The 108,361-nt window shown below is 67.3% G+C and carries 119 protein-coding genes, 1 tRNA gene and 1 pseudogene (2 of these 121 only partly in view); 57 read left to right on the top strand and 64 right to left on the bottom strand.

Translation table 11 applies throughout. The features are described 5' to 3' along the window. The 3 genes from ftsZ to ACZ5TV_RS04190 form a co-directional block, all read right to left on the bottom strand. A protein-coding gene (ftsZ, locus tag ACZ5TV_RS04200) for a cell division protein FtsZ (protein ID WP_379779666.1) crosses the window boundary here: on the bottom strand, positions 1 to 151 show its start. 1,067 nt of this gene lie to the left of the window's left edge; 151 of the gene's 1,218 nt are visible here — the first part of the coding sequence; it begins with the start codon at positions 149 to 151; its stop codon lies beyond the left edge, outside the window. Between the two features lie 4 nt (positions 152 to 155). After that, on the bottom strand, positions 156 to 335 hold the full coding sequence (locus tag ACZ5TV_RS04195) for a ribbon-helix-helix domain-containing protein (RefSeq protein WP_379779664.1): 180 nt from the start codon (positions 333 to 335) through the stop codon (positions 156 to 158). Between the two features lie 219 nt (positions 336 to 554). After that, positions 555 to 1,130, bottom strand: coding sequence for a double zinc ribbon domain-containing protein (locus ACZ5TV_RS04190; RefSeq protein WP_379779662.1), 576 nt, complete (start codon positions 1,128 to 1,130; stop codon positions 555 to 557). 205 nt (positions 1,131 to 1,335) lie between these two features. On the opposite strand from ACZ5TV_RS04190, the gene ACZ5TV_RS04185 reads away from it, so the two are divergent. Genes ACZ5TV_RS04185 through ACZ5TV_RS04175 form a run of 3 tightly spaced genes read left to right on the top strand, consistent with a single transcriptional unit; the run spans position 1,336 to position 6,414 of the window. Next, on the top strand, positions 1,336 to 1,791 hold the full coding sequence (locus ACZ5TV_RS04185; protein WP_379779660.1) for a DUF7518 family protein: 456 nt from the start codon (positions 1,336 to 1,338) through the stop codon (positions 1,789 to 1,791). 20 nt (positions 1,792 to 1,811) lie between these two features. Beyond that, positions 1,812 to 5,381: a chromosome segregation protein SMC gene (gene smc / locus ACZ5TV_RS04180; protein ID WP_379779658.1), complete on the top strand. Its 3,570-nt coding sequence runs from the start codon at positions 1,812 to 1,814 to the stop codon at positions 5,379 to 5,381. Then, positions 5,374 to 6,414, top strand: a complete 1,041-nt coding sequence (locus tag ACZ5TV_RS04175; RefSeq protein WP_379779656.1) for a segregation/condensation protein A — start codon at positions 5,374 to 5,376, stop codon at positions 6,412 to 6,414. Before smc ends, ACZ5TV_RS04175 begins: the two co-directional genes overlap by 8 nt. Positions 6,415 to 6,418: 4 nt before the next feature. Here ACZ5TV_RS04175 and ACZ5TV_RS04170 read toward each other — a convergent pair whose 3' ends face one another. Continuing rightward, on the bottom strand, positions 6,419 to 7,399 hold the full coding sequence (locus tag ACZ5TV_RS04170; RefSeq protein ID WP_379779654.1) for a C-terminal binding protein: 981 nt from the start codon (positions 7,397 to 7,399) through the stop codon (positions 6,419 to 6,421). 170 nt (positions 7,400 to 7,569) lie between these two features. On the opposite strand from ACZ5TV_RS04170, the gene ACZ5TV_RS04165 reads away from it, so the two are divergent. Then, positions 7,570 to 7,851: a DUF7536 family protein gene (locus ACZ5TV_RS04165; protein ID WP_379779674.1), complete on the top strand. Its 282-nt coding sequence runs from the start codon at positions 7,570 to 7,572 to the stop codon at positions 7,849 to 7,851. Here the strand turns inward: ACZ5TV_RS04165 and ACZ5TV_RS04160 are convergent. Beyond that, entirely contained in the window at positions 7,848 to 8,129 is a 282-nt protein-coding gene (locus ACZ5TV_RS04160; protein WP_094530771.1) for a MarR family transcriptional regulator, read from the bottom strand. The two genes, ACZ5TV_RS04165 and ACZ5TV_RS04160, sit on opposite strands and share 4 nt — an antisense overlap. 251 nt (positions 8,130 to 8,380) lie before the next feature. Here ACZ5TV_RS04160 and ACZ5TV_RS04155 point away from each other — a divergent pair, with 251 nt between their 5' ends. From ACZ5TV_RS04155 to ACZ5TV_RS04140, 4 genes are all read left to right on the top strand, one after another. Continuing rightward, a complete protein-coding gene (locus ACZ5TV_RS04155; protein ID WP_379779652.1) occupies positions 8,381 to 8,683 on the top strand; it encodes an EMC6-like membrane protein in 303 nt (100 codons plus the stop codon). Between the two features lies 1 nt (position 8,684). Beyond that, positions 8,685 to 10,505 carry a ribosome biogenesis/translation initiation ATPase RLI gene (locus ACZ5TV_RS04150; RefSeq protein WP_379779650.1) on the top strand — a complete coding sequence of 607 codons (1,821 nt, stop codon included), beginning with the start codon at positions 8,685 to 8,687 and terminating at the stop codon, positions 10,503 to 10,505. A 112-nt stretch (positions 10,506 to 10,617) separates the two neighbouring features. Next, on the top strand, positions 10,618 to 11,361 hold the full coding sequence (locus ACZ5TV_RS04145; protein WP_379779648.1) for a creatininase family protein: 744 nt from the start codon (positions 10,618 to 10,620) through the stop codon (positions 11,359 to 11,361). Between the two features lie 120 nt (positions 11,362 to 11,481). Continuing rightward, positions 11,482 to 11,748, top strand: coding sequence for an HAH_0734 family protein (locus tag ACZ5TV_RS04140; protein ID WP_379779646.1), 267 nt, complete (start codon positions 11,482 to 11,484; stop codon positions 11,746 to 11,748). Positions 11,749 to 11,789: 41 nt separating this feature from the next. Here the strand turns inward: ACZ5TV_RS04140 and ACZ5TV_RS04135 are convergent, their stop codons facing one another. The 4 genes from ACZ5TV_RS04135 to ACZ5TV_RS04120 all read right to left on the bottom strand — a co-directional run bounded on the left by ACZ5TV_RS04135 (position 11,790) and on the right by ACZ5TV_RS04120 (position 14,664). Continuing rightward, positions 11,790 to 12,401: an L-threonylcarbamoyladenylate synthase gene (locus ACZ5TV_RS04135; protein WP_464384332.1), complete on the bottom strand. Its 612-nt coding sequence runs from the start codon at positions 12,399 to 12,401 to the stop codon at positions 11,790 to 11,792. 120 nt (positions 12,402 to 12,521) lie between these two features. Next, a complete protein-coding gene (locus ACZ5TV_RS04130) occupies positions 12,522 to 13,034 on the bottom strand; it encodes a redoxin domain-containing protein (RefSeq protein WP_379780111.1) in 513 nt (170 codons plus the stop codon). Between the two features lies 1 nt (position 13,035). Further along, positions 13,036 to 13,296, bottom strand: a complete 261-nt coding sequence (locus ACZ5TV_RS04125; protein ID WP_379780113.1) for a glutathione S-transferase N-terminal domain-containing protein — start codon at positions 13,294 to 13,296, stop codon at positions 13,036 to 13,038. A gap of 168 nt (positions 13,297 to 13,464) precedes the next feature. After that, on the bottom strand, positions 13,465 to 14,664 hold the full coding sequence (locus tag ACZ5TV_RS04120; protein WP_379780115.1) for a zinc ribbon domain-containing protein: 1,200 nt from the start codon (positions 14,662 to 14,664) through the stop codon (positions 13,465 to 13,467). A 105-nt stretch (positions 14,665 to 14,769) separates the two neighbouring features. Here ACZ5TV_RS04120 and ACZ5TV_RS04115 point away from each other — a divergent pair, with 105 nt between their 5' ends. After that, positions 14,770 to 16,140: a hemolysin family protein gene (locus ACZ5TV_RS04115; protein WP_379780117.1), complete on the top strand. Its 1,371-nt coding sequence runs from the start codon at positions 14,770 to 14,772 to the stop codon at positions 16,138 to 16,140. Between the two features lie 693 nt (positions 16,141 to 16,833). Beyond that, positions 16,834 to 17,046: a hypothetical protein gene (locus ACZ5TV_RS04110; RefSeq protein ID WP_379780120.1), complete on the top strand. Its 213-nt coding sequence runs from the start codon at positions 16,834 to 16,836 to the stop codon at positions 17,044 to 17,046. A gap of 165 nt (positions 17,047 to 17,211) precedes the next feature. Here the strand turns inward: ACZ5TV_RS04110 and ACZ5TV_RS04105 are convergent, their stop codons facing one another. Next, entirely contained in the window at positions 17,212 to 17,943 is a 732-nt protein-coding gene (locus tag ACZ5TV_RS04105) for a DUF5781 family protein (RefSeq protein ID WP_379780122.1), read from the bottom strand. Positions 17,944 to 18,006: 63 nt separating this feature from the next. Between ACZ5TV_RS04105 and ACZ5TV_RS04100 the strand changes: the two genes are divergently transcribed. After that, the gene (locus tag ACZ5TV_RS04100; RefSeq protein ID WP_379780124.1) at positions 18,007 to 19,014 is read left to right on the top strand and encodes a WD40/YVTN/BNR-like repeat-containing protein; all 1,008 of its coding nucleotides are present in this window, start codon (positions 18,007 to 18,009) and stop codon (positions 19,012 to 19,014) included. Positions 19,015 to 19,050: 36 nt separating this feature from the next. Here ACZ5TV_RS04100 and ACZ5TV_RS04095 read toward each other — a convergent pair whose 3' ends face one another. Beyond that, on the bottom strand, positions 19,051 to 19,749 hold the full coding sequence (locus tag ACZ5TV_RS04095) for a queuosine precursor transporter (protein WP_379780126.1): 699 nt from the start codon (positions 19,747 to 19,749) through the stop codon (positions 19,051 to 19,053). Then, complete coding sequence (locus ACZ5TV_RS04090; protein WP_379780128.1) at positions 19,742 to 19,981, bottom strand: ribbon-helix-helix domain-containing protein; 240 nt, start codon at positions 19,979 to 19,981, stop codon at positions 19,742 to 19,744. Before ACZ5TV_RS04090 ends, ACZ5TV_RS04095 begins: the two co-directional genes overlap by 8 nt. Positions 19,982 to 20,238: 257 nt before the next feature. Here ACZ5TV_RS04090 and ACZ5TV_RS04085 point away from each other — a divergent pair, with 257 nt between their 5' ends. Together ACZ5TV_RS04085 and ubaA are read left to right on the top strand one after the other, a co-directional pair. Beyond that, on the top strand, positions 20,239 to 20,829 hold the full coding sequence (locus ACZ5TV_RS04085) for a 50S ribosomal protein L15e (protein ID WP_379780130.1): 591 nt from the start codon (positions 20,239 to 20,241) through the stop codon (positions 20,827 to 20,829). Between the two features lie 182 nt (positions 20,830 to 21,011). Further along, on the top strand, positions 21,012 to 21,824 hold the full coding sequence (gene ubaA / locus ACZ5TV_RS04080; RefSeq protein WP_379780132.1) for an SAMP-activating enzyme E1: 813 nt from the start codon (positions 21,012 to 21,014) through the stop codon (positions 21,822 to 21,824). Positions 21,825 to 21,888: 64 nt separating this feature from the next. Here the strand turns inward: ubaA and ACZ5TV_RS04075 are convergent, their stop codons facing one another. Then, a complete protein-coding gene (locus ACZ5TV_RS04075) occupies positions 21,889 to 22,281 on the bottom strand; it encodes a DUF7577 domain-containing protein (RefSeq protein ID WP_379780134.1) in 393 nt (130 codons plus the stop codon). Between the two features lie 209 nt (positions 22,282 to 22,490). On the opposite strand from ACZ5TV_RS04075, the gene ACZ5TV_RS04070 reads away from it, so the two are divergent. The 4 genes from ACZ5TV_RS04070 (at position 22,491) to ACZ5TV_RS04055 (ending at position 23,609) form a co-directional block, all read left to right on the top strand. After that, on the top strand, positions 22,491 to 22,871 hold the full coding sequence (locus ACZ5TV_RS04070) for a Rid family detoxifying hydrolase (RefSeq protein WP_379780136.1): 381 nt from the start codon (positions 22,491 to 22,493) through the stop codon (positions 22,869 to 22,871). Position 22,872: 1 nt separating this feature from the next. Then, entirely contained in the window at positions 22,873 to 23,193 is a 321-nt protein-coding gene (locus tag ACZ5TV_RS04065) for a hypothetical protein (RefSeq protein WP_379780138.1), read from the top strand. A gap of 27 nt (positions 23,194 to 23,220) precedes the next feature. Next, positions 23,221 to 23,302 (top strand) — tRNA-Ser (locus tag ACZ5TV_RS04060). Between the two features lie 139 nt (positions 23,303 to 23,441). Continuing rightward, positions 23,442 to 23,609 (top strand): hypothetical protein, encoded by a 168-nt coding sequence (locus ACZ5TV_RS04055; protein WP_379780140.1) that lies wholly within the window; start codon positions 23,442 to 23,444, stop codon positions 23,607 to 23,609. Positions 23,610 to 23,675: 66 nt separating this feature from the next. Here the strand turns inward: ACZ5TV_RS04055 and ACZ5TV_RS04050 are convergent, their stop codons facing one another. Next, positions 23,676 to 26,207, bottom strand: coding sequence for a hypothetical protein (locus tag ACZ5TV_RS04050; protein WP_464384135.1), 2,532 nt, complete (start codon positions 26,205 to 26,207; stop codon positions 23,676 to 23,678). Between the two features lie 271 nt (positions 26,208 to 26,478). Here ACZ5TV_RS04050 and thsB point away from each other — a divergent pair, with 271 nt between their 5' ends. The 3 genes from thsB (at position 26,479) to ACZ5TV_RS04035 (ending at position 29,990) form a co-directional block, all read left to right on the top strand. After that, positions 26,479 to 28,113 (top strand): thermosome subunit beta, encoded by a 1,635-nt coding sequence (gene thsB, locus ACZ5TV_RS04045; RefSeq protein WP_379781416.1) that lies wholly within the window; start codon positions 26,479 to 26,481, stop codon positions 28,111 to 28,113. A 168-nt stretch (positions 28,114 to 28,281) separates the two neighbouring features. Then, positions 28,282 to 29,283 carry an ornithine cyclodeaminase family protein gene (locus tag ACZ5TV_RS04040; protein WP_379781414.1) on the top strand — a complete coding sequence of 334 codons (1,002 nt, stop codon included), beginning with the start codon at positions 28,282 to 28,284 and terminating at the stop codon, positions 29,281 to 29,283. 122 nt (positions 29,284 to 29,405) lie between these two features. Then, entirely contained in the window at positions 29,406 to 29,990 is a 585-nt protein-coding gene (locus tag ACZ5TV_RS04035) for a dihydrofolate reductase (RefSeq protein ID WP_379781412.1), read from the top strand. Here the strand turns inward: ACZ5TV_RS04035 and ACZ5TV_RS04030 are convergent, their stop codons facing one another. From ACZ5TV_RS04030 to tbsP, 11 genes are all read right to left on the bottom strand, one after another. Continuing rightward, positions 29,991 to 30,455: a DUF7529 family protein gene (locus ACZ5TV_RS04030; protein WP_379781410.1), complete on the bottom strand. Its 465-nt coding sequence runs from the start codon at positions 30,453 to 30,455 to the stop codon at positions 29,991 to 29,993. It abuts the gene before it with no gap. A gap of 89 nt (positions 30,456 to 30,544) precedes the next feature. Further along, complete coding sequence (locus ACZ5TV_RS04025) at positions 30,545 to 30,961, bottom strand: DUF7555 family protein (RefSeq protein WP_379781408.1); 417 nt, start codon at positions 30,959 to 30,961, stop codon at positions 30,545 to 30,547. Further along, entirely contained in the window at positions 30,958 to 32,259 is a 1,302-nt protein-coding gene (locus ACZ5TV_RS04020) for an ABC transporter ATP-binding protein (RefSeq protein WP_464384134.1), read from the bottom strand. Before ACZ5TV_RS04020 ends, ACZ5TV_RS04025 begins: the two co-directional genes overlap by 4 nt. Next, on the bottom strand, positions 32,256 to 33,410 hold the full coding sequence (locus ACZ5TV_RS04015) for an ABC transporter ATP-binding protein (RefSeq protein ID WP_464384133.1): 1,155 nt from the start codon (positions 33,408 to 33,410) through the stop codon (positions 32,256 to 32,258). Before ACZ5TV_RS04015 ends, ACZ5TV_RS04020 begins: the two co-directional genes overlap by 4 nt. Next, positions 33,407 to 34,846 carry an ABC transporter permease gene (locus tag ACZ5TV_RS04010; RefSeq protein ID WP_464384132.1) on the bottom strand — a complete coding sequence of 480 codons (1,440 nt, stop codon included), beginning with the start codon at positions 34,844 to 34,846 and terminating at the stop codon, positions 33,407 to 33,409. The genes ACZ5TV_RS04015 and ACZ5TV_RS04010 overlap by 4 nt, the downstream gene beginning before the upstream one ends. 33 nt (positions 34,847 to 34,879) lie before the next feature. Then, positions 34,880 to 35,902, bottom strand: a complete 1,023-nt coding sequence (locus ACZ5TV_RS04005; RefSeq protein WP_379780939.1) for an ABC transporter permease — start codon at positions 35,900 to 35,902, stop codon at positions 34,880 to 34,882. 90 nt (positions 35,903 to 35,992) lie between these two features. Continuing rightward, positions 35,993 to 37,810, bottom strand: coding sequence for an ABC transporter substrate-binding protein (locus ACZ5TV_RS04000; RefSeq protein WP_379780938.1), 1,818 nt, complete (start codon positions 37,808 to 37,810; stop codon positions 35,993 to 35,995). 393 nt (positions 37,811 to 38,203) lie between these two features. Further along, positions 38,204 to 38,986, bottom strand: coding sequence for an RlmE family RNA methyltransferase (locus ACZ5TV_RS03995; RefSeq protein ID WP_379780937.1), 783 nt, complete (start codon positions 38,984 to 38,986; stop codon positions 38,204 to 38,206). Between the two features lie 73 nt (positions 38,987 to 39,059). Beyond that, entirely contained in the window at positions 39,060 to 39,398 is a 339-nt protein-coding gene (locus tag ACZ5TV_RS03990; protein WP_379780935.1) for a cupin domain-containing protein, read from the bottom strand. Positions 39,399 to 39,556: 158 nt separating this feature from the next. Further along, positions 39,557 to 41,269 (bottom strand): YcaO-like family protein, encoded by a 1,713-nt coding sequence (locus ACZ5TV_RS03985; protein WP_464384131.1) that lies wholly within the window; start codon positions 41,267 to 41,269, stop codon positions 39,557 to 39,559. A 141-nt stretch (positions 41,270 to 41,410) separates the two neighbouring features. After that, entirely contained in the window at positions 41,411 to 42,226 is an 816-nt protein-coding gene (gene tbsP / locus ACZ5TV_RS03980) for a transcriptional regulator TbsP (RefSeq protein WP_379782506.1), read from the bottom strand. Positions 42,227 to 42,425: 199 nt separating this feature from the next. On the opposite strand from tbsP, the gene glyA reads away from it, so the two are divergent. Further along, positions 42,426 to 43,673: a serine hydroxymethyltransferase gene (glyA, locus tag ACZ5TV_RS03975; RefSeq protein ID WP_379782508.1), complete on the top strand. Its 1,248-nt coding sequence runs from the start codon at positions 42,426 to 42,428 to the stop codon at positions 43,671 to 43,673. On the opposite strand, the pseudogene ACZ5TV_RS03970 reads toward glyA, so the two are convergent. Beyond that, positions 43,666 to 43,788, bottom strand: a pseudogene (locus tag ACZ5TV_RS03970) (RNA-guided endonuclease TnpB family protein); the annotation flags it as partial. The gene glyA and the pseudogene ACZ5TV_RS03970 overlap by 8 nt on opposite strands. 360 nt (positions 43,789 to 44,148) lie before the next feature. Between ACZ5TV_RS03970 and ACZ5TV_RS03965 the strand changes: the two are divergent. From ACZ5TV_RS03965 to ACZ5TV_RS03955, 3 genes are all read left to right on the top strand, one after another. Then, on the top strand, positions 44,149 to 44,559 hold the full coding sequence (locus tag ACZ5TV_RS03965; protein WP_379782510.1) for a DUF3054 domain-containing protein: 411 nt from the start codon (positions 44,149 to 44,151) through the stop codon (positions 44,557 to 44,559). Between the two features lie 342 nt (positions 44,560 to 44,901). Further along, the gene (locus ACZ5TV_RS03960) at positions 44,902 to 45,186 is read left to right on the top strand and encodes a DUF8015 family protein (RefSeq protein WP_464384130.1); all 285 of its coding nucleotides are present in this window, start codon (positions 44,902 to 44,904) and stop codon (positions 45,184 to 45,186) included. 179 nt (positions 45,187 to 45,365) lie between these two features. Next, entirely contained in the window at positions 45,366 to 46,367 is a 1,002-nt protein-coding gene (locus ACZ5TV_RS03955; protein ID WP_464384129.1) for an ornithine cyclodeaminase family protein, read from the top strand. A gap of 315 nt (positions 46,368 to 46,682) precedes the next feature. Here ACZ5TV_RS03955 and ACZ5TV_RS03950 read toward each other — a convergent pair whose 3' ends face one another. Both ACZ5TV_RS03950 and ACZ5TV_RS03945 read right to left on the bottom strand, forming a co-directional pair. After that, a complete protein-coding gene (locus ACZ5TV_RS03950) occupies positions 46,683 to 47,750 on the bottom strand; it encodes an mRNA surveillance protein pelota (protein WP_379783389.1) in 1,068 nt (355 codons plus the stop codon). 51 nt (positions 47,751 to 47,801) lie between these two features. Beyond that, positions 47,802 to 48,986 (bottom strand): DUF4013 domain-containing protein, encoded by a 1,185-nt coding sequence (locus tag ACZ5TV_RS03945; RefSeq protein ID WP_464384128.1) that lies wholly within the window; start codon positions 48,984 to 48,986, stop codon positions 47,802 to 47,804. A gap of 324 nt (positions 48,987 to 49,310) precedes the next feature. On the opposite strand from ACZ5TV_RS03945, the gene ACZ5TV_RS03940 reads away from it, so the two are divergent. From ACZ5TV_RS03940 to ACZ5TV_RS03930, 3 genes are all read left to right on the top strand, one after another. Further along, positions 49,311 to 49,685 carry a DUF8159 domain-containing protein gene (locus ACZ5TV_RS03940; protein WP_379783855.1) on the top strand — a complete coding sequence of 125 codons (375 nt, stop codon included), beginning with the start codon at positions 49,311 to 49,313 and terminating at the stop codon, positions 49,683 to 49,685. Continuing rightward, positions 49,682 to 50,620: an alpha/beta hydrolase gene (locus tag ACZ5TV_RS03935; RefSeq protein WP_464384127.1), complete on the top strand. Its 939-nt coding sequence runs from the start codon at positions 49,682 to 49,684 to the stop codon at positions 50,618 to 50,620. The genes ACZ5TV_RS03940 and ACZ5TV_RS03935 overlap by 4 nt, the downstream gene beginning before the upstream one ends. A 65-nt stretch (positions 50,621 to 50,685) precedes the next feature. Next, a complete protein-coding gene (locus ACZ5TV_RS03930) occupies positions 50,686 to 50,997 on the top strand; it encodes an MTH1187 family thiamine-binding protein (RefSeq protein ID WP_379783861.1) in 312 nt (103 codons plus the stop codon). Between the two features lie 76 nt (positions 50,998 to 51,073). Here ACZ5TV_RS03930 and ACZ5TV_RS03925 read toward each other — a convergent pair whose 3' ends face one another. The 5 genes from ACZ5TV_RS03925 to ACZ5TV_RS03905 form a co-directional block, all read right to left on the bottom strand. Beyond that, a complete protein-coding gene (locus ACZ5TV_RS03925) occupies positions 51,074 to 51,736 on the bottom strand; it encodes a hypothetical protein (RefSeq protein WP_464384126.1) in 663 nt (220 codons plus the stop codon). 85 nt (positions 51,737 to 51,821) lie between these two features. Further along, the gene (locus ACZ5TV_RS03920) at positions 51,822 to 53,330 is read right to left on the bottom strand and encodes an RtcB family protein (RefSeq protein ID WP_379781829.1); all 1,509 of its coding nucleotides are present in this window, start codon (positions 53,328 to 53,330) and stop codon (positions 51,822 to 51,824) included. 53 nt (positions 53,331 to 53,383) lie between these two features. Next, entirely contained in the window at positions 53,384 to 53,896 is a 513-nt protein-coding gene (locus ACZ5TV_RS03915) for a hypothetical protein (protein ID WP_379781831.1), read from the bottom strand. Positions 53,897 to 54,023: 127 nt separating this feature from the next. Next, complete coding sequence (locus ACZ5TV_RS03910) at positions 54,024 to 54,452, bottom strand: archease (protein ID WP_379781833.1); 429 nt, start codon at positions 54,450 to 54,452, stop codon at positions 54,024 to 54,026. Next, positions 54,449 to 55,393 carry a DUF502 domain-containing protein gene (locus tag ACZ5TV_RS03905; RefSeq protein ID WP_379781835.1) on the bottom strand — a complete coding sequence of 315 codons (945 nt, stop codon included), beginning with the start codon at positions 55,391 to 55,393 and terminating at the stop codon, positions 54,449 to 54,451. Before ACZ5TV_RS03905 ends, ACZ5TV_RS03910 begins: the two co-directional genes overlap by 4 nt. Positions 55,394 to 55,624: 231 nt before the next feature. On the opposite strand from ACZ5TV_RS03905, the gene ACZ5TV_RS03900 reads away from it, so the two are divergent. Together ACZ5TV_RS03900 and hmgA are read left to right on the top strand one after the other, a co-directional pair. Then, a complete protein-coding gene (locus ACZ5TV_RS03900; RefSeq protein WP_379781837.1) occupies positions 55,625 to 56,098 on the top strand; it encodes a GNAT family N-acetyltransferase in 474 nt (157 codons plus the stop codon). A gap of 127 nt (positions 56,099 to 56,225) precedes the next feature. Then, a complete protein-coding gene (hmgA, locus tag ACZ5TV_RS03895) occupies positions 56,226 to 57,446 on the top strand; it encodes a hydroxymethylglutaryl-CoA reductase (NADPH) (RefSeq protein WP_464384125.1) in 1,221 nt (406 codons plus the stop codon). Positions 57,447 to 57,501: 55 nt separating this feature from the next. On the opposite strand, the gene ACZ5TV_RS03890 is transcribed toward hmgA, so the two are convergent. From ACZ5TV_RS03890 to ACZ5TV_RS03880, 3 genes are all read right to left on the bottom strand, one after another. After that, the gene (locus ACZ5TV_RS03890) at positions 57,502 to 57,771 is read right to left on the bottom strand and encodes a DUF2250 domain-containing protein (protein ID WP_379782801.1); all 270 of its coding nucleotides are present in this window, start codon (positions 57,769 to 57,771) and stop codon (positions 57,502 to 57,504) included. A gap of 126 nt (positions 57,772 to 57,897) precedes the next feature. Further along, entirely contained in the window at positions 57,898 to 59,295 is a 1,398-nt protein-coding gene (gene cofH / locus ACZ5TV_RS03885; protein WP_379782799.1) for a 7,8-didemethyl-8-hydroxy-5-deazariboflavin synthase subunit CofH, read from the bottom strand. A gap of 78 nt (positions 59,296 to 59,373) precedes the next feature. After that, positions 59,374 to 60,297, bottom strand: a complete 924-nt coding sequence (locus ACZ5TV_RS03880; protein WP_379782797.1) for an HFX_2341 family transcriptional regulator — start codon at positions 60,295 to 60,297, stop codon at positions 59,374 to 59,376. Between the two features lie 83 nt (positions 60,298 to 60,380). Between ACZ5TV_RS03880 and ACZ5TV_RS03875 the strand changes: the two genes are divergently transcribed. Further along, on the top strand, positions 60,381 to 61,094 hold the full coding sequence (locus tag ACZ5TV_RS03875; protein ID WP_464384124.1) for an SGNH/GDSL hydrolase family protein: 714 nt from the start codon (positions 60,381 to 60,383) through the stop codon (positions 61,092 to 61,094). A gap of 54 nt (positions 61,095 to 61,148) precedes the next feature. Here ACZ5TV_RS03875 and ACZ5TV_RS03870 read toward each other — a convergent pair whose 3' ends face one another. Further along, positions 61,149 to 63,050, bottom strand: coding sequence for a S9 family peptidase (locus ACZ5TV_RS03870; protein WP_379783371.1), 1,902 nt, complete (start codon positions 63,048 to 63,050; stop codon positions 61,149 to 61,151). Between the two features lie 94 nt (positions 63,051 to 63,144). Next, entirely contained in the window at positions 63,145 to 64,107 is a 963-nt protein-coding gene (locus ACZ5TV_RS03865; protein WP_464384123.1) for a M48 family metallopeptidase, read from the bottom strand. A 220-nt stretch (positions 64,108 to 64,327) separates the two neighbouring features. Here ACZ5TV_RS03865 and ACZ5TV_RS03860 point away from each other — a divergent pair, with 220 nt between their 5' ends. Beyond that, the gene (locus ACZ5TV_RS03860; RefSeq protein WP_379782551.1) at positions 64,328 to 65,410 is read left to right on the top strand and encodes an aminopeptidase; all 1,083 of its coding nucleotides are present in this window, start codon (positions 64,328 to 64,330) and stop codon (positions 65,408 to 65,410) included. Between the two features lie 134 nt (positions 65,411 to 65,544). Further along, positions 65,545 to 65,829, top strand: coding sequence for an amphi-Trp domain-containing protein (locus tag ACZ5TV_RS03855; protein WP_379782549.1), 285 nt, complete (start codon positions 65,545 to 65,547; stop codon positions 65,827 to 65,829). A gap of 20 nt (positions 65,830 to 65,849) precedes the next feature. On the opposite strand, the gene ACZ5TV_RS03850 is transcribed toward ACZ5TV_RS03855, so the two are convergent. Further along, entirely contained in the window at positions 65,850 to 66,425 is a 576-nt protein-coding gene (locus ACZ5TV_RS03850; RefSeq protein WP_379782546.1) for a response regulator, read from the bottom strand. 232 nt (positions 66,426 to 66,657) lie between these two features. Here ACZ5TV_RS03850 and pan2 point away from each other — a divergent pair, with 232 nt between their 5' ends. The 8 genes from pan2 (at position 66,658) to ACZ5TV_RS03810 (ending at position 70,999) form a co-directional block, all read left to right on the top strand. Beyond that, positions 66,658 to 67,881, top strand: coding sequence for a proteasome-activating nucleotidase Pan2 (gene pan2, locus ACZ5TV_RS03845; RefSeq protein ID WP_464384122.1), 1,224 nt, complete (start codon positions 66,658 to 66,660; stop codon positions 67,879 to 67,881). A gap of 87 nt (positions 67,882 to 67,968) precedes the next feature. Continuing rightward, positions 67,969 to 68,514, top strand: a complete 546-nt coding sequence (locus ACZ5TV_RS03840) for a pyruvoyl-dependent arginine decarboxylase (protein WP_464384121.1) — start codon at positions 67,969 to 67,971, stop codon at positions 68,512 to 68,514. Between the two features lie 67 nt (positions 68,515 to 68,581). Beyond that, positions 68,582 to 68,959 (top strand): DUF5811 family protein, encoded by a 378-nt coding sequence (locus ACZ5TV_RS03835; RefSeq protein ID WP_379783023.1) that lies wholly within the window; start codon positions 68,582 to 68,584, stop codon positions 68,957 to 68,959. A gap of 197 nt (positions 68,960 to 69,156) precedes the next feature. Continuing rightward, complete coding sequence (locus ACZ5TV_RS03830; protein ID WP_379783025.1) at positions 69,157 to 69,432, top strand: hypothetical protein; 276 nt, start codon at positions 69,157 to 69,159, stop codon at positions 69,430 to 69,432. Between the two features lie 94 nt (positions 69,433 to 69,526). Next, positions 69,527 to 69,772, top strand: a complete 246-nt coding sequence (locus tag ACZ5TV_RS03825) for an AbrB/MazE/SpoVT family DNA-binding domain-containing protein (RefSeq protein WP_379783027.1) — start codon at positions 69,527 to 69,529, stop codon at positions 69,770 to 69,772. Then, on the top strand, positions 69,769 to 70,155 hold the full coding sequence (locus tag ACZ5TV_RS03820; protein WP_379783029.1) for a PIN domain-containing protein: 387 nt from the start codon (positions 69,769 to 69,771) through the stop codon (positions 70,153 to 70,155). Before ACZ5TV_RS03825 ends, ACZ5TV_RS03820 begins: the two co-directional genes overlap by 4 nt. Positions 70,156 to 70,452: 297 nt before the next feature. Further along, complete coding sequence (locus ACZ5TV_RS03815; protein ID WP_379783031.1) at positions 70,453 to 70,725, top strand: ribbon-helix-helix domain-containing protein; 273 nt, start codon at positions 70,453 to 70,455, stop codon at positions 70,723 to 70,725. Then, positions 70,718 to 70,999, top strand: a complete 282-nt coding sequence (locus tag ACZ5TV_RS03810) for a type II toxin-antitoxin system RelE family toxin (RefSeq protein WP_379783033.1) — start codon at positions 70,718 to 70,720, stop codon at positions 70,997 to 70,999. The genes ACZ5TV_RS03815 and ACZ5TV_RS03810 overlap by 8 nt, the downstream gene beginning before the upstream one ends. A gap of 27 nt (positions 71,000 to 71,026) precedes the next feature. On the opposite strand, the gene ACZ5TV_RS03805 is transcribed toward ACZ5TV_RS03810, so the two are convergent. Next, on the bottom strand, positions 71,027 to 71,323 hold the full coding sequence (locus tag ACZ5TV_RS03805) for a chorismate mutase (protein ID WP_379783035.1): 297 nt from the start codon (positions 71,321 to 71,323) through the stop codon (positions 71,027 to 71,029). Then, positions 71,313 to 72,281 (bottom strand): shikimate kinase, encoded by a 969-nt coding sequence (locus tag ACZ5TV_RS03800; RefSeq protein ID WP_464384120.1) that lies wholly within the window; start codon positions 72,279 to 72,281, stop codon positions 71,313 to 71,315. The genes ACZ5TV_RS03805 and ACZ5TV_RS03800 overlap by 11 nt, the downstream gene beginning before the upstream one ends. Positions 72,282 to 72,428: 147 nt before the next feature. On the opposite strand from ACZ5TV_RS03800, the gene ACZ5TV_RS03795 reads away from it, so the two are divergent. From ACZ5TV_RS03795 to ACZ5TV_RS03785, 3 genes are read left to right on the top strand one after another with little or no spacing between them, the layout of a single operon-like run. Continuing rightward, positions 72,429 to 72,887, top strand: a complete 459-nt coding sequence (locus tag ACZ5TV_RS03795) for a DUF5796 family protein (RefSeq protein WP_379782213.1) — start codon at positions 72,429 to 72,431, stop codon at positions 72,885 to 72,887. Next, the gene (locus ACZ5TV_RS03790; protein ID WP_379782211.1) at positions 72,884 to 73,120 is read left to right on the top strand and encodes a DUF7508 domain-containing protein; all 237 of its coding nucleotides are present in this window, start codon (positions 72,884 to 72,886) and stop codon (positions 73,118 to 73,120) included. The genes ACZ5TV_RS03795 and ACZ5TV_RS03790 overlap by 4 nt, the downstream gene beginning before the upstream one ends. 2 nt (positions 73,121 to 73,122) lie before the next feature. After that, positions 73,123 to 73,962 (top strand): glycerophosphodiester phosphodiesterase, encoded by an 840-nt coding sequence (locus ACZ5TV_RS03785; RefSeq protein WP_379782209.1) that lies wholly within the window; start codon positions 73,123 to 73,125, stop codon positions 73,960 to 73,962. A gap of 137 nt (positions 73,963 to 74,099) precedes the next feature. Here the strand turns inward: ACZ5TV_RS03785 and chrA are convergent, their stop codons facing one another. Beyond that, entirely contained in the window at positions 74,100 to 75,482 is a 1,383-nt protein-coding gene (gene chrA, locus ACZ5TV_RS03780; protein WP_379782207.1) for a chromate efflux transporter, read from the bottom strand. 403 nt (positions 75,483 to 75,885) lie between these two features. Between chrA and ACZ5TV_RS03775 the strand changes: the two genes are divergently transcribed. The 9 genes from ACZ5TV_RS03775 (at position 75,886) to ACZ5TV_RS03735 (ending at position 82,859) form a co-directional block, all read left to right on the top strand. Next, positions 75,886 to 76,848: a phosphate ABC transporter substrate-binding protein PstS family protein gene (locus tag ACZ5TV_RS03775; protein ID WP_379782205.1), complete on the top strand. Its 963-nt coding sequence runs from the start codon at positions 75,886 to 75,888 to the stop codon at positions 76,846 to 76,848. A gap of 9 nt (positions 76,849 to 76,857) precedes the next feature. Beyond that, the gene (locus tag ACZ5TV_RS03770; RefSeq protein ID WP_379782203.1) at positions 76,858 to 77,049 is read left to right on the top strand and encodes a hypothetical protein; all 192 of its coding nucleotides are present in this window, start codon (positions 76,858 to 76,860) and stop codon (positions 77,047 to 77,049) included. Between the two features lie 66 nt (positions 77,050 to 77,115). After that, positions 77,116 to 78,000 (top strand): IS1595 family transposase, encoded by an 885-nt coding sequence (locus tag ACZ5TV_RS03765; protein WP_379783935.1) that lies wholly within the window; start codon positions 77,116 to 77,118, stop codon positions 77,998 to 78,000. 8 nt (positions 78,001 to 78,008) lie between these two features. Continuing rightward, positions 78,009 to 78,875: a phosphate ABC transporter permease subunit PstC gene (gene pstC / locus ACZ5TV_RS03760; protein ID WP_379782793.1), complete on the top strand. Its 867-nt coding sequence runs from the start codon at positions 78,009 to 78,011 to the stop codon at positions 78,873 to 78,875. Then, positions 78,872 to 79,777: a phosphate ABC transporter permease PstA gene (gene pstA / locus ACZ5TV_RS03755; RefSeq protein ID WP_379782790.1), complete on the top strand. Its 906-nt coding sequence runs from the start codon at positions 78,872 to 78,874 to the stop codon at positions 79,775 to 79,777. The genes pstC and pstA overlap by 4 nt, the downstream gene beginning before the upstream one ends. Before the next feature lie 2 nt (positions 79,778 to 79,779). After that, positions 79,780 to 80,607: a phosphate ABC transporter ATP-binding protein PstB gene (gene pstB / locus ACZ5TV_RS03750; RefSeq protein WP_379782788.1), complete on the top strand. Its 828-nt coding sequence runs from the start codon at positions 79,780 to 79,782 to the stop codon at positions 80,605 to 80,607. Beyond that, positions 80,607 to 81,302 carry a phosphate signaling complex protein PhoU gene (phoU, locus tag ACZ5TV_RS03745; protein ID WP_464384119.1) on the top strand — a complete coding sequence of 232 codons (696 nt, stop codon included), beginning with the start codon at positions 80,607 to 80,609 and terminating at the stop codon, positions 81,300 to 81,302. The genes pstB and phoU overlap by 1 nt, the downstream gene beginning before the upstream one ends. Before the next feature lies 1 nt (position 81,303). Beyond that, entirely contained in the window at positions 81,304 to 82,332 is a 1,029-nt protein-coding gene (locus ACZ5TV_RS03740; RefSeq protein WP_464384118.1) for a PhoU domain-containing protein, read from the top strand. 62 nt (positions 82,333 to 82,394) lie between these two features. Then, positions 82,395 to 82,859, top strand: coding sequence for an arsenate-mycothiol transferase ArsC (locus ACZ5TV_RS03735; protein ID WP_464384117.1), 465 nt, complete (start codon positions 82,395 to 82,397; stop codon positions 82,857 to 82,859). A gap of 306 nt (positions 82,860 to 83,165) precedes the next feature. Here ACZ5TV_RS03735 and ACZ5TV_RS03730 read toward each other — a convergent pair whose 3' ends face one another. The 9 genes from ACZ5TV_RS03730 to ACZ5TV_RS03690 all read right to left on the bottom strand — a co-directional run bounded on the left by ACZ5TV_RS03730 (position 83,166) and on the right by ACZ5TV_RS03690 (position 89,239). Further along, complete coding sequence (locus ACZ5TV_RS03730; protein WP_464384116.1) at positions 83,166 to 83,669, bottom strand: RDD family protein; 504 nt, start codon at positions 83,667 to 83,669, stop codon at positions 83,166 to 83,168. Beyond that, positions 83,666 to 84,148, bottom strand: a complete 483-nt coding sequence (locus tag ACZ5TV_RS03725) for a GNAT family N-acetyltransferase (protein WP_464384115.1) — start codon at positions 84,146 to 84,148, stop codon at positions 83,666 to 83,668. Before ACZ5TV_RS03725 ends, ACZ5TV_RS03730 begins: the two co-directional genes overlap by 4 nt. After that, positions 84,145 to 84,351: a ubiquitin-like small modifier protein SAMP2 gene (gene samp2, locus ACZ5TV_RS03720; protein ID WP_379782437.1), complete on the bottom strand. Its 207-nt coding sequence runs from the start codon at positions 84,349 to 84,351 to the stop codon at positions 84,145 to 84,147. Before samp2 ends, ACZ5TV_RS03725 begins: the two co-directional genes overlap by 4 nt. A 109-nt stretch (positions 84,352 to 84,460) precedes the next feature. Further along, a complete protein-coding gene (locus ACZ5TV_RS03715) occupies positions 84,461 to 84,748 on the bottom strand; it encodes a hypothetical protein (protein WP_379782435.1) in 288 nt (95 codons plus the stop codon). An 80-nt stretch (positions 84,749 to 84,828) separates the two neighbouring features. Beyond that, complete coding sequence (gatB, locus tag ACZ5TV_RS03710; RefSeq protein ID WP_379782433.1) at positions 84,829 to 86,316, bottom strand: Asp-tRNA(Asn)/Glu-tRNA(Gln) amidotransferase subunit GatB; 1,488 nt, start codon at positions 86,314 to 86,316, stop codon at positions 84,829 to 84,831. Between the two features lie 63 nt (positions 86,317 to 86,379). After that, positions 86,380 to 87,276, bottom strand: coding sequence for an S-methyl-5'-thioadenosine phosphorylase (gene mtnP, locus ACZ5TV_RS03705; protein ID WP_379782431.1), 897 nt, complete (start codon positions 87,274 to 87,276; stop codon positions 86,380 to 86,382). 83 nt (positions 87,277 to 87,359) lie between these two features. After that, positions 87,360 to 87,821 (bottom strand): SRPBCC family protein, encoded by a 462-nt coding sequence (locus ACZ5TV_RS03700; protein WP_379782429.1) that lies wholly within the window; start codon positions 87,819 to 87,821, stop codon positions 87,360 to 87,362. 159 nt (positions 87,822 to 87,980) lie between these two features. Beyond that, the gene (locus tag ACZ5TV_RS03695) at positions 87,981 to 88,976 is read right to left on the bottom strand and encodes a YeiH family protein (RefSeq protein WP_464384114.1); all 996 of its coding nucleotides are present in this window, start codon (positions 88,974 to 88,976) and stop codon (positions 87,981 to 87,983) included. Continuing rightward, positions 88,976 to 89,239, bottom strand: a complete 264-nt coding sequence (locus ACZ5TV_RS03690; protein ID WP_464384113.1) for a hypothetical protein — start codon at positions 89,237 to 89,239, stop codon at positions 88,976 to 88,978. The genes ACZ5TV_RS03695 and ACZ5TV_RS03690 overlap by 1 nt, the downstream gene beginning before the upstream one ends. 131 nt (positions 89,240 to 89,370) lie before the next feature. On the opposite strand from ACZ5TV_RS03690, the gene ACZ5TV_RS03685 reads away from it, so the two are divergent. Further along, a complete protein-coding gene (locus ACZ5TV_RS03685) occupies positions 89,371 to 90,831 on the top strand; it encodes an HD domain-containing protein (RefSeq protein WP_379782451.1) in 1,461 nt (486 codons plus the stop codon). 38 nt (positions 90,832 to 90,869) lie between these two features. Here the strand turns inward: ACZ5TV_RS03685 and ACZ5TV_RS03680 are convergent, their stop codons facing one another. The 4 genes from ACZ5TV_RS03680 to ACZ5TV_RS03665 form a co-directional block, all read right to left on the bottom strand. Continuing rightward, entirely contained in the window at positions 90,870 to 92,321 is a 1,452-nt protein-coding gene (locus ACZ5TV_RS03680; protein ID WP_379782453.1) for an FAD-dependent oxidoreductase, read from the bottom strand. 54 nt (positions 92,322 to 92,375) lie between these two features. Beyond that, a complete protein-coding gene (locus tag ACZ5TV_RS03675) occupies positions 92,376 to 93,107 on the bottom strand; it encodes an HD domain-containing protein (protein ID WP_464384112.1) in 732 nt (243 codons plus the stop codon). Then, positions 93,104 to 93,805 (bottom strand): phosphoribosyltransferase, encoded by a 702-nt coding sequence (locus tag ACZ5TV_RS03670; protein WP_379779099.1) that lies wholly within the window; start codon positions 93,803 to 93,805, stop codon positions 93,104 to 93,106. The genes ACZ5TV_RS03675 and ACZ5TV_RS03670 overlap by 4 nt, the downstream gene beginning before the upstream one ends. 97 nt (positions 93,806 to 93,902) lie before the next feature. Beyond that, on the bottom strand, positions 93,903 to 94,790 hold the full coding sequence (locus ACZ5TV_RS03665; RefSeq protein ID WP_379779101.1) for a DUF6663 family protein: 888 nt from the start codon (positions 94,788 to 94,790) through the stop codon (positions 93,903 to 93,905). Between the two features lie 122 nt (positions 94,791 to 94,912). On the opposite strand from ACZ5TV_RS03665, the gene ACZ5TV_RS03660 reads away from it, so the two are divergent. Beyond that, positions 94,913 to 95,533, top strand: coding sequence for a methyltransferase domain-containing protein (locus ACZ5TV_RS03660; RefSeq protein ID WP_379779103.1), 621 nt, complete (start codon positions 94,913 to 94,915; stop codon positions 95,531 to 95,533). A gap of 25 nt (positions 95,534 to 95,558) precedes the next feature. Here the strand turns inward: ACZ5TV_RS03660 and ACZ5TV_RS03655 are convergent, their stop codons facing one another. The 4 genes from ACZ5TV_RS03655 to ACZ5TV_RS03640 form a co-directional block, all read right to left on the bottom strand. Then, positions 95,559 to 96,047 (bottom strand): type IV pilin N-terminal domain-containing protein, encoded by a 489-nt coding sequence (locus ACZ5TV_RS03655; RefSeq protein ID WP_379779105.1) that lies wholly within the window; start codon positions 96,045 to 96,047, stop codon positions 95,559 to 95,561. Between the two features lie 82 nt (positions 96,048 to 96,129). Next, positions 96,130 to 97,506, bottom strand: coding sequence for a DUF7094 domain-containing protein (locus ACZ5TV_RS03650; protein WP_379779107.1), 1,377 nt, complete (start codon positions 97,504 to 97,506; stop codon positions 96,130 to 96,132). A 68-nt stretch (positions 97,507 to 97,574) separates the two neighbouring features. Then, entirely contained in the window at positions 97,575 to 98,105 is a 531-nt protein-coding gene (locus ACZ5TV_RS03645; RefSeq protein WP_379779109.1) for a DUF5817 domain-containing protein, read from the bottom strand. A 62-nt stretch (positions 98,106 to 98,167) separates the two neighbouring features. Next, on the bottom strand, positions 98,168 to 99,466 hold the full coding sequence (locus tag ACZ5TV_RS03640) for a helix-turn-helix transcriptional regulator (RefSeq protein WP_379779111.1): 1,299 nt from the start codon (positions 99,464 to 99,466) through the stop codon (positions 98,168 to 98,170). Between the two features lie 191 nt (positions 99,467 to 99,657). Between ACZ5TV_RS03640 and ACZ5TV_RS03635 the strand changes: the two genes are divergently transcribed. Beyond that, the gene (locus ACZ5TV_RS03635; RefSeq protein ID WP_379779113.1) at positions 99,658 to 100,695 is read left to right on the top strand and encodes a DUF7490 domain-containing protein; all 1,038 of its coding nucleotides are present in this window, start codon (positions 99,658 to 99,660) and stop codon (positions 100,693 to 100,695) included. Beyond that, positions 100,692 to 101,153 carry a hypothetical protein gene (locus tag ACZ5TV_RS03630; RefSeq protein ID WP_379779115.1) on the top strand — a complete coding sequence of 154 codons (462 nt, stop codon included), beginning with the start codon at positions 100,692 to 100,694 and terminating at the stop codon, positions 101,151 to 101,153. Before ACZ5TV_RS03635 ends, ACZ5TV_RS03630 begins: the two co-directional genes overlap by 4 nt. A gap of 40 nt (positions 101,154 to 101,193) precedes the next feature. Here ACZ5TV_RS03630 and ACZ5TV_RS03625 read toward each other — a convergent pair whose 3' ends face one another. Both ACZ5TV_RS03625 and ACZ5TV_RS03620 read right to left on the bottom strand, forming a co-directional pair. Continuing rightward, complete coding sequence (locus ACZ5TV_RS03625) at positions 101,194 to 101,547, bottom strand: hypothetical protein (RefSeq protein ID WP_379779117.1); 354 nt, start codon at positions 101,545 to 101,547, stop codon at positions 101,194 to 101,196. A gap of 100 nt (positions 101,548 to 101,647) precedes the next feature. After that, a complete protein-coding gene (locus ACZ5TV_RS03620) occupies positions 101,648 to 102,481 on the bottom strand; it encodes a ubiquinol-cytochrome c reductase iron-sulfur subunit (protein WP_379779119.1) in 834 nt (277 codons plus the stop codon). A 185-nt stretch (positions 102,482 to 102,666) separates the two neighbouring features. Here ACZ5TV_RS03620 and ppc point away from each other — a divergent pair, with 185 nt between their 5' ends. Beyond that, positions 102,667 to 105,369 carry a phosphoenolpyruvate carboxylase gene (gene ppc, locus ACZ5TV_RS03615; protein ID WP_379779121.1) on the top strand — a complete coding sequence of 901 codons (2,703 nt, stop codon included), beginning with the start codon at positions 102,667 to 102,669 and terminating at the stop codon, positions 105,367 to 105,369. Between the two features lie 9 nt (positions 105,370 to 105,378). Here the strand turns inward: ppc and gdhB are convergent, their stop codons facing one another. The 3 genes from gdhB to ACZ5TV_RS03600 form a co-directional block, all read right to left on the bottom strand. Beyond that, positions 105,379 to 106,704: a glutamate dehydrogenase GdhB gene (gene gdhB / locus ACZ5TV_RS03610; protein ID WP_379779123.1), complete on the bottom strand. Its 1,326-nt coding sequence runs from the start codon at positions 106,702 to 106,704 to the stop codon at positions 105,379 to 105,381. 2 nt (positions 106,705 to 106,706) lie between these two features. Next, positions 106,707 to 106,850 carry a rubrerythrin-like domain-containing protein gene (locus ACZ5TV_RS03605; protein ID WP_379779125.1) on the bottom strand — a complete coding sequence of 48 codons (144 nt, stop codon included), beginning with the start codon at positions 106,848 to 106,850 and terminating at the stop codon, positions 106,707 to 106,709. Positions 106,851 to 107,083: 233 nt separating this feature from the next. Continuing rightward, positions 107,084 to 108,361, bottom strand: the end of a protein-coding gene (locus ACZ5TV_RS03600) for a bacterio-opsin activator domain-containing protein (RefSeq protein WP_379779127.1). 1,566 nt of this gene lie beyond the right edge of the window; the window shows 1,278 of its 2,844 coding nt (coding positions 1,567-2,844); its start codon lies off the right edge, out of view — the gene reads right to left on this strand; its stop codon occupies positions 107,084 to 107,086.

Genomic DNA, 108,361 nt, shown 5'->3' with positions numbered 1-108,361 from the left:
TGTACAGTCGGTTGACTGTGTTGTTACCCGCGCCGCCGGCACCGACGATGACGATCCGGGGGTCCCCGAACTCGTCGTCGTCCATGTCGACGTCCATGTCGCGTTTCTCCGCTTCCGCGTTGTCGAGGGCGTCCTGAACGAGATCCTGCATCGATCTACACCTTGGCCCAGCTGCGGTTGCGGCTGCGCTCCTCGCGCTCGCCGTCCTGTTCGTTCAACATGTCGCGGACGGCCGACCGGATCGCCTCGCTCCGGTTCGGGAACTCCCCCGTCTCGACCATCTGTTCGACCTCGTCGATCTGCTGTTTCGGGATCCGTAGTGTCACACGCTCCATTTTGTGTATTCCCCCGGTAAGACGGCGCGACCCCATGTCGCGCGTCTTACAGCGTCGAATCGCCCGACGACGAGGACATCCCCGCCGACGGGCGCCGGCTGTAAGACGACCGTCTTACGCGGTTGTAGTCACCGAGGCTATGCTTATAAAACTAACGGCGGTTGTAAGACAAATGTGTGGAAACGCCGTATACCGGGACTTCGGCCCTGTTTACGGCGGTTATCTGTCGTTCAATACGTCCGCTGCGGGGGTCCGCCGACCGCAACCGGGGCAGAACGCCCAGTCGGTTCTGACCTCGTCGCCGCACTCACAGAACGCTCTGTGTGACTGCTTCTCACCACAGTTCGGGCAGTAAACGTGGTCTTCAGGCACGTTTTCGCCACATCCACCACAGACGTTTTCGGTCGTTTGCATCGCACGGTTTCCACGCGTCTTACGCGCATCAGGCTCGTCTTCCGGCATCGTCTCACGTGTTACACGCGCGTCTGACTCCTCGGCGTTAGGGGCGTCGAGAGTGACGTTTACGTTGATCTCACCGGGTCCTGACGGCGTATACGCGTTCGTGGGTTCGGGTCGAGCCGTCCCGAGCCGTTCGTCCAGCGCCGCGTCGAGGCGCTCGGCGATGAGGTCGTCGACGCGGTCGGCCAGCGCGGCGTCGACGCTCCCCTCGGACGGCTCGTCGTCGGTATCGAGGTGGGCCCGAAGCGCCTCGCGCATCACCTCGCTTTTCGAAGCGTCACACGATTCCAGCCGCTCGACGAGATCGTCGTCGGCTCGGAACGTGATCTTGCTCATCGCCTATCGGTATCCGTGGTGGGTACAAATAGCTTGCTTCCCGTCCGACGGATGACAGACAGCCGCCGGGGACGCCCGCTGAACCGGATGGGCTGGAGAAGCCGAACCGAACGAACACTCTACGAACGGACGCCTCGGGTATGCCACTTGGTCACACATGTGTCTGACGCAGATTTATACGGCCCGCGCGGGCATACGTGTGTACATGAGCAACCGCGTCGAGGACCTCGAACGGCAGGTCGCGGAGCTGCAGGCGGCGGTCAACGGGCTCACCGAGGAGCTCGTCGAGATGAAAGAACGCGTCCGCCAGCTCGAAAACGAACAGGAACGTGCAGCCGCCGCGGAAGCGGCCGCCGAGGCGGACGAATCCACCGGGGACGACGCGTCCGACACGGTGTCCGACGCCGCCGGCGGCGAGCGCCGGACCCACTCCGACGATCACGTCGAGGTCGTCGAGCGAACCGATCCGCCAGCTGACACCGCGGCCGCCCCCGACGCCGACGGGACGGACGCTGACCGGACGGACGCCGACGGGACGGACGACGAGGTGATCGTACCCGACGAGTCGCCGGCGACGCCCGACGCCGAAACCGATACGTCGACGCAGGAAGGAGACGAAACCGAGGGCGAGTCCGACGACAACGACATCATCGTCGCGTAAGCCCGCGAGACCCCGCGAACATGCATATCACGGAAGTCGTTTTGGACGGGTTCAAGAGCTTCGGGCGCACGACGAGGATCCCCTTCTATGAGGATTTCACCGTCGTCACGGGACCGAACGGGTCCGGCAAGTCGAACATCATCGACGGGATCCTGTTCGCGCTCGGGCTGGCACGCACCCGCGGGATCAGAGCGAAGAAGCTCACCGACCTGATCTACAACCCCGGACACGAGGACGGCGAGGGTGATGGCGGCCCCTCGGAGGCGTCCGTCACGGTGGTGCTCTCCAACGAGGACGGGACCCTCGACCGCTCACAGGTCGTCTCGGCGGCCGGCTCGGAGAACGTCGGCGACGTCTCTGAGATCACGATCAAACGCCGCGTGAAGGAGACCGAGGACAACTACTACTCCTACTACTACCTCAACGGCCGCTCGGTGAACCTCTCGGACATCCGGGACCTGCTCGCCGCAGCGGGCGTCACGCCGGAGGGATACAACGTGGTGATGCAGGGGGACGTCACCGAGATCATCAACATGACGCCGTATCAGCGTCGTGGGATCGTCGACGAGATCGCGGGCGTCGCCGAGTTCGACGAGAAGAAGGAGGCCGCCTTCGAGGAGCTCGACACGGTCAAAGACCGGATCGGCGAGGCCGACCTCCGGATCGAGGAGAAGCGGGAACGGCTCGACCGGCTCTCCGACGAGCGCGAGACCGCCCTCGAGTACCAGTCGCTCCGCGAGGAGGTCGAGACGTATCGCGGCTACCGCAAGGCCTCCGAGCTGGAGGACAAACGGGAGTCGCTGGAACGCGTCGAGGACGACATCGACGACGCGGAAGCCGAGCTCGCGGAGCTGCGGGCCGAGCTCGACACGCGACAGGGTGCGCTCACCCGCTTGGAGGAGGACCTCGCGGACCTCACTCACGAGATCGAGACGAAAGGCGAGGACGAACAGATCGAGATCCGCGCGGAGATAGAGGAGATCAAAGGCGAGATCTCCCGGCTGAAAGACAAGATCGAGGCCGCCGAGGAGCGCGCGGCGGAGGCGGAGACGGAACGCCGGAACGCGTTCGTCCAGATCGACCGGAAACAGGAGACGATAGACGACCTCGAAACCGAGATCCGTGACCTGAAAGTCGAGAAGGCGTCGATCAAGTCGGAGATCGCGACGAAGCGGTCGACGCTCGCCGACGTCGAAGCCGAGATCGAGGGCGCGGACACGGAGTTCGACGAGCTGAAGGACGAGCTCGCGGACCGAAAGGCACGTCTGGAGACCCTCCGTGAGGAGAAACACGAGGCCCAACGCGAGAAGGACCGGCTGCTCGACGAGGCGCGTCGCCGATCGAACGCCGTCGAGGAGGCACGCGAGGAGCTGGAGGCGGCTCACGAGGACGTCCCGGACCTCAAAGCACGGATCTCGGAACTACACGGCGAGCTCGACAAGGCACGCAAAAACGAGTCGCGTATCGAGGACGCGCTCGCGGACCTGTTCGCCGAGAAGTCCGAACGGAAGGAACGACTGGACGAGATCGAGGCGGAGCTCCGCGAGAAGCAGAACGAGTACGCCAAACTCGAAGCCGCCGCGAGCGAGCGTGGCGACACCTCTTGGCCCCGCGCCGTGACCGAAGTGAAGAACGGCGGGATCGACGGCGTTCACGGCGCGGTCGGCGAGCTCGGCTCCGTCGAGGCGGAGTACGCCGAGGCGTGTGAGACCGCCGCCGGCGGTCGGCTCGCGAACGTCGTCGTCGACGACGACGGCGTCGGGTCCACCTGTATCGACTACCTCAAGCGTCGCAACGCGGGTCGGGCGACGTTCCTCCCGATCACGAAGATGGACGACCGTGGCCTCCCCCGGAAGCCGTCGGTGCCGGGCGTGATCGACTTCGCGCGGAACCTCGTCGATTACGACTCCCGGTACGAGACGGTGTTCTCGTACGTGCTCGGCTCCACGCTCGTCGTCGAGGACATGGCGACCGCCCGCGACCTGATGGGCGACTACCGGATGGTGACGCTCGACGGCGACCTGATCGAGAAATCGGGCGCGATGACCGGCGGTTCCGGCGGCGGCTCGCGGTACGCGTTCACGAAATCCGGCGGCGGGAAGCTGGAGCGGCTCGCCGAGGCGATCTCCGAGTTAGAGGACGAGCGCCGGAGCGCGGAGTCGGAGATCGAATCCCTGGAGGCGGATATCGACGACGCGCGCGACCGCAAGGCGGACGCCGCCGACCGCGTCCGATCGCTCGAAGGCGACATCGAGCGCGCCGAAGCAGAGCTCGAGTCGACCGAGGCGCGGATCAACGAGCTGGAAGACGAGCTCGCGTCGCTCCGCGCGGAACGCGAGTCCGTCGATCAGGAGATGGACGAGATCGACACGACGATCGACGCGCTGGACGCCGACATCGACGGCTTGGAAGCGGATATCGCGGAGATCGAAGCGGAGCTCGCGGACTCGAAGATCCCGGAGCTCTCCGAGCGGGCGGACGGGATCCGCGAGGAGATCGCCGAACTGGAGGGTCGGATGGACGACCTCGACGCGAAACGAAACGAGCTGGAACTGGAGAAGGGGTACGCCGAAGACGCGGTCGACGACCTCCACGACACGGTGGAGACTGCCCAGAACCGCAAGAGCGAAGCCGAATCGGCGATCGCCGAACACGAGGCGACGATCGGGGAGAAAGAGGAGCTGTTAGCGGAGAAGAAGGCGTCTATCGCGGATCTCGAGGAGGAGCTCGAGGCGCTGAAAGCCGACCGCGAGGCGCTCCGCGAGGAGATCCAGGAGGCCACCCGGAAGCGCGACGAACAGCGCTCGACGGTCGCCGACGCGGAGTCCGCCCTCGAAGAGCTGGTCGACCGGCGCGACCGGCTGGAGTGGGAGGTCGACGAGCTGGAGTCGCAGGTCGGCGAGTACGACCCCGAGGCAGTCCCGGACCTCTCGGAAGTCGAGTCACGGATCGAGTCGCTCGAGGCGGAGATGGAGGCGCTCGAACCGGTCAACATGCTCGCGATCGACGAGTACGACGAGGTCCAGGCGGAGCTCGACCAGCTCGAGGAGCGTCGGGACGTCCTCGTCGAGGAGCGCGACGCGATCACGGAGCGGATCGAGGGGTACGAGGCCGAGAAGAAGGCGACGTTCATGGAGACGTTCGAGTCGATAAACGAGCACTTCCAAGAGATCTTCTCCCGGCTCTCCGCCGGGTCGGGCGAGCTCGTGTTGGAGAACCCCGAGGACCCGTTCGAGGAGGGGTTGACGATGAAAGCACAGCCCGCCGATAAGCCGGTCCAGCGGCTCGCGGCGATGAGTGGCGGCGAGAAGTCACTCACCGCGCTGTCGTTCATCTTCGCGGTTCAGCGGCACAACCCCGCGCCGTTCTACGCGCTCGACGAGATCGACGCGTTCCTCGACGCGGTCAACGCGGAACGGGTCGGCGAGATGATAGAGGAGCTCGCCATGGACGCACAGTTCGTCGTCGTCGGACACCGCTCCGCGCTGCTGGAGCGCTCCGATCGCGCGATCGGCGTCACGATGCAAGGGGACAACCTCTCCGCCGTCACCGGAATGCAGTTCGGTGACGAGGTGAGCGCGGATGACTGAGGACGACGGGGTTCCCGACCTCGATCTGACGAGCGAACGGCAGGACGTAGCTCCGGCGTTCGGCGACGACGCAGAGGACGGTGATCGCTCAGAGACCGCCGACGCAGAGGACGGCGACCGCTCGGAGGCCGCCGACGCAGAGGACGGCGACCGCTCGGAGGCCGCCGACGCAGAGGACGGCGTCCCTTCGGACGCCGTAGACGTTGACGCCAGCGACCGCTCGGACGCCGCCGAGGACGACGAGGAGGTCGAACCGGTCGAGTTGCTCGTTCAGCTAGCCGAGGAGGGGGAGATCGAGCCGTGGGATATCGACATCGTGCAGGTGACCGACGCGTTCCTGGAGAAGCTCGACGAGACGGATCTCCGGACCACGGGGCGCGCGCTGTTCTACGCCAGCGTCCTGCTCCGAATGAAAAGCGACGGGATGTTGGCCGACGACGAGGACGAAGCGGAGCCCGCCGCGGAGCCGTGGGAGCTCGCGATGGAGGGCGGCGACACCGATCCGGCCGACCCCGGCTTCGACCCGATCGACAAGCTCGAAGCGGAGATGGACCGCCGGCTCGACCGGAAGCACACGCGTGGGTCGCCGGAGACGCTCGACGAGCTCGTCCGCGAGCTCCGCGAGGCCGAGCGCGGCTCGTGGTGGAAAGAGTCCCGCAAGTACGACACCTCCGAGTCGCCGTCGGGGTACGACCGGGGGACCCAGACCCTCGATTACCACACTGGGGACGAGTTCCGCCGCGACGGCGAACCCACCGCGGGGGACGCGACGGACCGAACCCACGACGAGGACATCGAGGAGGTGATCGCGGACGTCGAATCCGCGATCACCCCGCACTTCGACGCCGGGCGCGCGGAGGTGCTGTTCGCGGAGGTGTCGTCCGCCGGCGGCCGACCGTTCATGACGTTCCTCGCGCTGTTGTTCATGGCACATCGGGGGAGCGTCACGCTCCGTCAGGACGAGCTGTTCGGGGACCTGTGGATCCGCGACCCGGCGGCGTCGATGGGCGAGTCCGAAGCGGTAGCGGATTAGCCGGCTACAGCCAGTCGGCGTCGGGGTCGATCCGGCCGGCCGGGGTCTCCCCGTTGAGGACGGCCGCGACGTCGGCGGCGGCGCTGTGATTGAGGTCGTCGTACGCGTCCTCGCTGTACCACGCCGCGTGCGGCGTGACGACCGTGTCCTCGCGACCGACAAGCGGGTCGTCCTTCGGTGGTTCCTCGGCGAGCACGTCGAGCCCGGCCGCCTTGATCGTGCCGTCGTCGAGCGCATCCAGGAGCGCGTCGGCGTCTATCACGGGGCCGCGACCCACGTTGACGACGACGGAGTCCGGCGAGAACCGTGCGAGCGCGTCGGCGTCGACCATCCCCCTCGTCGCGTCGGTGAGCGGCGCGTACACGGCGAGGTGGTCGCTCCGCTCGAACAGTGTGTCGAGTCCGACCGTCTCGACGCCGTAGTCGGCCATCACGTCGTCGTCGACGAAGGGGTCGTGTGCGATCAGCTCCGCGCCGAAGCCGCCGAGCTGTTCGGCCGCCCGCCGGGCGATCGGGCCAAACGACAGGAGCCCGACCGTCGACGCGCTGAGCCGTCGGATCGGCCGACCGTCTTCCCAGCTCCAGCGGCCGTCGGCGACGGCATCGTCGTACGGCTTCATCGAACGGAGGCAGGTCAACAGTAGTGAGACGGAGTGAGTTGCCACCTCATCGGTGCAGTAGTCGGGAACCCGCGTTACCGTCACGTCGGCGGCGGCGGCGGCCGGGACGTCGATGTTGTCGACGCCGACCGACGAGCGAACGATAGCGTCGAGCTCGGGTGACAGCGCCTCGATCGCCTCGGCCGTGACCGGCGTGTTGATGTCGGTGACGATCGCGTCGAACCCCTGGCCGGCCTCGATGACCCGGTCGGCCGAGCCGAGCTCGGCGACGACGATCTCGACGTCGTCGTCGACGCCCTCGGCGAGTCTGGCACGATAGGTGTCCGGGTCGATCATCGGAAACGACGAGAGCAGGACGCGTTTCATACGCCTCGCTACGACCCGCCCCCACTTGATGCCTGTTGCTTACGCTGTTAGGTTCGAGAAATATTATTGTCGTTCGTGAGGTATCCGCTCGATCGGATCGTTTCGACGGCTCTTTGACCGCCGGGCGATAACGCGCGGCCGTGAGCGACGAGACGACCGATAAGCCGCCGATGCTCGTCTTACTGGAGTCGTTGGCGTTCTACCGGAACGTCCGGATCGGTGCTGCCGTCGGCGCGAGCGTCGCGCTCGCGTTGTACCTGGTACGAACGTTCGAGCTCCTGCCGTGGGCGCTCGTCGAGGTCCGCGAGTATCCTCTGTTCGGGCCCGACGTGTGGTTCCTCCTCCTCGCGTTCGTGTTGGCGGCGACGCTCGGGCTCTTGGTCGCGATACTGCTCACCGTCGTCGCGGCGGTTCGAGGGGTTCGTGACGTGAAACGAGAACGGAGAGACTAGTCGGCCGTACAGGAGGCGTCACGGTCCTCGCTCGTGAACTCCTGTGCCGGCTCGGTGAGCTTGTAGAGGTTTTGTCTGGCGTCCGCGAAGTAGACGTCCTCGTCGACCACGTCGATCCCCTCGAGCCGTTCGAGGGCGTACCGGACGGTTCGGGCGGACAGCATCGACTCTTGGACGATCCCCTTCTGTGTCAACGGTCCGTTGTATTCGAGCACCTTAAAGACGAGTTTGGCGCTCGGCGGGAGGTCGTCGAGACCCTCCGTTTGGGTTCCAGCCATCGTTACGATTCGAAACCGTACTCGCTCATAAATGTTGATGCAACTCCCGGCGTTTCGGGGCCATTAGGGGCCTTTATTGCTGGTTTTCTTCGCATGATCCGGATAATTCCTCCGGTATATCGGGTGTAGACTGACCAGTCAGTCAGTCATTTTGCTCGCGCGCGCTTCGCCGCACACAGGGGCGGCGGACCGATCGGGTCCGTAGGGGACGGAACGAACGGCTTTTCACCGGTGGTTGCGGATCCGTAGACATGAGCGACGAACCGGCAATCACCGGCCACGCCCGGAGCGTGGTGGTCACCACTATCTGCTGTCTCGCGGGGATCGCCGCGGGCGTGGTGTCGGCCGCGTACGTCGGGACCGGCGATGCCGCCGCCACCAGCACGACCGCCGTCCTCGTGATGGGCGCGTTCGTGTTGATACAGTACCCGCTGTACAAGGTCATCGGCGTCGGCGACTTCGGCGTCAAGGACAACCTCTACGTGGCGTTCATGACGTTCACGCTGTGGTTCATCAGCTACACCGTGCTGCTCACCTCGGCGGTGACGTTTTGAGATGGCCGACGACAGCATCGCGGTAGTCGACCTGGACCGCTGTCAGCCCGACCGCTGCAACTACGAGTGTGCCAACTACTGTCCTCCGAACCGGACGGGAAAGGAGTGCATCACCGAGCGCGGCGAGGACGCCGACGAGGGTGACCCCGACCAGATACATATCTCCGAGGAGCTGTGTCTCGGGGAGACTTGCGGGATCTGCGTCGAGAAGTGCCCGTTCGACGCGATCGAGATCATCAATCTTCCCTCGGAGCTGAAAGAGGAGCCCGTCCACCGGTACGGCGAGAACGCGTTCGCGCTGTACGGGCTCCCGACGCCGGAGCCCGGCAGCGTCACCGGGATCCTGGGCCCGAACGGGATCGGGAAGTCGACGGCCGTTCACGCGCTCGCCGGCGAACGCGTCCCGAACCTCGGCGACCACGAGACCGACCCGACGTGGGAACGGGTTCTCGATCGGTTCCGTGGCACCGGCCTCCAGAACTACTTGGCGGCCCTGAAAGCAGGTGACGTTACCGTCGCCCGCAAACCGCAGTACGTCGACCAGATCCCGAAACAGTTCGACGGGAACACCCGCGAGCTGTTGGAGCGGACCGACGAGCGTGGTGCGCTCGATGACCTCATCGATCGACTGAACATCCGACCGGTGATGGATCAGGACATCGACTCCATCTCCGGCGGGGAGCTCCAGCGGGTCGCCATCGCGGCCTGTCTCGCCCGCGACGCCGATTTCTACTTCCTCGACGAGATCACCCCGTACCTCGACATCGGCCAGCGGATGGTCGCCGCGCGGCTCATCCAGGAGCTGGCGAACGACGACGACGCCGAGCGGTCGATGCTGGTCGTCGAACACGACCTCGCGATCCTCGACCTCCTCGCCGACACCCTCCACGTCGCGTACGGCGAACCCGGGGCGTACGGCGTGATCACGGACCCGAAATCGGTTCGAAACGGGATCAACGAGTACCTCAAAGGCTACCTCGACAACGAGAACATGCGGATCCGTCCGTCTGCGATCACGTTCGAGGAGCACGCTCCTCGGGCTTCCTCGAAGGGGACGCCGCTCGTCGAGTATCCGGACCTCCACAAGTCGTACGGCGAGGGCGAGTTCTCCCTCGACGTCGAGGGCGGCGTCATTCACGAGTCGGAGGTGCTCGGGATCGTCGGGCCGAACGGGATCGGGAAGTCGACCCTCGCCAAGCTGTTCACGGGTTCGTTGACCCCTGACCAGGGCGAGCTCGACTTCCGGCTCGACATCGCGTACAAGCCGCAGTACATCGAGATCGACCAGCCGATGCGCGTCGACGCGTTCCTCTCGTCTATCACCGACGAGTTCGGGACCTCGTACTGGAACACCGAGGTCGCCCAGCCGCTCCAGCTCGACCGGATCATGGAACAGGACCTGACCGACCTCTCGGGCGGCGAGCGACAGCGGGTCGCCATCGCGGCGTGTCTGTCCGAGGACGCGGACCTGTACCTGCTCGACGAGCCCTCCGCGCACCTCGACGTCGAACAGCGGGTCCGCGCGACCACCGCGATCCGCCGGTACGCGGAGAACCACGACGCCACCGTGCTGGTGATCGACCACGACATCTACATGATCGATCTCCTCGCCGACCGACTGATGGTGTTCGACGGCGAGCCGGCGGCGCACGGGCACGCGACGCCGCCACAGGAGATGCGTGAGGGGATGAACGAGTTCCTCGCGGACCTGGATATCACGTTCCGACGCGACGAGCGAACCGGCCGCCCCCGGATCAACAAGCCGGACTCACAGAAGGACCGCCAGCAGAAACGCGACGGCGAGTACTACTACGCGCCCTGACGCCGGTCGTCTCGTTTGGCCCCCGATCCGGGCTCGACTGCCCCCGCCCGGCGCGCGCTGGTCGCTCGCCGCCACCCGGAGCTCTTTGGTCGCCCGCCGCCCTCGCTGAGGTATGCCGGAAACCGATTCCGATCTGTTCGGGCTGACGTACGAGGAGGCGGGCGAGGCGATCGCTGACGCGGACTTCGGCGTGCTCCCCGCGGGAAGCATCGAACAACACTCGACGCATCTCCCCGTCTCCACCGACACGCTGCGTGCGGACCACCTCACCGCCGAGCTCGTCGAGGCGGCACCGGCGTTCGATCTCGACCTCCTCAGACTGCCGACGCTGCCGTACGGACAGTCGGAACACCACATGACGTTCCCGGGCACAGTGACGCTTTCAACCGAGACGTACGTCGACGTCGTCCGCGAGATCGGCGGATCGATGGCGACCCACGGGCTCGACCGCCTGCTCATCGTGAACTGTCACGGCGGCAACCGGGAGCCGCTGTCGATCGCGGCCGACCGACTCGGCCGGGACACGGAGCTGACGGTGCATTTCGTCCACTGGACCGACTTCGCCCGCGAGGACCTCGAGGCAGCGTTCGGGGAGGGGTGGGGCCACGCCGGCGACCACGAGACGAGTTTCGTCGAGCTGTACCGACCCGATCTGGTCCGCGACGGAAAGAAGGAACCGCAAGACGCGGCGGAGTTCCCCGAGACGCGGAGCTACGAGTACTTCAGCGACGTGACGGAGCTCGGCGGGCTCGGTGATCCGACCGCGAGCGATCCCGAAACGATGGAGGGGATCGTCGCCGACACGACGGATGCGATCCTCGAGGCGCTCGTCGCGGACGTCGAGAACGGGTGGTGATAGGCGTCGAGGGGAGTGGATAACGAACCCCGGAGACGGGTACGGACGGGTATCGATGCGGCCGTCGCTCCGATCCGCGGTATCGAAGCGATTAAGCGATGAACCCGCCAACGACGGCGTATGCAACACCTCATCGTCCGCGGCGACCCCGGGATCCGCAAGGACGCGATCATCGAGTACGAGGGTGAGGAGCTGGTGTGTTTCGGTATCAACACGCAGGGCGGGTGGCACGGTCCGGACGAACCCCAGCTCTGGTGTACGGTGGGAACCCCGGACGAACGAGAGGCCTACGAGAAACGCGAGTACGTTCCGCACTGGCTCGACGTCGACACCGTCGACGCCGAGGCGCTCGACGTGATCAGAGCGAAAGGCGACCTCTCAGTGTAGCCCGCGTCCCCGACCACGTACCTGGGTCTCCGTCTTCTTTCTCACACGGGCGGGTCCGCGAGCCACGCCTCCACAGCACCCGCCATCGCCCCCCGGCGATGGATCCGGCCGGCGTCGGGGTCGACGACGGTGCTTTCCGTGCCCGGACAGTCGCCGTCGTCGATCACGACCGCGGCGCGCTCGCGTATCCGGTCGTCGAGGTCGGCCACCCGAGTGACGCTGCCCGTCCCGGAGACGTTCGCGCTCGTGGCCGTCACCGGCCCCGCCTCGGCGGCGAGCGCTCGGGCGACCGGGTGGTCAGGGACGCGCACACCAACGCGGTCCCGACCGCCGGTCAGGACGTCGGGAACGTCGCGGCCGCGCTCCACGACGACGGTGATCGGTCCCGGGAGGAACGCACGCATGAACGCCAGCGCGGTCTCGGAGGGACGGACGTGTTCGAGCGCGGCGTCGACGCTCGCCACGCCCATCGAGAGGGGATCCTCGCGGCTGCGTCCCTTCACTTCGAACACCGCTGCGACCGTCTCAGGGTCGAGGGCGTCCGCGCCGAGCCCGTACACCGTCTCGGTGGGGTAGACCACGAGGCTACCGCTCCGCACCGCGTGTGCCGCCCGAGCCACGGTTTCGCGCGTGTCTCCCGACAGGCCGTCCATACGGCCCGATTCGTCCAGCCGTTCGCCGTCGTCAGTCACATCGCGGAGTTGGCGGGTAACGCGAAAAAGGCTAGCGGCTCCCGACGACTCGGCAAGGGAACGATCGCTTCACGAACCCGATCAGTCGACCAGTCGGTCGATCGCGGACCCCACCGCGTCATACTCGGGGAAGTCGGGGTGTTCGTCTGCGACCCAAGCGTATCGGACCTCGCGGTCCGCATCGAGGAGGAACACGGCGGGGCGTGCCTCCGTGATCCCCGCCATCCCGTCGATGTCGTGGTCGACGCCGTATGACCGGATCACCGCCGCGCTCGGGTCGGAGAACACCCGGACTCCGTCGCCCCGCTCCGCGAGCAGTCGCTTGTGCTCGTACGGGGTGGATATCGAGAGGCCGTACACGTCGACGTCGTCCCTCCAGCCGTGCTCGTCGATCTCGTTGTAGAGGTACGTCGTCTGAAACGCCCCGTCCATCGGGTGGAACACGAGCAGCGTCGGCCCGTCGACCACGTCATCGAGCGCACGGTCCTCCCAGAACTCGTCGCCGACGAGGGGCCGAGTGAATCCCGGGGCGGTCTCACCGACCGTGGGGTGGTCGGCCTCCGGCAAATCGACGACGTCGAACCCTAGATCCATCTCAGGCACCCCCGTCCCCGTACGTGCGGTCGAGGTACGCGACGATGTTCGCGCTCTCGGACATGGTGACGCCCGTCTCGGGGTCGACGATCGCCGGCACGCTCCGCGATCCCGAGACGCGTTTGACCACGTCGCGGGCCGAGTGCATCGGCTCGACGTACCGCGACCGGTACGGAATATCGAGGTCGTCGAGCCTCCGGACGACCCGCTCACAGAACGGACACGCCTGGAGCCGGTACAGCGTGATCGGTTGCCTCGTCATACCGTTCCGTGGGGTCGCTGGCGGGGTAACCGTGTCGACGGCGGCGAGGTATCCGTGTCGTTATGATGTGGCACCCGTGTCGATGGCGGGACACTCGGTTGCTGGCGGGACACTCGGTTGCTGGCGGGACACTCGGTCGACGCCGGGGGGAATCTCTGGACCCACGAGTCACCCATCGTTCGCGGCCGTGGTCTCGGTCGCTCCCGACGCACCCGTGTGGTCACTAGCCACGTGGGTCTCGTCCGTTTCTGCGTCGGTGTCACCGTTTTCCGGATCGGTGTCACCGTTTTCCGGATCGGTGTCACCGTTTTCCGGATCGGTGTCACCGTTTTCCGGGTTGACCGCGTCCGCGAGCGACGTCTTGACCCTGTCGGCCGGTGCCGCGGGACCGGTCGTCCCGAACAGCTCTGCCCGGGCGCAGGCCGCACAGTAGTGGTTCAGCTCGTGCTCGTGGGTACGGACCGGCACGCCGGCGAACAGCGTTTCGTCGCGGCGGCGACGGACGACCCCGCCGTCGAACCGCTCGTCGCAGACGACACACGGCTCCTCACAGGGATCGACCGGTTCGAGCACCCGGTGGTCGACCGTCTTCTGCCGGCCGAACGCCGTGATCCGGTGTCGGCGGCCCAGTCGATCGTCGGCCGGCGGGGCGACGGCGAGACCGGCGACAGCGAGCGCGAGACCGACGCCCGCCATGGCGACGGATCCGTTTTGCGCGGCGGTGATCGCGATGAACGACCCGACCAGGAGTACGACCGCGCTCAGTCCGTACGCGGAGGCGGTCATTAGCGCGGTCTCCTCGTCCGGCTCCCGTTTCGGCATCGGGTAATCTTCCTCGTCGACGGTGAGCCGCCGAGTTTCCGCGAGCATGGAGTGGTGATAGTAGCCGTACAGGAAGTTACCCACACCCCCAGTCGTGAACAACAACAGCACGTGGATCGGGATCGATCCGATGTCGCGGTCGACGAGGACGACCGTGTCGCCCTCGTCGCGCTCGATCTCCCATCCTGCGTCGAGGTGTTGCTGTACCCGCCGACGAAACGCCGACTCGTCGGTGTCGGGCGTCGACTCGTCGGTGTCGAGCGTGGTGTCCGCGGTATCGGAGGCCGATCCGGCGGCCGAGACTGCTTCGTGTCTAGCGGGGCTTTCGGAGCCGCCTCCGTCGCGCTCGGCTCCGCACTCGGAACAGAACGCGTCGTCGGACCCGAAGCGGCTGCCACACGAGCCGCAGAACTGGGCTTCCGTCCCGTCCGCGAGGTCCGCTCCGCACGCCGAACAGAAGTTCGCGTCGGGGGAGACGGTCGCGCCACACTCGTGGCAGTCCGGTCGCCCGGGATCGGGGGATCCCGTCGTAGAGGGGGAGGGCATCGCGGGATCGTTTCGCCGTCGACGCCTTATCCCTTACCGTGTTCCCGACATCGGCCCGAACGGAAGGTAATCCTTTAACCGTCGCCCAACGCACGGTTAATGAGCATGGGTTCATTGTCGAGCGTACTACTGGCCGGCGTCCCGGGGACTCCACCGGTGACCGACCCGCTGGTAACCGTCGTCGGCATCGCCGCCATCGTCGTCCTGATCGGGATGTCGGCGTTCTTCTCCTCCTCGGAGATCGCGATGTTCTCGCTGCCGAAACACCGCGTGAACGGCCTCGTCGAGGAGGGAGTCAAGCACGCGAAGACGATCCAGACGCTGAAAGCCAACCCGCACCGGCTGTTGGTGACGATCCTCGTCGGCAACAACCTGGTAAACATCGCGATGACGGCGATCGCGACCGCACTCATCGGCGCGTACGTCGAGAGCGCGCTGTTGACGATCGCCCTCACGACGTTCGGGATCACGGCGATCGTGTTGCTGTTCGCGGAGACTGCGCCGAAATCGTACGCCGTCGAGAACACGGAGTCGTGGTCGCTCCGGATCGCCCGACCGCTGAAGTACTCTCAGACTGCCCTGTATCCGCTCGTCGTCGTCTTCGACTACCTGACCCGCGTCGTCAACAAGGTGACCGGCGGCCGGGCCGCCATCGAATCGACGTACGTCACTCGCGAGGAGATCCAGAACATCATCGAGACGGGCGAGCGGGAGGGCGTCATCGAGGAGGAGGAACGCGAGATGCTCGACCGCATCTTCCGGTTCAACAACACCATCGCCAAAGAGGTGATGACGCCCAGACTCGACGTCACCGCGGTCCCGAAGGAGTCGACCGTCGAGGAGGCGATACAGAAGTGCGTCCACGCGGACCACGAGCGCGTCCCCGTGTACGACGGGAACCTCGACAACATCGTGGGGATCATCACCGTTCGCGACCTGGTTCGCGAGCTGCGATACTCCGAGGGCGACCCCTCGCTGGAGCGCGTCGTCAAGCCGACGCTTCACGTCCCCGAGTCGAAGAACGCCGACGAGCTGTTAGAGGAGATGCAGGACAACCGCCTCCAGATGGTGATCGTCATCGACGAGTTCGGGACGACGGAGGGGATCATCACCTTGGAGGACATGGTCGAGGAGATCGTCGGCGACATCCTCGAGGGCGACGAGCCCGAGCCGATCGAGTTCGTCGAGGAGAACGTCGCGTACGTGCAAGGCGAGGTCAACATCGACGAAGTGAACGAGATGCTCGACATCGACCTCCCAGAGGGCGAGGAGTTCGAGACGCTCGCCGGCTTCGTGTTCAACCGGGCCGGTCGCCTCGTTGAGGAGGGCGAGGAGATCGAGTTCGACGGGGTCAGGATCCGGATCGAGCGCGTCGACAACACCCGGATCATGAAAGCGCGAGTGACCGTCCTCGACGTCCCCGAAGACGACCCAGACGGGGACGTCGAGGAGGCGCAGGCGGACGGGGCGGAGTAGACTGCCGGGAAGATCGGGTCCCCGTTACACTCCATATGGCGTGAGAGGGTTCACGCGTCGCGCTGAATAGAGAGGGTGAGTTCAGCAGACCGACTCCATTTGTTCCAACCGAGCTGCGATGAATTAGCTGTCAGACTGGGCGTGCTTGGTGAGTGATAACGGGAGTCTATAGAACAAATGTTTTAAGTAGATTAAAATAATATTAGAAAATAATATGAAAAAGCAATTACCGCTTGTTGGTCTCTCGTTACTCATATTTGGGGTTATTTCCTTTTACTTCGTGATTATAGACGGTAATGCATGGATTCCTGCATTATTATTATCCTCATTTCTAATTATTTTTATCCTATGGTATTTGTATGATATGCATAAATCAATTAAAACAATCGAAGACGAAATCAAGAATATTAATGGCTAATATTAGTCAAATATTAGTATTGAGATATGCGGATTCCATACGAAGACGAATGATCTCAACCATTCGTTAGCAGTTCTTACTTTGGTGTTGCCAAAACAGCTTAATAAACTACTTTGCTTTGGCTCTGTTGAAATCCTTAGAAAGTGATATTTATTTTCTCCACTGCGGTCAATACGCAGCTCTTGTTGACCAAAGAGAGAACTACGTGCCGAGGAAACTGATTGCATGACTCGTTGGGGGAACTCTTATACCCGAATCAACAGTGACAAGTCATAATGACTGACACAGCAAATTCGGGCGGGGGGCTGTTTTCCCGACTCCCGGAGGGTGTGAAAATCGGACTTGCACTGATTAGTATCGTGTACGGTGTAGCGATATTGACCGGCACTATCGAAGACCCAATTCCGTCAGGCGTGTGGGCAGTCGTATGGATCTCGGTGGGTATCTACCTGATCGTGCGTGCGGTGCGTCTGAGTAGTCAGTCGTGATGCACTAGGAGGCTGTACTGAACGATTCGTGAGTCCCCTGTATTGACCGATCACTTCCCGCGATAAATCAGCCATCGGCTTGTGCAACATTCGCGCCCTGTGTTCAGCACGGAGTTCGTATCAGATCCGAAGGGTTTCAACAGAGCAAACGCAGACCACTGGGTTCTACACCGCGTACGCGCGGGCAGCCGACACGAGTGCTTTCCGGTAGTCGCTCTCGGACGGATCGGGGCCCAGCTCCAAGAACCGCCGTTTGAAGCCGTTGACGTCGACGTCCGCCGCGTCGCTCTCGGCGGCACGGGCGAGGTCGTACAGGCGGTGTGAGGGGCCCGCGAGGTCGTGGCGCTCGACCAGCGCCAGCGCGAACGCCGCGTTCACCGCGGTGATATCCGGGTCGGCTCCGGCGGTGACGGGAGGCGATCCGGCCCGGTCCAGCTCCGGACGGTCGGCGATCGCGGCCGCGAGCGTCGACTCGAGGAAGCCGACCAGTTTGTCCGCCGGGGCGACCGAGAGCGTGATGTCGTCGGCGTAGATGTCCTTCATGTGGTTCGCGATCTGATAGCAGTGTGCGAGCTTTCGACGCTCCACTTTCTCGCCGGCGAGCCCGAGGTACAACGCCTCCTCCGTCGACTGGAGGTGTGAGGCGTGGCCCTCCTCGTAGCGGGCCATATGGGACAGCTCGTGGACGGCGAGCTCCCGGGCCATCGCGCTCGTGGCGGCGCGACGCGAGACGTTCAACACGTGGTGGTCGTCGTAGTGGGCGGCCCACGTCCGCTCGTCGGGGTCCGTTCGGACCCGGACGTGTACGGGTGCGTCCAGCGAGAACTCGGTTTCGAACAGGTCGGCAGCGCCGAGGAACGGGTCGGGGGGGACGTCCCCCTGTACGCGAAGATCCATGCGTACCGTTACCATGGATTGCGGGGCTAAGTCTCTTGCGCCCGCCAGCCCAACACCCGACCCATGTCCATCTATGCGGCGTACGACGACGGGCTCCGCGTCGTTGACCCGGCGAACGAGCGGGTCGACACCCGACTGGACGACCAGGGGGTCGAGTGTCTCGCTGTCGACTCCCGAACTCCCGACCGCGTGCTCGCGGGGACGTGGAACGGGCTGTATCGATCCGACGATGGCGGGAAGACGTTCGAGCGGGTCGCGACGGACGGGCTCTCCTCGGACGGGGACGGGATCGACGCGGTCACTGCGCTCGCGGTGAGTCCCGACGACCCCGAAACGGTGCTCGTCGGAACCGAACCCTCACGGATCTACCGGTCGACGGACGGTGGTCGGTGCGTCGAGCGTATCGAGGGCCTCCAGAGCGTGCCCTCCGCCGACGAGTGGTCGTTTCCGCCCCGGCCGGACACCCACCACGTCAGGTGGATCGAGACCTGTCCCGCGGATCCCGATCGCTGGTACGTCGGGATCGAAGCCGGCGCGCTCGTCGTCACCCCGGACGGCGGGGAGACGTGGATCGACCGCCCCGAGGGCTCGCGACGGGACACCCACACGATCGCGACGCATCCCGACGCGCCCGACCGGGTGTACGTCGCCGCGGGCGACGGCTACGCCGAGAGCGACGACCGCGGCGCGTCGTTCGCGACCCCGAACACGGGGCTCGATCACGGCTACGTCTGGGGGATCGCAGTCGACCCCGGAGACCCGGACCGAGTCCTCGTCAGCGCCGCGAGCGGTGCGAGCGCCGCGCACCGACGCGGCGAGGCGTACCTCTACCGAACGGAAGGAGCCGGCGGCGGGAGCGGGGACAAGCCGGCGTGGGAGCGGCTCGACGACCGTGGGATCCCGACCGGCGACAGCACCTATCGGGCGGTGATCGCCGGCGGAATCCTTCCCGGCGAGGTCTGGGTGCTCAACGATCGAGGCCTCTATCGAACGACCGACGGCGGGGGCAGCTTCGAGCACGTGGCCGCCGACCTACCGCGGACGGCCGCCCGAGCGCTGGCGGTCGTGTAGCGAGGACGGGAAGATGCCATGTGAACGCCCGAACGCCTACTCCCGAACCGCGCGAACGACGAGGTAGACGAACGGGGTGTCGATCACGGCGATCAGCAGCTTGAGGAGGTACTGACCGACGACGAGCGCGGCGGCCTCGCCGAGGGACAGCGGCATCCCGATGCCGAGAACCGCGGGAGCGACGACGAACGCGACGCCGACGAAGATCACGGTGTCGAGCACCTGACTCGTCGCGGTCGAGGCGAGGTTACGGAGCCAGAGCTTCCCCGGACCGGTCCGATCGCGGATCTCGTGGAACACGATCACGTCCCAGTTCTGGCTCACGACGTACGCGAGCAGGCTCCCGAGAACGATGTTCGTTGTCGGCCCGAGCGCCGTGTCGAAGGCGGCGGATACCTCCGGGTTGATACCGGGTGCCGCGAGCGTCGACCAGACGAGCGCGAGCACGACGAAGTTCATCGCGAACGCGACGTTGACGACGACCTGTGCCGCCCGACGACCGTACAGCTCGGCGTAACAGTCGGACGCGAAGAACGTGATCGCGTACGCCAGCGCCGCGCCCGGTAACAGGATCTCCGGCCCGACCGCCGGAAGCGCGACCGGGAGCGGGAGCGCGAGCACCTTCGCCGCCGTCACCTGCGCGGTCGCGAGAGCGGTGACGAACAGCGCGACGAGTCCGACCTGTGCCACCGCCTCGCGGCCGAGCGGGTCGCCGGCGTACGGGTGATCACTCATTCGTCGCTCCGTCCGCGTCGACCGTCCCGTCCGACGACGATCCGCCGTCGTGCACGGCGCCGTCGTCCGTCAGCCGGCCGTGCCGTTCGTCGATCTCGTCGAGCACGTCGAGCGTCTTGCGGATTGACGCTCGAACCGCGTCGCTTCGGTTGACGAACTTCCCGTCGTCGCCGACGTGCTCGTCGAGGTCCGCGAGCAGCTCGCCCGGGATCTCTACGCTTATCTTGGGCATACTTGAGGATTCTTCGGGTATTATTAAACCGTGACGGGTCGTTCGCGGGTGTGCGAGTGGCTTACGCGGGAACGCCGGAGCGAAGCGCTTAAACTCCACGCCGGGGAAACGACAGTAACTCGCTGGTACGGACGTCCAGCGGGCACTCGCCGCCGGATCGCGGGCAGCAGTCCGTTCGCGGACCGCCTCCGACGATCCGGGACGAGACGAAATGTGGCCGCCTCGCGGCTGAATCGCAATCGTCCGTGGACAACACAATGGCACGAAGCTTCTACTCGCACATCAAGGACGCATGGCGGTCCCCCAAGGAGGGGAAACTCGCGGAACTACAGTGGCAGCGCAAACAGGAGTGGCGCGACCAGGGCGCAATCGAGCGGATCGACCGACCCACGCGGCTCGACAAGGCTCGTGAGCTGGGCTACAAGGCGAAACAGGGTATCGTCGTCGCCCGCGTGAGCGTCCGCAAGGGCGGTTCGCGAAAACAGCGACACAAGGCCGGCCGACGCTCGAAGCGACAGGGTGTCAATCGCCTCTCGCGACGCAAGTCGATCCAGCGTATCGCCGAGGAGCGCGCCTCCCGGAAGTACCGGAACCTGCGCGTGCTCAACTCCTACTGGGTCGGTGAGGACGGCTCCCAGAAGTGGCACGAAGTGATCCTCGTGGATCCCGCACACCCCGCGATCGAGAACGACGAGGACCTCAACTGGATCTGCTCGGACGACCACAAGGGTCGCGCGTTCCGCGGCCTCACCTCCGCCGGCACCAAGGGTCGCGGCCAGCGGAAACGCGGCAAAGGGACCGAGAAGACCCGGCCGTCGGTCGGCAGCAACGACCGGCAGGGCAAGTAAGCGCTCCAACGACGCGCCCGTCCCATTTATCGGCGTACAGCGACGTTACAGCCGTCTATTTATCAGCGTACAGCGGCGTCGTCGTCGATCACTTATCAGCGATCACACGCGTCCTCTCGTGAATTATACGCCACGTCGCCGGTGGGGAAGCGATTATACTCGGGCGTCTCCCATTCGGCGATATGAGCCTCTCCCTCGACGCCACCCAGCTCGATCGGTACTCCAGACACGTCATCATGGACGAGGTCGGCCCGGAGGGGCAGGGTCGGCTCCTCGACGGTCGCGTGCTCGTGATCGGCGCGGGTGGGCTCGGCTCGCCGGTGATCCAGTACCTCGCTGCCGCCGGCGTGGGGACCCTCGGCATCGTCGACGACGACGTCGTCGAGCGGTCGAACCTCCAGCGGCAGGTGATCCACGGCGACGACGACGTGGGCGAGCCGAAAGCCGCGTCGGCAGCCCGGTTCGTCGAGCGGCTCAATCCGGATGTCACAGTCGAAACGCACGCGACCCGGCTGGACGCCGACAACGCTCACGACCTGATCGAGCCCTACGATGTCGTCGTCGACTGCGCGGACAACTTCCGGACCCGGTACGTCGTCAACGACGTCGCCCGAATCGAAGGGATCCCCGTGGTTCACGGGGCGATATACAAGTTCGAGGGGCAGGCGACGACGCTCGTGCCCGACGGCCCCTGCTACCGGTGTCTGTTCCCCGAAGCGCCGGAACCCGGGACCGTTCCCGACTGTGCGACGACGGGCGTTCTCGGCGTGTTACCCGGAACGCTCGGATGTATCCAGGCGACTGAAGCGGTGAAGCTCCTCCTCGACGCCGGTGACCCCTTGGTCGGCCGATTGCTGTTTTACGACGCCCTGGAGATGAGTTTCGAGACGGTTCCCTACCGGCGGAATCCCGACTGTCCAGTCTGTGGCGACGACGGGATCGAGACGATCGCAGGGATCGAGTACGCGGGCGGCTGTCGGATCGACGCCGACTGAACGGACGCTGCCGATGCGGGTCGAAGGCGGTCGACGCGGGTCGCGTCGAACGATGGTGGTCACCTCACCCCCGCACACCGCCCCCGTCGTCGCCCGCGAACCCCGGCCGGGCACACCACTGGCAGTAGCGGAACTCGGGGTGGTTCTTCTCGCCGCAGTACTGACACGCGACTCGGTCGTCGTCGGAACCACCGTCCTCGTGATGCGTGCCGGCGACGCTGTCCGTGGTGTCGCCGACGACGTCGTGTCCTCTTGCTCCCGTGCCGCCGTCGGCGTACCCGACATCGCCCTCGCGGGACCGCTCGTTGACCGGCGGGTGCGTTCCCGTCGGCGGTGGGGACCCGTCCCGGGCGAGTCGTCTTCGGATCCCGTCTCCGCTACGGGCGACTGACCACGCCACCGCGACGTTGACCGCGATCGCCCCCGTGACGAACGCGACGATCAGCTCCGCCATCATGTGTTACTAGTTAACACCCACCACTAATATTTCCAACGGTTACGTTGATTTTGGACACCCACACACGGATTTTGACCGTCGGATCGCACGCTCAGATCCGAAACGGGGCGGATCCGCGGCACCGACGTGGATCGATGTGTGTCAGGCGGACCGATATGAGCCGGCATGGACCGATGGCTATTATGAGACGGGGTCGAAACTGTCGGCGTATGGCGAACACGATCCACACCGACGCGGCACCCGCGGCGGTCGGGGCGTACAGTCAGGCGACCACGAACGGCGAGCTCGTGTTCACAGCCGGGCAGATCCCGTTGACGCCGGACGGGGAGCTGCTCGACGACGCCTCGATAGCCGAGCAGACCGAGCAGGCGCTCGACAACCTCCTCGCGGTGTTGGCGGAGGGCGGTGCCGAACCGGAGGACGTTCTCAAGACGACCGTCTTCCTCGCGGATATCGACGACTTCGAGGAGATGAACGAGGTGTACGCCGGCTACTTCGACGAGTCGCCGCCCGCCCGATCGGCCGTTCAGGCTGGCGCGCTCCCGAAAGGGGCCGGCGTCGAGATCGAGGCTGTCGCGAGCATCGAATAGGATGGGTGAAGGCGGGGGGAGCGACGAACGCGAGGACGCTGAGAACGGAGCTCTCGCGAGATCGGACGACGGTCCGACCGATCAGGTTCCGGGCGTTCCGGCGACGCCACGGAACCGGGCGAAGTCGGCAGCCCTGTGGGGTGCCGTCGGCGGGTTCTCGTTTCTCGTCCTCGCGCAAGCGTACCTGCTACTCGGCGGCGACCTCCCGGTCCGATACGCGTGGTTGTTCGCACTGGCCGGGGTCGTCGCGGCCGTCGCCGGCGGTGCGGCGTATCTCTTCGAACACCGGATCGCGGCTCGGCTGGCGAAAAGAAGGACTTAACAGTCCAAACGGATTACCTCCGAACGAGCCAGGATGGCCGAGTGGTAAGGCGCACGCCTGGAAAGCGTGTTCCCTTCCGGGATCGGGGGTTCAAATCCCTCTCCTGGCGTTTCTCGACTGATCGACACGCGAGCGTCGGCAACAGCTATCCCGGTGAGCACCGGTTTCAGCGTCTTCGATCCTGAAGGCGGGCCGTGTGCTCTCCCGCCACAACCTTCTTATGTGTGTGGAGTGTTGACACACCTGTCATGCCGGACACGAAATCGGGACGCGAGCGGAAAGGGCGGAACAAGCGCCGTCAGCTGGAGAGCCATCTCAACCGTCGAGAGCTGGAGGCGACGGCGGACCCGCCGGAGCCCTCCCTCGACGATGTCGACGGTGAGTTCCTCACGGAACCGCCCGAGCGCGACGAGTGAGCGGCGGGACTGCTCGCCCGCCGTCGGATCGCCTTACCGCTCTCACATCTTTTGCCCGCTGTTCCGTCACTCCCCGTCGCGTAGGAACGCTTCGAGCTCTTCGAGCGCGGAGACCTGATCGCCCGCGATCGCGTCTTGGAGAAGCGCTCCGACCGTCTCCCGGCTCTCAGTCCACGCCGACGTCGAGGGTTCCAGCACCGCGTGCTCCGTGATATACTCGATCGCGGGGCGATACTCGGCGGACGGCGCGTTGGCAACCGCCTCGACCGAGAACGGGTCGCCGTTTAGCGTCGGCACGAACCCACGTTCGACGATCAGCGGAGCGACCGCGGGGGAACGGAACGTCTCGGCGACCGATAGCGCCTCCGCGAGCACGTCCGTGTTCGGGTTTACGACGAGGTACTGGCCGTACACGCTGGTGTACGACCCCGCAGTGCCGGCCGGGGTCGGCATCACGCCGAGCCCTCCGCGTTCCGATTCGGGGACCCGACCGATGAAAAACGACAGGGGGACTCGCACCGCGATCGCGTCGCGGTTCTCGAACACGCGCTGTGGTTCGATGAAGCCGTAGTCGAACACCTGCTCCGAGCTCGCCCGCTCGATGTCGGCGTCGGCGGTGTCGCCGCCGATCACGAGGTCGTGAAGCACGTTCGCCGCCTCGATACCGCGGTCGTCAGCCACGGTCACGGGGTCGGTGTCAGCCGCCGGACCGGGGTCGACCTCGTAGTAACCACCGCCGAACGAGGCGAGGACCTCGGAGAAGATCCGCGGGATCTGAAACTGCTGGCCGCTCCACACGAACCCCTGGTCCCGTCGGAGGGTCGCAACGGTCGAGGACCACTCGCTCCACGTCGGTGGGTCCGTCATCCACGCCTCGAAGGTGGACTCGTCGGCTACGCCGCTAAACGCGTCCTTCCGATACACGATCGTTTCCGGGGCGAACGCGTACGGAACGGCGTGAACCGCGCCGGTCTCGGGATGACGACTCCGCGTTTCCAGCGCCGGAAACGACTCGCCGAGCACGTCGCCGATCGAGTGGCCGTCGGCGTGCCGTGAGAGCGGCTCCGTCACCCCCGCGCGGACGAGCCGCCCGAGCCCGCTCGAGTTCACCACGAAGAGGTCCGGAGCATGGCCCGACTCGACGGCCGCGATGTACTGATCGACCCGATCTTGCGCCTCGAACCGGTCGTCGATCACGACGTCGATGGACTCCGGGAGCCCCGCGTCGGCCGTGGCTTCGGGGAGCCCCTCATACGTTCCACCGAGCTGGACCCCGACCGAAACGGTGCCACCGGTTACCTCGAGGGACGGGTCGCCGTCCTCCCCGTGCGTTTCGGCGTCCGGTCCCTCGTTATCGTCCGAGGCGAGCGCCCCGGCACTCGGCTCGCTCGTCCCGAGGCCATCGTTGAACGCTCGAAAGCCGCCGTACGCGAGACCGATCCCGCCGATAGCCGCCGCTCCGTACGCCAGAACCGACCGGCGGGATCCGCCGGCGTCGCCCGCGCCCTGCTTGGAGTCGTCAGATCCGTCACTGGTCTCGCTTCCCGCGTCTCCCGTGTCGTTTCTCGCGTCTCCCGTGTCGTTTCCAGACTCCTCGTCGGCCTCTCTCTCCGCATTCGGGTCGTCGTTCGTGGTGTCGGCCGCCTCGTCGGTCGTTCCGTCGGCGGCGACGGGGGCACTCGGCGCGACGGTCGGCGCGAGGGCGTCGGCCTCGCGGTCGCCGACGTCGATGAGGGGGGCGGCGTCGAGGAGGTCGCGACCGAGCGGGTATGTCGTGGCGTACCGCGCCTCGGGATCGCGGTCGGTCGCCCGCCGTACCGGTCGGATCGCGTCGTCCGGGAGCGAGTCCCCCAGTGCGTCGACGTCGAGCCCGTCGCGTATCGCCGACGCGAGCGTGTTTCGATCCGGTCGGTCCGTCGCCCCCGTCCCGTCGGACCCGTCGCCCGCTGCGATACGTTCGCTCGAAAACGGGACGGTCCCCGAGAGCACGGCGGCGGCGAGGACGCCGACCCGGTACACGTCAGTCCGCCGCCCCGCGTGGTCGTCGTCGAGCTGTTCGGGGGCGGTGAAGGGGGTAACCGGGGGGTCGACGACGAGTCCGCTCAGTCCCCAGTCGCCGACGACCGGAACGGGCCCTTCTGAGTCCATCCGGAACGAGAGACAGTCGGGATGGATCGTGAGATGCGAGGGGGTGGAGCCGTATCGCGCGTACGTTCGGAGGGTCTCACAGACGTCCGAGAGCAGCTCTCCGCGCGTTCGGCGGTCACACGCCACGGCGGCGGCGAGGGTGTTGCCCGTCGCCCACGCCGCCAGCTCGTCGGGAACGTACTCGACGGCGACCCAGGGTTCCGGATCGGTACCCCAGTCCCGGAGCGCTCGCACCGTGCGGCGCTCGTCGACCGCTGCCCACTGGCGGGCGAGCGAGTCGAACCGGTCGAGCCGGTCGTCCGGGACCTCGCCGACAAGCGTCCGGATCGCCACCGGTGCTCCCCCCTCGCCGGTCCCTCGGTACGTCCGCCATCGGGCGCTCGATCCGACGCGATCGCCGACGGACCACTCGCCGTGTTCCCCTTCCAACGACCCCTCGAACGCAGCCATGAACCGTGCTTCCGCCCCGAGTATAATAACGATCGGACATCGATCCGCCGGGGGCAATATATAAATGCGGTCCGAAACGCCGTCTCGACCGCTTCGACAGCCATGCGAATAGTCAACATGAAACGGCGATAGTAGCTGCGCAGTACTGTGGTTTTCGGGTTCAACGGCGTCCTCGTCCGTGTCCCGAGAGGGCACGCAGTAGCGACGGATTTATATAGAATCACAATCAATCAAACGATGTATGAGTCAGCGAATGCAGCAGGGTCAGCCGATGATCATCATGGGCGACGACGCCCAGCGCGTCAAGGACCGCGATGCGCAGGAGTACAACATTTCCGCGGCGCGCGGCGTCGCCGAGGCGGTACGCTCGACGCTCGGGCCGAAAGGGATGGACAAGATGCTCGTCGACTCGATGGGCGATGTCACCATCACGAACGACGGTGTCACCATCCTCCAGGAGATGGACATCGACAACCCGACCGCGGAGATGATCGTCGAGGTCGCCGAGACCCAGGAGGACGAGGCCGGCGACGGGACGACTAGCGCGGTCGCCATCGCGGGCGAGCTGCTGAAGAACGCCGAGGACCTCCTCGAACAGGACATCCACCCGACAGCGGTGATCAAGGGGTTCAACCTCGCGAGCGAGTACGCCCGCGATCAGGTCGACGATATCGCCCACGACGTCGACGCCGACGACACGGAGACGCTACAAAGCGTCGCCGAGACGTCGATGACGGGCAAGGGCGCGGAGCTCGAAAAGGAAGTCCTCGCGGACCTCGTCGTCCGCGCGGTTCAGGGCGTCACGGTCGAGGCCGACGACGGCTCGCACGTCGTCGACTTGGCGAACCTCAAGATCGAGACTCGAACCGGCCGCTCGGCCGGCGAGTCCGAGCTCCTCTCGGGCGCGGTGATCGACAAGGACCCGGTCCACGACGACATGCCGACGGACTTCGAGGACGCGAACGTCCTCCTTCTCAACGACCCGATCGAGGTCGAGGAGGCGGACGTCGACACCTCGGTCAACGTCGACTCGCCCGACCAGCTCCAGAAGTTCCTCGACCAAGAGGAAGCACAGCTCCGCGAGAAGGTCGACCAGATCGTCGACAGCGGGGCGGACGTCGTCTTCTGTCAGAAGGGTATCGACGACCTCGCCCAGCACTACCTCGCGAAGGAGGGGATCCTGGCGGTCCGTCGGACGAAGAAGTCCGACATGAAGTTCCTGAAGAACGTCCTCGACTCGGTGATCGTCACCGACCTCGACTCGGTGTCGAGCGAGGACATCGCACGTGGCTCGGTCCGGCGTGACGCCGACGAGGAGCTGTTCTACGTCGAGGGCGAGGACGCTCACGGCGCGACGCTGCTCCTGTACGGCTCGACCGAGCACGTCGTCGACGAGCTCGAACGTGGCGTCAACGACGCGATCGATGTCGTCGCCACCACGGTCTCCGACGGCCGCACGCTCCCCGGCGGCGGCGCGATCGAGGTCGAGCTCGCCCGTCGGCTCCGCGACTACGCGGACTCCGTCTCCGGCCGCGAGCAGCTCGCCGTCGAGGCGTTCGCCGACGCGCTCGAACTGATCCCGCGCGTGCTCGCCGAGAACGCGGGCCTCGACTCGATCGACCTCTTGGTCGACCTCCGAGCGGCCCACGAAGCGGGCGACGCGAACGCCGGCCTCAACGTGTTTACCGGCGAGGTCGAGGACACCTTCGAGACGGGAGTCGTCGAGACCGCCCACGCCAAAGAGCAGGCGATCGCCTCCGCCGCGGAGGCCGCGAACCTCGTCCTCAAAATCGACGACATCATCGCCGCGGGCGACCTCTCGACGTCCGGCGACGGCGACGAGGGTGGCGCGCCCGGCGGTGCCGGCGGCATGGGCGGCATGGGCGGCATGGGCGGTGCGATGTAACGCTCGGTAGGAACTACCTCTCACCGACCGTTCAGTCCACCGACCCGCGTTCCGACCACACGTTTCGACGCGTTCACGCTTTTTGACTCGCTCCGTCATCGTTCACAGCGGTGACTCCACGACCGACGTTCGAAAGGGCATAAGTACCCCACCGGCAAATTCTGCGGCATGCAGACGTTGCTTCTCAACAGCGATGACGTCGACGAGAACGCGCGAACCGGCCGCGTGATCGACGCGGTCGAAGGTGCCTTCGTTGCCTACGAGCGTGGTGACGCCCAGATGCCGCCGAAGTCGTACATCGACCTCCCCGAGTACAACGGCGATTTCCGGTCGATGCCGGCGTATCTGGACGCTGGTGACTGGGACGCCGCGGGGATCAAATGGGTGAACGTCCACACGGACAACCCCGCCGATCACGACCTCCCCACCGTGATGGGAACGATGATCTACTCCGACCCGGAGACCGCCTTCCCGCTCGCGATCATGGACGGGACCGCGCTGACGATGAAACGGACCGGCGCGGCCGCCGCCGTCGCTACCGATTACCTCGCCGTTCCGGACGCCGACTCGCTCGGTATCATCGGCGCGGGCGTCCAGTCGTACACGCAGCTGGAGGCGATAGCCGAAGTCCGCGACATCGAGGAGGTCGTCGTGAGCGACCTCGACGAGGAGCGCGTCGCCCGCTTCGTCGACGCCTTCGACGACGAGTTCGACGTGCGCGCCGGGTCGCCGACCGAGGCCGGCCACTGTGACGTGCTCTCGACGGTCACGCCCGTTGAGGACCCGATCGTCGGCCCCGACGACGTGGCCGAACACACGCACGTCAACGCGATGGGCGCGGACGCGGCGGGCAAACACGAGCTCGCGGACGAGCTCCTGTTGGACGCGACGATCGTCATCGACGACCACGAGCAGTGCACCCACTCCGGCGAGATCAACGTCCCCTACGCCGCGGGGACGCTCACCGACGAGGACATCTACGGCGAGATCGGCGAGATCGTCGTCGGGAACAAACCCGGCCGGGTCGGCACGGACGGGATCGAAGGCGTCAGCGTCTTCGACTCGACGGGGCTCGCGATCCAGGACGTCGCGGCCGCCCGCGTCGTGTACGAGTACGCCGACGACAACGACAACGGTTACCCGTTCGACCTGCTCGGCCTCGCCGAGTAGGCGGGTCGACTCACTCCCGACACCGCGAGTCGCTTTCGCGACGCGATCCACGTCCTTTCCACCGCTTCCGTGACGGATCCGCCTTCCCACCCCCTTTTATCAGTGGCGGCCGAACCGAGTGTATGCGACTCGTCAGCGTCGCCGCCGTGGCCGAGAACGGAGTGATCGGGAACGACGGCGCGGTGCCGTGGCCCGACCTCCCGGCCGACGTCGAACAGTACCGCGAGCGCGTCGCCGGCTCACCGGTGATCCTCGGCCGGAAGACGTTCGAGTCGATGCGCGGGGACCTACCGGGGAGCCGCCAGATCGTTGTGAGCCGGAGCGTCGACGCGGTCGACGAGCCCACCGCCCTCGTCGCCGACGGCGTCGAAGCGGCGCTCGACGCGGCCCGTCAGCTGGTCGGTGACGGGACCGGTACGGGCAGCGGGGCCGACCCCAGCCCCGACGGATCCGAGGACGCCGGCTCCCAAACCGACCCCACCGCCGACGCCGTGTACGTCCTCGGCGGCGGGGCGATCTACGCTCTGTTCCACCCCCACGTCGACGGGATGGCGATCAGCCACGTCGACGGCGCGTACGACGGCGACACCCGGTTCCCCGAGTTCGACGAGACGGAGTGGGAGGTCGTCGACGAGACCGACTACGAGGGGTTCACGCTCCGGGAGTGGAGCCGGCGAGGCGACGGGCGACGGGGCGACGGCCGGTAATCAGTCGCCGCCGGTCCCCGGAAAGAACGGCTCGTGGTCCTCGTGTGTGAACTCGGCGACCGGCGTGCCGTCAAGCCGCCGGAGCCGTGTGTGTAGCGTGCCGCGATCGGCGGCGGATCGGGCGACCTTCCGGGGTGCCGCGCCCTGCCGATCGTACGTCGCGGCGACGAGGACGGCGACCCTCGCGTCGGCGTCCGCGTACCGGATCACGAGGTACGTCCGACCATCGGTCGCACGGCGGAACACGTCGTACTCGTCGAGAGTGGCGCGCCCGACGACCCGCTCGATCCGGTCGGCGTCGTCCCCGGGAACGGTGAGCGAGAGCCCGAACCAGTCGTCGTCACCGACTCCGATCGGGACGAACGAGGCGTCACCCGCCTGTGTCGCGACCGTCTCCCACCCCTCAGACCGGAGCCTCGATTCGAGCGCGTGTAGCTCCTCGATGGTCCGTTGCCAGCCGTTCATGCCGTGTCGTGTTTCGTGTCTCTCGGGTTCATTTCACTTGTTCTCTCCAGCTCGTCTCAGTCGATCCGGACCGGCCGCCCGGCGTCCGCTCACGTACCCACCCCGAACCCGAACTCCAGGACCGCCGAGGACGCGAGCACCGCGACGGCGGCCCCGAACTGTCGAGCAATCGGGGTCGCTCGCTCGTGGGGCTCCTCGTCCCAGTACCATCGGAGCGGCGGGAGCCGGGAGACCGCGGCGTCGAACCGGGACTGGCGGGTGGTGCCGGTCCCTCCCTCGTACCCCGTCGGAAACAGCCGGATCGCGACCACGCCGAACGCGAGCCAGCCGAGGACGAACAGCGCGTTCTTCGCCGCCGCGACGCCCGCCCCGCTCCCGACGCCGACCGCGATGACGAACGCCGCGGTCCACAGCGAGACCGTGAGCGCGTACACGCTGACCTCGACCACGCCCCCGAGGATCGACCGCGAGGAGTCGGGACCCGTACCGGGCTCCGACCGACTCACCGTTCCAACACCTCCCGACGGAACCGATCGGTGTCCTCGTACGCGTCGTCGTGTCGGTGACAGTGGCTCCGGTGGTCGGTCGCGTGTGTCGTCGTCGGGGGCACCGATCGGTCACAGACGCTGGCGAACGCGTCGTCGAACGCCCCACGAGCACCTTCCCGGTCGCCGGCGTCGAACCGCTCGGCGATCCGCTCGGACGTCGACCTGACCGCGGTCGGCGCGTCCGCCTCCGCGAAGAGCCGGTCGGCGACCGCGCTCGCCGTCTCCCGCTCGGTCGCGAGCCCGAGCCGGTTTTTCAGTTCGCGGATCCGTGCCTCGACCCCGCTCTCACGCGCCTCGATCACGGTGCCGAACTCGGCTATCGCCCCCCACACCGCCGGGTCGAGGTCCTCCCACCCTTCGGGGCGGATCTTCATCGGACACCGGTCGGTGAACGGACAGCCCGCTGGCGGGTCGACCGGGCTCGGGGGCGTCCCGCGGAGCGTGATCCGGTCGGTGAACTCGTCGGGGCCGGCGTCGCCGGGGATCGCGGACAACAGCGCGTGGGTGTACGGGTGCTCCGGCGAGCCGAACACCCGCTCCGTCGGCCCGATCTCCGCGACGTTGCCGAGATACATCACCGCGACGCGGTCGCTGATGTGTCTGACCACGGAGAGGTCGTGTGCGATGAACAGGTACGTCAAGCCGATCTCCTCCTGGAGGTCCGCGAGCAGGTTGAGGATCTTCGCCTGGACGCTCACGTCGAGCGCGGAGACGGGCTCGTCGAGGACGACGAACTCCGGCTCGGCCGCGAGCGCGCGAGCGATAGCGACCCGCTGCCGCTGGCCGCCGGAGAACTGGTGGGGGTACCGGTAGTAGTGTTCCCGTTGGAGGCCGACCCGGTCGAGCAGCGAGCGGACGCGGTCCGGCCGCTCTCCGGGTTCCCCCCAGTCGTGGACGTCGAGCGGCTCCCGGACGATCTCGCCGACCGTGAGCCGCTCGTTCAGGCTCGAATGGGGGTTCTGAAAGACGATCGCGACGCGCTCGCGCCACTCCCGAAGCGCGTCGCCCTCGAGCGCGGTAACGTCGGCGCCGTCGAACTCGACGCGCCCCGCCGTCGATCGCTCCAGCCTGACGAGCGTCCGGCCGAGCGTCGTCTTCCCACAGCCCGACTCCCCCACGAGCCCCAGCGTCTCGCCGCGACGGACGTCGAAGGAGACGCCGTCGACCGCCTTCACCGGCTCCGAGGGGAGAAAGCCGGACTCCTCGTAGTACGTCCGGAGCCCGTCGACGGAGACGAGCGGGTCGTCCGCGCTCATCGGCCTCCTCCCTCGATGTCGGGCCCGCGGCCGCCGGCGTTCGACGCGTGGCCGCCGCCGTCCGGCGCGTCGCCGTCGCGATCGTGGTGGCGGACCCGATCGGATCGGGACTCGTTTTCCGGGTACAACAGACACGCGACGTCCCTGTCGGCACCGCTTCCGTCCGCGGGACCGCCGGCCTTGTTCCCGCTCCCGTCCGCGTCTCCGTCGTCCTCCTCGCTCCCGATCGGCACCCGTTGGGGATGAACCCGCTCGCAGGCGTCGAACGCGGCCGGACAGCGGGGCGCGAACCGACACGCCGAGGGCGGCTCCGTCGGCGTCGGTACGTCGCCTTCGATCGTGTCGAGCCGGTCACGTCCGACGTTCCGGGAGGGGATACAGCTCAACAGCCCCTCCGCGTACGGGTGGGCCGGATCGTCGAACACCGCGTCGACGGGCCCGGTCTCGACGATCTCGCCGGCGTACATCACGCCGACGCGGTCCGCGATCTCGGCGATCACGTGCATGTCGTGGGTAATGAACAGAAGGGCGAGGTCCTGTTCGGCGCGGAGGTCGGCGAGCAGCTCGAGCACCTGCGCCTGGATCGTCACGTCGAGGGCGGTCGTCGGCTCGTCACAGATCAGCAGGTCCGGGTCACACGCCAGCGCCATCGCGATCACCGCGCGTTGTAACATCCCGCCGGAGAACTGGTGTGGGTACTCCCCGAGCCGCCGTGCGGGGTCCGGGATCCCGACCGCGCGTAACAGCTCGGTCGCCTCCTCCGTCGCCTCGCGGCCCCGGAGCCCCCGGTGTAACAGCAGCGACTCCTTGATCTGGTTGCCGACGGTGTACACCGGATTGAGGCTGGTCATCGGGTCCTGAAACACCAACGCGATCCGCCCGCCGCGCACCCCGGTCCAGTCGGTGTCCGGCGTGTTCAGCTCCTCGCCGTCGAGCCGGACGCTGCTCGTCTCGGCGATCCGTCCCGGCGAGTCGACGAGCCCCATGATCGACCGGGCGGTGACGCTCTTGCCGCTGCCGCTCTCGCCGACGATCCCGAGCGTCTCGCCGCGTTCGATGCTGAAGCTCACGCCGTCGACGGCGCGGATCGTCTCCTTGTCGGTGCGGAAGACGGTCGTGAGGTCCTCGACGGCGAGCAGCGGCGGGCTCATCCGCCACCTCCCGTCGCCATCGCCCCCTCCTGGCTCGCGCCCGTGTCGCTCTCGGGGTCGATCGCGTCGCGGATCCCGTCGCCGAGCGCGTTAAACGCCGTCACCACGAGCACGACGAGCACCCCCGGGACGAGCGAGATGTGCCACGAGGCGGTCGCGACGTACGGCTGGCCGGCGTCGACGGCGCGACCCCACTCCGGCGTCGGGGAGGTGACGCCGAGCCCCAGAAACGAGAGCCCGGCGACGCCGATGATCACGCCGCCGAGGCTCATCGACGCGTACACCAGCAGATACCCCGTGAGATACGGGGCCATGTGGCGTCGCATCGTTCGCGTCGGCCGTTGACCCATGCTCCGGGCCGCGTCGACCCACTCGCGGTCGGCGACCTGTAACGCCGGCCCCCGAACCGCGCGCCACAGCGACGGCCACCCCGTCAGCCCGAAGATGAGCGCGAGCAGGAACCCGCCGTCGTACAGCCCGGCGAGCCACGTGTCCGCGAACACCACCGATAACAGGATGATAACGAGGAGCTGGGGCATCGCCTGCACCGAGTCGCTTCCGAGCACGACGCCCAGGTCGAGTAGCCCCTTGTAGTACGCCGAAAGCACCGCGAGCCCGCCCGAGATGACGACGCTGAGGCCGATCGCGACGACACCGATGAACAGCGAGATCCGCGCGCCGTACGCCATGAAGGTGAACAGGTCTTGGCCGCGGTCCATCGTTCCGAACGGGTGGAACCGGTCGTATGGGTCGTACTGCATGGGGCCGATCCCCTCTTGTGCGCCCGATTGGGAGCCGATGTTCGCGTCGCCGATGAAGACGCTGCGGACCTCGCCCGCCTCCTCGTCGAAGTGGGTGATCTCGTGGGCGAACGGGTCATAGAGGTTCTGCGTGATGTCCGTCGGACTCACCACGGGGGCGAACAGTGCGTACACGAGGAACGCGAAGACGACGACCCCGCCGAACAGGCCCCACGTGTGCCCGCGAAGCCGGTCGACCACGTCGTCACGTGGGGTCCAGTCGGCCGCGCGGTACACCCGTCGAAAGAGGAGGTAGCCCACCCAGACCCAGTAGGTCACCGTCGCGGCGTACAGGTAGACGAGTCCGGTCCGCAGCGCCCACGCCCACGCCGGCGATAGCCCCATGAACGTGCCGACCCAGCCGTGTTCCGGGTGGAAGTAGCCGCGGTTCGGGACCGTCTCGTGGGAGATCGCCGCGGGGATCGACCCGAGCGCGTCCGCGACGGGACCGGCCGGGAGGAAGCCCGCGATCCAGCCGAGCAGCATCCCGATCTGGACGGCGAGCAGTCCGAGCAGGACGGCTGCCCAGCGGATCGCCGGCCCAGGGCGCGTCCGGAGCCGGTCGCCGAGGGTGTCGTCCTCGGGCCAGTCGGGCCGGTCGGTTCCACCGAGCAGCCGTAGCAGCGTTCGTTTCATGTCATGGGTCCGTGTCTCTCGGGTCGTTTCCTGTCATGTCCGTTCGTAGCCGACACGCGGATCGATCACCGTGTACAACACGTCCTGCAGGATGTTCACGCCGACGATCAGCACGATGAAAAAGAACATCAGCGAGCCGGCCAGCGGGATGTCGCCTTGGATCGTCGCCTCGAAGAAGAGCCAGCCGAGCCCGTTGATCCCGAAGATCACCTCGACGAGGACGGAGCCGCCGATGAGCAGGAACGCCTCGCTCGTGATCACCGGGATCAGGGGAATGAGCGCGTTCCGGAACACGTGTTTCCACACGAGGCGTCCGCCGGAGACCCCTTTCGCCCTGGCGGCGTCGACGTAGTTCGAGTTGATCGTCTCTAGAACGGCCGTGCGACCGATGCGCATCTCGTTGCCCATCGACGCCGACCCCAACACGAGCGCGGCCGGCAGGATCTGTTTCGTCGCCGCGAGGAAGTTCGACGGCCGATGGAGGTTCTCGAGATCGGGCGTCCCGATGACGCTCGTCTCGATCAGCCACGCGGACCAGTCGAACCCGAACAGGAAGCGCTCGCTCTGCACGAGGAGGGCGGCGAGGATGATCGCGAGCCAGAAGTTGGGCATGGCTCGCCACACGATCCCGCCGAACGACGCCAGATAGTCGGCGGGCGTGTTCGGGTTCAACCCGGCGTAGAAGCCGAGCGGGATCCCGATGAACAGCGCGACGAGCACCGACCAGAACCCGAGCCACAGCGTGCGCGGCATGTACACCATAAGCAGCGCGTTCACGTCCGCTCCGGGATGGACGACCCACGACGCGCCCAGATCGAACGTGAGCATCTCCCATATGAAGTTCAGGTACTGCTCCCACAGCGGATCGTTGAGTCCGAGCTGCTCGCGGATCCGCTCGTATCGCTCGACGTTCTGCGGGTCGGCGTCCGGACCGAGGATCGCCGCTGCGGGGTCGATCGGCCCGAGCCGAATGATGAGAAACGTGAGGCTCGTCCCGAACACGACCACGGGAAGCGACAGCAGGAACCGCTTCCCGAGGTACTGAAGCCGGCTCATTCGACGGTCATGTCAGTGCTCGCCGGGCGGCGTGGGACCCGACGTCGTCGGCTGGCACGGCGCACGCGGGAGCGACACGCATCCGTGGTGTCACTCGAACCGGGCGTGGTTGTACTGCTGGCGGTGGAACGCCGTCGACGGTGGCTCGTACTCGAGGTCCTCGCTCCAGTACTCCGTCTCGACCGGGTGATACAGCATGACGTCCGGCACCTCCTCCCAGTTCGCCTCCTCCATCTCGATGTACGCCTGCTCGCGCGCTTCGACCGTCTCCTCGCTGGGGCCGGGGTTCGCGAGCACCTGGTTCTCCCAGATATCCGCGGCGCGCTCTGCGGGCTCCGTGCCGTACCAGCGGCTGAAGTCGTTCGGGTCCCCGCGGGCGTATCGGAGCGTGTCCTGTGCCTCGGGGTAGTCGATCGAGTTCCCGAGCGAGAACGAGTCGAGCTCGCCGCCGATCGCCCGGTCGATGATCGTGTTGAACGGCACCTGCTCGATCGAGACGTCGATGTGGACCGGGCCGAGCTGTTCGCGCATCAGGTTCGCGAGCCGGTCGTACGCGTTCGGCTGTCTGTCGCTGAACGTCGTGAACGTGAGCTCGAACGGGGTATCGGCGTCGTGACCGTTCGATTCCATGAGGTCTCTCGCCTCACCCGGGAGCCGCTCGTCGAACCCGTACGGGTACTCCTCGCGGGCCTTCTCCATGTAGGCTTCCGGCCCGCCGGGGTACACCGTCGGCGGGGTGTACATGTACGACGGCACGCCGAGCCCGTTGAACGCCTCGTCGACGATCTGGTGTTGATTCAGCGTGTACGCCATCGCCTGCCGGACGTGTTTCGGCACCCGCTCGGCGTTGTTGATGATGTAGGCGGTGTACACGTCCTGCCATTCCCCGTAGTTCACCGTCTCGCCGTTCTCTAACTCGTACGTCCCGGTTCGGACGCCGAGCTCGGTTTCGGTGCCGATATCGACGGCGCTGTCGTCGTACTGCGTCTCGGGGATCTCGAAGATGTCGACGTCGCCGCCGAGCGCGCGCTGGTACCGCCCGTCGTCGTCCGCGAGGATCGTCATCTCGACCGCGTCGACGTGTGGCCCCTCGCCGTAGTAGTCGTCGAACGCCTCCAAGCGGGCGTGAGAGCCCTCTTGATACTCGACGAACTCGAACGGGCCCAGTCCCGGCGGCGGGCTGCTCTCGAACTCCTCGAACCCCATTTCGCCGTCGTACCCCGGGGCGTCGTCGACGAGCCCCTCGGGGATCGGCTCGACCTCGCCGATGGTGAGCTTCTCCAGAACGGAGTGCCACGGGGCGCGTAGCTCCATTCGGAGCGTGTGGTCGTCGACTGCTTTGACCGCCAGCGATCCCGGGACGTAGTCGTCCGGGTACACCGCGTCGCCCGGGCTCTCGGCGTCGACATCGTGATCGACGGGAACGTCCGTCGTGATGTGCCGCGCCTCCTGGGTGTTCGGGGAGCCGACGAGCCGTTCCCACGAGTAGACGATGTCGTGGGCCGTGAACTCCGAGCCGTCGTGGAACGTCTGACCCTCGCGGAGGTCGAACTCGTAGACGGTCCCGTCATCGGAGATGGTGTAGTCCTCGGCGAGCTCGCCGACCGGCTCGAACTCGCCGAGCCCGTACGTCATCAACCCGGCGTATATCTGGTAGGTGATCGCCTCCGAGCCGTCGCCCTTCGTTCGGATGTTGTCGAACGAGTCCGTGGGCGCGATCGACACCTCGATAACGTTCTGGTCGTCGGAGCCGCCGCCGTCCTCGGCTCCATCGTCCGCCGGGTCACCCCCGTCGAGGTCGTCCTCGTCCGCACAGCCCGCGATCGCCGCCATGCTTGCGCCGCCCGCGGCGACGAGAAACGACCGTCGCGTCTGACTGTCCGCCTCGGCGTCCCGTGTCGGATCCATGTGATCCGTGTTGGGTCTGCTCATGGCAAAAGTCTGTATATTACCGCTCAATACCACCATATAGATATACAAGAATAAACGTACCGGCTCCCGGTATCGGCCACCGATCGTGGTCCCGGTTCCCGCTCCCGACGTGGCCCCGTCAACCATCGATCCGACGGCCACACTCGGCAATCCCGCGTTCCTGGACCAAGACACGCTTTGGAGGGGTTATGCCGTCCTCGTTCCTTCCGCGCACGACGCGAGTTCAGCTCGACGGTGTCGCTCGCCCGACCCAGCCGTCGATCCCGAGCTCCGCTCGTGGCTCATACGCCGTTCCAACCCGACTCGGGGATATAACTCCCTGCACGGGAGTATCGGGTGTGATAACTACTGTCGGGCTGGAGGGACCCCCTACTCGTCGCGCTCGGCGGCCCGTTCGGCGAAGCCGAACCGCGGTTTCACGTCGTCGACGACGACGGTGAGGGTTTCTCCCGGTTCCGTGTCGGGGACGAACAGCGAGTACCCCTCGACGTAGGCGATCCCGTCGCCCTCTTCGCCGCGCTCCTCAATCGTCACCTCGATCCGGTCGCCCGCCTCGACCGGCGCGGTGAGGAGCCCCTTCGCGACGAGGTACACCTCCGAGGAACTGTCCCGCGAGGCGGGCGGCGAGACGGTCCGCACGTACTCGAACTCCTCGCCCACGTCCTCGCGGAACGCGTCGAGGTCCTCGCCCTGGAACACCTTCACGACGAAGTCGCCGCCGGGCGCGAGCAGCTCCTCGGCGACGTCGAACGCCTGGCGGGCGAGGTGGACCGAACGGGCGTGGTCCAGCGAGTACTCGCCGGTCATGTTCGGTGCCATGTCGCTGACGACGACGTCAGCGCCGCCCTCTCCCACCGCCTCTCGGAGGTAGTGGCGGGTGCGCTCCTCGGTCATGTCGCCGCGGATCGTCTCGACGTCGTGGTCCTCCAGGTCGTCGATCCGCTGGAGGTCGACCCCGACGACGGTCCCTCCCTCGCCGACCGCCTCGGCCGCCACCTGAAGCCAGCCGCCCGGCGCGGCCCCGAGGTCGACGACGGTGTTGCCGCTGTCGAACAGGTCTGCGTCCTCGTCGAGCTGTTTCAGCTTGTACGCCGACCGGGCACGGTACCCCTGCTGTTTGGACCGGTTGTAGTACTCGTCTTTTCCTCCCATTTCCCTCTCGTACCGTCGCGGACGGCTTATGCGCGTCGTTCGACCGCGCTCGAACGCTCCGGCTGGTGGTCGGTCACTCCTGCCAGTCCGGGTTCGGGCGGGGTGGTGCGAACACGTCGAACCCCTCGACCGGAACGTCGCGGTCGTTGTACGCGGCGTGGGGTTCGCCGCCGGGAACGACGAACGTGTCGCCCGCGTGAACCGCGTGCGTCTCCCCGTCGACGACGAACGTGAGCGTCCCGCTCGTGACGGTTCCCACCTGCTCGTGGGGGTGCTCGTGTTCGGGCACCTCCGCGCCGGGCTCGATGTAGAACCGTTGGATGCTGGCTTCCTCTCCGACAGCCCCCTGCGTCAGGTGGACGCCGGGGACCGCCTCCGTCGACTCGACCGACTCGTCGGGTACGAGTTCCATGTCGATATCGGCGTGACGGCAGTAGTTAAACCCGCGGCTGCCGGTCCGTCGATCCGCCGGTCCGCCGGTCCGCCTGTCTGCCGGTCCGCGACCCGTTCGGTCGCCTTCCCACCGACCTCCGGCCTCCTCTCCCCCTCGTCGTCGAAGCTCATCCGGGCCTACGGGAACGGGTGGTACTCCCGGTCGAGTACCGGATCGAACCCCATCGATCGGGGGACTTCGCGGGCACGCTCGCCGAAGAACGGATCGCCGGTGAACAGCGGCTGTGCCTCGGGAACCAACACGCGGACCGCCTCGAACCCGAGCGCGGCCACGTCACGGGTCGTCGTCCGGGAAACAACGGGGGTTACGCCCGCGTCACGGACGCGCTCCGTCGCCGCTTCGAGCTCGTCGACACCCGACAGCTCGGGCTCGCCGAGCCCTTCGGTCGTGACGGTCGCGTCCGGGTCGAAGAACGCCCGTGTGGCCGCGGGGAACTCGGCGTGGTGCCCGATCGCCGCGCTCTCCTCGGCGGCCGCCGCCTCGCCCATCGACCGGAGCTCCGTCCAGTTCTGGAGCGCCTCCGAGAGCGCGCTTCGGGCCGCGGCGACCGGATCGAGGGCCGCTCCCGATCCGGCGGCGAATCGCGGCCACGCTTCGTCCCGGTGGACGCCGACGGCGACGACGGGAACATCGATGTCCGTCGTGACGAGAAGCGGCGTCACCGACAGCGACTCGGCACGCGCCCGCTTCACCAGACGGTCGAACGTCCCGTCGTCGACCTCGATCCCGAGCGGCTCCGTCGTCGAGTACCACGTCGTCATCGTCGCGTCGCGCTCGATCACCTCGTAGAGCCCGGAGAGGGCCGCCTCAGCGCCCGTGTTCCCGAGACCGAGTCCGGTGGTGATTGCCGGACGGTATCGGTTCTCCGGCGGCGGGAACCGGACGAACTCCGCGGGGAGGTCGACGCGCTCGCCCGTGTCCAGCCGCTCGCCGGCCGTCCACGGGAGCGTGTCGTCGGGGCTGTAGGCGGCGGCCGAGTCCGGGCGGACGAACGCGTCCGGCGTGATCGGGTTCGGCACGTCTGCGGCGGTGCCGGTCGTGAACGACGACGACCGGTACACCCCGGCGGCGTACCGCTCTAACCCCTCGCCGAGCGCCTTCATGAACGCCGCATCCCAGTCGTCGTCGGCCCCGCCCGCGAACGCCGCGGCGTGTGCGTCCGAGAACGGGGCGGTGTCCGCCAGCCGGGCGACGTAGTACGGAATGGGGAACGACTCGCGTTCGCCCACCTCGGTCAGGAGCCCGATCCGCGGGTCGACACCCCGATCCGCGCGGTCGAGCGCGCCGGACAGCGAGGCGTCGTGTTCCGTGCCGCTTCCCCCTCCCGGCTCCAGCGGGAGCGCGTCGCCGGGCGTCGGGCCGCAGCCACAGCCGGGAACGGGGAGCAGGTGTCGTTCGGGGCCGGGCACCTCACGGACGGTGTCCGCGACGGGGTCCCCTGCGAGCAGCCGGATCGTCCGCCGGCCGGCGACCGATCCGGCGAACCTAACCCCGGATCGACGGCCCGTCGCCGTGTCGGCCGGCTCCGCACCGCCGCTTTCGACCCGCGCGCCGAGACAGTCGTAACAGGCGTCGTCGAACACCGTCACCGCGGCGTCGACGTCGTCCAGCGGGACGCCGCCCACCCCGCCGACCTCGACGGCGATCCACCGGTCCAGTTCGTCGTTCGCGGTTCCGAACACGGCTGCCCCCGTCGTCCCGACGACGACCGCCAGGTCGAACCCGTCCAACAGCGCCGCGTCGACCGGCAGCACGTTCACGTCGACGTCGGCGAGCGCGGCCTCGACCGCGTCGACCGCAGGGCCCTCGCCGACCAGTCCGATATCCATGACGTGGCCGACGACGAGGAGGGAAAAAAAGCCCGTGGAGAGGCGGTGGCGCGCAAGGACGGCGTCGCGCTCCTTGCGCCCACGGGTCCTCACCGGAACGGAAACGGGAAGAACGACGAGCGACCGGCGGCGTCGAGGGGGTTACGCGGCCAGGTCGACCGCGACGTCCGCGAAGTCGGCGGCGTCGAGACCGACGAGGCGTTCGTCGCCGATCTTGAGCCGGAGGCGGGGGCGGCCGACGTCGATTGGGACCTTCTCCGTGTCGATGAGGCCGAGGTCCTCGAGTCGGGTCTTCGTTCGGGAGAACGTCGCCTTCGAGGCGATCCCGACGTCCTCTCCCCACTTGGAGATGTCGTACAGCAGCACGTCGTTGCGCGCGGCGACGAGCAGCGAGACGGTCACTTCGTCGAGGCTTCCGTTTCCGCCGCGGGCGGTGTCGAGGGCTTCGAGGACGGCGTTGAAGTCGTCCCGTGCGGTCTCGCCGATCTCGGCGGCCATCGTCTCTCGAACCCGACTGATCGCGGGGGTGCGGAGAGTGTACGTCTCGGCGTCGTCGAAGGCGGCGCGATGCGTCGCGTACACCTCGGAGACGAACGCCTCGTCGGTCGTCGAGAGCGCCGCGACCCGGTCGGCAGCGCCCACGATGGCGACCGCCCGGGACTCGGAGACGAACAGCGCGTTCTCAACGTCCTCGGGGAGGAGCCGGAGCGAGAGCGCGTCGCGGTCGACGAGATCGGCGGCCTTCGACGCGACGAGGAAGTCGTCCATGACGTCTTTCAGTACACCCTCGTCGGCCAGCATCGACATCCGGGGGAGATCGTCCCGATCGATCCGTGCCTCGATCAGCGCGGTTACGGTCTCCGCGGAGGGGTCGATCACGAGCAGTTCGTCGTCAGTCCCCGCGAACGCCCCGTCGAGGACGGTTTCCACGTCTGCCTCAAGTAAATTCGATACCATCTATCTCCTCGTATAAAAGTCGGTTGCGTATTTAATATTAACGGGATATAATAGGCTTATAAGCACTTCTCAGGCCCTCTAATCCGTGAAATCGGCGTTTCCGCTGACGGGGATATCGTCGGTGCCGGCGGCGGTGGCGCTCGCGGCATGCGGTGTGCGGACGGACAGGCTTAATGTTCCGTCCCGCCCGAATATTCGTATGGACAACGAGAACCTCCGGGCGGTCGACCCGGCGGTCGCGGACGCGCTTGCCGGCGAACGGACGAGACAGGAGGAGACGCTCGCGATGATCGCTAGCGAGAACCACGTCAGCGAGGCGGTTCTCGAAGCGCAGGGGAGCGTCCTCACGAACAAGTACGCGGAGGGGTATCCCGGTGCGCGCTACTACGCGGGCTGTGAACACGCGGACGAAGTCGAGGAGCTCGCCATCGAGCGCGCGAAACAGCTGTGGGGCGCGGAGCACGTCAACGTCCAGCCACACTCGGGGACGCAGGCGAACCAGGCGGTGTACTACGCGACGCTCGATCCGGGCGACAAGATCCTCTCGCTCGAATTGAACCACGGCGGTCACCTCTCACACGGCCACCCGGCGAATTTCACCGGACAGATCTACGAGGTCGAACAGTACGAGGTCGACCCCGACACCGGATACATCGACTACGAGGGGCTCCGAGAGACGGCCGAGGAGTTCGAGCCCGACATCATCGTCTCCGGGTACTCCGCGTACCCGCGGACGGTCGACTGGGAGGCGATCCAGGCCGCGGCGGACGCGGTCGACGCCTACCACCTCGCGGACATCGCACACATCACGGGCCTCGTCGCCGCCGGCGTCCACCCCTCGCCGGTCGGCGTCGCCGACTTCGTCACCGGCTCCACACACAAGACGATCCGCGCCGGGCGCGGCGGGATCGTGATGTGCGACGAGCAGTTCGCCGACGACATCGACAAGGCGGTGTTCCCCGGTGGGCAGGGCGGCCCGCTGATGCACAACGTCGCGGGCAAAGCGGTCGGGTTCAAGGAGGCGCTCGAACCCGAGTTCGAGGAGTACGCGCAGGCGGTCGTCGACAACGCGGAGACGCTCGCCGAGACGCTTCAGGGCCACGGGCTCTCGCTCGTCTCCGGTGGCACCGACAACCACCTCGTGCTGGCTGACCTTCGGGAGTCGCATCCGGATCTGTCCGGGGGTGACGCCGAGGACGCGCTCGCGGCCGCGAACATCGTTCTCAACGGGAACACCGTACCTGGGGAGACCCGCTCACCGTTCGACCCCTCCGGGATCCGCGCGGGTACCGCGGGGCTTACGACTCGCGGGTTCGACGCCGACGCCATCGAGGAGGTCGGCGACCTCATCTACCGGGTCGTCGACAACCCCGACAGCGAGGACGTGATCTACGAGGTCGGCGAGCGTGTCGTCGAGCTCTGTGCTGCGTTCCCGCTGTACGAATGAGGCGCTGGTAATTGATCTCGTTCCAGAGAGCGGCAGAAGCGTCCAACAAGTCCCGTAGCACCTGCTCATCGTCGTCGGTGAGCGGTCGCACAACGAACGTGTTGGCACGCTTCACGACAACAGATTATTATACTTTTGGTCTTAAAGTCTTTTCGTATGCGCCCAAACATCGACATTTCACACACGCTCGGTGGCCGAGTCAAAGACTACGCAGAAGCAAACGATTTGGACCTCTCGGGAGCCTATACAGAGGTGCTAGAAGCAGGTCTTGAAGCGTTGGAGACTCAAGACCAGTTGTAACGTGGCGGTTTCTTACCGGAGCGCACGCGATTCATGCCCGCCGTGAACGGCGGGATTCTCTCGCTGTATCAAGATAGTCACAGCGGCCGCCGGTGTCGCGGGTCTTTCGCAGCGCGTTTCTCGCCGTCGGCGCGGATCCGTACGTACAAAGTAGGCGCGGGTCCGACGGGGTCGTATGGACGTCAAGTCGTTTCTGGCCGGACGCCTGGACCGCGCGGCGGCCCCGCTCGCGGTCGGCGACGTCGTGGTGTTGCTCGCGCTGTTGACCGTCGGGACGCTCAACCACACGACCGTGGCGTTCCTGCTCGACGACCCGATATACCTGGTCGGCGTGTGGGCCCCGTTCGTGATCGGTTGGGTCGTCTTCGCGCCGCTCGTCGGCGCGTACTCCGCCGGCGCGGTCGAGACGGCGAAGTCGTCGGTCCCGCTCGTGATCCGATCGTGGATCCCGGCGGCCGTCGTCGGGTTCGTCCTGCGCGAGTTCGTGTTCCGTGGGAGCGCGGCACCGACGTTCATGCTCATCACGCTCGTCCTCGGCGCGGTCGCGCTCGGCGGGTGGCGGGCGCTGTACTTCCGGATTCGGTAGCCCGGATCCTCGATCCGCCGAATTCAGCCCGAGCCTTCCAGCGCTCTCGTTTCTCGCGGGCTCTCTCCGCTTCTCTCCACGTCCTTTCCCTCCGCTTTTCTTTCGTCTACTCCCCTTTCCTTCCCTGCCGTACCGCTCGTGCTCGTGGTACCACCTCGTGCTCGTCGTACCACCTCGTGGTTCCGATCTACCCTGAATTGAAATCGATCGACTCCAGTTCGCCGGCTGTACGCGGAGTATCGATGTATAAGTTATAGCAATAATCTCTGTTCTCACTGAGTTCCTGATCACACAACCATGGGAAACAATTAAGTGGGAAAGTGTGATAGATCCACATGGATTATGACTGGGTACTACGACTACGTCCTCGGGCTCATTCCGGCCGCGCTGATCGGGATCACCGCGTTCCTGAATCTGGTCGGACTGTCGTTGACGATGGCGCTTCCCGTGGGCGCGGGCGTCGCGCTGGTCCTGATGGGCCACGCGATGTTCGTTCGGGGGCCGCTCTCCGACGCCGACTCCCCGCCCGGCGAGTCCGGATCGGCCCCCGGTCATCCCCCAGCCTCGAACCCCTCTAGCGGGGCGGCAGCCTCGGGCGGCCCCGCGACGTCCGGCGGCTCCGACTGACCGGACGGTCCAGTCCCGCTCCTGATCCCCGCCCCGCTCTTGGTCCCCACCCCGCCCCGCTCCCGGTCGCTGCCCGGCCTCGCTCCCGGTTCCGGGGCCTTTCGCGTTCGAACCGCGTTCTCCCCACGATGGCGGTCGGGTCCTGTACCGTTTAGTCGTTCCCGCCCCATCAGTCGGGTATGACCGACGCGTTGTTCCTGACGAGCGGTGACGTCGACGACCTCGCGGAGCCCGCCGACTACGTCGCTGCCGTCCGTGACGCCTATCGGCAGGTCGGGTCGGGCGCACCCGCTGAGCCGCGGACCGCGCTCACGAGCCGTGACCCGCCGGGAATGCTCACGACGTACGCCGCGATCCTCCCCGACACCGGCGCGATGGGGGGATACACCTACGCCGCCGGCTTCGGGGCCGAGGACGCCTGGTTCATGACGCCGCTGTTCGACGCCGAAACCGGTGAGCCGTTGGCGCTGCTCGACGGCGCATCGATGAACCCCTACAAGACGGGGGCGGCCGGCGCGGTCGCCGTCGACGCGCTCGCTCGCGACGACGCCACGGAGATCGCCGTCATCGGTAGCGGCGCGCAGGCTCGCGGCCAGCTGGCGACGACCGCCACGGTTCGGGAGTTCGAGGCTGTGCGCGTCTTCTCGCCCACGGCCGAGCACCGCGAGGTGTTCGCCGAGGAGTTCGCCGGCCGGATCGACGCGGACGTCTCGGCGGTCGGGAGCACGAGTGCGGCGCTGGCCGGCGCAGACGTGGTCATCACGGCGACGACCGCGAGCGACCCCGTTATCGATGACGCCGCCATCGAGCCCGGCACCCACGTCACGGCGATGGGACAGTACCACCCCGAAAAGAACGAGCTGCCGCCCGAACTGGTCGCGCGGGCGACGTACGTCCCCGACCTCCGGGCGCGAGCGACGCGAGACGCGGGATCGTTCCTGGCCGCGGTCGACGCGGGACTGATCGACGCGGAAACGGGGGTCGCCGCCGACCTCGGCGCGGTCGTCGCCGGCGAGCACCCCGGACGGACGAGCGACGACGAGGTGACCGTCTTCGACTCCGGCGGCACCGGGATCGAGACCGCCGCCGCGGCGCATATGCTTTATAAGCGCGCGAGCGAGGCGGGACGCGGGCAGTCCATCGAGTTCGCGCCCGCGAGCGAGGCGCTCACGGGTCGGTGACGCCGGATCCGCGTAGCCCGTCGTCGCTCTCGGCGTTCGGAGCGTCGGGTGACTCCGGGATCCGGTATTGCGTATAAAACACCGACCGATCGCTTATAAGTGACCACTGCGTCCATCGAGGGACCTTCGGCCCCTCTCTAGCAGCCGGCGCGTAGCGGCGGCGACAGCGAGGCGCTACGCGCCTCTGACAGTCGAGCGAAGCCCGACGACCTCGCGGGCCGCTCGCACCACTTATAAGGGTACGAGCGGACGCGCCACCGCATGAGCCGCTTACCGGACCGTTTGTTTATATACCCGAGTCGGGACCTTCATTCCTCACTGCAGCCGATACCGCAGGATCGCGGCGATCCCGCCGAGGTTCGCGAGCTGTTCACCGGGCGCGAACTCCGAGGAGAACACGACCACGTCGCCGCCCTGCCGCTCGACCGAGCGGATCACCTCGTTGACGTCGATCTCCCAGTCGCCCTCGCCCTGCCGCTCCGTGCGGAGCCGGTCGTCGACGACGAGCAGCGTCTCGACCGCGCCGAACTCCGCGGCCTCGGCCACGTCCTCCGGACCGTATGTCGCCTTCGCGCCGGTGGCGATGTTCTCGGTCAGATCGTCGATGAGGTTCGCCTCCTTCGAGATCCGCGTCTCCTTCTGTACCTCGTCGACCGCGCCGCGTTTGAGCACCTCGTGGACGCCGCGGTCGCCGACCGCGGAGGTGTCGACGGTCGTGATGTCGTCGCCCAGGTCGCGGTACTCCTCCTCGATGTAGTCGCGGGCGTCCCGCTTCGTGAACCCCGGTCCGGCGAGGATGACGGCGTCGGCGTCGAGATGGCTGAGCGCCTCGCCGAGCTCCGCGAACAGCTCCTCGCGGGGGCGCGAGTACTCCCCTTTCCCGGTGGGTTTGGTGAACGACGCGTACTCCTCGGTGCCGTACTGCTGGACGGTGTGGATCGACGCCGCACCCTCCTCGACGGTGGCGATGGCGACATCGGGGTTCTCGGCGGCCTCGGTCGCCTCCTCGATCCGGTCGGTCTGGTCCGGCTTGAAGTGTTTCTCGATGGTGACCTCGTCGTGCTCCTCGACGTTGAGGGTGTGGTGGCTCCCGAGCTGGTCCTCGCGGGAACAGCCGACGATGACGCCACCGACTCGCAGTCGGTTGGCGAAGCGCGCGAACTCCACGGTCTCGACCTCGATGGTGACGTAGAGGTGTTCGCGCTGGCCGCCCGTGTCCCGCATCTGCTCGTCGTCGCGTTGGATCCGGCGGGTCGTGTCGCCCTCTATCAGGTCACCCGGTTCGAGGACGTGCGCGAGGTGCCAGAGGTCGTCGACGTTCTCGGGGACGAGCGTGAGCCGTTCGCGACCCTCCTCGCCGTACCCGCGCTCGGCGATTCGCATGGACGGCCGTTCGACCGGGTTGGTATCAACCCTTGCCATCCCGATCGGGCGTCATCGGTCCTCCGCCGTCGGCCCCCACTCGAACGCCCGCGACACCTCGGGTTCCTCAGCGTGTTCCGATTCCCCGGGTTCCTCGCCGGCGGCCGGGGCCGGTTCCGGTTCCGCCGGGCGGAACGGGTCGTCCGGGGAGTTTCCGTCAGCACCGTGGGTCCCACCGGCCGGGTCGTCGTCCACGTCGCCGGCCGGATCGTCGTCCACGTCGCCGGCCGGATCGTCGTCCACGTCGCCGGCCGGATCGTCACGTCCCGCCTCGGCCCGTCCGGACGCAAACGGAACGGACCGCCCGGTCTGTACGTCGACCGGCGGTTCCGCCAGTCCCCGGACGACGACGCCGGTGCTCGGTCCCTCACGAGGCGTCCCCGAATCGGCGCGCTCCGCGTCAGTCGAGGTTGGCTCCGCGCCAGCCGTCCCTTCGCGGAGCGTCGCCGCCGCGCCGCGGCCGTACAGCGCGTGGACGACCACTCGGGTGACGAACACCACCACGATCCCGGCGATCAGGGGAACGAACGGGGCACCGATAGCGTACCCCGTCAGCAGCGTTACCGCCGCCAGCGACCACGCGACGGCGTAGTCGCCGGTGAACGCCACGTCGGCGACCAGCGACGGCCGGAACCCGTCCCGCAGGCGACCGGTCGCGGCGAACGCGGCCAGCGCGGCCGGTCTGACGTAGGCGAACACGAGGAGGTATGCCCCCGTCAACAGGAGGGTTAACCCGCCGAGAACGCCGACGATGGCCCCGGCGGCGGTCGACGTCTCGGACGGCTCCGCCGCGACCGGTTCGAGGAGCGGTTCGGGGTCGACGAGCCCCGCCTCCAGGAACGCGCCGGCAACCCCGACGGCGACGAGGGCGACCGCGAGCGGCAGGAGGTAGCCGACCGTGAGCAGGGCCGATTTGAGGCCGTCACGGTAGAGCCGCCCCCACGCGACGAACGGGGGAGTACCGTCGGCGTTCCCGGTTTCGATCCCGCCGGCGACGACCCGGAGGTAGTACCCGCGAGCCACGAGCGCCGGCGCGAGCGCGAGCGGAGCGGCGAGGACCGCGGGCGGGAACAGCAGCGTGACGACGAGCCAGACCGGCGCAACGGTCCACGCGAGCAGCGTCAACACCGTCCCCACGACGATCGTCCCGGCCGCGTCCGCGGACCGCGTCGGCGTCGCCAGCGCACCACGAAGCATACCGATCCGTCTCCCGGCAGGGTCATAAGTGACCTCCTCCCCGCAGTACGCGGCGGGCTTCCGCCCTCCGACCGTCCGTGTGTAAGCGGAATAACTGAAATCCTGTTCACCGATGGTTTATCCGATAGCGCGGTGTCGTCGGAAACGGCCGCGCGGGAGGATCGTGTGCCTCTGACAGAACCGATCCGGCCGTCCGTCGTGACGGCCCCCGCCAGCGGCTTTTCGAAGGCGCATCTGAACGACGATATCCGCGGAGTCGTGGGTTTCATCGAGCCGACCGCGGCGCGCCGGTACCGATTTATCCCGCCCCGCCGACCGTCCGGTATGAGCGATGACGAGACGGTGGGCGGGATCGAACCGACCCTCCGTACCTACGGGATCAGCGTCGAGGCGGTGGACACGGGCGATCCGCTGGAGGTGACGTACATGACCGCCTTCCCCGGACGGGAGGTCCACCACGGCGAGATCGGTCGCGCCCTCAACGCCCTCATCGACCGCGCCGAGGCTGACGAGTGGGAGCCAGTCCGCGTGGAAGCGACCGTCGTCCGGTCGCCCGGGGACCCGCTCGGCACGTGGGCGGCCGAGCCGGAGTGGTTCGAGGCGCTCATCGACTACGAGATCAGCGAGACGGAGTTCTCGACGCGCGTCCTCGAAACGCTCACACACGTCGACGCCGGTGCGGAGGGTCCCACGCCGTGACCCGCCGGAACCCGGTCAACCGGGCGCAGCGACGGTTGGCACGGCCCCCTCGCGAGCGGTTCGCCACTCGAACGCTCTCCTTCGATGTCGACGGCGAGACGTGTCGCGGAACCCTCTATCTGCCGGGCGGCGACGGGAGCGACCCGCCGACCGTGGTGATGGCACCCGGCCTCGGCGCGGAGCGGTCCTTCGGCTACCCCGCGATCGCCGAACGGTTCGCCGACGCCGGGTACGCGGCGCTGCTGTTCGATTACCGCGGGTTCGGCGCGTCCGACGGCGACGAGCAGGTGATCCACCCCGCGAGCCAGCGTGCCGACTACGCCGCCGCGATCGACCGTCTCGGCGAGGTGGACGCCGTCGGTCGGGAGACCGTCCTCTGGGGCACGTCGCTGTCGGCCGGCCACGTCCTGACGCTCGCCGCCGACCGCCGGGACATCGATGCCGTCGTCGCCGTCACGCCGCTGCTCGACGCCCGACGGATCGTCCGAGCCCGTGGGCCGAAGTACGTCGCTCGCGCGGGGGTGAGGGGCGTCCGTGACCTCCTCGGCCACCGACTCGGGCGGGGTCGAAGCGTGCCGATCGCCGGGAGCCGCGAGGAGCTGGCCGCCATCACCGAGCCCGGATCGAAGCGGGGATACCTCGACCTCGTCGACCGCGAGTCGCGCTGGCGCAACGAGACCCCCGCGCGGTCGCTGCTCCGACTCGTGAACTATCGGCCCGGCGAGCGGATCGGCGAGATACGCGCCCCGACGCTGTTGCTCGCGGGCACCGACGACGCGATCGTTCCGGTCGACGGCGTCGTCGCCGCCGGAAGCGACCTCGATCGTGGCACCGTCGTCACGATGCCGGCCGACCACTTCACCCCGTTCGGCGCGGACTTCGAGCCGGCGATGGGTCACCAGCTCTCCTTCCTCCGAGACGCGTTCGAGGACTGACTCCGGGTGCGGTCGTCGCTCGTTCGTGACCCGGGTTTATCCCCGAACGCGACGAACCTTCGACCATGACCGTGATCGCCATGCTGAGCGTCGCACCGGTCCGTGAAGGAAGCATGTCCGGCGAGGTCGCGAAAGCCGTCGACGCGCTCGACGCGTACGACGTGTGGTACGAGACGAACCCGATGGGTACGGTGATCGAGGCGGACGACATCGACACCCTCCTGGCGGCGGTCGGGGCGGCCCACAAGGCCGTCGACGGCGACCGCGTCTCGACGTTCCTGAAGATCGACGACAAACGGACGGTCGACGCGAGCGCCGACGAGAAGGTCGCGGCCGTCGAGGAACACCTCGGTCGGAAAGCGACAGGCGGACAGTAAGCGGACGGGCAGGAACGTCCGACTGCGGGCCAGTCAGGCGCGCTCCGCGTCATCGATCGTTCTGCCGTGTCGACCGTCACGCCGTGTCGACGTCGACCGTTCCGCCGGCACCCGCGTCGCCCGGGGGGTTCTCCACCGACACGTCGACGGTCGTCGTGCGGACGACGGTCGCCTCGTCGCGCCCGCCGACGACGTCCGCGCGCAACACGAGATCAAGCGTCGTCGACGACGTCTCGCCGCCGGCGAGGGTCGGATCGCTCAGTCGGTCACTCGTCACCGCGTCGCCGCGCTCGGTCGCGTCCGCGCGCTCGAAGGCGACCGCAAGGTCGCCGGCGACGCTCCCGGCGTCGAACCGCTCGACGCTCGCGATATCGTCCGGGGTCGAGTCGGCGGCCTCGGCCGTCACCGTCTCCCGATACACCTCATCGACGCCCGCCGGACCGCCAACTGCGAGCGTGACCGTCACCGCGTCGACGCCGTCGCCGAAGTCGGTCCACGAGACCTCGACACGCGGTGAGAGGTACACCGACTCGACGCGCCCGTCGTTGCTCGTGACCGTCGGCGAGTCGCCGGCCTCGAACGCGGCGGGATCGCCGTCGACGGCGGCGGCGGGCTCGCTCGACGCGCCGAGCGCCCCGAGCCCCGCGATCCCACCGACGACGATCGCGCCGGCGGTCCCCAGCAGCGACCGCCTGCTCGTCCCCATCGATCCCTCACGACCGCGCGTGTGTCCCGTCATTCCGACGCGAACTGGGCGCGGTATCGGATATAAGCCGTCGCGACCACGGAGGGCGGGTGGTCGCGAGCGACGCGCCGGTCCGCGGTCAGCCCTTGATGTTACAGACGGGGAACGTCCGGGCGACCCGGTCGCCGATCCCGAGCTCGTCGCTGACGCGGATCACCTCGTCGACGTCCTTGTAGACGCCCGGAGCCTCCTCGGCGATCGTCGCGCCCGACTGCGCTTTCACGTAGATCGACTGCTCGCTCGCCAGGTCGTCTTGGACGTCGCCGCCCCAGAACTCCTGTTTCGCCTGTGTCCGACTCATCAGTCGGCCGGCCCCGTGAGCGGTCGACCCGAACGAAACGCGCATGGACTCCGACCCACCTCGGAGAACGTACGACCCGGCACCCATGCTCCCGGGAATGATCACCGGCTGTCCCACGTCGCGGTACACGGCCGGCACGTCCTCGTGTCCGGCCGGGAACGCCCGCGTCGCGCCTTTCCGGTGGACGTACAGCTCGCGTTCCGCCCGGTCGACGACCTCGTCGCCGGTGGCGGGAAGCCCGTCCTCGCCGACGCCGACCTCGTGCGTCTCCTTTTTGCCGATGTTGTGTGCGACGTCGTACAACAGCTCCATCTCCAGGTCGTCGATCGGGTCGGCGTCGAACACCTCGCCGAACGTCTCGCGGACCTGATGGGTGATCAGCTGGCGGTTCACCCACGCGAAGTTGATACACGCGCTCATCGCGCCGTAGTACTCCTCGGCTAGCTCGGAGCCGGCGGGGGCGGCCGCGAGCTCCTTGTCCGGCAGGTCGGCGAGCAGGTCGCCGTGTTCCGTCTCGATCCGTCGGAGATAGTCGTTGCAGGTCTGATGGCCGAGCCCGCGACTGCCACAGTGGATCAGGACGACGATTTCCCCCTCGTGTAGACCGTACGCGTCCGCAACGTCGTCGCGGAACACGTCGGTGACGCGCTGTACTTCGAGGAAGTGGTTCCCCGAGCCGAGCGACCCCATCTGGTTGCGTCCGCGGTCCATCGCCTTCTGTGAGACGTACTCCGGGCGTGCGTCCGGCCGTCGCCCTTCGTCTTCACAGTGTGCGAGGTCGCTCTCGATCCCGTACCCTTCCTCGACGGCCCACTCGACGCCACGTTCGAGCGCACCCTCGATCGCGTCGGCGTCGCCGTCGATCACGCCGCCCCCGCCGAGCCCGGACGGGATCGCCTCGAAGAGGGCGTCGACGAGCGCCTCCTCGCGGCCTCGCACGTCGTCGTAGGTGAGCGAGGTACGGACCATCCGCACGCCGCAGTTGATGTCGTAGCCGATCGCGCCGGGCGAGATGCAGCCGGTGTGGGCGTCGATCGCGCCGACCCCGCCGACCGGGAACCCGTACCCCTGATGGCCGTCCGGCATACAGATCGCCGGTTCGACGATCCCCGGGAGGTGCGTCGCGTTCCGCAGCTGCTGGAGGGTGGCGTCCTCGCCGATCTCTTCGAGGAGCGACTCGCTGGCCAACACCCGTGCGGGGACGTTCATCTCCCCCTCGCGGGGGATCTCCCAGACGTGTTCTCGCACCTTCTCCAACCGGATCCCATCGAACTCGCGCGTGGTCATAGCCGAGGATTCGACGCGACGGGGGAAGGGCGTTACGTCGGGCGGCCGCGCGCCTATCGGTCGGCTGGATCGACGGGAACCCACCCGATCGCCCCGTCCGCGAGGGTGAACGCGGCGAACACGCGACCCAACACGACGCCGTAGATCAGGTGGGCGACCGCGATACCGACGCCGAACTCGAGGCCCGCCGTCACGCCCGGCAGCGGAAGCGTGGGGACCGGTAGCGACGTGGCTCCCGCGAGCGCGAGTGACAGGGGTAACAGCAGACCACCCGTGATCACGCCGAGCAGCGCGGAGTGGAGGACGCCAAGGGAGAGGCAGCCGCCGACGTCGTTTCGGAGGTCATCGAAGAACGGTCTGTCGAACATCGCGACGAACAACACCCCGAACGCCGTACTGTTGAACAGGTGAACCGCCCAGCCGGCGAGGACCGTCTCGACGCCGATGAGCGCGCCGATCGTCGGCATCAGCCCGAGGAGCCCGTGTAACACGACCCCCATCGTGACGCCGGCGACCGCGCCGCCGACAGCGCCCGCTCGCCACGCGGCCTGACTGGTTTGTGACATATGACAACACACGCCACACAACGGCATAACGCTTTCGACCGAAATGCGCTTGAACAACGGTTTCGGACCTATTTACCGGTCGAATTACGTAGGAATCGACTACCCGTCTGCCTGTCGGCCGGGCCGCTCACACGTCGAAGACGACGTACGCGTACCAGCCGTCGTCCCTCGGTTTGAGGGTCATCTCGGAGTAGGTGACGGCCTTGACCTCCCGCGCGTCGACGCGGTCGAGCGGTACGCCGCGCGCGGTCGCTTCGACGGTCCACGCCGCGCTCGGGCCCGAGTCCTTCGGCGACAGCACTTGGCAGTCGTGGTCGGCGGGGAGCACCTCCCGCACGTCACGCTCGTAGATCAGGTGATCGAGGTAGTCGAACAGCAGCCCCTCCCGACTCTCCGCGCGGACTTCGACCCGGAACCGATCGCCCCCTGTCCCCGGAACCGAGTCGCAGCTCGCGGCGGTGAGCCCGTCCGCGACCGCCGCGAACGTCGCGGAGAGGGTCGGGCCGGTCGCCTCAACGGCGATGTCGGCGGTGTGATCGCGGAGTTCGTACGTCACGATCCGCCGTTTCGGCTCCGATCGGTTTCCGTGTTGTCATCGCCGTCGCCCCCCGGATCGAACCCGGTGCCGAGCGGCTGCCCTCCGTTTCCTGCCCCTTCGTCGCTTTCGGTCTCCGTCCCGTTTTCGGGCCCCGAACCGGCCGATCCCGGTTCCGCTCCGTCTGACCCCTGTTCCGCCTCGTTCCCCACCCTCGGCGGATCGAACCGCTCGTCGACCTGTCCGGTGACGGAGAGCTGTCGCAGCTTTTCCCGAGAGAGGCCCTCCGCACCGTCGACCGCTTCTTCGAGGGCGACGCCGCTCGTCACCAGCGCGCGGATCCCCTGTTCGACCGTGAGATCGACGTCGACGATCCGGTCTTCCGGGACGAAGACGACGTGGCCACCCATCACCGGGTTCGGTGCCATCGGCATAAACAACGTCCGCATGGACTCCTCCCCGCTCGGCGCGGTCACCGCGTCCGGCGTTTCGCTCGTCACGAACGCCACCGTGTACACGCCCTCCGTCGGGAACTCGACGAGGACGACCTCCCGGAAGTTCGCTTCGTCTGACTCCAACATCACGTCGCTCATCTGTCTGAACCCCTCGTACACCGACCCGATCCCGGGGACCGCTTCGATAACGTAATCGACGTAGTCGACGGCGCGTTCGCCGTACCGTGTCGAATCCACCGCGGCTCCGATAAAGACGATCGCCGTGACGAACACGACCGGCGTCGCGAGCTCGATGAGCAGCTCGCGCTCGATCCGTCCGACGACCGGAACGACGACTTGGGGCGACACCGTCGCGAGCACGGAGGAGAACCAGTCGAGGTAGTCGTACACTGCGTTGAACGCGATCGCAAGGACGAATACCGTGATGACGAACGGAACGACCACCGCGACCCCGGTGAGGAACGCCCGCCGGAGCCATTGCCGGTTCGTCGTCGACTCGCTGGGCATTACCCCGATCCATGTACGACGACGACAAAAACTATCGTGGTTGTGTCACAGCGTCACCGCTGTCGTATCGGTGCTCGCGGTCGAAGGCCTCGCATCGTCGCGGACCGGCCGTCGCGTCGGCGTAGCACGACCGTCGCATCGTCGCGGACCGGCCGTCGCGTCGGCGTAGGACCCCTCGCATCGCCGTCGTCCCGGTGGAGTTATATCCCGCTGGCGTGTTATCCAGTCCCAGTGAGCGTCAACGTGGAGCAGCGGACCGATCCGCCGGGCGAGTCCGAACACGTCATCGAGGCGTGGGAGCTCAAAGAGCGGATCCGTCGTATCGACGGCGTCCTTCGCCAGCGACGGAGCTTCTTCGTCGACGCCTATCGGCGCTCGACGACGTATCTCCTGTTCGAGGACGACCGCCTCATCGCGTTCGCGTCCGTCCGCCGCGACGGCTACGTGCTCTTTCTCGCCGTCGACCCCGAGTATCGCGGGCAGGGGCTGGGCGAGCGGCTGGTCGCCGAGGTGGCCCAGGAACACCGGTCCGTCTCCTGTCACGCCCGGACGACGAACGAGTCGGCGCTCGGCTTCTACGAGCACGTCGGCTTCGAAGTCGAACGACGGATCGACAACTACTACGAGGACGGGGGGGACGCCTACTACCTCACGCTGGGCCGGGAGAGCCTGCGGGAGCGACTCTCCGATTTCGTCCGACGGTAGGGCGTTCCGGCGATGCCGGCCGGCGGTCACGGAATCCGATCGAACGGTCGTCGTGACTCGCGATCGGACGGTCGTCGAGAACCCCGGAACCGACAGCCATTAGCGCCCGCCGTGAGGAGACGCGGGCATGAGCGAGCCAACGATCTCGACGCTCGTCGAGCGCGTCCGTGACGGTGACGTCCGCCTCCACGAGCTCGAAGAGCACGTCGATCCCGACGCCGCGGCGACCGTCCGGCGGCGAGTCGTCGCCGAGCAGTCCGGGGCCGACGTCGACGCGTTCGGGGAGTACGCGTTCGACGCGGCCGACGCCGACCCGAACATCGACAACATGATCGGCGGCGTTCAGGTACCGGTCGGCGTCGCCGGCCCCGTCACGGTCGACGGTGGGTCGCTGTCGGGGTCGCGGTACCTCCCGATGGCCACGACTGAAGGGGCGCTCGTCGCGTCCGTCAACCGCGGTTGCTCGGTCATCGACGCGGCCGGCGGCGCGACTGCGCGCGTCACGAAAAGCGGAATGACCCGTGCGCCCGTCTTCAGGGTCGCCGACGTCGCCGAGGCCGAAGCGCTCGCCTCGTGGGTGCGGGACAACGTCCCCACGTTGCGGACGGCCGCGGAGTCGACGACCAGCCACGGCGAGCTCCGCGAAGTCACGCCGTACGTCGTCGGCAACAACGTCTACCTCCGGTTCGCCTTCGACACGAAGGACGCGATGGGGATGAACATGGTCACCATCGCCACCCGCGAGGCCTGTGACGTGATCGAGGCGGAGACGGACGCCTCGCTCGTCGCGCTCTCGGGTAACCTCTGTTCCGACAAGAAGCCCGCCGCGGTCAACGCGGTCGAGGGGCGCGGCCGGTCGGTCGCTGCCGATGTGGAGATCCCCCGCGAGGTCGTCGAAGACCGGCTTCACACGACGCCCGAGGCGGTCGCCGAGATCAACACGCGAAAGAACCACGTCGGCTCCGCGAAGGCGGGGTCGCTCGGCTTCAACGCACACGTCGCCAACACGGTCGCGGCCATGTTCCTCGCGACGGGCCAGGACGAGGCACAGGTCGTCGAGGGTGCGAACGCGATCACGACCGCCGAACTGACGCCCGAGGGCGGCCTCTACGTCTCGGTGTCGCTCGCGAGCCTGGAGGTCGGAACGGTCGGCGGCGGGACGAAGCTGCCGACGCAGGCCGCCGGCCTCGACGTACTTGGCGTCCGCGGCGGCGGCGATCCTCCCGGAAGCAACGGCGACGCGCTCGCCGAAGCGATCGCGGTCGGCGCGCTCGCGGGCGAGCTATCGCTGCTCGCCGCGCTCGGGTCCCGACATCTCGCCTCCGCACACGCCGACCTCGGTCGGTGACCGTCGTCGTGCGCTTGGGCGTGCTAGCGCCGTCGAGACCGGAACCCGATCCGAGTTAATCCGACCAGCGTGGGCAGTCCTCGCGAAGCGCTTCGCGCCCGGTGTCGGTGAGTCGATACACCGGCTCCCCGGTGACCTGCTCGACGAACCCCGCCGATTCGAGCACATGGAGGCGTGACTCGACGTGATCCGCATACAGCCCCGTGTTTCCAGCGATGAACGCTCCGTAGTCGCTTCCGACGTCGTCGAGATACGCGAGCACTCGTTCGTCCGAGCGCGTGAGCGTCGGCGAGTTGCCGTCGGACTCTTCATCGGACACGGGCATCTCATACGTGTTACCGTGAACCATTGGCAAACCGGTTTCGACTGTTCCCGCTCGCTGGGATCGAGGGGCCGCGGCTCCTCGGGTTGTACGTGATACTGTCGCCGCGGCGGATGCGCGCCTGCCCCACTAATCGTCCGCGCTGGCGGAGCTGCCGTCGGCGGTACCCGTCCCGGGTCGGCCCGCGAGCATCGGAGTGCCGTCGGCTCGCGGGCCGAGCGTCGGCCCGTGCGGGCCGTCGTCGGGGTCGATCCGGCGACGGGTTCGATAGTCGGTCGAGCGCTCCACGGGCGTCCGCCCGATCGCCGTGATCATCTCCACGTAGTCGTCGAACGACCGGTACTCGCCGTACTCGCCGCCGGCGCGCTTGGTTATCTCCTCGGAGAGGATCGTCCCCATGAAGTCGTCCGCGCCGCAGTTGAGCAGCTTGAGGCCGTGGGCGTCGCCGGATTTCACCCAGGAGGCCTGAATGTGATCGACGTTGTCCAGGAAGAGCCGGGCGACCGCAACCACGAGCTCGTCCTCGTCCCGCGAGGGGCCGCCGTCGACGACCCCCTGACGGAACAGCGGGGTGTTCCGATGAATGAACGAGAGCGGGACGAACTCCGTGATCCCGCCGGTTCGGTCTTGGAGGTCGCGGATCACGCCGAAGTGCTCGGCGCGGTGTTCGACCGTCTCGACGTGGCCGTACATCATCGTCGACGTGACATCGAGGCCGGCGGCCATCGCCCCCTCCATCGCCGCGACCCAGTCGTCGGTCCCGATCTTCCCCGGACAGATCACCTCACGGACCTCGTCGACGAGGATCTCCGCGGCGGTCCCGGGCGCGGAGTCGAGTCCCGCGTCGGCGAGCGCTCGGTAGACGGTTTCGTAGTCCCAGTCGGTGCCGCGGGCGGCGTGGTACGCCTCCTCGGGCGTCATCGAGTGGAGGTGGACACCGCCGACCGCCATCGCCCGCAGCTGCTCGACGTACGTGCCCGGATCCGTGGTGTACGTCTCGGGCGGCTTGTAGTTCACCTCGCTCGCGGGGTCGTCGTGGGCGGCGAGCACCTCGTGGTGCTCCTCGTTCAACGCGAGCGCGGGGTGGAGCCCGGAGACCGAACACACCTCGTACACGCCCATATCGAGGGCGTCCTCGACGACCGCGCGCGACTCTGCCGGCGTCTTGGTGAACCCCGCGTGGTCGACGTCGCTGTCCGCCTCGAACGCGTGTGCCGAGTCCTTGAAGTTACAGAACAGACACCCCGTGTTGCAGGCGGTCGTGACGTTGTTGTTGAGGTTGGCGACGAAGGTGACCTCGTCGCCGACGGTCTCCCGCCGTCGCGTGTCGGCGGCTTCGAGCACCGCCTCCTTGCGAACCGGGTCGATCCCCGCCGTGTCGGTTCCGGTCGCGAGCAGCTCCGTCGCGTCGTCGACGGTGAGTCTGACCCCGTCCCGCGCCTTCGCGAGAGCGTTCTCGAACGACTGGTCGGTCGCCGGCGCGGCGAACCCGAACTCGTCCGGGTCGAGGTCGCGATCCGTCGTCATCCAGTTACCGTCCCCGCCCCACGGATAAAAACGGGCCGGTAGTGGCACTCGACCGAGCTGATCGCGCGAGCTCTCGCTTCACGCGAGCTCCCGGTCGTCGCCGGCGTGTGCCCGCACCCACAGCTCGCCGATCCGCGAGAGCCGCGTCCGGTAGGACTTCCCGTGTTCCTCCTGTTCGATGTACCCCTTCCCGCCGGGGCCGAGTCGGTCGACGTTGTAGATCACCTTCGATCGGAACGAGTCGGTGTACTCCTCGTTGAGGTCGGCGGCGAGCGTCTCCGCGAGCTCCGAGACGGACTCGAACTCCCCGTGTTCGCCGAGCGTGAACAGGACGAGCTCCTCGAACGGTTTGACGTTCTGGAAGGAGGCGACCGGCAGCTCGATCACGTGGCTGTCGCCGATCCGCTTCGCACCGATGGTCGTCCCGCGCTCGTCGAACTCCGACAGCAGGTCGCTCGTCGTCGTCAGCCGGTCCGTGATCCGGTCGTCGTCGATGTCGCCGTCCCCTTGGAGGTCACGCAGGAGGTCACGGTTCGCCCGCAGCTCCTCGGCGAGCTCCGTTTCGAGGTACTTCTCCGGGGCGGTGTAGTATGTGTGGATCCGGTCGCGGTCCGCCTGTCGCTCGACCATGACCGAGTGGGCCGCGGTCGCGAACGCGAAGGAGACGGGACGGGGCATCGAGCAGACGTTCACCCACACTTCCCGGCTCTCCCCGTCGGGGCCCTCCCGGTCGAGCTCCTCGTTGATGAGGTCGAACGCGCGCTCGAAGGCGGCGTCGTAGTCGTACACGTCGGGTAGTCGCTCGCGAACCGTCTCCGCACCCAGCAGGTTCGTGAAGTCCTGTTCGAGCTTCCGGGCGATGTTGCGGGAGTACTCGACGTTGGCCTCGCTGCCGACCGTCCCCTCGAGGAGGATCACCCGGTCGACGTCGAACTGGTCCCGGATGAGCGGGGCGATCATCCGGTCGTAGTCGAACCCGACCGGGACGATGTGGGTCTGCATGCGTGGACGTTTGCCGGTCGTGGCTAAAAACCCGTAGCGTTGGCGGCGAAAGACCTTCACCGACCGCGGTGCTGGCTGGTCGTATGCGACGCCTCTCCCGTCGTCACTTGCTTCGGGCGGGAGTCATGGGCGGGGTAGCCGCCGTCGCGGGGTGTGGAACCCGAGACTCGGCGTCGTTTCTCACGCTCGGCGACTCCTACACCGTCGGGAGCGGCGTCAGCCGCGAGGACCGGTGGACGACCCGGCTGCCGGAGCGCCTCCAAGCGCACGGGCACGCGCTCGACGACCCGACGGTCGTCGCGGACGGCGGGTGGACGGCGGACGACCTCCGCGAAGCGACGCGCGAACGCGAGCTCGCTTCCGGGGGCGATGGGGACGCCCAGCGTCCGGGATCCGACCTCGTCACCCTCTGTATCGGCGCGAACGACGCGTTTCAGGGGCGGCCGGCCGCGGAGTTCCGCCCGCGGTTCGAGACCCTCTTGGCGTCCGCTATCGGGTACGCGGGCGACCGGCCGGAGAGCGTGCTCGTCCTCACGATCCCCGACTACACGCTAACCCCGGTCGGACAGCAGCACGACCCCGACACCAACCGCGACCGACTCGACGCCTACAACGGGATCGTCGAGGACGCCTCGGCGGCGCGCGGGGCTCGACTCGTGGACCTCGTCGCGCCGTCCCGGCGGGTCGCCGACGAGCCGGAGCTGGTCGCCGACGACGGGCTCCACCCGTCACCCCGGCAGCACGGGCTGTGGCTCGACAGGATCGCCCCCGTCGCCGCGGAGGCCCTCGCTGACTGACCGGGCGCGAATCGCGGCCACGACGACTCGGTCGTCGGCCGTGATCGCGCTGTGTTAGTCGTCAGCCCCGACCCCGGCCGGTTCGGTGCCGACCCGCCGCGCGAGGAAGTCGTCGAGCAGCCGGAACGTGCGGAGCTTCTGGTCCTGATCGGAGGAGGCGTGGCCCTCCTCGCCGAGCTCGCGGTACTCGAAGTCGGCGTCCTCACCCTCCTCATAGCCGGCGTCGAGGAGCGCGTCACGGAAAATACGCGCCTGCGACACCGGAACGCGGCGGTCGTTGACGCCGTGGATCGAAAAGAGGGGTGCGTCGACGTTCTCGACGTGGGTGACCGGCGAGCGCTCCTCGTACAGATCCGGGTTCTCCTCGGGCGTGCCGAGGTACGTCTCCAGCAGCTCCGTCCGGAAGTGCGGCATCGTGTTCTCGAACATGTCGACGAGGTCGGTCACCCCGATCCACGCGATGCCGGCGTCGTACAGATCGGGGTACTGGACGAGCTGCCAGTAGGCGGAGTAGCCGCCGTAGGAACCGCCGAAGACGACGACGCGGTCCTCGTCGAGCCAGTCGTACTCATCGAGAGCGTGTTCGACGCCGATGGCGACGTCCCCCTGCTCGGCCCCGCCCCAGTCGTCGTGGAGCTCACGGACGAACGACCGGCCGCGCCCGGTCGACCCCCGGTAGTTGATCTTGAGCACGGAGAACCCGCGCGAGACGAGCACCTGCGTGTACAGGTCGAACCGCTTCGTGTCGCGTGCCCGCGGTCCCCCGTGCGGGTTGACGATGAGCGGCGAGGGTCGCTCGCCGGAGTCGTACAGCAGCGCCCCGATCTCGAACGTCTCGTAGGGGTCGTGCTCGACCGCCGCTTGCGGCGTCTCTGGCACGCCGTCGGAGTCGAACGTAACGTACTCGGCGTCCGCGAAGTCCTCCGAGGAGAACGGGCCGTACTCGGGTTCGACGAGCGTCTCGTACTCGTGTGTCGAGAGGTCGTACGCCACGAGCTCCGTCCGCGTCGTCGGCGAGGTGTGTGTGAGCAACACCCGGTCGTCGCCGAGGATCGGGTTCCCGGCCCCGCCGAAGCTCGCGACCCCGTCAGGGAGGTCGAACTCCGTCGCCTCCCCGGTTTCGAGGTCGTACACGACGGGGACGGTGACCGCGTCACGGGCGCGGGTGCCGATGGCGCGCTCCCCGTCCGGCAGGAACGCGGTGGGCGACTCCTCGTACGCGTCGTCGCCGAGCCAGGCGACCGACTCGGACGCCGTGTCGTACACCCCGACTCGACCGAGGTCCGGCGAGTTGTCCCCGACTAGCAGCCGTTGCCCGTCGGGGCCCCAGTCCGCCGGGGCGGACTCGGCTCCGACTTCGCCCAGCGCGAGGTTCCGCGGGTTCGACCCGTCGGCGTCGGCGATGTACACGTCGCGGTTGTCGTAGTCGTCGCGCTCGTTCGTGGTGTAGGCGACCCGCTCGCAGTCCGGCGAGAGAACCGCTCCGCCGGTCGCGCGGTCGTACTCGGTGATCTTCTCCGTCTCGTCGGTATCCAGGTCGTGTCGGTACAGGTTCATCTGTCCGCCGCGACTCGACCCGAGGATCAGGGTTCGACCGTCCTCGCCCACGTCGTTGAGGACGACCTGGCCGTCCATCTCGACGACGGGTTCGACCGCACCGTCGCGCGATATCGCGTGGAGGTCGTTCTGTTCGTCGCCGTCCTCGTCGACGTGGAAGAAGACGCGCTCGCCGTCCGCGCTCCAGTTCACGAACCAGCGGGCGTTCCGGGGAACGTCACCGTCGCTCCACTGCGTCCGCTCACCCGAGTCCGCGTCGAGCACGTGGAGCTCGTTGCGTCCGGTGACGTCGTAGTACGCCGCGACCTCGTCGCCGTCCGGGGAGGCGGTCGGATGCGCGAGCGTCGGGAGGCTCGCGAGCGCTTCGAGCACGTCGTCGGTGTCTACGGCCTCGCTCATTCTTGAACCCACGATCCGACGCCAGGGGCATAAACGCCCGCGTAGCGGCCTCGCATTCCCCCACCGCTTCCCTCCCGATCTGCGTCTCGGGCGCTCACCGGACTGGCGTACCGGTCGATCCCTCTCGGACCGGTCCCAGACGCGCTGCCTCGGCCCGCCGCCGGAGCCGCTCGACTCGCTCGTCCACCGACGGGTGCGTGGAGAGCCACCGCTCGATCGCCTCGTCCGTCTCGCGGTGCGTCGACAGCGGCGCGAACGGCCACGCGGGCTCGGTCGCCCGCTCGATCCGACGGAGCGCACGCGCCAGCGCGAGCGGGTTCCCGGTCACCTCGGCGGCGCGGTCGTCGGCCGCGAACTCCCGGTTCCGTGAACGCGTTCGAACGAGCAGCGTCGCGAGCACGAAGCCGCCGATCAGCCCCGCCACGAGGCCGCGGCGGAGCCGCGAGAACACGCCCGACCGATCGCCGGGTCGCCCCCGGATCCACGCCGACCCCGCTGCCAGTCCGGAGAGCACTAACAGCGCTGGGACCGCCGACAGCGTCGCGACCCCGACGAGCGTCCGAGCGAGCCCGTCCGCGACCGCGGTAACGACCCCGTCGTTCGCCTCCAGGTGGGCGAGCTCGTGTGCGAGGATCGCCTCGATCTCCGGTGCGGAAAGGAGCCGGAACAGCGAGCGGTCCATCACGAGCGCGCCGCCGTCGTCCCCGCCGACCGCGAACGCGTTCGGCGTGTGGAGGTCCGCGACGTACAGCGTCGGCCGCGCGACGTCCATCCGGGCGACGAGCTCGTCGAGTCGCCGGTGGAGCCCCGGGGCTTGAGCACGGGGGACGCTGTCGGACTCGATAGCCGTGACGAGCCGGGTGGTCCCGAACCGGTAGCTGAGATACGTCGACAGGACGGCCGCGACGACGAGGAGGGCGGCGAGTTCGAGGAGCCCCGGCACGAGCGACCAGAGGACGCGGAACCCCTCGACGACGAGCAGCGCCGCGAGCAGGTAGCCGACGAGAAGGGAGACGCCGACCGTCGCCGCGACGAGCCGGAACGCGATCCGGGCCATGGTCCGTCTACGCGGGGCGGGGTCAAACCCGTTGTGTACGGTTTCGTTGCCGCACACGGTCGCTACCCCGCACGGCGTATCCATCTGCCGTAGGCCGTATCCGTCTGCCGTAGGCCGTGTCCATCTGCCGTAGGCCGCTCCTGTCTGCCGTAGGCCGCTCCCCGCCGTCTCGGGACGCGGAAAGGAAAACGGTAATCCGTCGGGGCGAGACGAACGGGACATGGACGCACGCGTACGTGAACACGCCGAGATCATCGCGGACCACTCGACCGGGATCGAGTCGGGCGACGACGTCGTCATCCAGCTGCCGACGGAGGCCGAGGACCTCGCTGTCGCCCTCCACGAGGTCTGTGGCGACCGAGGGGCGAACCCGGTGTATCTGAACTACTCGAAACGGGCCGATCGGGCGTTCAAACGCGCCGCCGACGGGTTCGAGGAGCCGGCCCACCGGCGCGCGCTGTACGAGGAGACGGACGTGTTCGTCATCGCCCGTGGGGGCGCGAACGTCACCGAGGACGCCGACGTCGCGCCGGAGACGAACGCCGCGTACAACCGGGCGATGGAGGACGTGAAACGCGAGCGGCTCTCGAAGACGTGGTGTCTCACGGGGTACCCGACACCGGCGCAAGCCCAGCTCGCCGGGATGAGCACCGAGGCCTACGAGAACTTCGTCTGGGACGCGGTCTCGCTCGACTGGGACGCACAACGGGAGTTCCAAGCCCAACTGGTCGATATCCTGAACGACGCCGACGAGGTCCGGATCCGGTCCGGCGACGACACCGACGTTACGATGCGGATCGCCGGCAACGAGGCGCTCAACGACCACGGCGAGGCGAACCTCCCTGGCGGCGAGGTGTTCACTGCCCCGGTCCGCGACAGCGTCCAGGGCGAGGTCCACTTCGACCTCCCGCTGTACCGGTACGGCCGCGAGATCGACGGCGTCCGCCTTCGATTCGAAGACGGGCGAGTCGTCTCACATTCGGCCGAGCGCAACGAGGAGCTCCTCACCGGGATCCTCGACACCGACGAGGGGTCGCGCTATCTCGGGGAGCTCGGGATCGGGATGAACCGTCAGATCGACCGGTTCACGTACAACATGCTGTTCGACGAGAAGATGGGCGACACCGTCCACATGGCCGTCGGCTCCGCGTACCCCGAAACGGTCGGCGAGGGGAACGAGACCAACGAGTCCGCCGAACACGTCGACATGATCGTCGACATGAGCGAGGACTCCACTATCGAGGTCGACGGCGAGGTCGTCCAGCGCGACGGGACGTTCGTGTTCGAAGACGGGTTCCGATAACGGCGGCTCGGTCCGTCCGTTTGAACCGGCCGTCCGAGCCGCTTGCTCGCCCGTCCGAGCCGCTTGTTCGGCCGGCTCCCGATCAGGGGGCGTGCCCGAGCGGGTTTATATGCCCACAGCGCGTTCTCCCGGGCATGCCTGAAGAAGTCCTCTTCGAGTCGGAAAGCGGTCGGACTCGCGCGGAGATCGCCTCGTACCTCCGAACCGTCGCGGACGCACTGGAGGCCGGCGAGAGTATCACGCTCGCCGCCGGCGACCAATCGGTGACGATGGACCCGCCGTCGCGACCGACGTTCGAGGTGAAAGCGGAACGGGAGGGCCCCGCCGACGGGCCCGGCGAGCTCAGCATCGAGTTCGAGCTGGAGTGGGACGAGCACGGCGGCGACGGCGCTGCCGGCGGTGACCTACGGATCGAATAACTCCACCCGACCCCCTCGATCTAGGGTGCGTGGCTAGTGATCTCGACGAACGCGTCCTCCGCCGAGAGGTGATCGAGCGTCTCGTCGACCTCCGAACGGACCGAACGGATCCGGTCCATCAACTCCTCGTACTCTTCCGTTCCGGTCATCCCGGAGGCTTCGAGCGCCGCCTTCTTCGAGGCGAGCGCGAAGAACCGCTGGCTCCGTTCGTCGAACGCCGCCCGATGGAGCAGCACTTCGACGAGCGCGACGAGATCCTCGCGGGTGACCGGCTTCGTTTTGTAGTCGTCGAACGGCATGTCGACGATGTCGACGTCGGGTTCGACCGCGGTCAGCATGGCGACCCGCGCGTCGTATCCCTCCTCGCGGATCGCGTCGAGCACCTCGTGACCCGACATCTTCGGCATCCGTCGGTCGAGCAACACGACGTCGACGGTGTCGTCCATCATCGAGAGCGCTTCTTCGCCGCCGGTCGCGACGCGGACGTCGTAGGCGTCATCGAGATACACCCGATACAGCTCCGCCAGGTCGGGTTCGTCGTCGACGGCGAGGACCGTTGGGGAGGGCTCGTCCGCGGTCAACTGAGGGTCGGTCATGACCCCTTGGTCGCGGTCGGTTGGCTACTCGCGGCGACCGGTTTCGGCCCGCGAGCGGTTGCGTTTCGTCGACTCATACGTGTCGATTTCCCGTTCGTCGGCATAAAACCCACCGGGTAATTTATCAACTGTGATACTCTCGGTGGGACCCATCGAGCGCCGCTGCTCTGCGGCCGTCGAACCGCCGTGACCCAAAGGCACATTTACGGGCACGCCGTACGACGGGTAACGAATGTCTCATAGTCCTTCACTCCCCGATCGCCCTCGTCTGGAACTCGATCCGGAGATGAGCGAGGCGGAGCGGCTGGAGGCGATACGGCAACACTACCGCCGCATCGTCCGGATGAACGACGAGCTGGCCGACCGGCTCGACGACGCCCGCGGGCGGCGCGGCGAGCTAAAATCCGACGTCGACGAGCTGAAACGCGAGAACGAAGTGCTGAAGACGTCCTCGCTGTACATCGCCTCGGTCGAAGAGATCACCGAAGATGGGGTCGTCATCAAACAGCACGGAAACAACCAGGAAGTGTTGACACAGACGGCGACCCGTCTGAACGCCGACCTCCGTCCCGGCGACCGCGTCGCGATCAACGACTCGTTCGCGGTCCAGCAGGTGCTCGACGACGAGACGGATTCACGCGCACAGGCGATGGAGGTCACGGCGTCGCCGGACGTCACCTACGACGACATCGGCGGCATCGACGATCAGATCCGTGAGGTCCGCGAGGCGGTCGAGGACCCGCTCGAGAACCCGGAGCAGTTCGAGACGGTCGGTGTCGAGCCCCCGAGCGGCGTGCTGCTCCACGGCCCGCCGGGGACGGGGAAGACGATGCTGGCGAAAGCGGTCGCCAACGAGTCGGACGCGACGTTCATCAAGATGGCCGGCTCCGAGCTCGTTCGGAAGTTCATCGGCGAGGGGGCTCGGCTCGTCCGTGACCTGTTCGAGCTGGCGGCCGACCGCGAGCCCGCGGTGATCTTCATCGACGAGATCGACGCCGTCGCCTCGAAACGGACCGACTCGAAGACCTCCGGCGACGCCGAGGTCCAGCGGACGATGATGCAGCTGCTCAGCGAGATGGACGGGTTCGACGAGCGCGGCGAGATCCGCATCATGGCGGCCACGAACCGTTTCGATATGCTCGACGAAGCGATCCTCCGACCCGGTCGCTTCGACCGCCTCATCGAGGTGCCCGAGCCCGGTCCTGAAGGTCGCGAGCGCATCCTCGAGATCCACACCCGCGACATGAACGTCGCCGACGACGTCGACGTCGGTGTCGTTGCCCGCGAGCTCGAGGGGTACAGCGGCGCGGATATCGCCTCGCTCGCGACGGAAGCGGGGATGTTCGCCATCCGTGACGGGCGGACCGAAGTCGTTCAGGCCGACTTCGAGCAGGCGCGCGCGAAGCTCCAAGACGCGGAAAACACCGACGAGCGCGTCATCAATTACCAGTACTGAGCGGTCCGCGGAGCGCGCCTGTTCGCCGCCGCTGGCCCTCTCAGCCGATCCGTAACCCCTTACCACGAACGTCGTCGAACTCCGCTAATGAACACGATCCACGTCGCTGGCGGCGTCGGTGTCGCCGACACGGCGATGGCTTCCTACGATTCCGCGCTTGCGGACGCGAACCTCCACAACTACAACCTCGTCGCGGTCTCCTCCGTCGTCCCGGCGGACGCCGCGGTCACGCGGGTCGAGCGGGCTCCCGACCTCGGCCCCGCGGGCAACCGACTCACCGTCGTCGAGGCGCGCCGGACGGTCGGCCCGAGCGACGAAGTCGATTTCCGAGAGGGCGGGCGCTCGGGGGCGGAAGACGCCGCTAACAAGCGCGCGCCGCGCCGCCGTCCCGATGTCGCCGCCGGACTCGGCTGGGCGACCGGTCCGGGCCCCGGCCTCTTCTATGAGGTCACCGGCGAGGACGCCGACGACGTTCGCGACCGGATCCACGCGGGACTGGACGCGGGTGCGGACCTGCGCGAGTGGGAGCTCACCGACCGCTCGGTCCACGTCGAGGCCGCGCCGGCGACGCCCGACCGCTACACGACCGCAGTGACGATCGCGGCGTACGGTCGGTCGGAGCCCGTCCTCTGAACCGCCTCGCAGCACTGTCATCGCCGACGCCTTTTTGAATCAGCTCCGCGTACGGCACGTGTCTTCGATGAACGGCAATAACCCGTACGCCGGTCCGCCGGGCGTAACGAACGCGGGCGAGCCCGCGCCCGTCGATCTCTCCCCGGAACAGGAACGGCGTCTCAGGCGGACGGTCGCCGGGATCGTCTCGCGCACCGAATCGTACCTCCCGGACAGCTACGCCGTCGGTTCGGAGCTCTCGGTCGGGGCCGACGGCCCCCAGGCGACTGTCGCCGTCAACCCGCCCGCCGGTCATCCCGTTTCCGCCGGGTTCGCCCCCGACAGCGACGAGCTTGAGGCCGGGATCGCCGACGCCGACGCCGACGAGGTCGCTCGCGGCCTCGCCGCCAGCGCCGCGCTACAGGTCATGGACGCCGTCGGCGACGTGACGCCGACCGCGAAGTGACCGTCGGCCTGTGAGCACTCGGTAGGGGGATGCCGGGACGGCGCTCGACACCATCTCCGATCGTGAGACGGCTAACGGTTCTCTCGGTGCATCTCGTCGTTTAGGTCGCTGAAATACATACTATCTCCTGTCCCTTCTACGGAATCCATGGGTAATAGTGGGTAAAACTACGCGCGGTGGATTCGTACCGTTCCCGGATGAAGGTCGACGCAACGGACCTCAAAACGAACGAGACGGACGACCGGGGCCGCGTCTACCTCGGCACCGAGTACGCGAACAAGCGCGTAACCGTCGTCGCCGTTGAGGTGGAGTCCGCCCGCCCGGACGACGACGAGCTAGCAGCCGCCAATCGGGAGGCTTCCGAGCGTGCGGAGGCGCTCGCCGGGGAGTGGAGCGAAACGTCCGACGAAGCGTGGCGCCGTCTCGATCGAGCTACCGGCTCTCTCGTTGCTCCACCTTGTTCAAATGGATGAAATCCACCATACAAGCTACTGAAACGTCCCGTCAAACACCACTAATCGGATTTTGGTGGTAGGATTCTTTATCCATGGTAACATAGTGCCAGTTATGTCAACAGAGACGGACGGGCAGGGGCGGCTGTACATCCCGAAAGAGGTGCGCGAGAAGTACGGCCAGAAGTATCACATCGTCATGTACGAGGACAGAATCGAGCTGATTCCGGTAGCGGACGACCCGCTCGCTGCTGTCCGCGAGGCAGCAGGCGAACTTCAAAATGCATCTGTCGAGGAGATCCGAGAGGACATCGAGGCGGCGGCCAAAGACGAAGCTGAGGAAGCCGGCGGGGACGGATGACGGTGTACGTCGAGACGGATTTCCTGCTCGCACTCGCCAAAGATACCGACTGGTTACAGAGCTCCGCAGAGGATGTCCTCGTCGAGTACAACGTCGAAACGTCGCCGTTCTCGTATCTCGAACTCCTCCTCGCCCGGGAGCGTCACGAGTTCGACTACGTTCCGCTGGTGGCGAACCTGCTTGAACTCGTTCCTGTACAAAACGAGGAGGAGAAACAGATCGTGTTGAAAGCCGTCAACTACTACGACGAGGGAATGACGCCGTTTGACGCCTTCCACGCAGCGACAGCGGAAACGCGTGGGATGGGCGTACTCTCTTCCGAGAAAGACTACGAAGAGATCGAAGTCGAACGGGTCCCACTGGAGCCGACCCACGAAGAGTAACCCGTCATGACCACGTGTGCGACGGACTCGATCGAATCTTCCGGCTGCTCACCGAGTCCAAAATTCGGACGGTGGGGCGAAAATCGACACCCTCGTCCACTAATACGCGGATAGAAGTCACGTAATAGCCGTTCTCCCCCTACCGACTCTCTCTTTGCTCTACCTTGTTCAGGTAGTCGACTGATGTCACAGATTCTGCACCGATTGCCGCTATCTTCGATGTTGGACCGGACATTCTATTAGAGGAGCGCCAGCGCTGGCCGAAGCTTCTTGTGTAGTACGTGCGTACTACAAAATATGGCACAGTCGGATACGACTGCCGACGGGAACGACGAGAAGGTCAACCTTCGGCTTCCGAAGAGATTCCTCGCGGACCTCGACGAACAGTGGCAGGAACAGGGGTACAACTCGCGGTCAGAGTTCATGCGCGAAGCCTTACGAGACGCGGTGTACGGAACTCGGCTCTCGAAGCGGGCACTCGAAGACCTACTGGAGAGCGAACGACAGTTCGAGGAGGGCGAGACGGTGAGCGCGGAGGAAGCCCGCGAACGCTTCGGTACGGATGAGTGAAGCATGGACATGGGAGCTATCCGACCGAGCAGCCGACGGACTCGGTTCTCTCGACGATGAAACCCAACAGCGAGTTCTCGACAAGCTCGATGGCGTGATTTCGGACGAGTTCCGCGAGCCACCGGACTTCGCCAAGCCGCTGACCGGCGCGAAACCGTGGCAGTCGTTACGGGTCGGTGACTACCGAGTTATCGCGCGATTCGACCGTGAAACACGAGTGGTGCAGGTCGGCGCGGTCGGGCACCGGTCGTCTATTTACGACGAGTTTCCCTGAAGTGGAACGTCTCGGGATACGACGGATTCACCGCGATTCGCGTTGCTCTACCTTGTTCAACTCGATCAGTAGCCGGAAGATCGCTTTCACGAGGTTCGCGTCGACATCGAACCGCTCGGCGTTCGCCCCGGCACGTTCCATCACGCGTTCCTCTTGGCCTTCGTCCGTAGTCGGGAGATCACGCTCCGCCTTCACGGCGGCGACCGTGTCGGCGACGTAGGTCCGGCGGGCGATCAGTTCGACGATCTCGCGGTCGATGTCCTCGATCTCTTGGCGGAGCTCGTCGAGGCTCATCTCCTCGGGGTTGGGTGTGTCAGTGCTCATTGGTGGTCTCAGTAATGGTCGCGCCGTCGTTTCGGGTCGTCGTCCGTCGCAGCGTGCCGGGCCGCTCTCCCCAGCGGTCCGCGAGCGCGTCGAGGTCGGCGTCGGGGTCCCCCGGCGTCGCGACGGCGACGACGCTCGGGCCGGTCCCTGACAGCGAGACGCCGGACGCGAGCGGCATCGCCTCCACGGTGGGATCGGTGTCGAAGTCCAGCGCGGCCGAGAAGGCGAGCCCGTTGACGCTCATCGCCTCCGTGTATCGGCCGGCGGTGGCGAGGTCGTCGACGAGCTCGGCCATCGACGCGACGTCGCCACAGCGGTCGACATCGGCGTCCGCGCTGAACGCGCGCTCCGGTGGTGTCCAGACGAGCACGTCCCAGTCGACCGGCTCCCGCGCTCGGAGCCGGTCCTCCGTGTTGTCGGTGAGACAGACGCCGCCGAGCATCGAGGCGGTCGCGTCGTCGAACGCGCCGGTGACGGTGACGCCCGCGTCCCGAGCCGCACGGACCCCTAGGCGACAGGCGTCAAGCCGGGTCACGTCCGGGTCGTCGCTCGCGCCCGTATTCCTGCCCGCGCCCGCTCCACCGGAGCCGCCCTCGTCGCCGACGCTGTCGCCCCCGTCGCCGACGGTCAGCCCGAGCGCCGCGCAGGTCGCGAGAACGGTCGCGTTAGCGGCCGCGCTGGAGCTCTTCAACCCCGCGGCGAGTGGGACGTCGCTGTCGGTGCGGACGGTGCCGCCCTCGCCGTTCCCCCAGCGGTCGACGGCGAGCTCGACGCAGCGCTCGATCAGCGCCGTGTCGGCGTCCGGGGCCTCGGTGATCGTCCCCGCGACTCCGTCCCGGTCGGGGTCGAGCTCGACGGTCGCGCGGGTCTCGACATCGATCCCGAACGCCGCGCCGCTCCCGGTCGCGAGCGCGTTCAACACGGTGCCCGCGCCGAGCGCGGCTGCCCGTCCCTCCATGCCTTCACCGCGGACGAGCGCGCGCAAAGGGTTAGCGATCGCGGCGAGTCTCTCGGTCGGGTGATACGCTCTCGGTTCCGACGCGAGCCCGTCGTTCCTCCTCGGGCGAACGCGGCCCTTTTCACGGAGGCGAGCGGACGGATCCGCATGTCAGCACCGTCACGCGGCGACGTCCCGCCGACGTCGATCGGGGTCGACCTCCGCGAGGAGGGTGTCGTCGTCGAGTATCTCGACGGCCGAACGACGCTGTACCGCGGCGTCCCGGAGCCGGTCGAGGGGTCGATAACCGCCGGCCCGGGCAAGGAGACGCACGTCCTCGTCACGGACCCGACCGAGACGGAGGGCGTGATGACGTACGTGAACGATTACAAGACGGACGAGGCGATCTTAGAGGACTCCGGCGTCGGCCGCGTCATGGTGGAGAACGGCGAGACCGACGAGGTGTTCCCGGGCGTCGTCGTCGGGCGGACCGGCGAGCGCAACGAGGTGATCGCGGACCCCGAGGTCGCCGGCGGCCGCGTGTTCGTCTTCGTTGAGGACGGCTGGAGCGAGGGGAGCTTCGAGATCGTGGCCGGGCCGGATCGGGGGATCGACGCGTATCGATGAGCCTCGCGAAGCCGTGGCGCGAGCTGGACCGGGAGACGGTTCGGAGCGCGCCGAACCGGTACGCCTGTTACGAGCTCGGCGACGCCGACGGGACCACCCTCGGGTTCGGGGCGGGGATCCTCCGGGACGAGTTGAAAGAGGCGCTCGCGTACGGCGACGCCGAGCGAGTGCGGTGGGAGCTCGCCGAGTCGGCCGACCACGCGGCCCGGATCCGGGCCGACCACGGGGAGTGACCGTGCCGCTCGCACCCGACCGTGACCGCTCCCGTCTCCCCATCCCCTCGTTCCTCCTGGACACGCCCCCCGGAGGCGTGTTCCGGCTCGGCCATCGGGGGTGTTGTGGGCAGTACCCGGAGAACACGGTTGCCGCAGTCGAGGCGGCCGCGCCACACGTCGACGCGGTCGAGGTCGACGTGCGGGCGTGTGGGAGCGGGGAGCTCGTCGTGTTCCACGACGAGACGCTCGACCGCGTCACGGCCGGAAGCGGTCGGGTCGACGAGACGCCGTTCGCGACGATCCGCAACCTCGACGTGCTCGGGTCCGGCGAGCCGATCCCCACGCTCGACGACCTGCTCGACGCGATGGCCGCGCTCCCCGACCCGCCCGCGCTGGACGTCGAGATCAAGTCGTCCGAGTCCGAGACGTCCCGGGTCGCAGCGGCCGTCGTCGCGAAATGTGCGGCGGCCGATGTCGACGTCTTCTACTCGTCGTTCCACGAGCCGATACTCCGTGAGATCCGATCAGCCGACCCCGACGCCTCCCTCGCCGTCGTGTGTAGCGAGCGTCCCCGTGACGCGCTCGACCTCGCGGACGCCGTGGACGCGGTCGCCGTTCACCCGTGGAAGGCGCTGATACTCGACTCCGACGCGACGGACGGGGCAAGTGACGAGACGGTGGACGAGACGAGCGACGAGACGAGCGACGAGACGGTGGACACTGACGTCGAACTCGTCACGGCCGCCCACGACCGCGGACTCGTCGTGAACGCGTGGAGCGGTGAGACCGCGACGGAGATCCGGCAGCTTCGGGCGGCGGGCGTCGACGGCGTCATCGCCGACCGGTGGGATGTCTTCTGACTGGCCGACGTCTGTTGACCGGCGGACGCCTGCTGACCGGCGGACGCCTGCTGACCGGCCGAGAAGCCGGACGAGCGGCACGCTACGAGCTCCTCGGGACGCTGACCGAGTTGGCAGGCGGGAACGGTCGGCGGCGCTCACAACACGAAGAACGCCGCCATACCGATCCCACCTCCGCCGAAGATCAAGTACACAGCGTCGACGCCGCGGTGGAAGAGGACGAACGTGGCGAGCGCCAGGACGACCGTGAGCGGATCGAGAACCCCATCGACGACGAACGACTCACGCGCGAGTGTGACCGTCGCCCCGAGGATCGCCCCGACGACGGCAGCGTTGACGCCCGTCAGCGCCGTCTGGATCACGTCGTTCTCGCGGACCTTCGCGAAGTACGGGAAAAACCCCATAATGAAGACGAACGACGGGCCGAACGCGCCGATCGTCGCGACGAGCGCGCCGAGAACGGCGACCATCAGCAGTCCGCCGGAGGCGTCTAACAGCACCTTGTAGCCGACGAACGCGGTGGTCATCACGACCGGCCCGGGAGAGAGCTGTCCGATCGCGACCCCGTCGACGAACTCGCGGGCGGTCATCCACGCGAACTCGTTGACGACGTACTTCTCGATGAACGGAATGAGTACGAGCCCGCCGCCGTAAATAAACGACCCCGTGTAGAGCATGAACGCGAACAGCTGCACCCACGTGTTCGACCAGAGGAGGAGCAGTAGCCCCCAGATCGGCGAGGCCTCCAACGCGCTGCGCGCGCTCGGCCCGAGCAGGTCGAGGACCCGGTCGCGGAACGCGTAGCCGACAGCAGCGACGCTCCCGACGACCACACCGATGCTCACCGCCCGGAGGTTCGCTCGCACCCACGCCGATCGGTAGAGCGCCACGGCGATCAGTCCGGCGACGACGAAGGCGACGACCGGGTTCGGGTTCACGACCGCCGTGACGAGAACCGTCGCGACCAGTAACACGACGAGCAGGACGTCGACCTGCCAGGTGCTCCCGCGCACGTCGAACTCGAGGTCGGTCCGACCCTCCGCGAGCGCGGACTGCCCCATCGACCACGCCGCGCCGACGATGAGCCCGATGACGACTGGGTTGATCCCGTAAAAGAACGCCTCGACGGAGGGAACGGCCTGAAACGCGAAGTAGATCCACGAGAAGAGGACGACGAGCAGGAACGTCGGAAGCATGAACGCGCCGCCGGCGACGACCGCGCCGAGGTTCCCGCCGCGGACCCAGCCCAGGAAGATGCCGAGCTGCGTCGAGGCAGGGCCCGGCAGGGTGTTACAGATGGCGAGGCCCTCCATGAACGTCGACTGATCGGTCCAGCCGTCCGACGCCGGATCGTCGGGGTCGTCGTCGACGAGATCGTCCTCCATCATTGCGATGTGGACGAGTGGACCGCCGAAGCCGACGATCCCGATGTAGAGGAAGTAGCGCGCGATCTCCCGAAGCGTTTCCGGGGTCGCTTCACCCCGGTATGAGGCGACGTCCGCGGTCGACGTCTCGGTCATGTCGACGGCTCCCCACGGTTCGTCTCTCCCGCCGTGAACCGAACCCGTCCGTTACCGATCCCCATGGATCCGGATCGGACGGTGCCGATAAATAGGTTCTCCGTAGCCGTGAACGGTAGATAGCTCTCTCGAACGGGTCGACCGCGACCCGGCGACCGATCGGTCGACGACGACCTCCGACACGCCGGGTCGATTCCGGCGGACCCGTGAGCGGTCCGGTCGGCTAAGTACCCTCCCCGAGAACGGTTCTACCGGCGATCGTATCGAATCTTTGCTAATTACTACATATTTCTATATACCACTACGTCGCGACAATTGCGGTACTCACGGCTACTTGCTTCCCATGACCGTATTATATATCACATAGCATACTACTTAACCGAATCCGGCCTTCAGTTCGGTGATGGCACCCAGCCAGAACACGAACGGATCGGGCATCACTCGGCGGAAATCGCTTGCGGCGCTCGCGGGCGTCGGAACGTTGGCGGTGGCTGGCTGCTCCGATGACGACGGTGCGAATCTCACCATAGAGGCCTCGGGTTCGAACACGGTGCGACCACTTACCGATGCCGTCGGCGAAGCGTTCGAGGACTCGCGTGACGACGACGTCCGCGTCAACGTTCGTGGACCGGGCACCGGTGCGGGGTTCGAGGAGTTCACCCAGGGCGACACTGACATCCAGAACGCGAGCCGCGACATCTCCGAGGGGGAGCAGACTCGTGCCGACGAGAACGGGATCGACTTCACCCGGTTCACCGTCGGTCAGGACGGCCTCACGGTGTATCTTCACCCTGAAAACGACTGGGTTGACTACATTACCGCCGACGAACTCCAGCAGATTTACGACTTCGAATCCGACGTCGAGACCTGGAGTGATGTTCGCTCGGAGTGGCCCGATGAGGATATCGACGTCTGGAGCCGGGACACCGACTCCGGTACGTTCGACTTCTTCACCGAGGTGATCAACGGTGAGCCTGCTCGGGTCCGACAGGACGACATCACGATGCGTCAGGAGACCATCGCCATCGTCGACGGTGTCGCACAGAATCAGTTCGCCATCGGCTTCGGTGGCTGGAGCTACTGGCAGGAGAATCAGGACCGTGTTAACGCAGCTCCCGTCCAAGACCGCGGCGAGAGCGAGGCGTTCGCGCCGACCGTCGAGAACATCAACGCCGGTGACTACACGCCGCTGACACGGCCGCTGTTCACGTTCTACAACAACGATGCGTTCGAGCGGGAGGTCATCGTCGACTTCGCCCGGTTCTACTTCGACAACGTCCAAGACGTCGCACTGGACGTCGGCTTCTTCGGTGCGCCCGACGCGACACTCGACGAGAACCACGAGAAACTGGACGAACTGCTCTGAGGGCAGCTAATGAGTTCAGATACAGACCTCGAAATCACCGCCGCGGACGGTCGTATTGAGGCCGACCAGCGACGCAATAGCGTCGTCCGCGGCGTCCTCTTCGTTTGCATCTCGGTCACTATCCTCACGACCCTCGGTATCTTCTGGGTGCTGTTCAACGAGGCGACACACTTCTTTCGCTCTTCTGTAGGAGATTGTTGATACTGCTGAGCTGCTGCTGTCGAGTCGAAGAGGACAAGGACACCGCGTCAGCGGTGTCCGACACGGATGATTCCGCTAGATGCGTTTGGGTCGGAATCGGTCGCAGCGGACCTGCTCCAACAGGTTCGCTGGCGTGACGGCGTTTCCTGTCCTCGCTGCCGTTCTGACCGAACGGTCAGAAACGGCAGCTATGGGCACTTTCAGCGGTATCTCTGTAAGGATTGCGACCGCACGTTCAACGATAAGACCGGCACCATCTTCGCTCACTCGAAGATCGCACTCCGCAAATGGTTGTTCTCGATCTACGCGTTTTTGCGGTTTAACACCAGCCTCAGGCAGTTACAGTGCGAAATCGGTGTCACCTACAAAACGATCCACAGGCGTGTCGAGCGCTTTGCCGAAGCGCTCGACGCGCCGTCACTCGATCTCCGTGGACCGGTCGAAATTGACGAGTTCTACGTTTCTGCCGGCCTGAAAGGCCGCGAGCGCGACCGCTGGTCGCGCTCTCGCGGCCTCGCCCGACGCGGGCGCGGAACATATGAACAGGACAAACCGCCCGTATTCGTACTCGTGGATCGCGGCACCGAGCAACGGTACGTTGTGCCAGCGAAATCCGCAGACGAATCAACGATCCGGCTCCTGCTGGCTGACCGCCAGCAGGAGCCTCTCACCGTCTATACCGACGGATTTCGTGCATACGATCCGCTTACAGAAGACGACCAATTCGACCGCGAATACGTCGTTCACGGAGACGGTGAGTACGCCGACGAGACGATCCACGTGAACACCTGCGAGAGCCACGCGTCGCTGGCGCGACGGTGGCTCTCGCCGCATCGAGGCATCTCAAAAGACCGCCTCACACAGTATCTCCGAGCGTTCCAACTCAGACGAGAACTCTACCGCAAACCCGGACGAAAAGCGCTCAAACACGCCATCAAAGCAACTCTCTGAAATCAACAATGTGCTACACAAGAGCGCACTTCTTTTTCGACCGCAGATTCACCGGGATGATCGTCTCGCTGTTCGCCGAAGGCGGTGTCACACAGCGTATCACGTTCACGGAGTTCTTTTTTCGCGGCGAGCGATGGGACCCGACCCACTCGATCAACCCCGGCTACTGGATCGGTCCGCTCGTATGGGGGACGCTCATCGTTACGGTCGGTGCGGCCTTCGTTTCCATTCCTATCGGGACGTTAACCGCGCTGTACCTCTCTGAGTACGCCAGCCCCGAGGTCCGAGCCTATCTCAAGCCGGGACTCGAGGTCCTCGCCGGCGTCCCGACCATCGTGTACGGGTTCTTCGCTATCTCGTTCATTACGCCGTGGCTGCTCCAACCGCTGGCCGAGCTGCTCGGCTACCAGACTCGGTCGGCCAACGCGGCGGCCGGGGCCATCGTCGTCGGTATCATGACCATCCCGATCGTCGCTTCGATCAGCGAGGACGCGATGAACTCGGTGCCGGACGACCTCCGTGACGGCGCGTACGCGCTCGGAGCGACGAAGTTCGACGTGTCGACGCAGATCGTGCTTCCGGCGTCCGTTTCCGGCATCTTCGCCGCCTACATTCTCGCTATCTCACGGGCGATCGGCGAGACGATGGCGGTAGTTCTCGCAGCCGGCTTCACCGCGCAGATCACGCTTAACCCGTTCACTGAGATTCAGACCATGACTGCGTACATGGTCGACGCGACCCGCGGCGAGGCCGTCATCGGGAGTATTCGGTACCAGAGCCTCTTCGCGGTCGGACTGGCACTGTTCTTGATGACGCTCGCAATGAACCTGCTCAACGACCGGCTCAAACAACGCTACCGGGAGGAGTACCAATGAGCACGCCGTCCATGGACGAGCTGTTCGACGGCGTCGACCTGACGTGGGAGCACCGCAAGAACCGCGCCTTCCTGGCGCTGTGTTTCCTTTCGTCGGTCATCGGGCTCGTCGCGCTGGCGTTTCTCATCGGTGACGTGCTCTGGGAGTCGTACCGCGGCATCGTCGAATTCGATGTCGGCGTCGTCCACTTCCTGACGAGCACCGGATCGGTGAATCCGGAACGTGCGGGGCTGTTCGCCGCCATGGTCGGATCCATCATGCTGGTCGCGCTGACCGCCCTCTTCGCGTTCTTCATCGGTGTCGGTGCCGCGATCTATCTCGAGGAGTACGCGCCCGACAGCCGATTCGTCAGACTCATCGAGGCGAACCTCGCGAACCTCGCTGGCGTCCCCTCCGTCGTGTACGGATTGGTCTGTCTCGGACTGTTAGTCAACGGCCCGCCGGATCTGGGTCGCATCATCCTCGTCGGGTCGATAGCGCTCGGGCTGTTGGTGATGCCGATCATCATCGTCTCGGCGATGGAGGCGCTGCGTGCGGTACCGGACGGCGTCCGAAACGGCTCGTACGCGACTGGTGCGACGCAGTGGCAGACCATCCGTCGTGTCGTCCTTCCGGCGGCGATGCCCGGCATCCTGACGGGGACGATCCTGGCGCTCGCGCGCGCCCTCGGGGAGACGGCCCCGCTGCTAATGGTCGGTGCCATCGCTAGCGCTCGGCACACCCCGACGGGTCCCTTCTCCGATATCACGGCCATGACCGTGACTATCTTCGACTGGGCGTTCCGGTTTCAGGAGCACTTCCACGTGCTAGCCGCCATGGGTATCGTGACGCTGCTCGTGGTGCTGCTCGGCATGAACGGCGTCGCCATCTATCTGCGAAATCGCTACGAGACAGGAGTCTAACGATGTCAACAGGAAAAACAGACGACTCACTGATAATGACGGAGGTACAGACTGGCGAGAGCGACCGCGACGGCCGTCCGGATCGGACCGTCATCGAGACGCGGGACCTCGACGTGTACTACGGGGAGGATCAGGCGCTCCGCGACGTGTCCATCGAGATACCCGAAGAGAAGGTGACCGCTCTCATCGGTCCCTCAGGCTGCGGTAAATCGACGTTCCTCCGGTGTATCAACCGGATGAACGACCAGGTGGATGTCTGTCGAGTCGACGGTGATGTCATCTTCAAGGGAAAAAACGTGTACGACGACGACGTCGATCCCGTCGCGCTCCGACGAAAGGTCGGTCAGGTGTTCCAGAAACCGAACCCGTTCCCGAAGAGCATCCGCGACAACGTCACCTACGGACTGGAAGTGCAAGGCCAATCGGCCACGGATGAAGATGTCGAACGAGCCTTGCGAGGAGCCGCCCTCTGGGACGAGGTGAACGACCAGCTCGACTCCTCCGGCCTCGACCTCTCGGGCGGGCAGCAACAGCGGCTCTGTATCGCCCGCGCCATCGCGCCGGACCCCGAGGTGATCCTGATGGACGAGCCCACGTCGGCACTCGACCCGGTTGCGGCCTCGAAGATCGAGGACCTGATCGACGCGCTCGTCGAGGAGTACACCGTGATCATCGTCACCCACAACATGCAGCAGGCCGCCCGTATCTCGGATAAGACCGCGGTCTTCCTCACCGGCGGCGAGCTGGTGGAGTTCGACGACACGGCGACGATCTTCGAGAACCCCGACGATTCGCGCGTCGAGGACTACATCACGGGGAAGTTCGGATAATGCCCCGCGAGAACTACCAGCGGCGACTCGATGGGCTCCGAGCGAGCGTCGTCGACATGAGCGACCTCGTCATAGAACGGTACGCCGCGGCGATCGACGCCGCGGAGACCGGCGACGACGACCTCGCTCGCGAGGTGATCGAGGGCGATCACGAGGTGAACGAGCGATACCTCGCCGTCGAAGACGACTGTACCGAACTCCTCGCGCTCCAGCAACCGGTCGCTGGCGATCTCCGACTGGTGACGGCGTCGTTCAAGATCAGCACCGATCTCGAACGCGTCGCCGACCTCGCGACGAACCTCGCCGGATACGGCGCGGCCGAGGGCGGACTCCACCCGGCGGTCGATTTCCGTGAGCTCGCCGACCTCGCCGGCGAGATGGTCGCCGACGCGGTCGCCGCCTACGAGACGGACGACCCGAGCGCCTGCCGGGCGATCGCGGCCCGCGACGACGACCTCGATGACCGGTGTCGCCGGGCCAGCGAGGCGGTGATCCGTGACCTGCTAGAGGCGGACCGGGAACGGGTCACGACGGGAGCCGATGACGACGCTACTGACCAGCTTGCGGCCGCGCTCGACGAGGTCTCCCGCTCCTTACTCGCGATCCGTGAGATCGAACGCGTCGGCGACCACGCCGTCAACATCGCGGCGCGAGCGCTGTACATGGCCGAGAACGACGACGAGCTGATCTACTGAGATGACCGAGGACGGACCGTACGAACGCAAGGTGCAGTTGACTGGCGGGACGACCTACACCGTCTCGCTCCCGAAGACGTGGGCCCGAACACACGGGCTCGACGTCGGGGACCGCGTCAGCCTCCACCCCCGTGGCGATCGGCTCCTCGTCACCAAGGCGGCGGCGACCGAGGGGGACCGGAGCGTAACCGTTCCGGCCGGTCGATACGACCCGCCGCGACTCGCGAGGATCGTGACCGCCGCCTACGTCGCGGGCGTGACGGCGGTCCGGATCGCTGAGCGCCCGAACTCGGCGGACCGCGAGGCGATTCGAGCCGCGGTCGCGGGGCTCGTCGGCGTCGAGACCGCGGAGGAGACGACCGAGGCGGTCGTCGTTCGAACGATGCTCGACGTCGAGGACCTCTCGCCGATCCAGACGCTCGCACAGCTGGAGAGCGTGACGCTCGCCGCTCACGAGGCGGCCGTCGAGGCGGTGGTGACCGCCGACGGCGAGGCCGGCCGGCGGGTCGCCGTGGACGACGACGCGAGCGACCGGCTGTTCGGGCTCGTCGCCCGCGAGTTCCACCGGTCGCTCGTCGACGTCACCGCCGATGCCGTTGGCGACGGGCTCACGACGTTCGATGCATACACCGTCGCGAGACAGCTGGAGCGGGTCGGCGACCACGCCGCGAAGATCGGCCGCGTCGCCGACCGGATCGACGCGGCACCGCCCGCGGCGGTTGCCGACGATCTCGACGCCCTCGCGACCGACGCCCGCCGCGTCGTCCGCGACGCGCTCTCGGCGACGCTCGACGACCGGGACCCGGATCGGCTGTGTTCCGTTCTCGCCGACGGCGAGGCGGTCGTCGAGGCCGCCGGGGAGCTCGACCGCGAGCTGTACGGCCGCGACCTCGTGGACGGATACGCGCTCGCGACCGTCCTCGACAGCCTGATACGGACCGCCGAGTACGGCCGAAACGTCGCCGAAGCCGGGCTTCACGCGTCGCTTCGAACCCCGACTCCTGAGGCGATCGCCGAGTCGACTCGCTGACCGCCATACATCGATGATCGCCGATGCCAACCGCTATCAACGAACACGACCACTAGACACCCATGACACGAACCGAACCCACCGACGGACCCGACGACGGGAGCGAAGAGACCGAGCCGACGATCACCCTGACGTTCATGTGCGTCCGCAACGCCGGGCGGAGCCAGATGGCGACGGCGTTCGCCGAGCGCGAGGTCGCGGAACGCGGCCTCGCCGACTCGGTCGAGGTCGTCACCGGCGGCACCGCTCCCGCCGACGAGATCCACGAAGTCGTCCGCGAGGCGCTCGCGGAGGTCGGGCTCGACGTCGGGGGTCGGACGCCCCGACACGTCTCGGAGGCGACGCTCGCCGACTCCGACTTCGTCGCGACGATGGGCTGTTCAACGCTCGAGCTGCCCGGCGTTGACACGGACGACTGGGACCTGGACGACCCGGGCGAACTCCCCCTTGAGGAGGTCCGACCGATCCGCGACGAGATCGAACGCCGGGTCGTCGCCCTCTTCGACGAGCGGTTCGGCGAGCGCTGATCGACAGTGCTCCGCGGTGCGTAACGACTGCCGTCATTCGTCTTGGTTAGTTATATACAGGATCGATCGGATATCGAGTACACTGATACGTAGGAGAACGCGATATCGCCGTCGTATCTCTGCCTGATCGCGTCTGCGCGCGTGGGACGGGCGCACCCGAGAAACGCGTACGAGGCCGGCGGCGACGATGCCGCCGGTGTCCGGAATCACGCCGAGCTCTCGGAGCGTTCGAACCGTTCGTTATAAGCGTAGATTCGGCGGCCCAGATCGTCGCTGACAACCGATCGGTATGGATCGCCCCGACAGTCACCGCTCGGGCCGGTCGCCTACGCTCTCCTCGGCGGCGTCGCTGGTGTCGCCCGTATCGCCGGCGGGAACCACGCGCGTCCCCGCGGCTAGATCGCCCAGTCGCCGGTCGCCGTCGGTCGCAAGCGCGACCGCGACCCCGAGTATATAAAAGCCGATCCCGTCCACGGCGCGACAGACCGTCCGGATCGCGGCCGCCCACGGTCCACACGGCGACCCGTCCTCGCCGACGACAGTGAGGCCGAGGAGCCGTTTGCCGGGCGTCGTCGCGACCGTCCCCTCGAAACCGGCGTGGTACCCCAGATACACGAGTGGGACGCCCCACTGACCCGCCGAGGGCGGGCTGCCCCCGAGGAGGGCGACCGCGACCGCCGCGAGGGCGAGGGCGAGCCCGACGATCAGAGCGTCGACGACGACCGCGCCCGCTCGCCGGGCGAGACGGCCCACGTCCGTCTCCCCGCCGAAGGGTACCCGGATCGCCGCCCGCTCTGCCGCTCCGGTCATCGCTCCGCCTCAACGCCAGTTCCGACCGGGAGCACGCCACGCGTCCGATCGTTCGCTGGCGGCTCGTCGCCCTCGACCACTCGATCGGCCTCGACCTCGAATCCGAGGTCGGCGTAGAACCCCCCCAGTGACCCGTCGAACGCGGCGGTCACCCGGTCGGTCCCCGGGTCGGCGCGCCCCCGATCGATCGCCGTCTCGACGAGCGCCGAGCCGATCCCCCGACCGCGACGCGCGCGCCGGACCGCGACCGCGTCGACGTGAAGCGTCCCCTCGGACCGTTCCCCGGCGTCCTTCCGGCTCGCCACCAGCGCACCGACGACCGCGCCCGTGCGCTCGAACCGCGCCACGAACACGTCGCCGGCGTCGATCCGGTCGGCAACCTGCTCCGCGTCCGTCTCCAGCATCGCGGCGTCGAGCACGCGGAGGACATCGATCCGGTCCGTACTGATCGCGCGCTCGACCGTGAACGGCCCGTTCACGCCGTGCCACCCTGTATGAGCCGGAGCAGTCTGACCCGGTCGGCGTCGACCCGACTATCCCCGGGAACCGGCGAGCCGTCCACGAGCACCGACGCCTCTTGCGGGTGATAGCCGGCGGCGCGGATCAGGTCGGCGTACGTCGCGTCGTCGTCGACGGTGCACCGCTGCTCCCCCTCGCCGACGACGTCGACCGTCACGTTCATACGTCGCGTACGGCGGTCGCCGAGGTTAAACACACGGTCCGGTCGGTCACGGCGGGGGACGACGACGGGTGAGAGCTCACCCCGCCGTCGTCGTGTCCCGGCGCACGTTTCACTTCCAGAGGAGCCAGCCGACGGCACCGACGGTGACGACGGCCACGAGGGATCCCGCCCGCGGCACCGCGCCGGTCCACGCGTCGACGAGGAGCACGCCCAGGGTGGCGGCGACGGCGAGGAGGATCGTTCGTACGTCGGTCGCCAGCTCGGCCTCGCGCTCGGGCGGCAGCTCGCCGTCGTAGCCGGCGACGAGGTCGACCCGACCGCGGTTCCCGATGAGCCACGCGAACCCGAGGACGTGGAGGAGAGCGACACCGATAAGGAGGGTTTCGGCGAACGGCATGCCCGCCGTTTTGCCAGGGACCGAAATAAGGGTACTGTCGGAACGGAGGCCTGTGGTACGGAACCCGAGCTCGGCGCGGGTTACTCGTCCAACCGCTCGCGGAGCAGCCCGTTCACTTGGCCGGGGTCAGCGCTCCCGCCGGTCGCCTGCATCACCTGTCCGACGAGGAAGTTGATCGCCCCCTCGTCGCCGTCGTGGTAGTCGGCGACCGCGTCGGGGTTGTCGTCGATCGCGGCGCTGACCGCGGCCGCGACCTCGTCGCCTTCGGCCTTCCCGAGTCCCTCGCGATCGATGATCGCCTCGGGGTCGTCGCCCGCGTCGAGCATCTCGCGAAGGACGACCTCCTCGGCGTTTTTCACCGTCAGCTCCTCCGCGTCGACGAGCGCGATCAGGCGTTTGAACTCGTCGAGGCGGTCCGCGACGTCCGCGATCGCCATCTCCCGGTAGTTGAGCTCGCCGAGCAGGTTGTCGGCCACCCACGTCGCCGCCAGATCGGGGTCGAACTCGCCGGCGACGTCCTCGAAGAAGTCGGCCACCGCCTTCGTGGAAGTGAGCTTCGAGGCCGCCTCACCGTCGAGCCCGTACTCCTCGCGGAAGCGCTCGCGGCGGGCGTCGGGCAGCTCGGGGATCCGGATCGACTCCTTCCAGTCGGCCACTTCCAGCGCGGGGAGGTCGGCCTCGCGGAAGTAGCGGTAGTCCTTCTCGGCCTCCTTCGAGCGCATCGAGACGGTGACGCCGCGCCCCTCGTCCCAGTGACGGGTCTCCTGTTCGATCTCGCGCCCCCGTCGGAGGACGTTGCGCTGGCGGGTGATCTCGTACGCGAGCGCCTTCTCCGCACCCTTGTGACTGGAGATGTTCTTCACTTCCGCGCGGTTCGCGTCGGCGAGGACGGTCTCGGGAACCGACCCGTCGTCAGCCATCTCGTCGGCTGGGACCAGTGAGACGTTGGCGTCCACCCGTAGGCTACCGTCGCGCGTCGCGTCGAAGACGCCGAGGTACTCCAGTACCTCCTCCAGTTTCGCGAGGAACGCCCGGGTTTCGGCGGGCGAGCGGAAGTCCGGTTCGGTGACGACCTCCAGGAGCGGCGTTCCCGCGCGGTTGTAGTTCACGAGGGTGTGTGTCGCCGACTCGATGGAGCCGCCGGCGTGCTGGATGCTGCCGGGATCCTCCTCCAGATGCGCGCGAGTGATCCCGATCGTCCGCCGCTCGCCGTCGACCGACACCTCCAGCTCGCCGCCGGCACAGATCGGGGCGTCGTACTGGGTGAGCTGGAAGTTCTTCGGGAGGTCGGGGTAGTAGTAGTTCTTCCGGTGGAACGTGGTCGTCTCGGGGATGTCGGCGTCGATCGCTTTCCCGACCTTTACCGCGGCCTCGACGGCGGCCTCGTTGAGGACGGGTAGCGCGCCCGGCAGCCCGAGACAGGTCGGGCACGTGCGCGTGTTCGGCTCCTCCTCGTCGGCGGGCTCCGTCGAACAGCCACAGAACACCTTCGTGTCGGTTTCGAGCTGGACGTGGACCTCCAGCCCGATCACGACCGCGGTCTCCTCGGTCGCGGTCTGCGTACTCATTACCGACCCGTTGCGCGCGGGCCACCTAAATCGTGTCGGGAGCCGTCGCTCACCGTATCCGGGTTACAGATAGTCGCCGAGCAGCGGCTCGACCCGATCGCGGGTGTCCGCCGGGATCGCCTCGGTCGGCGTGTTGACCGTCCCTTCGAGCGCCGAGTGCGCGGCACACGTGTGGTCCTCCGGCAGCGTCCGGATCGCCTCCTCGACGGCGGCCTTGATCGCCTCTTGGTTCCGCTCCGCGTTCTCCAACACTTCCTCGAGGGTGACCTCGCTGTCCGTCTTCCAGACGTCGTAGTCGGTGACGCCGGCGATCGTCGCGTAGGCGATCTCCGCCTCCCGCGCGAGCTTCGCCTCGGGGATCGCGGTCATGCCGACCAGGTCCCACCCCTGCGCCTTGTAGAACTCCGACTCGGCACGCGTCGAGTACTGCGGCCCCTCGATACAGACGTAGGTGCCGCCCTTGACGACCTTCGTGCCGCCGTCCGTGTCGCCGTCGCGCTCGTCGTCGTCGCCCACGGCCGACTCCGCGGCTTCGGTGAGGTGATCGACCAGTTCCGGACTGTATGGGTCCGCGAACGGCTGATGGACGACGACGCCGTCCCCGTAAAACGAGAGGTCGCGACCCTTCGTTCGGTCGTATATCTGATCGGGGACGACGAGCGTCCCGGGAGGCAGCTCCTCCTTGAGGCTCCCGACCGCGTTCGACGCGAACACGTGGGTGACGCCGGCCTTTTTTAAGGCGTACATGTTGGCGCGGTACGGGAGGTCCGTCGGGGAGACGCCGTGGTTCGACCCGTGCCGCGGGAGGAACGCTACCTCGCGGCCGGTGTCGCCGAATTCGCCGATCGTGACCGCGTCGCTCGGCTCGCCGTAGGGCGTGTCGAACTCGACCTCGCGAACGTCGTTCAAGGGGAGCGCGTCGTAGATCCCGCTGCCGCCGATGAAGCCGATAGTGCTCATACCTCAACCTCGGCCGCTCGCTACTTATAAGGCGTGAACCGCCGCGCGCGTCCCGGCGGCGCGCGCCGCGAACGGTGACCGGATTACGCCGACATCGCCGTCTCCGCTTCGATCTCGGCCTCGATGAGGTCCCTCGTGTTCTCCAAGTGGGCCCTGAGCTGCCGTTCGTTGTACCGCCCCGCCACCGGCTCCAAGAGGCGACCGAGCAGCGAGTCTCCCATCTCGTACTCCGCCCGGTGTACGATCCGGGTCCCGTCCCCGACCGCGACGTAGCGGTTGCGCGTCTCGCCGTGCATCCCGTCGCCGTCGACCGTGACCGCGATCTCCGCGCCGGGTTCGACGACGGTCAGTTCTATCTCCACCTCCGTCGAGATCCCGAGCAGCTTGTACGTTGCGCGCATTTTCGACCCGGTCTCGGTCTCGCTCAGCACCTCGAAATCGCGCAGACCGGCCATCGTCCGCGGCCAGTTCTCGGGGGTGCTGTCGAACGCGAAGACGCGTTCGACGGGCGCTGCGATCTCGATCTCGTACTCGAATGTTGTCATATTACTCAACTCGGTCGTCGAACCGAACGATACGGTCGCTGCCGGAACGGTCCCGGGGCGGTCGGCTCAGTCGACTCAGTTATATAGGGGTCCTGCGGTATTAAAACGGCGTTCACGGCGTCGAGAACGTCTGTGCTCGGAGAACACGCACGGTGTGGGTCACAACAGCCAGCGGACCGCCCCCAGCGCGAGCGCGCTCACGACGAGCAGGTGGACGAGCACGACGCCGACGGCGGCAGCGCCGACCCCGCGCAGCTGTCGGAGCCGGATCGACAGCCCGAGGCCGACGAACGCGAGGGTGAACAGCGCGTCGGAGACCAGCCCGATCGAGTCGAGCGCGGCCGTCGACAGCAGGCCGCTGTTCGCGACCGCGGCCACGACGAGAAAGCCGAACAGGAACTTCGGGAACTCCGTCCACAGCCGTCGAACACCGGGTTCGGTCGCCGAACTGGCCGTGTACGCGAGCGAGTACGCGATCGCGACGCCGCCCAAAAGCGCGTTGCGCGCGAGCTTCGTGACGGTCGCCCACTGGCCGGCCTCCGGCGAGTGGGCGAACCCCGCGGCCGCGACGGGCCCCGTCGAGAACATACTCACGCCCGCCCAGACGCCGAACTGCCGGCTGGAGAGCCCCAGCCACTCCCCGGCGAGCGGGAAGGCGACGAGCGTGACGGCGTCGAAGAGGAGGACGGTTCCGGCCGCGAGGGTGATCGCCGACCCGCGCGCGTCGAGGACGCGGCCGATAGCGACGACGGCTGAGACGCCACAGATGCTCGCGCCGGCCGCCAACAGCGACGAGGTCGGCGTTCCCACCCGAAACAACAGCCGGGCTACCCCCTCCGCGAGGACCAGCCCGCCCGCCACCGTCACGAGCACGAGTCCGAGGACGGTCGGTCCGGCGGCGAGGAACTCCTCGACGACGACCGCCGCGCCGAGGAGGACGATCCCGGTCTCCAAGAACAGCGTGTCGACGTCGACCCCGGGTTCGGCCGCGTCGGGTGTCCCGACGGTGTTGCCGACGACCGCGCCGACCACGACGGCGACGACGAGCGGCGAGAGCGCGTCGACCGCCCCACCGATCACGGCGGCGAGAACCGCGCCCCCGCCGAGGAGCGCGAGGCCGGGAACGTAGGGTCTCACGGCGGCGACGACCGTCATCAGACGGTCGGGATCCCGAGCCGTTCGATCCGCCCGAGCAGTCCGACGACGACGTGGACGCCGACGATCCCGAGTCCGAGCACCAGCGCTTGCCAGCCCCGGTCGAGCGCGATCCATCGGTCGACGAGCGGGGAACCGGCGTCGCCACCGTCGCCCGCGTCATCCGGACGGTCAGTTGCGTCGCCCGCGTCATCCGGACGGTCAGTTGCGTCGCCCCGGCGGCCCGTCGCCTCGTCCGCCCTGTCGGCCGCCTCCGATACCATACCCCGGCTTCGACGGGGTCGACACTTAACGAACGGGATACTGCACCGATGGCGAGCGGCGCGACGTCCCCACGAACTCCGGGCGGGACCGAAAGAGGCAGGTGACGCGAGGCCGTCGTCCGATCACTTCGATGGCGACGACACAGATCAAAGACCCCGTCCACGGGTACGTCGAGCTGCCGGACGCGCTCGTCGACGGCGTCGTCGACACCCGACCGTTCCAGCGGCTCCGATACGTCCGGCAGCTCTCCGCGACCCACCTCGTCTACCCCGGCGCGAACCACACGCGGTTCGAACACTCGCTCGGCGTGTACCACCTCGGCCGGACCGTCTTCGAGAATCTCCGTCGGCAGTCGTACTTCACCCGCGACGCCAGCGTCGACGAGCTCGAAGAGATCCAGCGGACCCTGGAGTGTGCCTGTCTCCTCCACGACGTGGGTCATCCGCCGTTCTCACATCTCTCCGAGGGGCTGCTCGACGAGAGCGTCCTCCGCGAGCGCGTCGCCGACGCAGGCCTCGTCGACGCCTTCGATGACGCCGGCGTGGGCGGGGATCCGCTCCGCTCGGCGAGCCCGCACGAGCTGCTCGGCTGTGTGCTCATCGTGGAGGCGTACGGCCACGCGCTGCGTGCGTTCGACGTCGACCCGTTCGAGGTGTGTGCGTACGTGCTCGGCTACAGCCTCGCGTACGAACGCGGCGAGCCGTGGCAGTACGGGGTCGGCGCACAGCTGCTCCACTCGCCCATCGATGTCGATCGGCTCGACTACATCACGCGCGACAACCGGATGACCGGCGCGGGCGTGTTGAGCTTCGACGTGGACCGGATGGTAGACGCCTACACCGCTCATCCCGAGGAGGGACTGGCGCTCTCGGAAAAGGCGCTGTCGACCATCGGTAACTACCTCGAAGGCCGAATCGCGCTGTACATGTGGGTTACCCAACACCACAAGTCGGTGTACGCGAACCGGCTCCTCCAAGCGATGCTCGACGAGTACACCGCGACCGTCGGCGAGCGCCCGGTGAGTGTCGACGGCGTGCTCGAACGGGAGCTGGACGACAACGCCGTGCTCGAACGGCTACGCATCGCCGCCCGGGAGAACCCGGACTCACGGCTGGCGTCGATGTACGACCGCTTCCGGGGCCGGCGGTTCCCGGCGACCTGTTGGAAACACCGGATCGCCCTCGCCGACCGCGTCGACGCCGACATCGACGCCTTCGCGGCGTGGCTCACGAGCGAGGACGACCGGCTGGAGGGGTTGTTGGCGGACGCGCTTGACGTGCCGCCCCACGAGGTGTGGATCGACCGTTCGTACGTCCCGGCGTACGACCCTGACGAGCTGGCGGACATCCCGATCGCCTACGGCGGCACCACGCGCTCGGTCGGCGAGTGGGGCCTGTACGGCGACCGTGCGTTCGACGTGCCGATCCCGTTCGTGTTCGTCCCTGCGGGAACGAAACGGCGAACGATCCGGCTGCTGGAGGCGGCGTTCGCCCACGAAGTCGGCCCAGACGGCGACCGCGTCCGTCGCTGGGCGGGCGTCGACGGGAGCGAAACGGAGGCGGCGACACGGGGTAGTGACGACGACCGCTGAGTCGTCCTCGGACGCTGCGCAGCCACCCTCCCGGACACTCAGTCGTCGGCTTCGGCGGAAACGGTGTCGTCGCCGGCCGTGTCGGTGTCGTCGCCGGCCGTGTCGCTGTCGTCGTCGCCGGCCGACGCCCCCGTTTCGGTGGTGTCGTCGTCGTTGGCGCGCGGGAAGTTGTCGATCGTCGCCGCGCGGAACGCGTCCTCGTCGAACGTGTCCTCCGCGTCGAGGAAGTCGAGAACGGTTCGCACGTCAGTCATCGCGTTCTTCAGCGCCGTCGACGCCCCCGGCGAGGGGGTGATGTTGAACAGGATCCCGTCCCCCTCGATCTTCGCCTCGCCCATATCGAGCGCCCTGTTGTCGGTGTCGACGATCTGCGGGCGGACCCCGCCGTACCCCTTCGCTCGGGAGATGTCGTCGAGCTCGACGGAGGGAACGACTTTCCGCACGTTCGGGAGGAACGACCGCTTCCCCACCGCGGGGAGGTCGTACACTAGGTTCCGGACCACGTACGGGAAGAGGATGCGGTCCGAGAGGATCTCACCGTAGCTTAGGAACGACGACGGAGTGAACCCGAACACGTCGGCGAAGTCGCCGACGGTCGACAGCTCGCCGCGTTCGAGCGCCGGGACGAGCTTCGCGGTCGGGCCGAACCGCGTGACGCTCGCGTCGTGGACGTCGGCGTCGCCGTGGACCGCCGCGAACGGGAGCTTCTTCATCTGGAGCGTGTACACCTTCCCGTTCAACAGGTCGTCCGCGAGGAAGAAACTCCCAGCGACGGGGAGCAGCGACATGTCCCCACCGTACCCCATTTCTTGGGCGAACTGGAGGCTGTGCGACCCGGCGGCGACGACCACCGCGTCGGTCGCGAACTCGCCGTCGTCAGTCTCCACGTGGAACCCGTCGTCGGTCTCGTCGACGCCCGTCACCGTCGTCCCGAGGTGGACGGCGACCCCCGCTTCGGCGCGCGCGGCCTCGACGAAGGAGTTCGCGACCATCCCGTAGTCGACGACGTAGCCGTCCGGCGTCGACAGCGCGAGCAGCTCCGTGTCGGGGTCCCGCCCCTCGACCACCTTCGGTTCGAGCTCGGCGATCTCCTCACGGCCGATCGGTTCGAGCTTCGGGAAGAGCTCGCCGAACCCCTCGTCGTGATAGCGCGCCTCCAGCTCGGCGACCTCTTCCTCTCCGACCGCGAGCACCATCTTGTTGCGCTTGCTGTGCATCTCGCGGTCGGGATCGACGTGTTCGAGGTACCCCGCGAGCAGCTCCGCGCCCTCTTTGACCGCCTCCGCCTTCTCCAGGGTGTAGTTCGTCTCGATGTCGCCGAAGTGGAGCGTCTGAGAGTTGTTCGTGTGGTGGGTGTTTACCGCCCCGATCTCCCGCTCCTTCTCGATCAGGGTGGCCCGGTCGATGTCCGTGAACTTCGCGACCGTGTACAACAGCGCCGCCCCGCTAATCCCCCCGCCGACGATCAGTAGATTGGTGTCGTCTGACATGCGTTCGTGGCTCCGTCTCATCGGGGAGTACCGGATCGATCGTTAACACGTTTCCTATTCCGCGGAGCCGATCGACCGCTCGTCACGGTAGCGCTCGTGGAGCCGCTCGAACACCGATCGTCCCGTCTCCGTTCGCAGACGTCGAACGGTCGTTTCGAAGAACTCGTCGAGGGCGGCGTACTCCCGAAACGCCTCCGGGTCGCCCTCGGCGGGGTCGTACCGCTCGGCGCGCTCGTAGACGAGGGCCTGCAGGCAGGTGTCGAGCAAGTCGCACTCCTTGACGAGGACCGCTGTCGGCGTCTCGCGGGCCTCGTACTCCGCGAACGCGTTCCGGATCCGATCGGGAAGCGGGTCGGTGAGGTCGGCCATCGCCTCGCGCTCCGCGGCCGCCTTCGCGGCCGGGTCGGGGGCGTCGGCCGTCGTATCGGCACGGGTCGCCACGTCGCCGGTCTCCGCCTCGGCGACGTCGTGGACGACCGCAAGCCGGAGCGCACGGTCGAGGTCGACCCCGCCGAGCTCCGCGGCGAACCGGTCACCGAGTGCCAACACCAGATACGCGACCCCCCACGTGTGTCCGGCGACCGACTCCGGGTCGTCGACGCCGCGGAGCTGCCAGCCCGTACGCCGCTCGTCTTTCAGCGCGTAGGCGTCGAGGATCGCGTCGATGGCGTCGTCGAGCTCCGTGTCGGGCTCAGCGTCGGCGTCGTCACGCTCCCCATCCGGTTCCGCGTCGACGTCGTGTGCCGCGCCTCCTTCCCTGTCCGTCTCTGGACGATCGCGGGTCACTCCGCGTCGAGGAGGGCCCACTCGTCGAGGCCGGTCCGTTCGATAACCTCGCGGCGGACCATCTCGTCGAGCACCTCGTCGAGCCGACCGGGCTGGGCGACCTCCATCTCGATCCGCCCGATGCCGTGGTACTCCTCGAGGTAATGGCGGATCTCGTCGCGGCCGAACGTCTCCTCGTCGGCACGCTCCATCGCTCCCTCGGTGAGGTCTATCATGTCCTCGATGAAGTTCCAGGGGTAGACGACCCACGTCCAGCGCTCCAGCCGCTCGCCGACGAAGTCGGGCTCGAACTCGGAGGTGCCGAGCAGCTGGAGGGTCGCGGTTCTGACCTCCGCCGCGTCACGCTCCTCGACGTACTCCTCGGCGCGGCGGATCGACCCGCCGGTGTCGGCGATGTCGTCGATGATCAGGACGTCTTTCCCCTCCACGCTCCCCTCCGGCATCGGGTAGCGGATCTGGGGCTCCTCCGCCTTCTCAGCGGTGCCGACGTAGTGTTCCATCTTGAGGCTCGTGAGGTCATCGAGCCCGAGGAAGTCACAGGTACACCGCCCCGCGAACCAGCCGCCACGGGCTAACGCGACGACGACGTCCGGCTCGAAGTCGTCGCGTTTCACCCCGTTCGAGACGTTGCGGCAGAGCCCGTAGATGTACTCCCAGTTGGTGACGGTGCAGTCGAAGTCGTCCGGGAGGTCGCTCATACGTGCTGAGGTGGCGCGCCCGCGCTGATAAGGGTTTAGCAACGACGATGAGCGGTCAGAACCGACCCCTGGCTCGGATCGGCCGTCCGCAGGCGGTTTACAGCCTGTCGGTGATGTCGAACGAGTCGTCGTCGCCCCCACCGTCCTCGCCGGTGTCGCCCCCACCGTCCTCGCCGGTGTCGCCCTCGATCGGACCGCCCTCCATCGAACCCCCCTCCCACGCCGCACCGCTCTCGTCGAGTCCCGCGGCCAGTCCGGCGCCGAGGCCGTAGGTGTCGCGGACGGTCCGCGCGAGCACGCCGTCGCGCTCGAAGACGACGTAGACGGCGACGAACCGGTGGGCGGCCGGCCGCAACACGAACACCTCCCGCGGGTCGTCGTCCCCTCGGGTTTCGTTGACTCGCGCTATCAGCGGCTCTATCGGCAGTCGTGCCGTCTTCACCTCCGCGAACGTGTCGGTTCCGGGCCCGTCCGCGAACAGGTAGAGGGCACCGTTGGGGTCCCCGTCGGTCGATTTCGTCGTGATGGAGCCTATCGCTTCCCCCTCGGCGCGTATCCGTTGCCACGCCTCGACGGCGGCCTCGAACATCCCTTCGACGTCGTCGGCGAACCGGAACCGCGTCTCGCGCACCACGTCAAGCGCCGTGATCCGGGCGTCGCCGTCTTCCCATGCCAGCGTCGCATCGACGACGTTCCCCGGTTCGAGCGCGTCGATCCGGTCGGCCAGCTCCCCTTCGTACCCCGTCGCAGCCGCGTACAGCGGATCGTACGCCCCCTCGGCGTCGGGGTCACTCGGGTCGATGGGCGTCTCCGGCAGCTCGACCAGGACGAACTCCGCCGCTCCCGCCTCCCCGTTGTCCGTCGGTTCCGGCGTTTCATCGTCCGCCGTTCCCGCCGTTTCGTCGGGGGAGCCTCCGGGCGTCCCGTCGATCGGTCGCGGCCGGCGGTCGTGGACGCGGAACCGTCCGGTCGTCGTCGGATGCATACCAGCCGTTGGATCGGCCGTCGGATAAGCCGGTTGGTGACGCACCGATTCCGGGTCGATATCGTCGTATCGCGACGACGGATCCGTGTCGTTATGGAGGTGGCTACCGTACGTATCGGCAAATGGGGATCCTCGAGGACAAGTCGAACGCCAGACTGTTCTACAAGTACCTCTCGAAGGTGTACGACCGGATCAACCGGTTCAACTGGAACGAGGAGATGCGAGCGGAAGCGCTCTCGTGGTTGGAGTTCGGCGAGGACGACCGCGTGCTCGACGTGGGCTGTGGTACCGGGTTCGGTACCGAAGGGCTGCTCGAACACGCCGACGATGTCCACGGTCTCGACCAGAGTATCCACCAGATGGAGAAGGCGTTCGAGAAGTTCGGCAAACACGATCAGGTGAACTTCTACCGCGGCGACGCCGAACGTCTCCCGTTCGTCGACGACAGCTTCGACATCGTCTGGTCGTCCGGCTCCATCGAGTACTGGCCGAACCCCGTCGCGGGACTCGAAGAGCTGCGGCGCGTGGCGAAACCCGGCGGACAGGTGCTCGTCGTCGGGCCGGATTACCCCCACAACCGCGTCCTCCAGCGGGTCGCCGACGCGATCATGTTGTTCTACGACGCCGAGGAGGCGGACCGGATGTTCGAGGCAGCCGGCTACGAGTCGTTCGAACACCACATCCAGCGCGCCACCCCTCAGAGCCCACGGGCGATAACGACCGTCGCGCAGGTCCCCGACTGACGTCCTCCCCCCGTTCGGAACCGGCTCACCCCGGTTCGACGGTCGTCGCCATCGACGCGATCGGTTGTCCCCGAACCGAGAGTCGCACCTCGACGCGGTCGCCGGGCCTCGGTGTGGGGTCGTTCGTCCCCGCGATCCGGACGGACGCCTCGTCGCCGACGATCCACTCGTCCCCGCTCGCGGCGTTGAACGGTCCGGTTGGCCCCGGTCGGAACCCCGCGGCCGAGAAGAACGGGACTGACGGCTGACGTGCGAGCGAGTCCCCGTTCACCCACACGCGAACGGTCAGCTCTTGGACGTCTATCGGCTCCCCACCCTCGTGGAGCAGGACCAGCCGATCGCCCTCCGCCGACAGCGAGATCACTGCCGTCGGTGCCGGCTCGGTCGGCTCATCGAACGCCGCGGTCGCCACGCCGACCGCGAGCAGGACGGCGATCGCGACGAGGAGTACCCCTGCTAGCGTCGCGACTGCGCGCGTATCAGGCCCTGCTTTCCGCGAGGTTCGGATCGACACGGGGCGACTGGTGCGGCATCACCTAAAAGGGGTCACACGAGCGGAGCCGCTGCCCGCCGTCAGTGACTACGGCGGTTGTCAGTCAGGAGCCGCCGTCGTCGGTCAGTCGCGGCGTCTCGATCGGCTGTATCCCGTCGATCACCGCCACGCGCGGCTCGTCGATGACGGTGATACGATACGTCTCCGTCGGCGAAAGGGTTCGAACGACACCGTTGGCGTCGGTCGCCCCGATCGCCTCGCTATCCCCGCCGCCGACGCTCTTCGTCACGGTGACGCCGGAGACCGGATCGTCCGTCTCGTCGTCGCGGACGGTCACCGTCACCGGCCCGCCGGGGTAGCTCCGATTCACCGTGACGTTGAACCCGTCCTCCGTCGTTGAGACGGTATCTGCGTCGGGGAACCGATCGAGCCCGATCCGCTGGTGTTCCGCAAACACCTGTTCGGTCCCGCCGCTGACGAACGAGCGGAGGGTTCCGAACTCGTGTGGGACGGTGATCCGCTGGACCGAACCCGCCCCGAACGCATCAGGCTCGCGGAGCGCGGTCGTCTCCGGGTAGCTCGCGATCGCGGCGTCGATCGCCGCCTCGCTGGAGAGCGTGCCGCCGCCACGGTCCCACCGGTCGCGCCGGAACGCCTCGCGGACGTACTCGTCGTCGTCGACGGTCGCCAGCACGATGGCCTCTTGGCTCGACTCGACGTGGATCTGTGCGCCCGGCGTGTCACCGCGAACCGTTTCGAGCGCGCGGTCACGGACCGGTCCCTCGTACACCTGAAGCTGGACCTGTAGCTCGTCGAGGCGTCCCGGCGAGGAGAACCCGTCAGTCTCCTCGGCGACCTCGTCGAGGAGGTCCAGCCGGTGATCGTACTCCGCCGCGATCCCGGCGACACGGACCAGCTCGTCGAGCAGTTCACGGTCCGTGAGCTCCCCGTTCGCATGCGCGTTCATCGCCGCGGTCTGTCGGCTATCGAGGCTCACCTCGTCCTGTTCGACCTCGTTGATCGCGGCCAGTATCCGACGCTGCCGTTCCGCGTTGTCCTCGGCGGACTCGATCCGCTGGAGCGTCGTCTCCGTTCGAAGCGCGGCGTCGACCTCCCCGACCGAGAGACCGAGCGCGGTTCCGAGGTTCGCGTCACGCTGTGTGGCTCCCACGCGCGGCGTCGCGTCCGGCGGCGTCGACAACACGCGGAGGGTGAGGTTTCCCTCGTCGATCGATGCGGTCTCGACGGTGCCGTCGGTCGACTGGGCACCCGACGACCCCGTGGCTAGGCCGTCCGTGTTCGATTCGGCCATCGTCGGTCCGAGAACGGGTGATCCGCCGACGTCTATCGTGGCGGCTCGGGAGTCGTCGGGAGCGTCCGGGGCTTCGATGTCGGCTGCCGTCCCCGCCGGCGACGTCCCGCCGGCGATCGGCGCGACGAAAAGCAGGAGGGCGACGGCCAGCACCGGGAGGGCTCTCATCGTCGAAGCGTTCTCGGCCAGGGATAAAAAAGCCATCTCAACGGCCCGGCTTTGGGTCGGCAGATCGGTCAGAGCAGCCGATAGCGTCCACGGGACTCGGAGAGTTCCCCGCGACGGGTGAGCGCGTCGAGGATATCTCGGGTGGCGTCGGCCGGCACGCCGTGATCGGTCGCATACGCGACGACCGCCGTCTCGGTGGGCTCGTCCGACTCCCGAACCCCGTCTCGAACGATCTCCTCGCGCGAACGCGTGGACCCGCTACCCCCTCCGACCCGTGTGCCCGCCTCGAACACCTCGTCGGCGTCCAGCCCCGAGCGCTCCAGGTACTCTCGGTCGTCGATCCCGGCGTCCTCGACCGCACGCTCCAGCTCGGAGACGTGTTCGACGTCGGCGAACGCCTCGCTGTCGCCGTGCTTCTTCGCCAACAGCGCTGCACGGGCCTCGCGGGCGGCCGCGCGGTCGTCCGACTCGAAGAAGCGTTTCAGCTTCGCCGTTCGATGCGTCTTTCCACATCGCGAACACCGTGCGGACTCGCTCGTCTCCGGGTCGCGGAGCAGCCACAGGTTTCCACACTCGTTACAGCCGACGACCGCGTACATAGGTCACTGTTCGTCCGGACCGGTTTTGAACGCTGGCATCGCGGCCGCGGTTCCTCCCGTCGCTACGTCCCCTCGTCGTCGTTCTCGCCGTCGGGCAGGGAGATCAGGTTCTCGCGGCCGAGGCGGAGCTTCTCGACGCGACCCTCGTCGGCCATCGCCGAGAGCAGCTGTGAGACCTTCGCGTCCGACCAGCCCGTCTCGGCGACGATATCGGCCTGTCGCATCCGGCCGCCGTTGCGTTCGAGCAGCCGTTCCACTCGCTCCTCGTCCGAGAGCAACGAGAGGTCCTCCGCCGGCTCCTCGTCGTTCGTCCCGTCGTGATCGCCCTCCTCCGGATCGGAATGCGCCGCTCCGCCGGGCGTGCTCCCGTCCCGTCCGCCCTGGGTCGCCGCCGTCGACGGAGCCTCGCGTCGGTCCCCGTCGTCTTCGGCCGACTCGACGCGACGGTACCCCACGAGTCCGGCGGCGACGAGGAGCGCTCCGAGGACGATCGCGCCGGCCAGGAGCGTCCACGGTGGAGCCATGCCGTCGGTGCCGGTCCCGGTCGGCGAGTAGACGATGACGACTCGGTCATCTCCCTCGAACACGCGTGGCCCCTCGACGATAACGGCGTTCTCTTGGAGCGGCACCGCCGCACCGGGAGTCCCGGAGACGGTGTACCCCTCGGGCGTCATCAGTTCGATCCGCTGGTCGGCTTCGAGCGAGCGGAGCCACGTCCCGTCGTCCGGGGTCGTGAGCGCGTCTCCGAGCTGGAGGTTCTCGCCGTCCTCCTCGAGGAACTCGGTCCAAACGAAGGTGAGGCGCAGCTCGCCGACGGCGGCCGGTGGCTCCTCGTCCGTCTCGTCGTCGAGGTCCATCTCGGCCGCGTCCTCGATGACGACGACCTCACGATCGACGTCGGTGATCGTCATCCGTCGGTCGACGTTCCGACTCGCCTCCGCCGCGAACCCCTCGAACAGCGCGGGGTCGGGGCCCAGTTCGTCGTCGAGGAACCGCTCCCCGACGGTTTCGAACGGCACGGTCTGGTTGGCGTCGCTGAACTCGTATCTGACGGCCACCTCCCACGCGGCGTCACGGTCCGGCTGGAGGTCGATCCGCATTCGTGTCTCCGCGGCCGGTTCGAACGCCGTGTCGACCTGCGGCGACGGGTCGGGTCCCACGGACGGTCCGGATAGCGATGCCGTCCCGGACGAACCCGGTGCGGCGTCAGCTCCGTCCTCGGATGCGGGGACCGTCGGTGTCTGTATGGGTTCCGAGAGGCCACTGGAGGGGGCGTCTCCGGTAGCCGCAACTCCCGCGCCGGCGAGGAGAACGGCAGCGAGGAGGGCGGCGAGGAGCACGCGAATCGCGGGGTTCCGCATGTAGTTCGGGACCACTCGGCCCCTGGGCAAAACGCTTTCCATAGGCCGTTCGCTGCCGACCGTTCGGGTCCGTGGGCCTCTCTCCGGGTTGGATACGGCCGATCGCTGTGGAGTGTTCCGAGAATATTCGATCCCCCTCGCGAGGGCTGAGATGGACAAAACACTTACCACAGCCGTCTCGACGGCCGACTATGGACGCGCGAACGACCCTCCTGGCGCTCGGTGCTGCCGTGCTCGTCGTCGGCGCGGTCGGCGTCGTCGCGGCCCCGGACGCCATCGATGACCCCCGAAGCGGCGACACCGGCGAACCGCCCGGCCATATCGACCTCGCGGACGTCGTCATCGACCCCGCCGAGGTCAGCGGCGAGACCGCCACGCTCGATCTCGTCGTCGACCTCCGACACCGCGGTTCGACCGTCGAGAACGTCACCCTTCGCCACCGGGCACTCGACGCCGACTCCGGCCTGCTCGTCGACGAGACGACCGTCGATGTCGGCGACGTCGGCGACATCGATCGGGACGGCGAGGTGACGGCCAACGGAAGTCTCGACGTCGAACGCGCGGGCGGGTACCACCTCGAAACCGTCGTGTTCGTCGACGGCGAGCGAACGACGGAGCGGACGACCCGTATCGCCGGCGTCGAGGCACTCGTCCCCTCCTACGCGGATTCGTCCGTCGAGTTCGCCGACGGCAACGTCTGGCCCACGGTCGCGGTGTCGGTCGTGGACGCCGGGGCGGAAACCGCTACCCTCTCCGTGTCCACGTCGGTGACGAACCGTGGCGACGACCCGTCCGGCGACCTCGACCTCCGCGTCATGCTTCGGCAGGCCGACTCCAACGTCGTCGCCGCCGAGGCGAGCGAGACGGTCGGAACGGTTCGCCCCGGCCGCACCGACACCGTCACGACGACGCTCGACGTGCCGGACGGCTACAACTACTACGTCGACGCCGCGCTGTTCGACGACGACGTCCTGATCGACGAGACGCAAGCCGTCGCCAACCTCGACCCGCAGGAGACGATCGACGCGAACGAGACGGTCGAGGACGTCGAGTTCGCCGTCGAGGACTTTACGAGGACGGAGGCGACTGATGACGCCCTCGACGACGCCCCTGCCGACGAGGACGTCGAGGACGCGCCCGACGTGGGGGACGACGCGCCCGGATTCGGCGTCGTTGTCGCGGTCGCAGCGCTCCTCGCTGCGGCCCTGTTCGCACGGAGGGACCGATGACCGACGACCACACGCCCGACGACCACACGGCCACACCCGACGACCACACCAACACACACGCCATGGCTGATTCAACCGCGACGAACGACCCGACCACCACGGACGACTCGATCACCGCGAACGACTCAACAACCGAGGATCCGACCGATCGGGACGGCGGCTCCCGGTTCACCCGGCTCACGTCCGAGGACCTCCGCGGGATCCTCGATCGGCTGGCGCTCGCTGCGCTGGCGGTGCTCGCGCTGATCGCCGCGTGGAGCTTCTACGGCTACGCCGGAACCGCGATCCGGACGTGGCTCGACCCCGCGTACCAGCCGATCGCGTTGGCGGCGTTCAACCTCGCGATCCTGTTCGTCGCGCTCGCTGGTGTCGCCCATCAGCTCCAGCGGATTCGGGGAGGAGCCGCCGGCGAGCCGTCGAGCACTGCCGATACCGGAGACGGCGCTGCAGACGGCTAGGCGGGACCGGAATCGCCTCGTCAGCGAGGATGGACCGTGCTCACTCCTCCGGGAGGTCTCCCGTACTCCCCGGGATCTGCTCGACCTGCCCGGCGAGCGTCGCGGCGTCGCCCGCGACGGTCGACGGCTCCACTCCGGCCTCGTTCGCTACTAGTCGGACGTGTGCGGCGAGCAACGCAAGGGCACGCAACCCCTCCGACTCCGCGTCGCCGTCCGTCCGCTGGGCGAACGTCGTATCTACCTCGCCGTCGCGGACGACGCCGACGTGGACCGCTTCGATCCCGTCGCCGTCGAGCAGCTCGCGGGCGCGTGACAGCTCGGCTGCGAACGCGTCGTCCGTCGCCCGGTCGGCATCGTCTCCCGCCCGCCCGTTCTGGTCGTGACCGTCGCTCATACCGAAGCTCGGGGCGAGAGCGTGAAAAACGCGGCGTTGCGGCGGGTGGCAAAGAGCTGCTACCGCAGCGGGCGTCAAAAACGAACGTTGGGGGGCCGAGTCACTCCGGACGGGGGCGAGCGATGAACAGTGCCTCCTCCAGCGTGAACGGGTCGTACGTCGACTGGTGACAGACGCAGTACGCGCCGTCTTCCGCATTGTACCGTGCGGACTCCTCGAGCTCCTTGTAGCCGGGGATACAACAGAAGTGCGTACAGACGTTGAGATACGCCATGAACCCCTGATCCGTCGAGGCGGCGAGCCACTCGTCGTCCTGGGCGGCCTCCTCGATACGTTCCGAGCGGATCACGACCGCGTTCAGGCTGGCGTCAGCGTCCTCGGACCGCCAGGTCGTCGAGGCCGGTTTCCCGACCCCGTCGTTACCGACGTTGTTCCCCCAGGTGTCGTAGTCGTCGAAGTCGTCGATGTGGATCCGGTCGCCGGCGTCGTACGTCTCGTCCTGCCAGTCGTACGTCCCGGGGTTCGCACGGAAGATGTTGTCCGACTCGAAGTTCGGACGGACGTTCTCCTGTGACTCGATCCCACAGTACTGGAACCACTCGCCGGCGTAGGTTCGCCCGCCGCGTTCCTCGCGGGCGACTTCGATCTCGAATCCCTCGTCTTCTATCGTCTGGACCTCGGGCCAGATCCCCTCGATGAACCCGTCGTCGTCGACGCGGACGGGGATCTGCGGGAGTCCGCGCGGTGCCGGGCCGCCGGTGTGTTCGATCGTCATCGCGACGGTCTGTCCGCCGCCGACCCCGCCGGCGGTCGTCAGGGTGTTGACCGTCGCTGAACCCATCGCGCCGACCCCGGCGAGGGTCGCGCCGCCGACCACGCCCTTCACGAAACGGCGCCTGCCGGACTCGGTCGGGTACTTGTCGGACATGCTCATGATCGAACAGTCGGGGTGGACCAGTAAAAAGGGTGACGAACCGGCCGGTCGGCCGACCGCTCGCGGCCCCGGTCCGCCGGCCGAGTCCGTCCCGCCGCAGCCCCGGGATCTGCGTTTACTCGGTGTCGAGGCAAACGTTCGTCAAGGCGGCGGTTTTAACCGGAACCGGCCGAACTGTGCGTGGTATGGAGTTGCATAACCGAACGGTGCGGACGGACGTTCGTGAGCTCGGCGCGCTACTCGGGGACGTACTCGCCGCGCAGACGTCGACGGACGCCTACGAGACGGTCGAGGAGCTCCGAAACGCCGCGATCGCGTACCGACGCGGGGACGCGTCGAGCCGCGGCTCCCTCCACGAATCGGTCGACGGCCTCTCACCGACCCGAGAGGGGGTCGTCGCGCGGGCGTTCACCACGTATTTCGAGCTGATAAACCTCGCCGAGGAGCGCGAACGCGTTCGGGCCGTCCGGAACGCCGACGCCGACGGCGCGTTACACGACTCCTTCGAGGCGACGATCGAGGAGTTCGCGGAGGCGGGCGTCGAGGCCGACGAGATCGAGTCGCTGCTTTCCGACGTGCTCATCGAGCCGACGTTCACCGCACACCCCACGGAGGCGCGGCGGGCGACCGTGAAATCGAAGCTCCGATCCATCGCGAACCACCTCGAGGAGCTCGACGAGCGCGGCCTCACCGAGCGCGAGCGGAACGCCGTCTGGCGGGACGTCACCGCCGAGGTGACGAGCCTCTGGGGCACCCGGCAGGTACGACAGCGCCGGCCGGAGCCCGAAGACGAGGCACGGAACGTCCGGTGGTACCTCGAGAACACGCTGTTCGACGTCGTCGGCGACGCCTACGAGGAGTTCGAGCGGACGATCTCCGCGGAGTACGAGGACGTCGACTGTCCGAAGCTGTTCGAGTTCCGCTCGTGGGCGGGGTCCGACCGCGACGGCAACCCGTACGTGACGCCCGAGGTCACCGACGAGACGCTCGAGGGACAGCGCTCCGTCGCCCTCGAGAAGTACCGCGAGCAGTGTAAGCGGCTCTCGGCGGTGTTGAGTCAGGACGGCGATCGCTACGCCGTCGACGACGCGCTCGCGGCGTCGATCGCCGAAGACGCCGACCGCTTCCCCGCGGTCGCGGCGGAGGCCCGCGAACGGTATCCGGACGAGCCGTACCGACAGAAGCTGAAGCTGATGCGTGAACGCTTGGACCGTGTCGACGACGTGCGGCCCGGCGGCTACCCCGACGGGGACGCCTTCCTCGCCGACCTCGACGTCATCGCCGACTCGCTGTCGGCCGACCGGAACGACGTGGTTCGCGAGTCGTTCATCGATCCGCTTCGAAGACAGGTGGACACGTTCGGGTTCGTGCTCGCCTCCCTCGACCTCCGCGACCACCGCGAGAACCACACCGAGACCGTCGCCGAGGCGGTCGCGGTCGAGGGTATCGACTACCGTGCGATGGACGAGGCCGACCGCGCCGAGTTCCTCACCGAGGCCATCCTCCAGGACGAACCGGTCGTCGACACGGACGCGCCCGGAGACGTCTCCGACACCGCCGAGCGCGTGCTCGAGCGGTTCCGCGCGCTGTCCGACTGGCAGTCGGAGTACGGAACGCAAGCGATCGACACGTACTGTATCTCGATGACGGAGGAGCCGAGCCACGTCCTCGAGGTACTCTTTTTGGCCGACCAAGTGGGCGTCGTCACGCTCCCGGACCACTGCGGGATCGACGTCGTCCCCCTTCTGGAGACCGAGTCCGCGCTCAACGGCGCGGAGCGCATCCTCGGGACGCTCTTCGAGAACGAGGCGTACGGCGCGGCCTTGGAGGCGCGCGGCGAGGTACAAGAGGTGATGCTCGGCTACTCCGACTCGAACAAGGAGAACGGGTTCCTCGCCGCCAACTGGGACCTGTACAAGAACCAGCGTCGCCTCGCACAGTTCTGTCGCGAGGAGGAGGTCACGCTCCGGCTGTTCCACGGCCGCGGCGGGTCGATCTCCCGGGGCGGCGGCCCGATGAACGAGGCGCTGCTCGCGCTCCCCAACGAGACCGTCACCGGACAGGTGAAGTTCACGGAGCAGGGGGAGGCGATCGCCGAGAAGTACGCGAACCGCCGGATCGCCGAACGCGAGCTCGAACAGATGCTCGACGCGCAGATCCGCGCCCGCCACGAGGCGAACGCGGAGCCGACGGAAGACGCCCCCGAGGCGTGGGTCGAGGCGATGGAGACGATGGTTCCGGCCGCCAGAACGACGTACCGCGACCTCCTGAACGCGGACGGCTTCGTCTCATACTTCGGTCAGGCGACGCCCATCTCGGTCGTCGAGGACCTCAACCTCGGCTCCCGACCGGCCTCACGGTCCGGCGAGCGGACCGTCGAGGACCTCCGGGCCATTCCGTGGGTGTTCTCGTGGACGCAGACCCGGCTCATCCTCCCCGGCTGGTACGCGCTGGCGTCCGGTATCGACGCGTACCTCCATGAAGTCGGCGAAGCGGACGGGTTGGAGACCCTCCGGGAGATGTACGAGGAGTGGCCGTTCTTCCGGACCACGCTCGACAACGCGGGTCTCGCGCTCGCCCGCACCGAACCGGAGATCGCTTCGGAGTACGCCGACCTCGCGGACGACGAGCTCCGCGAGCGGTTCTTCCCCGACCTCGTCAGCGAGTACGAACGTGGTCGCGAGCTCGTCCTCTCGATCAGCGGTCGTGACGAGCTTATCCGACGCGAGTGGCTCTCGGAGAGCCTCGACCGCCGGAACCCGTACGTCGACCCCCTGAACCTGCTTCAGGCCGACCTCCTCGGCCGAACCCACCGGACCGACGAGGAGGAGCGCACCCTCCGGCTGACGGTGAACGGCATCGCCGCAGGCATGAAAAACACCGGATAGCCCGCCGTTCTACGGCCAGAGCCCCCGGGACTCGTGTGCGTCAGCGACGCGCGAGAGCGCGACGATGTACGCGGCGTTCCGCCACGTGACGTCCCGGCGTTCGTACTCCGTTCGGATGCCCTCCCACGCGGAGAGCATCTCGGCTTCGAGCTCGTCGTGGACCCGATCCAGTGACCACGCTCGTCGATTGATGTCCTGAAGCCACTCGAAGTAGGAGACGGTGACGCCGCCCGCGTTCGCGAGGATGTCGGGGATCACCGGGATCCCACGGTCCGCCAGTATCTCGTCCGCGGCGGTCGTCGTCGGTCCGTTCGCCCCCTCAACGATCAGGTCCGCAGCGATATCGTCGGCGTTGTCCGCGGTGAGGACGTTCCCGACCGCTGCCGGAACGAGGAGGTCGACGTCGAGCTCGAGCAGTTCGTCGTTCGTGAGCAGCGTCCCGATGTCCTGTCGGGTGACCGCTTCCGGCTCCTCGTCGTGGGACGGGATGTCGTGTGTGTCGAGCCCGTCGGGGTCGTACACCGCCCCGTTGACGTCGCTGACGGCAACGACCGTCGCGCCCCAGTCGTCGAGCAGGCGCGCGGCGTTCGCCGCAACGCTCCCGTAGCCTTGGACCGCTACCGCCGTTCCCGAGAGGTCGCGGTCGTAGTGGTCGACCACCTCGCGACAGACGATAGCGACGCTCCGGCCGGGGGCCCCTTCACGGCCCTTGCTTCCGCCGACGACGGGCGGTTTCCCGGTGACGACCCCTGGGATCGTCTCACCTTCCTGCATCGAGTACGCGTCCATCAACCACGCCATCGTCTGCGGGTCGGTCCCCATATCCGGCGCGGGAATGTCGCGCGTCGGCCCGATGACGTCGCGGATCTCCTGTGTGAACCGACGCGTAAGTCGTTCCTTCTCGTCGTCGCTCAGTGATTTCGGGTTCACCGCGACACCGCCTTTGGCCCCGCCGAACGGGAGATCCATCACCGCACACTTCCAGGTCATCCACATACCCAGCCCGACGCACTCGTTCCGGGTGACGTCCGGATGATATCGTAAGCCGCCCTTGTACGGGCCACGGACGCTATCGTGTTGTGCCCGGTAGCCGGTGAACACGTCGACGGACCCGTCATCGCGCTCGACAGGAACCGTCACTTCGTGGACCTTCTTCGGATGCTTCAGCCGCTCGACGACGTTCGGATCGATATCGAGATGGTCGGCAGCGTGGCTCAGCTGTCGCCGCGCGGTTTCCACTGCGGACTCCGGCTCGGTACCGGTATCGCCCGGATCGGACGCTTTTGTCTCTCCGTCCGTCGTCTCGGTCGTTTCGGTAGTGGGACCAGTAGCCATCGTTATTCGATCGGCATCCGCCGGTTCCGTATCTCACCACCACACGCCGGACACTTCCCTGGGTTGCCCTCGGCGGTCGTGATGGTGCCACACTGTAGGCATTCGTAGGATCTCACACCGTCGGCGTTTGGTTCGACGTCTCTCATGTATGTGTTCGGCTATCCGCGGGATCGACCCCTCGACACGTTCGAGGCCCGATGCGTCTCCCGCGGGACACCATTTCACCCAACGAGACACGTCCGGTAATGTTTGCTAGTTCAAATACGAACTTCAAGGAGATCTGGGGGTTCGTATTTCAACCCCGATCGCGTTAGGGATCGGGGGGCGGTACCGATGCGAGTGGGGTGCTCAGATCCACGGCGTAACTCGTGGGAGGACGTCACCCCTCGAACATCGCCGAGAACAGCTTCCGTTGAACCGCTCGTATGTGTTGATAGAACGCGGCAGGCGAGAACCCCAGCATCTCCGCGATCTCCTCGCCGGTGTGTTGCCGTGGTGACTCGAAGAACCCGCTGTAGTACGCGGTCTGGACCACCTCGAGCTGCCGGTGAGTAAGCGAGTCGATCACCGCCGCGTGGAGGTCACGTTCGTCGGTGCGTTGAACGGTCCGCTTCCGTCTGAGCGTCACCGACGGGAACGTCTGTCGAACCAGCTCGGAGACGGTTCTGACGTCCAACCCCTCCGGAACATCGATAGTGAGAACGGTTGCTTCCGCGTCGGCGGTCGCCTCGCGGAACACGACCCCGTGATCGGCGAGCTCCGGAGCCAGGAACGGCTCCGCGAGTTCGAGCTGGAGAACGCCGCCATCACGGTCCCCGCTGATCCGTTGTACGCCGTCCACCGCCGTCGACGCTGCGGCGATGTCGGCCACCTCGTCCACGTCCGCGTCCTCGACGGTAACGAACACGTAGCTCCCGTCGGTGGTCCGTTCCAGTCCTCCCTGATACGTGAGCGTACAGTCTGCCTCGCGAGCGAGCCGCGACAGGACGAACGTCGGATCGTCGATCTCGAACTCGGTCCGGGTCATCGATGTCGTCAACAGGGCGTTCTTCCGCTCGACCGCGCTGTGGGCGGACGCGATCGTCTCTCCCAGTTCGGCTAAGACCGTTCGTGTCGTCTCGTCGAACGCCTCTCTGGTCCCGGCGTACACCGTCAATACGCCGTACGAAAGGTCGTTGTAGACGAGCGGGACGCTAACGGCGGACATGAAATCACGTGCGAGCGCTTCTCGTCTCCAAGGGTCGTCCCGCAGTCCGGTCGCGACCGTCGGTTCGACCGTGACCGTCTCGGTGGTCGCGGCTCGCTCCGCGGGCTCGGTTCGGTCGGACCCGCTCGCGAACGTCAGCGCGTCCAAGTATCCCTGTTCGTCCCCGGCCCACGCTCGCGGCTCGATCGATCCGGTCACCGAGTCGACGGACCCTATCCACGCGAACCGGAACCGATCAGCGTCAGTGAGACGTTCACACACCGTGTGGTCGATCCCGTCCCGCGTCTCGGCACGGACGATCGCCTGGTCGATCGCTCGGATCGTCTCGTTGATACGGTTCAGTTCCGTCAGTCGCTTGTTCTGTCGCTGGAGCTGTCTGTCCTGCTGACGCAGCTGTGACTCCCGGCTGACACGGTCGAGCGCGGCTTCGGCGGTCGCGGCCAGCAGGTC

The sequence above is a fragment of the Halorubrum tibetense genome (assembly GCF_055396225.1).
Note: the sequence above shows the minus strand (reverse complement) of the source record. Positions and strands in the feature narration are given on the sequence as shown.

Bases quoted from the DNA above. Each gene is read 5' to 3' on its own strand.
- ACZ5TV_RS04195 (WP_379779664.1), bottom strand. From the start codon at position 335: ATGGAGCGTGTGACACTACGGATCCCGAAACAGCAGATCGACGAGGTC.
- ACZ5TV_RS04190 (WP_379779662.1), bottom strand. From the start codon at position 1,130: ATGAGCAAGATCACGTTCCGAGCCGACGACGATCTCGTCGAGCGGCTG.
- ACZ5TV_RS04185 (WP_379779660.1), top strand. From the start codon at position 1,336: ATGAGCAACCGCGTCGAGGACCTCGAACGGCAGGTCGCGGAGCTGCAG.
- smc (WP_379779658.1), top strand. From the start codon at position 1,812: ATGCATATCACGGAAGTCGTTTTGGACGGGTTCAAGAGCTTCGGGCGC.
- ACZ5TV_RS04175 (WP_379779656.1), top strand. From the start codon at position 5,374: ATGACTGAGGACGACGGGGTTCCCGACCTCGATCTGACGAGCGAACGG.
- ACZ5TV_RS04170 (WP_379779654.1), bottom strand. From the start codon at position 7,399: ATGAAACGCGTCCTGCTCTCGTCGTTTCCGATGATCGACCCGGACACC.
- ACZ5TV_RS04165 (WP_379779674.1), top strand. From the start codon at position 7,570: ATGCTCGTCTTACTGGAGTCGTTGGCGTTCTACCGGAACGTCCGGATC.
- ACZ5TV_RS04160 (WP_094530771.1), bottom strand. From the start codon at position 8,129: ATGGCTGGAACCCAAACGGAGGGTCTCGACGACCTCCCGCCGAGCGCC.
- ACZ5TV_RS04155 (WP_379779652.1), top strand. From the start codon at position 8,381: ATGAGCGACGAACCGGCAATCACCGGCCACGCCCGGAGCGTGGTGGTC.
- ACZ5TV_RS04150 (WP_379779650.1), top strand. From the start codon at position 8,685: ATGGCCGACGACAGCATCGCGGTAGTCGACCTGGACCGCTGTCAGCCC.
- ACZ5TV_RS04145 (WP_379779648.1), top strand. From the start codon at position 10,618: ATGCCGGAAACCGATTCCGATCTGTTCGGGCTGACGTACGAGGAGGCG.
- ACZ5TV_RS04140 (WP_379779646.1), top strand. From the start codon at position 11,482: ATGCAACACCTCATCGTCCGCGGCGACCCCGGGATCCGCAAGGACGCG.
- ACZ5TV_RS04135 (WP_464384332.1), bottom strand. From the start codon at position 12,401: ATGGACGGCCTGTCGGGAGACACGCGCGAAACCGTGGCTCGGGCGGCA.
- ACZ5TV_RS04130 (WP_379780111.1), bottom strand. From the start codon at position 13,034: ATGGATCTAGGGTTCGACGTCGTCGATTTGCCGGAGGCCGACCACCCC.
- ACZ5TV_RS04125 (WP_379780113.1), bottom strand. From the start codon at position 13,296: ATGACGAGGCAACCGATCACGCTGTACCGGCTCCAGGCGTGTCCGTTC.
- ACZ5TV_RS04120 (WP_379780115.1), bottom strand. From the start codon at position 14,664: ATGCCCTCCCCCTCTACGACGGGATCCCCCGATCCCGGGCGACCGGAC.
- ACZ5TV_RS04115 (WP_379780117.1), top strand. From the start codon at position 14,770: ATGGGTTCATTGTCGAGCGTACTACTGGCCGGCGTCCCGGGGACTCCA.
- ACZ5TV_RS04110 (WP_379780120.1), top strand. From the start codon at position 16,834: ATGACTGACACAGCAAATTCGGGCGGGGGGCTGTTTTCCCGACTCCCG.
- ACZ5TV_RS04105 (WP_379780122.1), bottom strand. From the start codon at position 17,943: ATGGATCTTCGCGTACAGGGGGACGTCCCCCCCGACCCGTTCCTCGGC.
- ACZ5TV_RS04100 (WP_379780124.1), top strand. From the start codon at position 18,007: ATGTCCATCTATGCGGCGTACGACGACGGGCTCCGCGTCGTTGACCCG.
- ACZ5TV_RS04095 (WP_379780126.1), bottom strand. From the start codon at position 19,749: ATGAGTGATCACCCGTACGCCGGCGACCCGCTCGGCCGCGAGGCGGTG.
- ACZ5TV_RS04090 (WP_379780128.1), bottom strand. From the start codon at position 19,981: ATGCCCAAGATAAGCGTAGAGATCCCGGGCGAGCTGCTCGCGGACCTC.
- ACZ5TV_RS04085 (WP_379780130.1), top strand. From the start codon at position 20,239: ATGGCACGAAGCTTCTACTCGCACATCAAGGACGCATGGCGGTCCCCC.
- ubaA (WP_379780132.1), top strand. From the start codon at position 21,012: ATGAGCCTCTCCCTCGACGCCACCCAGCTCGATCGGTACTCCAGACAC.
- ACZ5TV_RS04075 (WP_379780134.1), bottom strand. From the start codon at position 22,281: ATGATGGCGGAGCTGATCGTCGCGTTCGTCACGGGGGCGATCGCGGTC.
- ACZ5TV_RS04070 (WP_379780136.1), top strand. From the start codon at position 22,491: ATGGCGAACACGATCCACACCGACGCGGCACCCGCGGCGGTCGGGGCG.
- ACZ5TV_RS04065 (WP_379780138.1), top strand. From the start codon at position 22,873: ATGGGTGAAGGCGGGGGGAGCGACGAACGCGAGGACGCTGAGAACGGA.
- ACZ5TV_RS04055 (WP_379780140.1), top strand. From the start codon at position 23,442: ATGCCGGACACGAAATCGGGACGCGAGCGGAAAGGGCGGAACAAGCGC.
- ACZ5TV_RS04050 (WP_464384135.1), bottom strand. From the start codon at position 26,207: ATGGCTGCGTTCGAGGGGTCGTTGGAAGGGGAACACGGCGAGTGGTCC.
- thsB (WP_379781416.1), top strand. From the start codon at position 26,479: ATGATCATCATGGGCGACGACGCCCAGCGCGTCAAGGACCGCGATGCG.
- ACZ5TV_RS04040 (WP_379781414.1), top strand. From the start codon at position 28,282: ATGCAGACGTTGCTTCTCAACAGCGATGACGTCGACGAGAACGCGCGA.
- ACZ5TV_RS04035 (WP_379781412.1), top strand. From the start codon at position 29,406: ATGCGACTCGTCAGCGTCGCCGCCGTGGCCGAGAACGGAGTGATCGGG.
- ACZ5TV_RS04030 (WP_379781410.1), bottom strand. From the start codon at position 30,455: ATGAACGGCTGGCAACGGACCATCGAGGAGCTACACGCGCTCGAATCG.
- ACZ5TV_RS04020 (WP_464384134.1), bottom strand. From the start codon at position 32,259: ATGAGCGCGGACGACCCGCTCGTCTCCGTCGACGGGCTCCGGACGTAC.
- ACZ5TV_RS04015 (WP_464384133.1), bottom strand. From the start codon at position 33,410: ATGAGCCCGCCGCTGCTCGCCGTCGAGGACCTCACGACCGTCTTCCGC.
- ACZ5TV_RS04010 (WP_464384132.1), bottom strand. From the start codon at position 34,846: ATGAAACGAACGCTGCTACGGCTGCTCGGTGGAACCGACCGGCCCGAC.
- ACZ5TV_RS04005 (WP_379780939.1), bottom strand. From the start codon at position 35,902: ATGAGCCGGCTTCAGTACCTCGGGAAGCGGTTCCTGCTGTCGCTTCCC.
- ACZ5TV_RS04000 (WP_379780938.1), bottom strand. From the start codon at position 37,810: ATGGATCCGACACGGGACGCCGAGGCGGACAGTCAGACGCGACGGTCG.
- ACZ5TV_RS03995 (WP_379780937.1), bottom strand. From the start codon at position 38,986: ATGGGAGGAAAAGACGAGTACTACAACCGGTCCAAACAGCAGGGGTAC.
- ACZ5TV_RS03990 (WP_379780935.1), bottom strand. From the start codon at position 39,398: ATGGAACTCGTACCCGACGAGTCGGTCGAGTCGACGGAGGCGGTCCCC.
- ACZ5TV_RS03985 (WP_464384131.1), bottom strand. From the start codon at position 41,269: ATGGATATCGGACTGGTCGGCGAGGGCCCTGCGGTCGACGCGGTCGAG.
- tbsP (WP_379782506.1), bottom strand. From the start codon at position 42,226: ATGGTATCGAATTTACTTGAGGCAGACGTGGAAACCGTCCTCGACGGG.
- glyA (WP_379782508.1), top strand. From the start codon at position 42,426: ATGGACAACGAGAACCTCCGGGCGGTCGACCCGGCGGTCGCGGACGCG.
- ACZ5TV_RS03965 (WP_379782510.1), top strand. From the start codon at position 44,149: ATGGACGTCAAGTCGTTTCTGGCCGGACGCCTGGACCGCGCGGCGGCC.
- ACZ5TV_RS03960 (WP_464384130.1), top strand. From the start codon at position 44,902: ATGACTGGGTACTACGACTACGTCCTCGGGCTCATTCCGGCCGCGCTG.
- ACZ5TV_RS03955 (WP_464384129.1), top strand. From the start codon at position 45,366: ATGACCGACGCGTTGTTCCTGACGAGCGGTGACGTCGACGACCTCGCG.
- ACZ5TV_RS03950 (WP_379783389.1), bottom strand. From the start codon at position 47,750: ATGCGAATCGCCGAGCGCGGGTACGGCGAGGAGGGTCGCGAACGGCTC.
- ACZ5TV_RS03945 (WP_464384128.1), bottom strand. From the start codon at position 48,986: ATGCTTCGTGGTGCGCTGGCGACGCCGACGCGGTCCGCGGACGCGGCC.
- ACZ5TV_RS03940 (WP_379783855.1), top strand. From the start codon at position 49,311: ATGAGCGATGACGAGACGGTGGGCGGGATCGAACCGACCCTCCGTACC.
- ACZ5TV_RS03930 (WP_379783861.1), top strand. From the start codon at position 50,686: ATGACCGTGATCGCCATGCTGAGCGTCGCACCGGTCCGTGAAGGAAGC.
- ACZ5TV_RS03925 (WP_464384126.1), bottom strand. From the start codon at position 51,736: ATGACGGGACACACGCGCGGTCGTGAGGGATCGATGGGGACGAGCAGG.
- ACZ5TV_RS03920 (WP_379781829.1), bottom strand. From the start codon at position 53,330: ATGACCACGCGCGAGTTCGATGGGATCCGGTTGGAGAAGGTGCGAGAA.
- ACZ5TV_RS03915 (WP_379781831.1), bottom strand. From the start codon at position 53,896: ATGTCACAAACCAGTCAGGCCGCGTGGCGAGCGGGCGCTGTCGGCGGC.
- ACZ5TV_RS03905 (WP_379781835.1), bottom strand. From the start codon at position 55,393: ATGCCCAGCGAGTCGACGACGAACCGGCAATGGCTCCGGCGGGCGTTC.
- hmgA (WP_464384125.1), top strand. From the start codon at position 56,226: ATGAGCGAGCCAACGATCTCGACGCTCGTCGAGCGCGTCCGTGACGGT.
- ACZ5TV_RS03890 (WP_379782801.1), bottom strand. From the start codon at position 57,771: ATGCCCGTGTCCGATGAAGAGTCCGACGGCAACTCGCCGACGCTCACG.
- cofH (WP_379782799.1), bottom strand. From the start codon at position 59,295: ATGACGACGGATCGCGACCTCGACCCGGACGAGTTCGGGTTCGCCGCG.
- ACZ5TV_RS03880 (WP_379782797.1), bottom strand. From the start codon at position 60,297: ATGCAGACCCACATCGTCCCGGTCGGGTTCGACTACGACCGGATGATC.
- ACZ5TV_RS03875 (WP_464384124.1), top strand. From the start codon at position 60,381: ATGCGACGCCTCTCCCGTCGTCACTTGCTTCGGGCGGGAGTCATGGGC.
- ACZ5TV_RS03870 (WP_379783371.1), bottom strand. From the start codon at position 63,050: ATGAGCGAGGCCGTAGACACCGACGACGTGCTCGAAGCGCTCGCGAGC.
- ACZ5TV_RS03865 (WP_464384123.1), bottom strand. From the start codon at position 64,107: ATGGCCCGGATCGCGTTCCGGCTCGTCGCGGCGACGGTCGGCGTCTCC.
- ACZ5TV_RS03860 (WP_379782551.1), top strand. From the start codon at position 64,328: ATGGACGCACGCGTACGTGAACACGCCGAGATCATCGCGGACCACTCG.
- ACZ5TV_RS03855 (WP_379782549.1), top strand. From the start codon at position 65,545: ATGCCTGAAGAAGTCCTCTTCGAGTCGGAAAGCGGTCGGACTCGCGCG.
- ACZ5TV_RS03850 (WP_379782546.1), bottom strand. From the start codon at position 66,425: ATGACCGACCCTCAGTTGACCGCGGACGAGCCCTCCCCAACGGTCCTC.
- pan2 (WP_464384122.1), top strand. From the start codon at position 66,658: ATGTCTCATAGTCCTTCACTCCCCGATCGCCCTCGTCTGGAACTCGAT.
- ACZ5TV_RS03840 (WP_464384121.1), top strand. From the start codon at position 67,969: ATGAACACGATCCACGTCGCTGGCGGCGTCGGTGTCGCCGACACGGCG.
- ACZ5TV_RS03835 (WP_379783023.1), top strand. From the start codon at position 68,582: ATGAACGGCAATAACCCGTACGCCGGTCCGCCGGGCGTAACGAACGCG.
- ACZ5TV_RS03830 (WP_379783025.1), top strand. From the start codon at position 69,157: ATGAAGGTCGACGCAACGGACCTCAAAACGAACGAGACGGACGACCGG.
- ACZ5TV_RS03825 (WP_379783027.1), top strand. From the start codon at position 69,527: ATGTCAACAGAGACGGACGGGCAGGGGCGGCTGTACATCCCGAAAGAG.
- ACZ5TV_RS03820 (WP_379783029.1), top strand. From the start codon at position 69,769: ATGACGGTGTACGTCGAGACGGATTTCCTGCTCGCACTCGCCAAAGAT.
- ACZ5TV_RS03815 (WP_379783031.1), top strand. From the start codon at position 70,453: ATGGCACAGTCGGATACGACTGCCGACGGGAACGACGAGAAGGTCAAC.
- ACZ5TV_RS03810 (WP_379783033.1), top strand. From the start codon at position 70,718: ATGAGTGAAGCATGGACATGGGAGCTATCCGACCGAGCAGCCGACGGA.
- ACZ5TV_RS03805 (WP_379783035.1), bottom strand. From the start codon at position 71,323: ATGAGCACTGACACACCCAACCCCGAGGAGATGAGCCTCGACGAGCTC.
- ACZ5TV_RS03800 (WP_464384120.1), bottom strand. From the start codon at position 72,281: ATGGAGGGACGGGCAGCCGCGCTCGGCGCGGGCACCGTGTTGAACGCG.
- ACZ5TV_RS03795 (WP_379782213.1), top strand. From the start codon at position 72,429: ATGTCAGCACCGTCACGCGGCGACGTCCCGCCGACGTCGATCGGGGTC.
- ACZ5TV_RS03790 (WP_379782211.1), top strand. From the start codon at position 72,884: ATGAGCCTCGCGAAGCCGTGGCGCGAGCTGGACCGGGAGACGGTTCGG.
- chrA (WP_379782207.1), bottom strand. From the start codon at position 75,482: ATGACCGAGACGTCGACCGCGGACGTCGCCTCATACCGGGGTGAAGCG.
- ACZ5TV_RS03775 (WP_379782205.1), top strand. From the start codon at position 75,886: ATGGCACCCAGCCAGAACACGAACGGATCGGGCATCACTCGGCGGAAA.
- ACZ5TV_RS03770 (WP_379782203.1), top strand. From the start codon at position 76,858: ATGAGTTCAGATACAGACCTCGAAATCACCGCCGCGGACGGTCGTATT.
- ACZ5TV_RS03765 (WP_379783935.1), top strand. From the start codon at position 77,116: ATGATTCCGCTAGATGCGTTTGGGTCGGAATCGGTCGCAGCGGACCTG.
- pstC (WP_379782793.1), top strand. From the start codon at position 78,009: ATGTGCTACACAAGAGCGCACTTCTTTTTCGACCGCAGATTCACCGGG.
- pstA (WP_379782790.1), top strand. From the start codon at position 78,872: ATGAGCACGCCGTCCATGGACGAGCTGTTCGACGGCGTCGACCTGACG.
- pstB (WP_379782788.1), top strand. From the start codon at position 79,780: ATGTCAACAGGAAAAACAGACGACTCACTGATAATGACGGAGGTACAG.
- phoU (WP_464384119.1), top strand. From the start codon at position 80,607: ATGCCCCGCGAGAACTACCAGCGGCGACTCGATGGGCTCCGAGCGAGC.
- ACZ5TV_RS03740 (WP_464384118.1), top strand. From the start codon at position 81,304: ATGACCGAGGACGGACCGTACGAACGCAAGGTGCAGTTGACTGGCGGG.
- ACZ5TV_RS03735 (WP_464384117.1), top strand. From the start codon at position 82,395: ATGACACGAACCGAACCCACCGACGGACCCGACGACGGGAGCGAAGAG.
- ACZ5TV_RS03730 (WP_464384116.1), bottom strand. From the start codon at position 83,669: ATGACCGGAGCGGCAGAGCGGGCGGCGATCCGGGTACCCTTCGGCGGG.
- samp2 (WP_379782437.1), bottom strand. From the start codon at position 84,351: ATGAACGTGACGGTCGACGTCGTCGGCGAGGGGGAGCAGCGGTGCACC.
- ACZ5TV_RS03715 (WP_379782435.1), bottom strand. From the start codon at position 84,748: ATGCCGTTCGCCGAAACCCTCCTTATCGGTGTCGCTCTCCTCCACGTC.
- gatB (WP_379782433.1), bottom strand. From the start codon at position 86,316: ATGAGTACGCAGACCGCGACCGAGGAGACCGCGGTCGTGATCGGGCTG.
- mtnP (WP_379782431.1), bottom strand. From the start codon at position 87,276: ATGAGCACTATCGGCTTCATCGGCGGCAGCGGGATCTACGACGCGCTC.
- ACZ5TV_RS03700 (WP_379782429.1), bottom strand. From the start codon at position 87,821: ATGACAACATTCGAGTACGAGATCGAGATCGCAGCGCCCGTCGAACGC.
- ACZ5TV_RS03695 (WP_464384114.1), bottom strand. From the start codon at position 88,976: ATGACGGTCGTCGCCGCCGTGAGACCCTACGTTCCCGGCCTCGCGCTC.
- ACZ5TV_RS03690 (WP_464384113.1), bottom strand. From the start codon at position 89,239: ATGGTATCGGAGGCGGCCGACAGGGCGGACGAGGCGACGGGCCGCCGG.
- ACZ5TV_RS03685 (WP_379782451.1), top strand. From the start codon at position 89,371: ATGGCGACGACACAGATCAAAGACCCCGTCCACGGGTACGTCGAGCTG.
- ACZ5TV_RS03680 (WP_379782453.1), bottom strand. From the start codon at position 92,321: ATGTCAGACGACACCAATCTACTGATCGTCGGCGGGGGGATTAGCGGG.
- ACZ5TV_RS03670 (WP_379779099.1), bottom strand. From the start codon at position 93,805: ATGAGCGACCTCCCGGACGACTTCGACTGCACCGTCACCAACTGGGAG.
- ACZ5TV_RS03665 (WP_379779101.1), bottom strand. From the start codon at position 94,790: ATGCATCCGACGACGACCGGACGGTTCCGCGTCCACGACCGCCGGCCG.
- ACZ5TV_RS03660 (WP_379779103.1), top strand. From the start codon at position 94,913: ATGGGGATCCTCGAGGACAAGTCGAACGCCAGACTGTTCTACAAGTAC.
- ACZ5TV_RS03650 (WP_379779107.1), bottom strand. From the start codon at position 97,506: ATGAGAGCCCTCCCGGTGCTGGCCGTCGCCCTCCTGCTTTTCGTCGCG.
- ACZ5TV_RS03645 (WP_379779109.1), bottom strand. From the start codon at position 98,105: ATGTACGCGGTCGTCGGCTGTAACGAGTGTGGAAACCTGTGGCTGCTC.
- ACZ5TV_RS03640 (WP_379779111.1), bottom strand. From the start codon at position 99,466: ATGCGGAACCCCGCGATTCGCGTGCTCCTCGCCGCCCTCCTCGCTGCC.
- ACZ5TV_RS03635 (WP_379779113.1), top strand. From the start codon at position 99,658: ATGGACGCGCGAACGACCCTCCTGGCGCTCGGTGCTGCCGTGCTCGTC.
- ACZ5TV_RS03630 (WP_379779115.1), top strand. From the start codon at position 100,692: ATGACCGACGACCACACGCCCGACGACCACACGGCCACACCCGACGAC.
- ACZ5TV_RS03625 (WP_379779117.1), bottom strand. From the start codon at position 101,547: ATGAGCGACGGTCACGACCAGAACGGGCGGGCGGGAGACGATGCCGAC.
- ACZ5TV_RS03620 (WP_379779119.1), bottom strand. From the start codon at position 102,481: ATGAGCATGTCCGACAAGTACCCGACCGAGTCCGGCAGGCGCCGTTTC.
- ppc (WP_379779121.1), top strand. From the start codon at position 102,667: ATGGAGTTGCATAACCGAACGGTGCGGACGGACGTTCGTGAGCTCGGC.
- gdhB (WP_379779123.1), bottom strand. From the start codon at position 106,704: ATGGCTACTGGTCCCACTACCGAAACGACCGAGACGACGGACGGAGAG.
- ACZ5TV_RS03605 (WP_379779125.1), bottom strand. From the start codon at position 106,850: ATGAGAGACGTCGAACCAAACGCCGACGGTGTGAGATCCTACGAATGC.